This window comes from Streptomyces sp. CA-135486 (genome assembly GCF_050936555.1).
Taxonomy (GTDB): Bacteria; Actinomycetota; Actinomycetes; order Streptomycetales; family Streptomycetaceae; genus Streptomyces.
Window position 1 is genome coordinate 3061773 of record NZ_JBNJMM010000002.1, and the last position, 111519, is coordinate 3173291.

Consider the following 111519-nt stretch of genomic DNA (forward strand, 5'->3'; position numbering starts at 1 on the left):
CGACGCTCAGAACCGCATCGTCGCGCTCGGATCGGACGCCTCCGAACCCGTGCCCGGCAGCGATACGGAACGCAGCCCGCACGCCGCCGTCTGACCGGTCCGGCCCGACCGCCCGAACGTCCGATCGTTCGAAGGAGACAGCCGCCATGGCAGCACCCGACATCCGCGACAACCGGCAGAAGGGGATACTCCAGGCGTACGAGGACGGCCGGCCGGCCGGCCAGATCGTGTACTTCACCCTCGACGCGACTCCGGCCGCCCTGGTGGCCGTGCACACCGTGGTGGAGCCGGAGTACGAGGGCAAGGGCATCGCGGGCGCGCTGGTGCGGGAGTTCTACGCGATGGCGGCACGTGAGGGCGTCCCCGTCGTGCCGCTGTGTCCGTACGCGGCCAAGTGGGCCCAGCGGCATCCCTACGACGCTCCTGAGCCACCGGCCGAGCTGGTCGCGGCGGCGGAGGCACAGCTGAAGGCGAACCCGCGGCTCTGGTGATCGCAGCCCGGCTGCCAAACCACGTCGCCGACCGGCCGGAGCGGGCCTAGCCTTCCGGTCATGCTGGCGCTGCTGCACACCTCATCCGTCCACATCCCCGTTTTCGAGGCCCTGCGGGATCAGGACCACCCAGGTCTTGAGCTGCGCCACCTCGTTCACGAGGAGTTGCTCATCCGAGCCGGCGAAGAGGGCCCGGCCGCGGTCGCGACCGCCGTCGCGACGGTGCTGACCAGTGCCGTCGCCACGGGTGCGAGCGCCGTCCTGTGCACCTGCTCCACGATCGGCGGCGTCGCCGAGGCCTGCGCCGACGGCCTGGGCGTGCCGGTGCTGCGGGTCGACCGGCCGATGGCCGCCGCGGCCGCCGTGGCGGACCGGATCGTGGTGGTGGCGACCGTGCGCAGCACGTTGGAGCCGACCGCCGCGCTGATCCGCGAGGAAGCAGCGGGCCGTGCCGTCGAACTGCGCACCCTGCTCGTCGAGGACGCCTGGGAGCGCTTCGAGGCGGGGGACCGCGACGGCTATCTGGACGCGGTCACCGCCGCGGTCGACGCAGTTCGCGACGCGGATGTCATCGTGCTGGCGCAGGCGTCGACTGCGGATGCGGCAGACGGTGCGAGAACGCCTGTCCCGGTCCTCTCCAGTCCCAGGGCCGGGCTGCGAGCCGCCGCTCGGGCCGTTGAGTCCCGATCATGACGCGCTGAGCCCGGATCATGACGCGTGGACCCCGGCGCGCGGGGGCACCCGCAGGGCGAGACATTGGGAAAGCACGACTCCGAACCTCTGGAGGCCAGGCATGACCCATCCGCCCGTACCGCCTTCGCCGATCCCGACGCCGGGACCGCCCGGACCCGATCCGGGGCCGCTGCCCGGACCGGTACCCACTCCGTCGCCCCCGCCGGGACCCGCGCCCGACCCCATTCCGAGGCCGCCGGGCCCCGACCCCGTACCGGAGCCGGAGCCCCAGCCGGGGCCGGCGGGCTGACCGGCAAGGCCATGATCAGTCGGTGCCGACCTCCGAGCGGTCGCCGCCCCAGAGGGTGTGGAACGAACCCTCACGGTCGGTCCGCCGGTAGGTGTGGGCGCCGAAGAAGTCGCGCTGCCCCTGGGTGAGCGCCGCGGGCAGCCGCTCGGCGCGCAGGGCGTCGTAGTACGCGAGGGCCGCCGAGAAGCCCGGCGTCGGGACGCCTTGCCGGGCGGCTGTCGCGATCACCTCGCGCCAGTCGTCCTGTGCCGCGCCGATCTCCTCCGCGAACTGCTTGTCGGACAGCAGGCTCGGCAGGTCGCGCTGCGCGTCGTACGCGCCGCGGATGCGGTCCAGGAACGCCGCCCTGATGATGCAGCCCGCTCGCCAGATCGCGGCCACCGAGCCGAGGTCGATGCCCCAGTCGTAGGCGTCGCTGCCCGCCTGGATCTGGTGGAAGCCCTGCGTGTACGAAACGATCTTGGACGCGTACAGCGCCTGCTCGACCCGGTCGGCGAAGAGCCCGGCCTCGGCCTCGCCCAACGGCTGCGCCGTCGGACCGGGCAGCGCGCGGGAGGCCTCCCGCAACTCGGCATGGCCCGACAGCGAGCGGGCGAAGACCGCCTCAGCGATGCCGGAGACCGGCACGCCCAGATCGAGGGCGATCTGCACGGTCCAGCGGCCCGTGCCCTTCTGCTCGGCCTGGTCCTCGACAATGTCGACATAGGGCTTACCGGTCGCCGCGTCCGTGTGGGCCAGGACCTCCGCCGTGATCTCGATCAGATACGAGTCGAGACGCCCGGTGTTCCAGGTGCGGAAGGTCTCCGCGATCTGGGCCGGGGAGTAACCGGCCACCGCGCGGAGAAGGTGGTACGCCTCGGCGATCAGCTGCATGTCGGCGTACTCGATGCCGTTGTGCACCATCTTCACAAAGTGGCCGGCGCCGTCCGGGCCGATGTGTGCGACGGTGGGCGTGCCGTCGGGAGCCTTGGCGGCGATCTTCTCCAGCAGCGGCGCGAGCGAGGCGTACGACTCGGCCGAGCCGCCCGGCATGATGCTCGGCCCGTGCAGCGCGCCCTCCTCGCCGCCCGAGATGCCCGCGCCCACAAAGTGGATGCCGCGCTCCCGCAGCTCCTTCTCACGGCGCCGGGTGTCGGCGAAGTGGGCGTTGCCGCCGTCGATGATGACGTCGCCCTCCTCCAGCAGCGGTGCGAACTCCTGGATCACGGCGTCGGTCGGATCGCCCGCCTTGACCATGATGATCAGGCGGCGCGGGCGCTCCAGGGCCGCGACGAACTCCTCGGCCGACTCGGCGGGCACGAACGTGCCCTCGTGACCGAACTCCTCGACCAGCGCCCGCGTCCGCGCGGCCGTGCGGTTGTGCACGGCGACCGGGAAGCCGTTGCGGGCGAAGTTACGGGCGAGATTGCGGCCCATCACCGCGAGTCCCGTGACACCGATCTGGGCTGTTCCACTCATACGTGTGCTCCTGGAGTCCGTCGGAAAATCCATCTCCGCCCCCACGCATACGTACGGGCGGAGCCAGCCATTCATTGATCCTCAAGCCCTCCGGATTGTTCCGCATTCCGGTCGGCCACGGGTCGGCACTCCGGTCGGCGACGGGTCGGCGAAGGGTCGGTATTCCGGGTCGGCCACAGTCTCCGCTGCTCAAGTGTCCGCCCGCGGGCACGGTTCGGACGCGGGCCGGGTGCGAAGCGGGCAGTGTCGCCCGCCGCGGTTCCGGCCCGATGGCGCCCGACCAGCGGCGACGGCCGTGGTGAAACGGGCAGATACGGGCACAGCAGATCTTGCGAAGAGCCTGGTCGAGCGGGGTTGACTGCTTGTACAAACGACGCATGGGCCCGAACGGACGCCGGTCCCGCAGCACCAGCAGAAGCAGGGAAGTGTGTCGTGGACACCGAGGAACGCCGACGGGGAATTCTCGAGACGGCCCGGCGGGACGGGTCGGTCGACGTCAACCGGCTGGCCGGCCAGTTCCGGGTGGCAAAGGAAACCATCAGGCGGGATCTGCACGCCCTGGAGGAGCACGGCCTGGTGCGGCGTACGCACGGCGGGGCCTATCCCGTCGAGTCCGCCGGATTCGAGACCACGCTCGCGGTGCGGACCACCCGTCATGTGCCGCAGAAGTCGCGGATCGCCACGGCCGCCGCCGATCTGCTCGGCGACGCGGAGACCGTCTTCGTCGACGAGGGCTTCACCCCGCAGCTCGTCGCCGAGGCGCTGCCGCGGGACCGGCCGCTGACCGTGGTCACCGCCTCTCTCGCGGTGGCGACCGTTCTCGCGGACGCGGAGAAGACCGCTGTACTGCTCCTCGGCGGCCGCGTCCGCGGCGGAACCATGGCCGTGGTCGACCACTGGGCCACCCGGATGCTCTCCGACTTCGTCATCGATCTGGCGTACGTCGGCGCGAACGGCATCTCACGCGAGTACGGCCTGACCACACCCGACCCGGCGGTCAGTGAGGTCAAGGCACAGGCCATGCGCAGCGCACGCCGCCGGATCTTCGCCGGAATCCATACCAAGTTCGGCGCGGTGAGCTTCTGCCGCTTCGCCGGCGTGGACGACTTCGAGACCATCGTCACCGACACCGGCCTGCCCTCGGCGGAGGCGCATCGCTACTCCCTCCTCGGACCGCAGGTCATCCGCGTCTGAACACGCTGACGCCGCACAACTGCCTTACCCCATAAGTTCTTTGATCCCCGGCCGCCCGGCCGAGGGCAAAGCCGTCATGTCCTGAACCACCGATTACCGAGCCGTTACGACCGATCAGGAGAAATCATGGCCCTCCAGCGACGACGTGGAATCCGCCTGAGTGCGGGGGCGGGCACGGCCGCCATGGCCCTGCTCGCGGGGTGCAGCGGAGCAGGCGCCTCCTCCTCCTCAGAGGCGGAGTCGGTGAACGTACTCATGGTGAACAACCCGCAGATGGTCGAGCTGCAGAAGCTGACCGCGGAGAACTTCACCAAGGAGACCGGCATCAAGGTCAACTTCACCGTGCTCCCGGAGAACGACGTCCGCGACAAGATCAGTCAGGACTTCTCCAACCAGGCCGGCCAGTACGACGTGGCCACCATCAGCAACTTCGAGGTGCCCTTCTACGCCAAGAACGGCTGGCTGCACGAGCTCGACCAGTATGCGGAGAAGGACACCGCCTTCGACCAGAAGGACATCCTGGGGCCGCTGAGGGAATCGCTCACCGCGAAGGACGGAAAGCTCTACGCCGAGCCCTTCTACGGCGAGTCGTCCTTCCTCATGTACCGCAAGGACGTCTTCGCCAAGAAGGGGCTGACGATGCCGGCGCAGCCCACCTGGCAGCAGGTGGCCGATCTCGCGGCCAAGGCGGACGGCGCCGAGAGCGGGATGAAGGGCATCTGTCTGCGCGGACTCCCCGGCTGGGGCGAGGTCATCGCCCCGCTCACCACCGTCGTCAACACCATGGGCGGCACCTGGTTCACCCAGGACTGGCAGGCGCAGCTCACCTCCCCGGAGTTCAAGAAGGCCACCCAGTTCTATGTCGACCTGGTGCGGGGGCACGGTGAGGCGGGCGCGGCCCAGTCCGGGTACGCCGAGTGCCTCAACAACATGACCCAGGGCAAGACGGCGATGTGGTACGACGCCACCGCCGGAGCCGGCTCGCTGGAGGCCGCCGGATCCCCGGTGAAGGGCAAGATCGGATACGTACCGGCTCCGGTGGAGAAGACCAAGAGCTCCGGCTGGCTCTACACCTGGGCCTGGGGCATGCAGAAGGCGTCCAAGAAGTCCGACAGCGCCTGGAAGTTCATCTCCTGGGCGTCCAGCAAGAAGTACGAGGCACTGGTCGGCCAGAAGAGCGGCTGGGCCAATGTGCCCGCGGGCAAGCGGGCCTCCACCTACGCCAACCCGGAGTACCGCAAGGCCGCAGGTGCCTTCGCGGACATCACCGAGAAGGCCATCGCCGGTGCCAACCCGCAGAACCCCGGCACCCAGCCGCGCCCCGCGGCCGGGATCCAGTTCGTCGGCATCCCCGAGTTCACCGACCTCGGCACCAAGGTCTCGCAGGAGATCAGCGCGGCCATCGCCGGCCGCCAGTCCGTCGACCAGGCCCTGGCGGCCTCCCAGAAGCTGGCCGAGAAGGTCGGCAAGGAGCAGCAGTGAGTGCCTCCGTCACCACACAACAGCTGAACCCGCAGGTCCGGTCGGAGCGGGCGCGGCAGTCGAAGAAACGGAAGGGGGGCGTACGGGCCTGGGCCACCCGGGCCCCGCTCCTGCCGGCCCTCGTCTTCCTGATCGCGGTCACCCAACTGCCGTTCGTGGCAACGCTGGTGATCTCGCTCTTCGACTGGAACTCCCTCAACCCCGACGCGCGCAGCTTCGCCGGACTGGCCAACTACAGCACCGTGGTCACCGACCCGGAGCTGCGCGACTCGGTCCTCACCACCGTCCTGCTCACCGCGAGCGTCGTCTGCGCCACCGTGCTGCTCGGGCTGCTGCTCGCGCTGCTCCTCGACCGCACCTTCTTCGGCCGCGGCATGGTGCGCACCCTGCTGATCACGCCCTTCCTGATCGTCCCGGTCTCCGCGGCGCTGCTGTGGAAGCACGCGCTCTACAACCCGGAGTACGGACTGCTCAACGGGGCCTGGACCTGGGTCGCCGGACTCTTCGGCGAGGACACCCCCGCCCAGCCGGACTGGATATCCGGCATGCCGCTCATCGCCGTCGAAGCCGCGCTCGTCTGGCAGTGGACACCGTTCATGATGCTGATCCTGCTCGCGGGGCTGCAGAGCAGGCCCGCCGACATGATGGAGGCCGCGCGCCTCGACGGAGCGAGCGCCTGGCAGTCCTTCCGCTATCTCACGCTGCCGCATCTGCGCCGCTATCTCGAACTGGGCGTGCTGCTCGGCTCCGTGTACATCGTGCAGAACTTCGACGCGGTGTTCACGATCACCTCCGGGGGGCTCGGCACCGCCAACCTCCCGTACACGATCTACCAGACCTTCTACCAAGCCCACGAGTACGGACTGGCGTCCGCCGCGGGAGTCGTCGTCGTGATCGGCACGATGATCATCGCGACCTTCGCGCTCCGGGTGGTCTCGTCCCTCTTCCGTGAGGAGGCGAACCGCGCATGACCGCGACCACAGCCGCCCCGGCTCCTTCGGAACTGCCGCCGGAACTGCTGCCACCCGCCGCGCGCCGGGCCAGGCGCCGCTCCGCAGCGCTGGGCCTGCTCGCGTGGGTGGCGGGCATCGGGTTCTGTCTGCCCGCCGCATGGATGCTGCTGACCTCGCTGCACTCCGAGGCGGACGCGGCGACCAATCCACCCACCCTCGGCGCGCCGCTGACCCTCGCCGGCTATCGGGAGTTCTTCGGCGCGGGCGGCGGTCCGAGCCCCTGGCCTTCGCTGATCAACTCCCTGACCGCATCGGCGTTCTCCACACTGCTGGTGCTCGTCCTCGCCCTCCCGGCGGCGTACGCGCTCTCCATCCGGCGCGTACGCAAGTGGACGGACGTGATGTTCTTCTTCCTGTCCACCAAGATGCTCCCGGTCGTCGCGGGGCTGCTGCCCGTTTACCTCTTCGCGAAGAACGCCGGAATGCTGGACAACATCTGGCTTCTGGTCATCCTCTACACCTCGATGAATCTGCCGATCGCGGTGTGGATGATGCAGTCCTTCCTCGCGGACGTACCGGTCTCGATCATCGAAGCAGCGCAGGTCGACGGCGCCCGGCTGCCCACGGTCCTGGCCCGGGTGGTCGCGCCGGTGGCCGCCCCAGGGATCGCCGCCACGGCCCTGATCTGCTTCATCTTCAGCTGGAACGAGCTGCTCTTCGCCCGGGTACTCACCGGTGTGGTCGCCCAGACCGCGCCGGTCTATCTGACCGGATTCGTCACCAGCCAGGGCCTGTTCCTCGCCCAGCTGTGCGCCGCGTCCGTCGTTGTGTCCCTGCCGGTGCTCGCCGCCGGATACGCCGCCCAGGACAAGCTCGTCCAGGGCCTCTCCCTTGGAGCTGTTAAATGAGGGCAGCGATCGTCGAAGCCCCCGGCAAGGTCTCGGTCACGACGGTTCCCGACCCCACCCCGGGGCCCCGCGATGTCGTCGTCTCCGTGGCCTCGTGCGGTCTGTGCGGCACCGATCTGCACATTCTGCAGGGCGAGTTCGCACCCACGCTGCCGATCCTGCCCGGCCATGAGTTCGCCGGCGAAGTCGTGGGCGTCGGCAGTGACGTCACCGAACTGGCGGTCGGCGACAAGGTCGCGGTCGATCCGTCCCTGCACTGCCACGAATGCCGCTACTGCCGGGCAGGACGCGGCAACTTGTGCGACCGATGGGCCGCCATCGGCGTCACGGTGCCCGGCGGCGCGGCCGAGTTCGCCGTCGCGCCCGTCGCCAACTGCGTACGGCTGCCCGACCACATCGACGTCAGGGACGCGGCCCTGATCGAGCCGCTGTCGTGCGCGGTCCGCGGATACGACGTGCTGAACAGCAGCACCCTGGGCGCCAGTGTGCTGATCTACGGCTCGGGGACCATGGGCCTGATGATGCTGGAGCTCGCCAAGCGCACCGGCGCCGCGGGCGTGGACGTACTCGACATAAATCCCGACCGCCTGGCCACGGCCTCACTGCTCGGCTGCTCCCGCTCGGCAGCCACCGCTCAGGAGCTGGACCAGCCGGGCGGCTGGGATTTCGTCATCGACGCGACCGGCAACGCCGCCGCTATCCAGGACGGTCTCGGCCGGGTCGCCAAGGGCGGCACCTTCCTGCAGTTCGGGGTCGCCGACTATGCGACGACCGCGGTCATCGAGCCGTACCGGATCTACAACCAGGAGATCACCATCACCGGCTCCATGGCCGTGCTGCACAGCTATGAGCGGGCCACCGCGCTCTTCGCGAGCGGAGTGCTCGATCCGTCCGTCTTCATCAGCGACCGGCTGCCGCTGGAGCAGTACCCGCAGGCCATCGACCGGTTCAGGGCGGGACAGGGCCGCAAGATCGTGGTGGAGCCGTGAGCGGCGGGCCGGACGGAGTTCTGGTCCTGGGCGAGGCGCTCATCGATCTCGTCCCCGCACCCGGCGAACCGGGGATCCTGCGGGCGCAGCCCGGCGGCGCCCCCGCCAATGTCGCGGTCGGCCTGGCCCGCCTCGGCAGGCCCGTCGCGTTCGCCGGAGCCCTCGGCGGCGACGGTTTCGCGAGGGCCATCGAGCGGCGGCTGGGGGACGCGGGCGTGGACCTCAGCCTCTGCGCCCGCTCCGACCTCCCTACGGCCCTGGCGGTCGCCGACCCGGGGGAGAAGGGGACCGGCTACCACTTCCACCTCCAGGACACGGCGACGTTCCGACTGCCCGAGCGGACCGCGGCGGCAGGACGCTACGGCGCGGTCTACGTCGGAGGCCTGGCCGCGGTCGTCGAACCGGCGGCCGAGGCCGTCGCGCTGACCGCGCAGGCCGCCGCCCGGCACTCCCTGCTGGTGGTGGACCCCAATGTGCGTGAGGACCGCACGATCGAGGCCGGCCGCAGCCTCGGCCTGCTGCGTGAACTGTGCCACCTGGCGCATGTCTTCAAGGCGAGCAACGAGGACGTGCTGCGGCTGTGGCCGGACACGGACCCGGAGAAGACCTGCCGGGGAATGGCAGCGGGAGGCCGCCTGGTGGTGATGACGCGCGGTGCCGGGGGCGCCGTCGCGTACGCCCCGGACGGCCCGCCGGTATCCATCCCTGCCGTACCGGTCCAGGTGGTCAACACCATTGGCGCCGGGGACGCCTTCATGGCGGGCGCCCTCGCCTGGCTGGGCACGTCGGGCGGCTGGGATCGCGGGCTGAGCCCGGACCGTGCGGCGAGCATGCTGGAGTTCGCGGCACAGGTGGCGGCATCGGTCGTCACCCAGACGGGGACCGAACCGACGGCACCGGCCCACGCGTGACCGCTCGCCTCGCCGCATCTCCCCCGGCGGGGCGAGCGTTGCGGGCCGGACGAGGTCCGTCTCCGACCTGGTTTCCTCCCGCGAAGCCAGAGGCGAGCGCACCGAATCGGCCATATCGAGACGATCGTGGTGGTTCCCCTGCGGGGTCGCGCCGCTCACGATGGAAGCGGGACGGCGGCCGCCCGGCGCCGGGGAAGCCGAAGCCGGGGCCGGCAGGGGAGGAATGCATGCTTGAGGTGTTTGTGCGGCGTCTCACCCGGTGGCAGGCCGAACAGCAGCGGGAGAGCGTGGCGGATGTGTACGTGGAGGCCTACCACGGCTTCTCCGGGGAGGAGTTCCACGACCGGCAGGAGTTCCTGCGGCGCTTCGCCGAGGATATGCAGGCCCCCGGCTTCGACATGGTGGTGACCGGCGCGGCGCGGCTCGCCGGGTGCGCGTACGGGTTCCGGCTCGACCGGGAGGGTGGCTGGTGGCAGGACTTCCGGGGAGAGCTGCCGCGTGAGATCGAGGAACTCACCGCCTCGGGGCAGGGCTGGGTCCTCGCCGAGCTGATGGTGGTTCCGGCGCAACGGCGCCGTGGTGTCGCCACCGCGCTTGTGCACCGGCTCCTCGAGCGCTCGGACACGGCGCTGCTGACAGTGCTCGTCGAGCCGGCGAACGTCCCGGCGCGCAGCGCTTTCCAGAGCTGGGGATGGACACGGATCGGCGCCGTCGGTGCCCACTCCGGCAGCGGTCCTGTGCTCGATGTGTGGAGTGCACCTGCCCACACTGACGGCGGTTCGTGACGGCGCGTGGTGGCCGCGTCCCACGACGTCGGCGCCGGGCTGCACCGCCGGTGATGTGACGTGAACCACTCGCGCCGCTGCCGGGGCCACTTGCCTCCTGGCAGGGGAGCACCTAACCTCACGAGGCACGTACCGACCGGTAGGTACGTCGCAGCCGCCCTGGCATCCGGCAGCGACCTCGTGCCGCGTACCGGGATTCGCCCACCACAGCCGAGGAGCCGCGGAGATGAGCCGCATCAACCGTCAACTGCGCCTGGCCGCACGCCCCGTGGGGCAGCCCCGCCCGACCGACTGGGAGCAGATCGAGGAGCCGGTCGGCGAGCCGGGCGACGGCGAGCTGCTGGTGCAGGTGCTCTATCTGTCGATCGACCCGGCGATGCGCGGCTGGATGAACGCGGCCAAGTCATACATCCGGCCGGTCGAGATCGGCGAGGTGATGCGGGCCGGCGCGGTGGGCCGGGTCATCGCCTCCCGGCACCCCGGCTTCGCGGTGGGGGACCACGTGTCGGGCTCGTTCGGTGTCCAGGAGTACTGCGTGTCCGACGGGCGCGGTGTCACGAAGGCCGACCCGGCGCTGGCGCCGCTGCCCGTGTATCTCGGCACTCTCGGCATGTCCGGCATGACGGCCTATTTCGGTCTGCTCGACATCGGACGCCCGAAACCGGGGCAGACCGTCGTGGTCTCCGGAGCGGCCGGAGCGGTCGGCAGCGTGGTCGGCCAGATCGCAAAGATCCTGGGCTGCCGCGTCATCGGCATCGCCGGCGGAGAGCGCAAATGCCGTTCGGTGGTCGAGGACTTCGGGTTCGACGCCGCGATCGACTACCAGACCGAGGACGTACGGAAGGCTCTGCGCACGCACGCCCCCGACGGCGTGGACGTCTACTTCGACAACGTCGGCGGTGACATCCTGGACGCGGTGCTGACCAGGCTGGCGCGCGGCGCCCGGATCGTCATCTGCGGCGCGATCTCCCAGTACAACAACACTGAGCCGGTCAAGGGGCCGAGCAACTACATGTCGCTGCTCGTCAACCGCGCCTCCATGACCGGAATGGTGGTCTTCGACTACGCCGACCGGTACGCCGAGGCCGCGACGAAGCTGGCCGAGTGGCTGGCGGCGGGCCGGCTGCGGTCCATGGAGGACGTGGTTTCCGGCGGAGTCGAGGCATTCCCCGAGACCCTGCTGCGGCTGTTCCGTGGTGAGAACCTCGGCAAGCTCGTGCTCAAGGTCGCGGACGAGTAGGGCAGATGGCAGCCATGGATCTCAAGGATGCGGGTGTGGTCGTCACGGGGGCCGGGTCGGGGATCGGCGCGGCGCTCGCCCGCCGGTTCGCCGCCGAGGGCGCCCGGCTCGTGGTCAACGATCTGGACGGCGCGGCGGCCGCCCGGGTCGCCGCCGAGGTCGGCGGGCTCGCCGTGCCGGGCGACGCCGGCGCCGAGGAGAGCGTGGCCGCCCTGGTGGCGGCAGCACGCGCCCACCTCGGCGACATCGACCTGTTCTGCGCGAACGCGGGCATCGAGCCCGGCGGCGGGGAGAACGCCCCGGAAGACGTGTGGGACCAGGTCTGGCAGGTGAACGTCATGGGGCACGTGCGGGTGGCGCGCCATCTGGTCGGGCCGTGGCTGGAACGGGGACGCGGTCACTTCCTGGCCACCGTCTCCGCCGCGGGCCTGCTCACCCACCTCGAATCGGCCCCGTACTCGGTGTCCAAGCACGGCGCGCTGGCCTTCGCCGAGTGGCTCTCGGCCACGTACGGCGAGAAGGGCCTGACGGTCCAGGTCGTGTGCCCGCTGGGTGTACGCACCGAGATGTACGAGAAGACCGACGGTGCCGCCAAGGCGGTGCTCGGCGGCTCGGTCCTCGAACCTGAGCAAGTCGCCGACAAGGTCATGGAGGGACTCGCGGACGGGCGGTTCCTCATCCTTCCGCACCCGGAAGTACAGGACCACTACGCGTTCCGGGCGACCGACACGGATCGGTGGCTCCGCGGGATGCGACGCCTCCGGCGGCGCATCGACGAGGCCGCGACCGGCTGAGCCGGACCTCGTCGCCTACCGGGGTCGGCTTCGTCGGCCACCGGCGGTGGGAGGAATCCGTTCGGTCCTCAATTCGTGGCTTCCGTCGGGCAGTCGCGCCTCGTAAGAGATCCGGTAGCCGCTGCCGGGGAGTGTGAGGACGTCGAGGTAGCCGACGTCCACGACCGGCGAGTTCTCAAGCGGGACGATCCACCGGACTGGCGGCGCCGGCCGGCGCCGCCAGTCCGGTCCGCTCGAACCAGTTCTCCTGCGCCGTGGCCCGCCCGTGATAGCTGGCGCGGCCGTCGGCCGGGACGCTGGTCAGCCGTGGCGCCACGCGCATCCCACTCACGGGGACGACCGGTCAGCGCTGTGCCGTGCCACCGCCACCGCAATCCGTCGTCGCTGGTGGCGTACGCCGTCGTCATGCGGTCCTCTTCGCCCGGCTCGTCGAGGGGGTGGCAGCAGATCCATGCGTGCCGGTGCCGGCCGTCGTACCGGATCACCGGTTCCTTGACCGCCGTGTCCCTCTCGCCCTCCACCAGTGCTTGGTGCCTGGTGCCTGAGTGGGTACGCGCCAGGGCCGGGCGCTCGGCCATGGTGGCGCCCAAGCGGGCGCAGCGTCGCAGACCGTATCAGGGGCTGCGAAAACCGATGTCCTCGGACGTGACGTGACGGCGCCGGGGGACCGTCCGGACCGATCCGGAGCCGTCCGGCTCCGGCCGGATTTCGAGGCCGCCCGATCCCGACGAGGCCCGCAGCCACTACTTGCTCGCTCTGGAGCTGTTCGGCGAACTCGGCAGCCACGCCGGCCAGCGCACCCGCCAACACCTCGCACGGATGTCCGCGGCCCAGGGCAGCTACCAGCAAGCACTCGACCACGCCCACCAAAGTCTCGATCACTACCGGGCCGCCGACGACCGGGCTGGACAGTCGGCCGCCCTCAACCACATCGGCTGGCTTCGCGCCCAACTCGGCGACCATCACCACGCCCTCGCGCACTGTCGGCAGGCCCTCCTCCTGGCCCAGGAGGCCACCGAACCGGGGTGCGCCGCAGTGAAGCCACCGGCCTCGCCTGCCTCGGCGACACCCACCACGCGGTAGACATCACTTGCCCGACCTCAACCTGACCCAAAAGGCAGGACAGTGCCTGGGTTCGGCGTACAGGGTCGATGTCTCCCCGGGTGCGGGCTTGCTGCTGGGCCGTTCATTGCAGCGGTCATTGGGCGACGCCGGCGATGACCGCGGTCACGACCTTGTGGACGGCTCCAGCCTCCGGCGGAGTGCCTTTCCGGTCGGCGAACAGCATGTGCACGGCCCCGATCAGCGTGGGAGCGAGCGTGTCGATGTCGAACTCGGCCGCGATACGGCCCAGTTCGCGCTCGATGGTGAGGTAGGAGGCGATCATGGCCGCCGCTTCCGTCAGGACCGGGACGCCGGTCGGCATGGCCTGGCGCAGCCTGGCGCGCAGGTCATCCCTGGAGGTCACGAGGCCGACGATCGCCACAGCGACCGACCCGAACAGAGCCATCAGTGCGCCGGTGAGGTTGCCGGCGACGGTGCCGGTCCCGGCGGAGTCGCGCAGGGCGGCAGCCTGGTGGTCGATCCGGCCGATGCGGTCGAGCACGAGCTCGGCGAGGAAGGCGTCGAAGTCGGCGAAGTGCCGGTGCAGGACGCCCTTGGCGCAGCCTGCCTCCGTGGTGACCGCCCGGCTGGTCAACGCGTTCGGTCCGTCCCGGAGCAGGACGCGCTCGGCGGCGTCGAACAGCTGCTCGCGCGCGTCGCGGATGGCTACCCCTGTCGGCACTGTGCATCCTTCCCTCGCTCGACGGGCCCGCCCGGTTGACGAGTGGGCATGTGCCCACTAATAGTGGGCACATGCCCACTTTACCCTCGGCGCAAGCCGATTCTTCGGAGAACGAGCCACATCAACACCGGCAGGCGGCGGAGTCATTCGGCTCGGACGCCGAACGCTACGACCGGGCCAGGCCCCGCTATCCCGCCGCCATGGTGGACCGGATCGTCGCCGGTAGCCCCGGGTCCGATGTCCTCGGCGTCGGCTGCGGAACCGGCATAGACGCCCGGCAGTTCCAGGCGGCCGGCTGCAGGGTGCTCGGGGTCGAGCCCGACGCGCGGATGGCCGACCTGGCGCGGCGCAGCGGGGTCGAGGTTGACGTAGCGACGTTTGAAGCCTGGGACCCGGCCGGCCGGGCATGCGATGCGGTCGTCGCTGGTCAGTCCTGGCACTGGATAGACCCGGTTGCGGGAGCGGCCAAGGCCGCGCAGGTGCTGCGACCCGGCGGCCGGCTGGCAGCCTTCTGGAACGTGTTCCAGCTTCCGCCCGACGTTGCGGAAGCCTTCACCGCGGTCCACCAGCGGGTGATGCCCGACTCGCCGTCCAACCTCCAGGCGATGAAGAAGCAAGCCCTGGACGGGTACCAGGTGCTGTTCACCAGGGCCGCCGACGGGATCCGCGAGGCGGGCGGGTTCAGCGAACCGGAGCAGTGGCGATTCGACTGGGAGTGGTCCTACACCCGGGACGCGTGGCTGGACCAGATGCCCACCCTTGGCAACCTCACCCAGCTTCCGTCGGACAAGCTGGCGGAGGTACTGGCGGGCGTCGGGGCCGCTGTCGACGCGATGGGGGGCAGCTTCACGATGCGTTACACCACGGTGGCGGTCACCGCGGCGCGAACCGGCGCCGCCTGACCCGCGGGGTGGATGCGGAACCCGAGACCTACGAATGACGAGAGCGCAGGCCCCCGATCACGCCGCCCTGCGTGCCCTCTGCCTCGCCGCCCGGATGATGTCCGCGTACCGGTATCCGCTCCCCTTGATCGTGCGCCGCTGCGTCGGGTAGTCCACATGCACCAGACCGAACCGCTTGTCGTAGCCGTAAGCCCACTCGAAGTTGTCCATCAGCGACCACGCGAAGTACCCGGCGACCGGCGCGCCCCGGCGTGCCGCGCGGCCGCAGGCCGCCAGATGTTCCTCCAGGTACCGCACCCGCTCCGGGTCGTCGATCGTCCCGTCGGCCCGTACGACGTCGGGATAGGCCGAGCCGTTCTCCGTGACCAGGATGCGCTGCGCGCCGTACTCCTCGGTCAGCCGCAGCAGCAGTTGTTCCAGGCCGTCCGCATGGACCTCCCAGCCCATGGCGGTGTGACGGGCGCCCGGCAGATAGATCTGCTTGGCGTACGGCACGGACCCGGTCGGGTCGGCGGTGACGATCTGGCGGAAGTAGTAGTTCAGCCCCAGCCAGTCGAGCGGTGCCGCGATGGTCTCCAAGTCGCCCGCGCGTTCGGGCAGTTCGACGCCGTACAGATCGAGCATGTCCTGCGGATAGCCGCGGTCGTGGACCGGGTCCAGCCACCAGCGGTTGGTGTGGCCGTCGGCGCGTACCGCGGCCGCGTGGTCCTCCTCGCGTTCGGTGGCCGGCTCGATCGGGCTGAGGTTGTTGACGATGCCGACGCGGGCGTCGGCCGAGGACGCGCGGATCGCCTGGACGGCCAGTCCGTGACCGAGGTGCAGATGGTACGAGGCGTGTACCGCGGCCCGCAGATCGGTGAGCCCCGGCGCCATCCGGCCCTCCAGATGGCCGATCCACGCCGAGCACAGCGGCTCGTTGAGGGTAGCCCAGTCCTTGACCCGGTCGCCGAGGCGCTCGGTGACGGCCGAGGTGTACGCGGCGAAGTGCTCGGCCGTGTCCCGGGAGGGCCAGCCGCCCCGGTCCTGCAGGATCTGCGGCAGGTCCCAGTGGTAGAGCGTGGCGAACGGCGCGATGCCCGCATCCAGCAGGCCGTCCACCAGCCGGTCGTAGAAGTCGAGTCCCGCCCTGTTCACCGGCCCGTCGCCGCCGGGCACGACGCGCGGCCAGGCGATCGAGAACCGGTAGGCCCCGACGCCCAGTTGCTTCATCAGCAAGATGTCCTCGGGCCAGCGGTGGTAGTGGTCGCACGCCACATCGCCGGTGTCGCCGCCCGCGACGGCGCCGGGGGTGTGGGAGTAGGTGTCCCAGATCGACGGGGTGCGGCCGTCCTCGGCCACGGCTCCCTCGATCTGGTACGCGGCGGTGGCGACGCCCCAAGTGAAGTCGGCCGGGAGGGCGTTGAGGTCGTTCACGGACTGCCTTTCTGCAGGGGAGCGGGGGTGACCGGGCGGTTCACTTGACGGCGCCCGCGGTGAGGCCGGCGACGAGATAGCGCTGGAGCAGCAGGAACCCGGCGACGACGGGCACGCTGACGACGAGCGAGGCGGCCATGACCTGGTTCCAGTAGGTGTCGTTCTGGGTGGCGTAGCCCTGGAGCCCGACGGAGAGGGTGCGGGTGGTGTCGTTCGTCATGACGGAGGCGAACAGCACTTCTCCCCAGGCGGTCATGAACGCGTAGACGGCCACGGCGACGATGCCCGGCACGGCTGCCGGTACCACGACCCGTACGAGCGCGCCGAGCGCTCCGCAGCCGTCGACCATCGCCGCCTCGTCGAGTTCCCGTGGGATCGAGTCGAAGTAGCCGATCAGCATCCAGATGGAGAACGGGAGCGAGAACGTCAGATAGGTGAGAATCAGTCCGCCGCGCGAGCCGTACAGGGCGATGCCGGTGCTGTTGCCGATATTGACGAAGATCAGGAACAGCGGGAGCAGAAAGAGGATCCCGGGGAACATCTGCGTCGAGAGCACGGTGATCGTGAAGACCCGTTTCCCGCGGAACCGGTAGCGGCTCACCGCGTAGGCGGCGAACACCGCGATCACCACCGACAGCACGGTCGCCGCCCCCGCCACGATCAGCGAGTTGAGGAAGTAGCGGGCGAGCGGCACGGTGTGCCAGATGTCGATGTACGGCCGGACGGTCAGCCCGGACGGAAACCACCGGAACTTCCCCGAGACGTCCTGCAGCGGCTTGAGCGAGCTGCTGAGCATCACATAGACGGGCAGCAGCGCGAACGCCGTCAGAAACGTCAGGACGATGCGGCGTGTCCAGACGAAGGACCGCGGCGGTGCGCTCGGCGAGCGGGCGGGCCTAGGCATCGGCGCTCCTCCTTCCCCGCGAGGTGAGCAGCAGATGGACGGCGGTGACGGACAGCAGGAAGAGCAGCAGCAGTACGGACATCGCGGAGCCCGATCCGAAGTTCCAGGTGACGAACGACGACTGGTAGATATGGATCGAGATCAGGTCGGCGGCCTCCGGCGCGGCCCTGCCGAACAGCACATACGGCGTGTTGAAGTCGTTGAACGTCCACAGGAACAGCACGAGCACCAGCACCTGGTTGACCGGGCGCAGCGACGGCAGGGTGATCTTGCGGATCTGCTGCCAGATGCCCGCGCCGTCGATCGCCGCGGCCTCGTACAGCTCGCGCGGGATGTTCTGGAGCCCCGCCGTCACGATCAGGAAGGCGAACGGCCAGGACTTCCACACCGCCACCACGACCAGCGCGATGAAGCTGTTGTCGCCGATCAGCCAGAAGGAGCGCTGGTCGGTGAGGCCGAGCTGGTCGTGCAGAACATGGTTGATCATGCCGTTGTCGCGCTGGAACATGAACGCCCAGGTGATGACGGCCGCGTACACGGGCAGTGCGTACGGAGTGAGGAAGACGGCCCGCAGGAAGCCCCGGCCGCGGAAGCTGTCCTGCATCGTGATCGCCGCGGCGACGCCGAACAGCCAGGACAGGCCGACGGCCAGAGCGGTGAAGGCACAGGTGACGAGGAAGGAATGGAGCAGTGCCTGGCCGATCGGGGCGTCGAAGTCGACGGCGACCTTGTAGTTGTCGAGCGCGGCCCAGGGGGCCTCGCTCCAGTTGCGGATGTAGAACTGGGTGAGCCGGCGGAAGCTCATCACGATGCCCATGACCATCGGGATCAGATGGACGAGCAGTTCGAGCACGACGGCGGGCAGCAGCAGGAGATAGGGCAGGCCGCCGCGGCGGATCCGGGCCGGGAGGCGCGGCAGTCTGCTGCGGACAACCCCCTTGCCCACGCTCTCGCCGCTGTCCGCCCGGTCCGTGCGGCCTTCCGTCATGGTGGCTGTCATGGGGCGGGCCTCACTGCTGCATCTGCTGCTGGGCCTTGGCCAGACGCGCCTTGACGGACTCGGTCGTCACCGGCAATCCGGCGGCGGCCTCGGCCCACAGCTCCTTGACGGCGGTGCCGACGGCCGTCTCGAACTGCGACTCCGTGGGCACCTGGGGCAGCGGCGCCGCGCTGGTGGCGAGCGTGTCGCGCAGCACCTTCAACTCGGGTGCCGCGAACGCCGGATCCTGCTGCGCGGCCTTGACCGGCGGGATCGATCCGTATGTCTTGTTGAGGAGCTTCTGCTCCGCGTCGCTCGTCATGAACTTCACGAACCTCTTGGCGCCGTCGATGTTCTTGGTGTTCTTGAAGACGGCCATATTGATGCCGGCGACCATGGAGTTGGTGTTCTTGCCGTTGCCGGGAGCGCCCGCCGGGACCGGTACCGGAGCGACGCCCCAGTCCGCGGGCTTCATGCCCTGGGCGGCGAAGGTCGATGCGGCGGCCTGCCACAGCACCATGGCCGTCTTGCCGCGGGCGAAGTCCTGGAGCGACTGGTTCTGGGCGTACTCCGCGTTGCCCGGCGCGACGATCTTGTCCTTGGCCATGAAGTCGACGTACTGCTTCACCGCGGCGACCGCGCCGTCGGAGGTGAAGGTGGGCTTGCCGGAGGAGTCGAAGAAGTCGGCGCCGTGCTGCTTTGCGAGTACGAAGACCTGATGGATGTTGTTCGCCAGGTTGCCGCCCTCGGCGCCCAGCGCCCACTTCCCGTTTCTGGAGAGCTTCTTGCCGTCCGTGACGAGCTGGTCCCAGGTGGCGGGCGGCTGTGAGATGCCCGCCTCGGCGAACATCTTCTTGTTGTAGTAGAGCGCGTACGCGAGCGAGTACAGCGGCACGGCGGCGGGGTCCTTGCCCTCGGACCCGGCCGATGCGACCGCGGAGGAGACGAAGCGGTTCCGGCCGCCGATCGCGTCGAAGTTCTTCTGGTCCCAGGGCAGTAGTGCTCCACTCGCCTGGAGGGAGGCCGACCAGGTGTTGCCCATGTTGAGGACGTCGGGGCCCTGCCCGGAGGCGGTGGCGGCCAGGATCCGGTTGAGCAGATCGGACCAGGGGATCACCTCGAGTTTGACCTTGATGCCCGTCTGCTCCTCGAACTTCTTCAGCTCGGGGGTGAGGATCTTCTTGTCGGCCTCGATGCTGGGGCCCTGGTTGGAGGCCCAGTAGGTGAGCGTCTTGGGCGATTCATTGCTGCCGCCCCCGTCGGTGGCGGTGCCTCCTCCACATCCGGTGGTGGCGGCGAGCGCGGTGACGACGGCGACGGCTGCTGCGGCTCTGGCAGTGCGCATGAGAGGTGGCCCCTTTCCGGGGGTGGCTGCGTTCGGTTCCCGAACGGCCTCCATGACTTATTTCAGACCGTGATTTAAGAGGTGAGAGAAGGTCGCGTCAAGGTCCCCGACCGGGGTATGTTGCGTCGAGGGAAGGAGCACCATGGCGGAGCGCAACAGACGGACAGTGCGTGACCTGCGGCGAGGCAACCGTGCTCGGGTACTGCAACGGTTGTATTTCGAAGGCCCGTTGAGCCGTCAGGAGCTCGGCCCGGCCACCGGGCTGAGTTCAGGTTCCATCAGCAATGTCGTCTCCGAACTGGTCGCCGAAGGAGTGCTCGAGGAGGCCGGGGTGGTCGACTCGGACGGCGGCCGGCCGCGCACCCTGCTGCGCGTCGCGCCCGGCAGCGGCCTGCTGATCGGCATCGACATCGGTGAGACACGCGTACGCGTCGAGCTCTTTGATCTGTCGCTCACCGAACTCGCCCGCACCGAACGGCTGCTGGCCCAGCACGGCTACGACGTCGAGCGCGTCGTCTCCCATGTACGCACCGGCGTCGCCGACGTGCTGCGGGAGGCGGCTGCCGACCCGGCGCGACTGCTGGGCGTCGGGATCGGAGTCCCCGGCATCATCGAGCAGGGGTCCGACGACGGCACCGTCGGCGCGATCGTGCACGGCCAGACGATCGGCTGGAGCGCCGTGCCCTTCGAGAAGCTGCTCCGCGAATCCGTCGAACTTCCGCCGGACGTACCGCTGTTCATCGACAATGGCGCGAAGACCCTGGGCCAGGCCGAGATGTGGTTCGGCGGCGGCCGCGGCGCCCGCGAGGCCGCCGTCGCCCTGATCGGCTCCGGCGTCGGCGCCTGCGTCGTACACGCCGCCACCCCCGACGAGAACGCCCGCAGCAGCGCGCTGGAGTGGGGACACACGACGGTACGGATCCGGGGGCGGCGCTGCCGCTGCGGCGCCCTCGGCTGTCTGGAGGCGTACGCGGGCGCGGAAGGCCTGCGCGAGCGATGGCAGGAGGCAGGAGGACCGCTCCCCGCCGACGCGGACGACGAGACCGCGCTGGCCGCCCTGCTGGCCGCGGCCTTCCCCGGTCCGGACGGCCCCGAACCCGACCCGGTTGCGCTCTCCCTTCTCGACGACACCGCCGAGTATCTGGGCGCGGCCGTCGCCGATCTGATCAACCTCTTCCGTCCCGAACGCATCCTCATCGGAGGCTGGGCCGGACTGCTCATCGGGCCCCGTCTGCTCCCCGAAGTGCGCCGCTACGCAGGGGAGTACGCACTGCGGTACGCCGCCGACCGCACCGCCATCGAGCTGGGACGGCTCGGCCCGGACGCGGTCACCGTCGGCGCCGCCACGCTCCCGCTCGCCGACTTCCTGGCTCGCGGCGGCAGCCGCCCTGCGACCCTGCGCCGTTCCTGAACCCTTGTCATCGCCCGTGTCAAGCCCCTAAGTTGACCGCTTGCGACGTGAACTGCATGCGTGACCAACATGTCAGTGGGGGAGTCTCACCATGGGCGCAACCGGTCGGCACCGCCGATACCAGCCGAGCCGCATCAACCGGGCTTCTCTGACGTTCACCGCGGGCGGCGCGGGCATGGCCCTGCCGCTCATCGGTGCGGGCACGACGCATGCGGCCTCCGTGGACGTCTGGGAGAAGGTGGCGGCCTGCGAGTCCACCAACAACTGGAAGATCAACACCGGCAACGGCTACTACGGCGGGCTCCAGTTCACCCAGTCCACCTGGGAGGCGTACGGCGGCAGGCAGTACGCCCCCCGTGCCGATCTGGCCAGCAAGGACCAGCAGATCGCCGTCGCCGAGAGGGTGCTCAAGGGGCAGGGGCCGAGGGCCTGGCCACTCTGCTCTGCCCGCGCGGGGCTCACCCGGGGCGGGGACGCGCCCGAGATCGCGCCCGTCCGGCGATTAGCACCGGAGAGCAAGCCGAAGCCCGTCGCACCCCGCAAGGCGACGCCGACCACCGTGCCGACGCACCGCGAGGGCTACACCGTGGCCCGCGGCGACTCACTCTCCAAGATCGCGGAATCAGAGCAGGTCAGGGGTGGCTGGCAGCAGCTGTACGCGCAGAACCGCGCGGTCGTCGGCAGTGACCCCGACCTGATCCACCCTGGCCAGAAGCTGATCCTGCGCATCGAGGCTCCGGCCGGGCAGCAGCCGGGGACCAGGCCGCGGCCCGCGGCCCAGCCGAAGCCGCACCAGGCTCCCAAGCATCAGCCTCCGAAGCAGCAGGCCCCGAAGCATCAGCCTCCCAAGCACCAGGCTCCGAAGCACCAAGCTCCCAAGAAGCAGGCGCCCAAGAAGCCCGCCAAGCAGGTGCACGCCACCACGCCCACGCACCGGACCGGACTCAGCGCCCCCGTCGAGGCGAGCACCGGCACCCCGTACGGCAAGTCCGGCTCCTCCTGGGCCAGCGGCTACCACACCGGCGTCGACTTCCCGGTCCCCACCGGCACTTCCGTGAAGGCCGTCGCCGCCGGCCGGGTCGTCTCGGCCGGCTGGGGCGGTGCGTACGGCTATCAGGTCGTCATCCGCCACGCGGACGGGAAATACAGCCAGTACGCGCATCTCTCGGCGCTCACCGTGCGCTCCGGGCAGCAGGTCAGCAGCGGTCAGCGGATCGCCCGCTCAGGATCGACCGGAAACAGCTCGGGACCGCATCTCCATTTCGAGGTGCGCACCGGCCCCGGATACGGGACCGACATCGACCCCGTCGCCTACCTCAGGTCGGGTGGCGTCTCGCTCTGACACACGCTCCTGCGGGTCGGCACGGTGCCCGTCCGACTGCGCGCGTTCCGCGCGGCGTTCCCGGGGTTCCCCAGGGAGCACCGGCTGCTGAGAGGGATGCAGCGGCGAGCGTGAGGAGCGCATGTGCGCCTCCGCCTCGGCATGCAGCTGTTGTGCCTGTGCCTCTGCCTCCGCGCGCGCCGCGGCCAGCCGCTCCGTCGTCAGCAGGATCAGCCCGCCCGCCGCCAGGGCGCCGAAGCCCAGCGCGAGCACGGTGCCGGTCAGCCCGTAGCGGAAGGTTTCACCGAACATCGTGATGCCGACCGCGGCCGCCACCACCGGGTTGACGACCGTGACGGTGGCCAGCGGCGCCGCCAGGCCCGCGCCGCGGTACGAGGCCTGGGAGAGCAGCAGACCGCCGCAGGCGAGCACCGCGATCACCAGCAGGCTCGGCCACTGGTTCCCCGGCGCGGACCACGACCAGTCCACCGCGACGGTCTTGGTGAACACCGAAGCGATGCCGAAGGCCACTCCCGCCGCCGCGGCCAGCAGCACGCTGCGGATGATCGGCCGGTGCACGGTCTGGGCGACCAGGAAGAGCAGCGCCACACCGCCCAAGGTCGCGCCTGCCAGCATCGCGCGCTGCCCGCCGTCCAGCGAGTGGGAAGCGGCCGTGCCGGTGAGCGCGAGCAGCCCCGCGAGTCCCACCGTCGCCATGAGAGCGCCGCGCCAGGCGGCGGCGCCCGCCCGGCGCCGTACGAACAGCGCGGCCATCGGCAGGGCGAAGACGATCGTCAGCGCGCCGAGCGGCTGGACCAGGCTCAGCGGCCCGTACGCGAGCGCCAGCACATGGAGCACCGCGCCGAGGCCGTTGAGCGCGACGGCGACCCACCACGCGGCGTGATGCAGCGGGGCATAGGGGCGGGCCGAGGTGGAGGCAGCGACATGCTCTTGCATGATTGCCCCGGCCGCATATGCGACCGCGGAGACAAGTGACAGCACCACGGCCGGCGCGAGGGAACTCATAGAGTCCACGATCTCCCTCTTCTGCGTCTACGTCGTCGTCCTTGAGCAGGCACTTGGACGTACTGCCGACGTAGTACGAGCGTAGGTCAAAAGTCCCCCTCACGACGGGTGAGCAGGTCGTGGGCGGGGGAGAGGACACGACTGATCGATACGGTGACCTGGTGCGGACACGGGCGACGGCAGGGGACGGGAGCGCGGGCGTGGATCTGGACGAGGTGGCGTCGGTGGGTGGTTTCTTCGCCCTGCGGACCGGGGCGCCGGACGGTGAGCATATTCCGCTGGCACATCTGTACGCGGGCGACACGGCCTCGCTCACCGCCCGTGTCGACACGGTCGCCGCCCGGCTGCGCACCCCGGAACGACGGGTCGCCGCATCCATCGCGCATCTGGGGTTCACCGCCCGGCTCTGGTCGGTCGCGCTCGGCAGTGCCGCGCTCTTCGGGCAGCTGCCCGACCTCGACCCCGCGCGGCTGCACTGGGATCCGTCGCGAAGCTCGCCCGACGATCTGTGCCTGGACGGCTCCCGCCCGCTGCCCGCCACCGCAGCCGCCATTCGCGAGAGCGTGCAGTACGGCCATCTCGTGCCGCTTGCGGATGCGCTGATGAGCGACACCCGGATCTCGCCGCGGCTGCTGTGGGGCAACGCGGGCTCCGCACTCGCCGGAGCAGTGCGCGAGCTGCGCGCCTGGGCCCGGCGCGCCGGCCGGCCGGAGGTGGCCGGGCGGGCCACGGCACTCGCCGCCGAGCTCTTCGCACACCCCGATCTGTCCGGCACCGTGCAGGGCCCGGCGATGCGGCGGCGCAGCTGCTGCCTCTATTACCGCTGCCCGGGCGGCGGGCTCTGTGGCGACTGCGTCTTCGACCGTCCGCCGCAGCGGTCCGCCCGCACGGCCGAGTGATCCTGACCGCGGTCTTCCCCGCAGGCCCCATCTGAGTGACCATCATGAGGTGCTGTGTCGTCCCGGGACACTGCGCCGGACAGCGGCTTCGCCGTGGCCGGACCCCCGGCCGGCACCAGGCCGTCGGCGCTGAACCGACCGTTTCGGCGAGGGGAGTCTCGGTGAAGGTGGGACTGCTCACGCGCGAGTATCCGCCCGACGTCTACGGCGGGGCCGGGGTCCACGTGGAGTTCCTCGCCCGGGAGTTACGCGCTCTCGCCGATCTCGAGGTCCACTGCTGGGGCGAGGGCGCGGCCGAGGGCGTACTGCGTCACCAGCCCCGGGCCGGACTCGAGAACGCCAACGACGCGCTGCGCACCTTCTCCGTCGACCTGGCGATGGCCGCCGAGCTGCAGGGCCGCGAACTGGTCCACTCCCACACCTGGTACGCCAACCTCGCCGGCCATCTCGCGGGGCTCCTCCACGGCGTTCCGCATGTGATGACCGCCCACTCCCTGGAGCCGCTGCGCCCCTGGAAGGCCGAGCAGCTCGGCGGCGGCTATGCGCTCTCCTGCTGGGCGGAGCGCACGGCCATCGAGGCCGCGGACGCCGTGATCGCCGTCTCCCACGGCATGCGCGCCGACATCCTCGACTGCTATCCGGCCATCGACCCGGACCGGGTGCGTGTCATCCACAACGGCATCGACACCGGCCTGTACCGCCCCGACCACGACACGACCGTCCTGGAGCGGATCGGCATCGACCCGTACCGCCCCTTCGCCCTCTTCGTCGGCCGCATCACCCGCCAGAAGGGCGTCCCGCATCTGCTGCGTGCGGCCCGCTCCTTCGACCCGGACATCCAGCTGGTGCTCTGTGCGGGCGCCCCGGACACCCCGGAGACGGACCGCGAATTCCGTGAGCTCTTCGAGGAGCTGGACCGGGTACGGGACGGGGTGCACTGGATTCCCGAGATGCTGCCGCGCCCCCAGGTCGTCCAACTGCTCAGCCACGCCGCGGTGTTCGTCTGCCCCTCGGTCTACGAACCGCTGGGCATCGTCAATCTTGAGGCCATGGCCTGCGGCACGGCCGTCGTCGCATCCGCGGTCGGCGGCATCCCCGAGGTCGTGGACGACGGACGCACAGGACTCCTCGTGCCGTACGACGCCCGTCATCCGGAGGACTTCGAGCAGGGCATCACCGAGTCGGTGAACCGGGTCGTCGACGACGCCGCCGAGGCCGCCAGGATGGGCACCGCCGGACGCGAGCGGGCGGTGCGCGGGTTCGGCTGGGACCAGGTGGCCCGCCGGACGTACGAGGTGTACGAGGAGTTGCTCAAGCAGGGATGACAGGGACGGCAGGCAGAGAGGGGCGGCGATGCGCGGTGGACCTTCGGTGCTCGGGATCGTACTGGCCGGCGGGGAGGGCAAGCGGCTGATGCCGCTCACTGCCGACCGGGCCAAACCGGCGGTGACGTTCGGTGGCATGTACCGGCTCGTCGACTTCGTGCTGTCCAGCCTGGTGAACGGCGACATCCTGCGGATCTGTGTGCTGACGCAGTACAAGTCGCACTCTCTGGACCGCCATGTGACCACCACCTGGCGGATGTCGAGCCTCCTCGGCAACTACGTCACACCCGTTCCGGCCCAGCAGCGGCTCGGCCGCCGCTGGTATCTCGGCAGCGCCGACGCGATCCTGCAGTCCCTCAACCTCGTCCACGACGAACAGCCCGACTACATCGCGGTGTTCGGCGCGGACCATGTCTACCGGATGGATCCCCGGCAGATGCTGAAGCGGCACATCGACAGCGGGGCGGGCGTCACGGTCGCCGGGATCAAGGTACCGCGCTCCGAAGCCTCCTCGTTCGGGATCATCACCCCGGCCTCCGACGGCGCCCGGGTCGAGAGGTTCCTGGAGAAGCCCGCCGACCCTCCCGGGCTGCCGGGCGACCCGGGCCGGGTCTTCGCCTCCATGGGCAACTACCTCTTCACCACCAAGGTCCTCATCGACGCCCTGCACCGGGACGCGGAGGACGAGCGCTCGGTCCATGACATGGGCGGTTCGATCCTGCCGATGCTCACCGACCGGGGTGTGGCGCAGCTCTACGACTTCGATGACAACCATGTGCCGGGCGAAAGCACGCGTGAGCACGGCTACTGGCGCGATGTGGGCACGCTCGACACGTACTACGAAGCCCATATGGATCTGATCCCCGACCGGCCCGTCTTCGACCTCGACAATCGCAGCTGGCCCCTCTACACCCACTCCGGGCAGCTGCCGCCGGCCCGCTGCATCGGCGCGGGCATCGCGAGTGAGTCGATCGTCAGCCCCGGCTGCATCGTCCGCGGCCAGGTCACCCGGTCCGTCCTCTCGCCGGGCGTGACCGTCGCCGAGGGCGCGGTGGTGCAGGGCTCGGTCCTTCACGACAATGTGCGCATAGGCCGTGGCGCGGTGGTGCGCGGCTCGATTCTCGACAAGAACGTGGACGTCCCGCCGGGTGCGACCATCGGCGTCAATCCCGGGCGTGACCAGGAGCTGTACACCGTCTCCAAGAACGGCGTCATCGCGCTGGGCAAGGGGCAACCGGTGCTGTGAGCCGGCCCGGGAGACGGTCCGCGGGGCCCTGCGTCGGCGGACCGGATCCCTCATGGGGCGGGCGCCCGCCGCAAAGAGTGCCGTGGACGGCTGATTGCCGATCACGCGGGGAGGGCATCACGAGGGGAGAGGGGCCCGTCGTTGTTCTTCGACCGTAGGCGGCCCGCCCCGTTGGTTCTCCTGGCCGAATACGGCCGTCCGTGAACGTCTACGCAGGAACGGGGAGTGATGGGGATGCGTGCGCAGAGGCGCTCCCGCAGGCGCGCCGCATGCGCCACATATCTATTGCCGCAGGCGGAGACATCCGCCCTTTGGGCGCGGCATCTGACGACGGCCTTTCTGACCCGTGGCTGCGGCGAGAAGGTGTCGGGCGATCAGGTGCAGGACGCGACCCTGGTCGCGTCCGAGCTCGTCACCAATGCCACCCGGCACGGCCACAGCAGCTGCCGGCTGCGGCTGCACGTCGATCCCGGGCTGGTCACCGTCGAGGTGGAGGACGCCAGTCCGATACCACCACGGCTGTGTTCGCCGGGGGAGACGGACGAGTGCGGGCGGGGAATCGTGATGGTGCGGGAGCTCGCCCAGCACTTCGCCGTGCGGGGCGGACCGGGCGGCGGCAAGACCGTCCAGGCGGTGCTCGCCGCCTCCTGAGCGCCGCTTCCCTGAGCGCCGGCCCCGCTCAACAGGGCTGCCGCCACACCCCCAGGTTGAGTTTTTTGCGCATGGAGCTGAGCCCCAGTCGGCGGGTGCGCTCGCAGAACGTGTCGACGGGCAGCGCGTATTCCACATGGAAGACCGCTTTCCCGGCCTTCACGAAGGGTGTCAGCTGGGCGCAGTCGTCGTACTGCGCGCACTCCTCGTTCACGGCGAAGTCGAAGTCCCGTACCAGCTGGGGGATTTGGGGCAGATCGTTCTTGAGCCCCACCGACATGCCCCGCTCGTGCGCGAGGCCCGCGATCATGCGGTTGTACGCGAGCTGGTGGGCGTCGGTCAGTGGGAAGCCGGTCGTGTTGAGATAGGCGTCCAGCAGATCCGGCTCCACCGCGTCGAAGCCGCGCTCGCGGCAGAGGTCCATGCGCTTGGCCATCAGCGGGCGCAGGACGTCGAGCCGCCGGATGTCCAGCCAGCGCTCTCCCTCCCAGCCGTTGGCCCTGCCCCGTACGGAGGCGGGAAACTCCCCGTGGTCGGGGCGGAAGGACTCCCAGGCGCCCGCGTTGAGATAGCAGATGACCATGCGGCCGTCCCGGTGGAGCCTGCGCACGGTCGCCGCGTCGTTCTCGAAGCCGTCGATGTCGTACACGGGCACGTCGACGCCGGCGTCGACCCGTCCGTCCAGCTGCCACTGCCAGGCGATGCCCGGCCGCGGCTGCCAGCGCCGGAGGCGCGGGGACGGATCCGGGGACGGCGCCGAGCAGGCGGCGAGCACCGCGAACGCCATCGCGACGGCAAGCAGGCCGAGCCGCCGTCGCCCGGCGGCCTGGTGAGGTTTCATGGGGCCTTCCGAAGAGCGGGCGGCAGCGCCGACCAGGGGTTGGGGCCATGGCCGGGTACGGCGCAGTGCACCGCCGCGCCGCGCAGTTCCGCGGTACGGGCCGCGAGCCGGCAGAGCCCGGCGGGAACGCCGTGCACCAGATGGCAGAACCGGGTCGGCGGGTGGTCCTTGGTCCACGGCGGGGCGGCCGGGGCGGCGCAATAGGCGTCCCAGTCGCCCTCGAAGGTGATCAGCAGATCACCGAGCGCGGCGTATCCCGGGGCGGGATGGGCGCCCGGATTGAGCACAACGGTCCGTCCACCGCGGGCCCGCGCCGCCCTGGTGAGCCGCCGGTAGTGACGGAGCCCGGCCGTGTCCGGGGCGACCTGGTCGAGGAAGAACCCGTCCGCGCCGTACCAGTCGCGATGCCGCTCGAAGTCCCGGGTGACCACCCGGGCGGGCCGTCGGCCGTAATCGGTGTCCGCATACCCGAGCACCCGCACGCCGGCCGCCCGCAACGCGCGGGCGGCGGCGACGAACGCGGGGTCGGGGGCGGTTCCGGGGCCGTCGTCGACGTTGAGCACGACGCCGTAGAGGCGGGGCGCGGAAGCGGCGAGGGCGTGCCAGGCGGCGGGATCGACAGTGGGGTGGACGTACATGGGGACGAGGAGGGTCATGCGGGGCGGCCCCTCCGAACCGGGGGCTTCGCCCCCGGACCCCCAGTCCTCAATCGCCGGACGGGCCGTCACTTCAGCCCCCGCGGCGATTGAGGAGCGGGGGTCCCCCCACGCCCGCGGGGCGCAGGGGGAGGGTTCGGGGCAAAGCCCCGGAAAGCAGCCGTCACAGGCCCGCCCCCGCCGGGACCGACGACGCCCACAGGTCGTACAGCGAGTCGTCCAGCGTACGCTTCGGACGCCAGCCCAGCGCATCCCTCGCCGACGTGATGTCCGCGCACTGCCAGGAGACCGCCGACGAGCGCGCGGAGCCGGTACCCGTCTCCTCCAGGCGGCCGCGGAAGCCGGACGTCCGGACCAGACCGTGGGCCAGTTCGCGCACCGAAGTGGCCCGGCCGCTGCCGATGTTGAGCACCGGCGGGAGCGGGCGGTCGGCGGTCGCCGCCCGCACGGCCGCATCCGCCACATCACGCGCGTCGACGAAGTCACGGTGCGCGGACAGAGCGCCGACCCGCACGGTCTCGCCCGCGTCACCGGCCCGCCGCAGCTCGGCGGCGAGCCGGCCGGGCAGACCCGCGGCCGGTGCGCCCGGACCCACGGGGTTGAAGACGCGCAGCACAACGGCGTCCAGCCCCGAGGCGGTGACCGCGATCGTGCCGGCCAGCTTGGTGGCGCCGTACGGACCGAGCGGTCTGGTCGCGGCCGACTCGGTGACGGGCGCGCCGGGCGCGGTCGGCCCGTACTCGGCGGCTGAGCCGAGATGCACGAGCCGGGCTTCGGGCGCCGCATCCCGCAGCGCCTCGCAGAGCGCGGCGGGGCCGCGCGCGTTGACGTCCGTCAGCTGCACCGCGCTGCCGGCCACCAGACCCGCGCAGTTGACGACGACGGATGGCGCGGCCGCGCGAAGCGCGTCCGCGATGACGCCGGGACCGGCAGTGAGATCGAGCGGCACATCGGCGTCCGCGGACCGGCCGCCGACGAGCAGCCGCACGCCCGGCAGGGCGCGCAGCTGCTCGGCGGTGTGCCCGCCCAGGAATCCGGTGGAGCCCAGGAGGAGGATGCGCACGGAACTCCTCACGCTCCCTTGAGGAGAAGGCCGCGGTGGGTGGTGAACTCGGCGTTCGCCCGGTCGTAGTCGTCGGGCCGGCCGATGTCGAGCCAGTACCCGTCGAAATCGTAGGTGTGCGGCGGGTTCTGTGACTGCAGCAGATCCAGCATCAGCTCGTCGAAGCCGAGCGGCAGCCCAGGCGTGTACCCGGCGAGCGTGTCCCGGCTGAGTCCGTACACGCCCATCGAGACGCGGTAGTCCATGCTCGGCTTCTCGGCGAAACCGACGACCCGCCCGGACTCGGTGGTGAGCACCCCGAAGTCGATGGCGACCTTGCGGGCATACGTGGCGACGGTGAGCGGCGCGCCGGAAGCGCTGTGCTGGCTGACGACGTCCCCGTAGTCGAGGTCGGTGAGGATGTCACCGTTCATGACGAGGAAGTTCTCGGGCAGCCGGTCCAGCATGGTGAGCAGCGGGCCCATCGTGCCGAGCGGGCTCTCCTCGGTGGAGTAGCCGACCCGCAGCCCCCACTGCGAGCCGTTGCCGACATAGGCGCGGATGATGTGTCCGAGGTGGCCGATGGCGATGGTCGCGCTGGTGAAGCCGGCCGTGGCCAGCTGGCGCAGGACGATCTCCAGGATCGCGTGCTGGTCGCCGATCGGCACCAGCGGCTTGGGCAGTGCCGTGGTGTACGGCCGGAGCCGGACGCCCTTGCCTCCGGCCAGGATCACTGCGTGCATGAAGACTCCCCTGTCAGTGTCTTTGCGAGTGGCGCTCTCTGCCTGGCGCCCTGTCGGTGGCGTACGCGGTCAGATGTTGTAGATGCCGGTCTTGTAGCGGGCCAGGTTCACCGGGTCCCGGAAGAACCCGATGGTGCGTACGAGCCCCTGCTCCAGGTCGTGCTCGGGCTTCCAGCCGGTCGCCTCGCGCAGCCGGGTGGCGTCGGCGACGAGCCGCATCACCTCGGAGCCGGCCGGCCGGATGCGCTCCTCGTCCTCGCGCACCTCGACATCGGTGTCCATCAACTTGCCGATGAGCCTGGTCAGTTCGCCGACCGAGATCTCACCGCCGGTACCCGCGTTGAAGGTGCGACCGACAACGGCATCGGCGGGCGCGGTGCCGACGGCGAGGAAGGCACGGGCGGTGTCCTTCACGTAGAGGAAGTCGCGAGTGGGGCGCAGGTCCCCGAGGGTGATGACCCGCTCGCCCGCAGCGACCTGGCCGATGACGGTCGGGATGACGGCCCGCATCGACTGGCGCGGCCCGAAGGTGTTGAACGGGCGCAGCGTGACCACCTGGGTGCCGAAGCTGGCGTGGTAGCTGTCGGCCAGCCGGTCGCCGCCCGCCTTCGAAGCGGCGTACGGGGACTGGGTGTTGATGGGGTGGTCCTCGGTGATCGGCACGGTCTGCGCGGTGCCGTACGTCTCGCTGGTCGAGGTGTGCACCAGGCGTGGGATCCCCAGCTTGCGCACCACCTCGAGCACATTGAGGGTGCCCGTGACATTGGTGTCCACATAACTGTGCGGGGCCTGGTAGGAGTACGGGATCGCGATCAGGGCGGCCAGGTGGTACACGGCTTCGGCTCCCTCGGCGAGCTGATGCACCGAGCCGGCGTCGCGGACGTCTCCGAGAACGATCTCGACCTGGTCGAGGGTCTCGGCGGAGAGCGTCTCCAGCCATCCGTAGGAGGAGAAGGAGTTGTACTGGGCCATGGCGCGGACCCGGAAACCGGCGTCGACGAGCGCCTCGGTGAGATGCGATCCGATGAACCCCTCGGCGCCGGTGATGGCGACAAGCCCGTTCGATGTCACGTCAGTTGCTCCCGTTGGTCGGTGGTGCGGGTGGGTGGATTCAGTGGTGCGGTGGAATCAGTGGTGCGGCGGAATCAGCGGTGAGCGGTGGGCCGGCCGAGCAGCCGACAGGCCGCGGCGACCAGAACGGCCGCCGCCGCGGTACGACAGCTCAGTTGGGCCGGTCCGAGCGGGAGAGAAGCCAGTGACGCCGCGGCCTCCGCGGCCGCGGAGGCGAGCGTGACGGCGGCCGGCAGCCAGGCCAGCGAGAACGCCTGCAGGAGCAGCGCGGTCCAGAGCACGGCCCCAAGACCCAGCAGGGGAGCGGGCCGGATCCCGGCGATCAGCGAGCCGAGAGCGAGGACCGCCAGATACGCGCCCAGGCAGTACGCCAGGGCCCGCCCGGCGCGCAGTACGAAGCCGCGGCCGCCGGTGCTCTCGCGCAGCGCGGTCAGCGCGAGCGAGCGGTAGCGGTAGAGCAGCCATTCGGCGAAGCCCATGCTGAGCGTGAGGGCGACGACGGAGCGCGGCTCATCGGCCCCGGCAAGTGCTGCCAGCACGCCCGCGGCCAGGCCGAACAGTCCGTACGGCAGGGAGCGCAGCAACGTGGGCGTCGGGCCGGCGGCCTCGGGTGCGCAGCGCACCGCGGCGCGTAAGGCATGCCCGGCGGCGAGGACCGCGAGAAGCACTGTCGCCGACAGCAGCACCGGTGCGAGCGCCGCCGGGGGCTGCCACAGTTGCACGGCACCGGCCCCCGCCGCGACGGGCAACAGGGTGAGCAGCAGCACCCGTTCGCGGCCGAGGACCAGCAGCACGCTCGCCGCGCCGAGGTAGCAGGACTGCCCGGCCGCGAAAGCCGCGCCCATGCCCGGCCCCGACACCGCAAGCCCCGTGGCCGCCGCCCCGAGCGCACCGGCCGGCGCGCCGATGCGCAGGGTCCGCCCGGCGGCGGCCTGCCCGCCGGCCGCCAGCCGCAGATACGCCCGGTGGCTGAGCGCCTGGTTCCACGCCCAGGCCGCAAGAGCGGAGACGATCAGCCCCGAGACGTCCGCGGTGCCGTGCCACAGCCCGGCGCCCAGCACATAGGCGAGACCCGGCAGGGCGAAGACCAGACCGCGCAGCGCACAGCGCAGATGGTCCGGCCGCCAGGGGTCGGGCGCGGGCGGCGGCTCCGGATAGTGGCGTGGCACCCGGGCATGAAGATCCTCGGCGAGCGTGAACAGATCCGGGCGCCCGTAGCGGGCGGTGATCTGATCACCCGTCAGGCCGTCCGACTCCAGCAGCGCCGCCACCTCGTACGGATGGACGGCGACCGCGACCTGCTCCATCAGACGCTCCGCGAGCTCGTCGATCGGGTCTTTCGCCCAGCTGGGCCGCGCACGGGTCCGCGTGCGCGGCCTGGGTATGACGGGGAGGCTGTCGCCGTCGCCCGACAGCAGGCGTAACGGGCCGCTCATGCGAGCACCCCCGCGGGCCAGGCCACGGGCGCCGACTCATGGGCGCGCAGGGCGAGTTCGAGGTAGATCGAGCGGAAGGTGTCGACGGTCTGGCGCAGTGTGAACTGCTCGATCACCCGCAGCCGCGCCGCCTCGCCCATCGCGGCCCGCCGCTGCGGATCGCCCAGCAGCTCCAGCGCCGCCCGGGCCATCGCTTCCGGCTCTCGCGGCGGCACCACGAGACCGCTGTCGCCGACGGCCTCGCGCACCCCGCCGACATCGGTGGAGACGGTGGCGCGCCCGCAGGACATCGCCTCGATCAGCGTGAACGGGAAGCCCTCGCTGATGCTGGACAGCATCACCACGTTTCCCGCCGCGTACGCGTCACGGATGTCGTCCACCCGCCCCTCGAAGACGACGGCGTCGCTGTGCCCGAGCTCCGCGGCGAGCGCTTCGCAGCGCGCCCGGTAGGCCTCGCCGCCGCGCGGCGTGCCGCCGAAGATCCGCAGCCGGGCCTCGGGTATCTCCTTTCGTACGAACGCGAAGGCACGGATCAGCGTCTCCAGGTCCTTGATCGGGTCCACGCGGCCCGCCCAGCTGAGCGTGGGTGTCTCCGGTTCGGGCCCCGCGTGCGGGAACGCCGCCGGGTCGACGCCGTTGTAGACCGTGCGGATGAGCTCCGGGGGCGCCCCGCCGCGCTCCTCCCACAGGCGGTTGTAGCGATTGCCGGGAGTGATCAGGGCGGCCACCCGGTACGTTTCCTCGGCGAGCAGCCGGAAGAAGCCCAGCAGCAGCGCCTTCACCGGCCAGCGGTAGGGCCCGGTGCGGTAGCCGAGGTAGCGCTCGCGCAGATATACGCCGTGCTCGGTGAGCAGCAGCGGTACGCCGTGCAGCCGACTGGCGACCAGACCGGGCAGTACGGCGATTCCGCCGCTGACGGCGTGCGCGACCCCACGCTCGGGCGGAGCTGCCGTGAGCGGCCGCAGCGCGTGCTCCAGCAGATCGGTGGCGGTGAGCGCATCGTGCAGGGTGGGCCGGGCCGCGTACACGGGCAGGCCCGGCCGGTTCCAGACGCCCACCAGGGTGTGCACCGCCCGGTCGCTGCGCAGCGCCGGCGCGAGCACGCCCTCGCGGGCCGCCCGTGCCAGTTCGTACAGCGCGGGAGGGAACAACTCCTCGGCCGCCGGGTCGACAAGTGCCGTCAGGAACTTTTCGTAGGTGGCCATCAGCTGCCGCATCCGGCGTCCGCGCGGCGCGGCCCCGACCGGGTCCGGGCCCCACATCGGGACGCTGACGGGCTCGGCGACATGGGCCGGCAGCTCCCAGGCCAGGGATTCCCGGCCGGTGCCGGTCACCGCGATGACCTGAAAGTCGAAGTCGGGCATTCCGCCCACGAGTTGGTCGCACCACACGCTGACGCCGCCGTGGCTGTGCGGATAGGTGCCTTCGGTGAGGAGGGTGACCAGGGGCGCGCCGGTTCGCGGCGCGCCTTTGGGCTCGGCCATGTGGAACTGCTCCCCCGGAGCGCGAGAAGGAAGGGGCGCCTCACCCGCCGGACGAGCGGGGGCGCGTCGAACGCGCGCTCCCGGGGCGGGGACAGTGCCCCGGGACCGCGGTGGCCGATTTCGTCAGCCGGTCACGCCGTACGGGACGCGCTTGCGCACGCCCGCGGGCAGCGGCAGCCGTGGTGCGGACGACTGGACCGGCCCGGCCTTCACCGTGCGGGCCGCGGCCGGCGCCGCGCCGGGCAGCGTGAACGTGACCCGGTTCTGCAGCAGCCCCGGCGCGGTCCATCCGGAGACCGCACCCGCGTAGGGGCTGCCGAACCCGGAGGTGCCGAGGAGCTGGTTCTGCCGGGTGCCGACCGGCATGGTGGCGGTCACCTTGACCCCGCTGGGCGCCTGCACGGTTACGGCGTCTCCGATGCGGTACGCGGTCACCTGGCCCGCGGCGACCGCGGCGTTCCAGGTCGCCCGGTCGCGCAGTTCGGCGCCGATCTCGCGCTGGCGCAGATTGACCAGCGGGGTGCTGTCCGCGTACAGCGCCGCGTAGTCGCCGAGGATGCGGTCCAGCACCGGATAGGCGATCCGGTCCTCGGCCAGGTTGGACTGGTGGATGAAGTGCGGCCGCGGGTCGTTGGCCAGCACATGGCCGAGACCGATGCGGGCCTCCAGCGGCACCACGTAGTCCGCGTACCCGGTGCCGGTGTCCAGTGGCTCCGGCAGACAGGTGGAGTTGGCGGCGGTCTCGCAGATACCGCTGCCGCCGTCGGAGCTGCGGGTGTAGATCCAGTTGTACTCGTCGATCTGCTCGGAGGTGTGGCCCGCGTTGTAGAAGACGTTCATCGGGTAGCGGGGCACCGTGAGGGCCGGGCCGACGTGGCGCTGGGCGCGCTCGCGGGAGTTGTCCGAGCCGAGCCAGGCGACCGCGTTGTCGGAGAGCGCGGGCGCGAGGTTGGGGTTGTCGTCCGGCTGCTGCGGGAGGATGCGCAGCCCGGAGTGCTCGCCGGTGACGAGTTCGTCGTTCTGCAGCGGGAGTCCGGCCCGCAGGCCCCAGGAGCGGTTGTCCCCGATCTGGGCGGAAATCGCGGCGCGGCTGACGTACTTGGTGGAGCCGTCGATGTTCTTGGCGCAGGTCCAGGGGACGACGCTGACGTCTTGGACACAGCCGAGGAAGGGGTGGTTGTAGGTGTGGTTGACCCACCGGTAGGCGTTCCTGTCGGCGGTCAGCTGCTGGGCGAGGGCGTCGGTGCCTCCGTTCTCCTCCTTGAACAGCTCGCTGCCGCCGCCGTTGAAGACCATGTCGAAGGTGAGGCCCTTCGACGCGGACCACTGCGCGGCGTACTGCGCGTCCGCTGCCGTCATCCGGATCGGGTCGGGTGTGCCCTGTCCGGGCGCGCAGTCCACGTCCCCCGGCGTGCAGTTCAGCACGGTGTCCCAGCGGTCGTCGGCGCCGAAGACGTCGTCGATGTGGACCGAGAAGTAGTTGCGGGCGGCGCCGAGCTGGACGCCCTGGGTCAGCCAGTTCACGATGCCGCGGGCGAGCAGCCGGAACTGCTGCTGGTACTGGTTGTAGACGAAGGTGACGACGAGCTCGCGGCGGCCGTCGTGGCGGTACTCGCCGACGATGGAGCCGCGCTGCTGCGTGCCGGGCAGCGGCGCCTCCACATAGCTGGTGAAGTCGGCGCCCGCGGCCGGCTGCGCGACATGCGCGTAACTCTCGGCCACGTCGGGGGAGTTGTTCTCGAAGGGGACCGGTCCGTCGAGATAGCCGAAGGGGCCCGCCTTGCCGGCGGCCGTCACCTCGGCCCGCGCGCCGTCCAGCGAACCGCTGTATCCGCCGTGGACCGGGTAGTTGAGGCCCACCTCGGGGCGGGCGTAGGTGTACGCGTCGACCTGCGGGATCGCGAAGCTCTTCTCGTACGAGGCGAGCGCGGCCATTTCCGCGGAGCCGGCCCCGAAGGGGTTGTCGTTGGGCAGTACGACGGCCTGGTACTTGGCGCGCGGGCGCCCGTCCACCGTGTCGGCGAGGAAGCCCGCGTCGATCACCGCGCGGCCCGCCTGTTGGAGATTGAGCAGGGTGTACGGCGTTCCCGAGCCGTCGAGTTCGGCGGCGATGGCGGCGGTTGCCGGGCCCCCGTCGTCCACCAGCAGGACTTTCAGATCGATGCGTGGTGCCGGTGCCGCGGCGGCTCCCGCGGCCGGTGCGGCCAAGGCCAGCAGTAGTGCGCTCGTAGTGGACAAGGCAGCCGTGCGGACGCTGCGCCTCATGTATGTGGTTCCTCCCCGGAAGGGCATGCCGAACCGGAGTCCGGCATGCCCTTGCCCCCCAGCGGTGCTCGGCGCGTGCGATGACGCCCCGTGTGTCCCGCTCTCTGTCGGATCACATATTGGGGCGCAGTCTGGCGAACCTGTGAGGGCATTGTGAAACCTGACGCAAAACGGATGCACCTCCCGCCCCGCAGCGGGTTCCGGATCGACGCCTTTGTCGCCCTTGTGTTCGCTCGGCCACTTGTTCCCCGGCGTCAGGCGCGCGCAGGTCGGGGGAGTGTGGAGCGGTTTTCGGTCCCGGGTTGACCTTCAGGGGTCTAGACCAAAGAAACCCTCCTGTGCCGGTCATAAGATTCGGCCATTCGAGGTACCGACACGAAAATGAGTCTGGACAAGAAATGTTTTCGGTGGGAGGGTGAAGCCATGTTGGATGTGACCGTGATCGAGGACTCGGCGGCTGCCGCCGTCTCGCTGGACCCCACGCGCTCCCGGCTGCTCGCCGAGCTCGCCGCCGGGCCGGCGTCGGCGGCCATGCTGGCCGGCCGGGTCGGGCTGCCCCGGCAGAAGGTGAACTACCACCTCAAGGCGCTGGAGCGGCACGGTCTGATCGAACTGGCCGGTGAACGCAGAAAAGGCAATGTCACCGAGAGGCTGATGCGGGCCACCGCGGCTTCGTACGTGATCTCCCCGCTCGCCCTCGCGGCGGTGCAGCCGGACCCGGCCGGCTTCCGCGACCAGCTCTCCGCGCGCTGGCTGCTCGCACTCGCCGCCCGCCTGGTCGGCGACGTCGGCACCCTCATCACGGGTGCCGTCAAGGCCCGAAAGCGGCTGGCGACGTACGCACTCGACGGGGAGGTGCGGTTCGCCTCCGCCGCCGACCGGGCGGCGTTCGTCGAGGAGCTGACGCAGGGCGTCGGCGCGCTCATCGCCAAGTACCACGACGAGGACGCGCAGGGCGGCCGTGACCACCGCATCGTCGTGGCCCTCCATCCCACCGTGAAAACCCCGGAGAAAGCCCCGGAGAAAACGCCGGGAGCCATCGAGGAGTCGTCATGAGGAAGCTCGTCGTCACCGAGGGCCTCGCTCAGGCCCTTCTCGAGGTCGTCACGTCCAGGACGTTCGGTTCCGGCGTCCGGCACACCGTCTACGCGCCCCAGAGCGCCTGAGTATCAGGAGTCGTCATGTCCAAGGAGTTCGAGATCGTCCGGGAGTTCGAGGTCGACGCAAGCCCCGAGGAGGTATGGGACGCGATCACCACCGGCACGGGCGGCTGGCTCTGGCCGATGGAGTACGAACCGAAGGAGGGCGGCGCCGCACCCTTTGGCGGCACTCTCACGGCGTGGGACCCGCCGCGGCATCTGACCGCCCGCACCGAGAACGTGGAGGGCATGCCGCAGCAGACCTTCAATCAGCTTGAGCATGTCATCGAGCCGCGCGAGGGCGGCGGCTGCTACGTGCGCTATGTGCACAGCGGCATCCTCGTCGACGACTGGGACAACCAGTACGACGGAGCGAACAAGCACACGGACTTCTATCTGCACACCCTGCGGCAGTACCTCGTGCACTTCACAGGCCGCCCCGCCACCTTCGCGACGCTGGACGCCCCCGCCGCATCCAACACCCCGGACGGGCTCGAGGTCGTCAGCCGTGGGCTCGGTCTCGAGGACGCGGCCCAGGACGACACGGTCCGCGTCGAGGTGCCGGGTGCCGGACCGGTCGATGCGGTCCTCGACTACCGCAACCCGTACTTCATCGGGCTGCGCACCGACGAGGCGATGTACCGCATCTTCGGCCGCAACCACTTCGGGGCGCCGGTCGGAGTCAGCGTGCACGACTTCGCCACGGACGCGGACGCCGGGAAGAACGAGGCTGTCTGGCGGACATGGCTGACCGGCCTGTTCGCTTGAGGCCGGTGCGGGAACAACCGGGGGCTCGGGTGCCTGGGCCGAAGCCCCCGGTCACGAGATTTTGCCGTCACCCTTTTGCTCAGTAAAGTTGCGCTTTTGAAACCCACAGCGCGCGAGTGATCGAGGAACGACAAGGCCATGACGGTGACAGAGGACAGCCCGGTGTACGGCCCGGGCATCGACCCGGAGCGCCTGGCCGTCTGCCTCAGCGTGCTGGACGAACTCGACAAGCTGGACGTCGACCACCCCGACGCGATCACGGTTCGGCGCGCCACCGCCGGCATCTACCGCACCGTGAAGCAGCGCCGCCGCCAGGAGCGCCGGGCCGCCAAGACCGCCCATGACAAGGCGGTCACCGAGGCCACCGCGACCGGCTCCGCCGAGCGGATCGACGACGAGACCGAAGGCCTGCTGCCGTCCTCCTCCGTCACCGGCGACATCGCGGGGATACTCCAGCGCCCCCGGTCCTGCTACATCTGCAAGACCCGCTATGTCGAGGTCGACGCCTTCTACCACCAGCTGTGCCAGAAGTGCGCCGCCGAGAACCGCGCCCGCCGCGACGCCCGCACCGACCTGACCGGCAAGCGCGCCCTCCTCACCGGCGGCCGGGCAAAGATCGGCATGTATATCGCGCTGCGGCTGCTGCGCGACGGTGCCCACACCACCATCACCACCCGCTTCCCGAACGACGCGATCCGCCGCTTCAAGGCGATGCCGGACAGCGACGAGTGGATCCACCGCCTCAAGGTCGTCGGCATCGACCTGCGCGACCCCGCGCAGGTCGTCGCCCTCGCCGACTCGGTGGCGGCCGAGGGTCCGCTGGACATCCTGATCAACAACGCCGCCCAGACGGTACGCCGTTCCCCGCAGGCCTACAGCGAGCTTCTCGCCGCCGAGTCCGCACCGCTGCCCGCGGGCGCGCTGCCGCCCGCCCAGGTCATCGGCACCTTCGGCAGTGGCGCCGTGGACTCCGTCGCCGCACTGCCTTCCGCCGCCGGCGACGGCCTGAGCGCACAGGACGTGACAGACCTCGCCCTTGTCAGCGGTTCCGCCTCGCTGGAGCGCATCGCCGCGGGCACCGCCATCGACGCCGGCGGCCTGGTCCCCGACCTGCACGACACCAACAGCTGGATCCAGACGGTCTCCGAGGTGGACCCGGTCGAGCTGCTCGAAGTGCAGCTGTGCAATTCCACCGCGCCCTTCATCCTGATCAGCCGGCTCCGCCCGGCGATGGCCGCCGCCGCGGCCAAACGCACCTATGTGGTGAACGTCTCCGCCATGGAGGGCGTCTTCAGCCGCGGCTACAAGGGTGCGGGCCACCCGCACACCAATATGGCCAAGGCCGCGCTGAACATGCTCACCCGCACCAGCGCCCAGGAGATGTTCGAGACCGACGGCATCCTGATGACCGCCGTCGACACCGGCTGGATCACCGACGAGCGCCCGCACCCCGACAAGATGCGCCTTGCCGACGAGGGGTTCCACGCCCCGCTCGACCTGATCGACGGCGCGGCCAGGGTCTATGACCCCATCGTGCGCGGCGAGGACGGCGAGGACCTCTACGGCTGCTTCCTCAAGGACTACGCTCCGGCGAACTGGTAGACCTCCGCAGCCCAGCCTCCTCATTCACCGCGAACGCCTCCCGCCACTGGCCGGGGTCGGCGACGCTGCCGCGCGCCCGCATGCCGTCTTGCGCCCCCGGGCCACCGCCGCTGTTACTCCATCCGGGTCCCGGGCCGTGATGACGGCCTTCGCCCCTGCTCCGGCCGGCGCTTCGGCGACGGGCGGAGCGATGCCGCGTGATGCCCCCGTGACCAAGGCAGTCCTGCCATCGACGCGGTCTTGTGCGCGACCGGAACTCATCCGCGTACGGTCCCGTGATGCTCCGCGCAAGGAAAGATCGTTGACCGGAATTGAGTTGGTTTACAGGAGATTTACAGGCCCCATCGAGCAGGGCCCTGCTCATATGGGTACTCTTGGATGAACGGACGCCACCAAGGGATCCACGAAACCCCCTTGGCCGTCCTGGGACAAGCCTTCAACCGGGCTGCGGTCCCGCCCGAGAACGGCGCCACCGCGACCGAACTGCCCTTGTCCCAGTTACGCGACACAGAGGAGTGCGCGGTGACACCAGATGTGAAGAAGCACGAGAAGCGAGCGCCAGACAGCAGCGGCGATCGGACCGGCCGGGCCGACGAGCTCGGCAGCCTCGAAGTCTGGGCCCGGTCGGCCCCGATCCGGCTGGCGGGTTACGAAGACGACCTCGCCGAGCCGCACATCCTGCCCGGTATCGACTGAGCGGATCGCTTCGCCCCGTACCCCCTGCCGCAGTGGCAGGGGGTACGAACGGTCTACGAGCTGCCCTTGCCCACCAAGGTGAGTCCGCGCGGGATGGGCCGGTACGCGCTACGGCTGCTCCCGGTATGCGGGACACATCCGGTCGCGCCTCCGTCCCGGGACCGCAACTACCGGGGTTGCTCGAGGACTTGTCGGGGGATTCATCCGATGGCTCTGGGGAGCCGATTGCCCGGGGCCCGCACTGTCGCTCCCGCCGCCGTGGCCCGGCTCGCCCCCGGCGACCAGACCAGGGTCCGCATCGGCATCCGCCGCAGGCCCGGCACCCCACCGGGAGCCGGCGCACGACCGGCGGCAAGCCGGTCGTCGACGTGCCGCCGGCCGCCCGCGGCGCGGGCAAGCACGTCTGGGTGTTCAAAGTAGCCTGGTCGGCCTGAGGAACTCGCGCACATAGGTCCGGTGCCACCAGGCGCCGGTGTCCCGCAGTTCGCGCCAGGTCGTGTACCGGTAGCGGTACAGCCTGGCGCGGACATACGCGGGCGGGGCGTCCGGGAACGGATTGCGGGCAAGCAGCCGCAGCGTGTCCCGGTCGTTGTCGAGCAGCCGCTCCACGAACGGGCCGAACCAGGAGCCCGCGTAGGCGGGGGAGAGCGCGGCGAACCACATCATCCAGTCGAGCCGCAGATGGTACGGGGCGAACTGACGCGGCAGTCTGCGCACACCGCCGGGCTTGCCCTTGAAGCCGTACTCCCGCCAGACCGTGCCCTGGTGGAGCACCGTCTCGTCGGTGCCTTCGACGACGACCTCATGGCGCACCCGCCCGACCGTGCCGAACGCGCCGTAGGCGTTGACCAGGTGGAATGGGTCGTAGGACCGGTTCATCTGCTGCCGCCGGGAGAGCAGATTGCGCGCCGGACGATAGCTGAGGCCGAGGATCAGCGCGCTGACGGCGATCACCACGACCTCGTACCAGGCCGGGGGAGCGGGCAGCGCGGGCGGACGAGCGAAGACCGAGCCGTCCACGGCGGGGAGCGCGAGCGTGATCGTCACCCAGTTCAGCCAGGCGAAGTTGCCGGACAGCACGAGCCACAGCTGGGTCAGCACAATCATCCCGGCGGCCACGCTCGCGATCGGCTGCGGGGTGAACAGCAGGACGGGAACGACGAGTTGGGTCACATGGTTGGCTGCCACCTCGACCCGGTGGAAGGGCTTCGGGAGATGGTGGAAGAACCAGCTCAGCGGGCCCGGCATCGGCTGTGTCTCATGGTGGTAGTACAGGCAGGTGAGCTTGCGCCAGCACTCGTCGCCGCGGAGCTTGATCAGCCCCGCGCCGAACTCCACCCGGAACAGCACCCAGCGCAGCAGCCACAGCACAAGGACCGGCGGTGCCGTGCGCTCATTGCCGAGGAAGACGGCGAGAAAACCGGCTTCCAGGAGCAACGACTCCCAGCCGAAGCCGTACCAGGTCTGACCGACATTCACGATGGACAGATACAGCGCCCACAGCACCGCCCACCACGCCATCGCGGCCCCGAGCGGAATGTGGTCGGCGGCCCCCGCGACCAGTGCCGCGGAGAGCAGACAGCCCGCCCACGCGCAGAGCGCGAAGAGCCTGTCGGAGTAGCGCAGTTGGAACAGGCTCGGCGCACTGCGCATCGGCACCCGGCGTACGTACGCGGGCACCGGCAGCATGCCCCGCTCGCCGATCAGCGCCCGGAACTGCAGGGCGGCGGTGAGAAAGGCGACCAGATACACGGCGGCCAGAGCCCGCTGGAAGACCAGCCGGCTCAGCCAGTAGTCACTGTCGCTGAACCACTCCATTACCTTCAGTATCGGTCCGGGCAAGCCGCCGTACCGTGTGGCCGAGCCGCTTGGCGTACAGCTTTTGCGCGACGGGAACGAGAGGGCCCGCCAGCCGCGTGTACCAGCGGGCGGGGCGGCTGAAGGCCATGACGGTGAACCACACCGAGCCGTCGTCGCGGATGTCGACCACGAACGACTCCTCGCCGCACTCGGGATGCCCGGTCACCGTGCCGTATCCGAATCCGGTCCGGTCCCTCTCGTACGTCGCCCATACCACCTCGCAATGGGCGGTGAAGCGCAGCGGGCCGGTCCCGAGCGAGATCTCGACCCGGGCCCCGGGCTCGGCCCGCACCGCCGTGGCGCGTATCCCGACCCCCGAGCCGCGGTGCATCCGCCAGTCGGTGACCGCCGCGGCTGCCGCGTCGAAGACGGCGCGGCCCCGTCCGATCGGGTTGGTGTGGTGGAGGTGCTGATAGCCGTCGGGCAGCGGTCCGAGCCGGGTGGCCCCCACCTCTGGGTAGCTGAGTGTGCGGTTGGTCGAGCGGTCGGTCGTGCGGTCGGCGTTGTTCATGCGGCCGTCTCCTTGAGTCGTCGCCGGGCAAGCATGGAGCAGAGTGCGAATCCGAGGGCGTTGCCGAGGCCGTGGGTCGCGGCCATCCAGGTCAGCGTGGGGTGGGGAAGCCCGGTTGCCTCGCCGAGTGCCCAGCTCAGCGCGAGCAGCATCGTGGCGATCAGCACGGCGGCCGATACGGCCAGCAGGGCGCGGGTGAACCGGTCCCGTCCGCCGGTGCGGACATCGCGCCAGGTCAGCAGCGCGACGGCCCACATGCCCGCGGTCAGCACAAGCGCGCCGAGCAGTTCGGCCCAGTCGTCCATGAAGTAGCCGGCCAGGACGAGGAGGGTGCCGAGCGGAACGCTCAGCGCCGCGAAACGCCCGGCAGGAGCCGTCGACGTACGGCAGACAAGCCCCGCCACGAGCGCGGCGGTGAACCCGGCGAAGTGGAAGTGCGGCACGGTCAGCGCCAGCATCGCCAGGCTGAAGCCGAAGAGTTCGTGTCCCGAGCGCTCCGCGACCAGTGCCACACCGGCGACCGACGGGGTCACCAGCGCGGTGAGCACGGCGATTTCGGCCGGTGCGAGCGAGCGGGTGCGGTGCAGCCGGCGTGGGGCCTGCGCGGCGAGGGCCAGTGTGCCGAATGCGTACACCGTCGCGAGCACCGTCGCAGCGGTCGAGCGCGGCAGCCAGAGAGCGACCGAACCCGGGACGGCGAACACAAGCCAGATGCGCCGAATGGGCGCGAGCCGGACGGAGTCCATCAGACGCAGCCCTGCGGGCACGACCACCAGCATGCCGAGCATCACGATCAGGTTGACCAGTACGGACATCAGGTGCCCCACCCCAGGCTTGAACGTGTTCAATTCCTCGCGGTCGAGACTAGAGGGTTTCTTGAACGCGTTCAAGTCGCGGGCATCGCGCGAATCCGGCAGAACTTGAGGGACACATCTGGGTGCAGAGGCGGGAGATCTTCGTGCGTACACCCATTCGTCGTCGGTTCCTTGGCCGTCACGTTCGTCGTCGGTACGCCGCGATCGCCGCGCTGTCCGTCACGCTGTCCTTCTCGCTGCTGGTCTCCGGATGCGACGGCGACAGCGGCGGGGCAGCGGGATCGGAGAAGGTCTTCCTCCAGCCCGTGGCGGGCCAGGGGCCGGACCCGTACACGCCGTCGACCGTCACATCCACCGCCGCGCCCTCGCCCGAACCGCCCGCGCCGTCGAGCTCACCCAGTCCCCCCTCCAGGGGGCAGATGCTGCGCACCGTCTCGGGCGCGACGCCCGGCCTGTACGGCGGCACACAGTCCGTGGCCAGCTGCGACGTGGAGCAGCAGGTGCGATTCCTCGCCGCGGACCAGGCCAAGTCGCGGGCGTTCTCCCGGGCGGTGGGCATCCCGCAGCCGGAGATCCCGGACTTCCTGCGCGGGCTGACCCCCGTCGTCCTGCGCGCCGACACGCGCGCCACCAGCCACGGCTACAGCCGTGGCACGGCCACCAGCTACCAGTCCGTGCTGCAGGCCGGGACCTCGGTGCTCGTGGACCAGTACGGCGCTCCGCGCGTGCGGTGTGCCGGCGGAAACCCGCTGAAGCCGCCGGTCGCGGTCAAGGCTGCCGTGGTGCAGACGGGCCGGTCGTGGGCGGGTTACCAGCCCGAGCGGGTCGTCGTCATCAAGCCCACCGTCCAGATGGTCGACAGCCTGGTGATCGTCGACATCGTCAACAACACCTGGATCGAACGGAAGAGCGGGACCGATGGCGAACAGGACAAGCGGCCCGATGTGCTGCCGCCCGTGAACCCGGACGACATCTACACCTATCCGCCGCCCTCCGGGCTGATCGGGCCGGACGGCTCGACACAGCCGGGCGACTCGACCGGGCAGAGCGAGCCGGTCAGCCCGCCCGCTCCGTACACCCCGAGTGAGCCGGTCAACCCGCCCATTGGCCCGGACGCCCAGAGTGAACCGGTCGCGCCCATTGGCCCGGACCTCCCGAGCGAGGAGCTGTCCCCGCCAATCGGCCCGGACATGCCCTCCGACGGTGGCGTCGCACCGTCCCAGCCGGACCTGCTCGTGCCCAGCGAGGAGCCGGCCGAGCCGGTCGCCTTCCAGGGCTGAGCAGGCCCCTCGGACCGGTCGAAGAATCAGACAAATGATGGCAGAGTGGCCCCATGGTTGATCGGGCAGCGGGTGCCCTGTCGCTTCCCGACGACTGGCCGGCCGACCCGGATCTGAGGCTGACCCTCAACCGCATGGGCAGCTTCGACTGGGACCTGGTCAGCGGGCTGATGCACCTGGACCAGCCCGGTCTCGACGTGTTCGATGTGCGCCCGGGCGAATTCGACGGCCACCCGGAGAGCCTGGCCTTCCGGCTGCCGCCGGACGAGGCCGTCCGGCTGGACGCCCTGGTCTCGCAGGCGCTGAAGAACGGCAGCGACCACTACGGCGCGTATTTCCGCATCCGCACCCGCGACGGAAGCCTGCGCTGGACCCACACCCAAGGCTGCGTCCGCCGCGACGAGACCGGCCGCCCGCTGCGCATCATCGGCGTCGTCCGTGACGCAACCGGGGAGCTCTCCGACTCCACCGCCCGCATCGAGGCCGACGCCGTGCGTCGCGGGCAGACCAGCGTCGTCGAGAGCACCACCGCGGCTCTCGCCCACGCCAGGACCGTCCAGGACGTCATCGACGTGCTGAAGGACTCCCACGGCCTGGAGCACTTCGGCGCGACCAGCCTGGTCATGGGACTCCTGGAGGCGGGCCGGATCCATCTGGTGGCCGAAGGGCCCGAGGGCTCCTTCGTGCCCGGCACCCGCTACACCCGGGTCGACGAGCAGTACCCGATGAGCGAGGTGGTCCGCACCCTCACCCCCCGCTTCATCGAGTCGGAACGGGACTTCGCCGAGTCGTATCCGCGGCTGTGGCCGCACATCGCAGACCTCCACATCACTTCGGCCGCCTATCTGCCGCTGATCGCCCAGGGCCGCCCCATCGGAGCCCTCGGCCTGCTGTACGGCGACAGGACCGGCTTCAGCACCGACGAGCGCAATCTGCTGGTCGCGCTCGGCAGCAGCATCGCGCAGAGCCTCCAGCGCGCCGTGCTCTACGAGCAGGAGCACGACCTCGCCGAGGGGTTGCAGCAGGCGATGCTGCCGCGCCGGATCCCCGATGTGCCCGGCGCGCAGATCGCGGTGCGCTATCGCTCCGCGCGGATCGGCCGGGACATCGGCGGCGACTGGTACGACATCATCGCGCTGCCCGGCGGCCGGGTCGGCGCGGTCATCGGCGACGTACAGGGGCATGACACCGACGCCGCCGCGGTGATGGGGCAGCTGAGGATCGTGCTGCGGGCCTACGCGGCCGAAGGGCACACCCCGGCCACGGTGATGGCGCGCGCCTCCGTCTTCCTTCATGAACTGGACACCGAGCGGTTCGCGACCTGCACCTATGCGGAGGCGGACCTGACGACCGGGGTGGTCCAGGTGGTGCGGGCCGGGCACATCGACCCGCTGATCCGGGACACCGACGGCAGCTGCCGCCGGGTGCCTGTCGAGGGCGGGCTGCCCCTGGGGCTCTCGGCGGAGTTCGACCAGCTCGAATACCCCGTCAGCACCGTGGAGTTGGACCCCGGTCACACTCTCCTGCTGTACACCGACGGACTGGTCGAGCAGCCCGGCGCCGACCTCGACGACGGGATGCAGCTGCTGTCCGGGCTGGTGCGCAACGGCCCGCGCGATCTGCAGCTGCTCGCCGACCGTCTGTGCGAAGTGGTGGACGAGCGGGCCGGGGACGACGATGTGGCGCTGCTGCTGCTGCGTCGCAAGGGCGCGTACACGCCCCAGTCCGGCGGACGGCTGCAACAGCACGTCGCCCAGAGCGACCCGGAGGCGCTGCGCTCGGCCCGGCACATGGTCAAGGCCGCGGTACGGGCGTGGGGTGCGCGTGAGCGCTCGGACGAGATCGAGCTGGTGGCCGACGAGCTGGTCACCAACGCGCTGATGCACACCGACGGGGGCGCGATCGTGACCATCCGGGTCCTTGCGGGCTCCGAGCGGCGGCTCCGGGTGGAGGTGGAGGACCGTTCCAGTGCGCTGCCGCGCCGGCGCGAAGCGGGTGAGTCGGGGGTCTCGGGCCGCGGACTGCTGCTGGTGGACCGGCTGGCGGAGTCCTGGGGCGTGGATTCGAGAGGCAGCGGCAAGGCCGTGTGGTGCGAATTCATTGTCCCGGAGGGGTCGACCAACTGATTATTACCTGTTGTTAACTGTGCGTGAAGTGATCGTACTTGAACGTAACCGACCGGAGGCGATTGACTATGCATCCCTGGCCTTCTAGTTCAACCTTCTAGGACAAGAGGACCCTTTGAGCAGCGAGCTCCTCGCACCACTCGATCTGGCGTTCTGGCACCTCGAGTCGGCCGGTCATCCGATGCACCTCGGCGCCCTCGCCTTCTTCGCCCCGGCTCCCGGGGCGGGGAGCGGCGAGTCCGTCCTCGAACTGCTCGCCGCGCGCGCCGCCGCGATCCGCAGACTGCGGATGCGGGTCAGGGACGTCTGGCTGCCCGTCGGCGGAGCCGCCTGGTCCGTGGCCAAGGACTTCGACGTACGGCGCCATGTCCACCATGTCCGCCTCCCGGACGGTTCCTTCACCGCCGAGGCGGTCGCCATCGCGGGTGAGCTGATGGAGCGGCCGCTCGAACGGGGACTGCCACCCTGGGAGATGTATCTGCTGACCGGGGAGCCGGGCGGCCCGTTCGCGGTGCTGGTCAAGCTTCACCACGCGCTGGCGGACGGCATGCGCGCGGTCGCGATCGGGGCCGGAATCTTCGACCAGATCGCCGACGCCGGCAGAATCGGGGCGCGCAGGGCCAGGCCCGTGCCGCCGCGCTCCTGGCTACCCGGGCCGGGGCAGATGGCCGGCTTCGCCCGGGGCCGCATCGAGGAGCTGGGCCGGGCGCTCGACGTCGGGGCCTCGGTCGTACGTGCCAGCCGGCTCGACCCGCGCGGAGTGCCCGCTCTCTCGGCCGGGTCGAGCGGCACCAGGCGGCTCGGCACGGCGGTGCTCGACCTGGAGGATGTGCACCGCGTACGCAAGGCGGTGGGCGGCACCGCCAACGACGTGCTGCTCGGCACCGTCGCAGGCGGGTTGCGGCGGTGGCTGGAGGAGCGCGGGGAGCAGTTGCCCGGGGCCGACCCGCGCGCCCTGGTGCCCGTCTCCCGGCGCAGGCCCGGCAGCCCGTCCGGATCGGGCAACAAGTTCTCCGCTTATCTGGTCGGACTGCCCGTCGGTGACCCCGACCCGCGCTCCCGGCTCGATGCCGTACGCACCGCGATGGACCGCAACAAGACGGCAGGGCCGTCGCGCGGGGCCGGGGCGCTCGCGGTCCTCGCCGATCAACTGCCGCCGCTGGCGCACCGGTTCGGCGCGCCGCTGGCGGGCGGCGCGGCCCGGATGCTCTTCGACATCCTGGTGACGAGCGTGCCGCTGCCGCGTTCGGCGCTGTCGCTGGGCGGCTGCCCGCTGCGTGAGATCTACCCGATGGCGCCGCTGGCACGCGGGCAGTCGCTCGCGATCGCGATGTCGACATACGGCGGTCAGGTGCATGTGGGCCTGGTCGCCGACGGCAAGGCCGTGCCCGACCTCGACAAGCTCGCGCGGAGTGTGGGGGAGGAGCTCGACGAACTCCTGGTACTGAGCCAATAGATCGGATGCCTCCACCCCGGCGCGCGATCTCCCCGGAGGTAACGGGTGACGTCCGCTGCGCGAAGAAAGCGCGCCATGCGGGGCGACTGGCTCCCCGCATGACGGCGATCGAGTGGGGTCAAGGGTGTTGACGCCCCCAAGTGATCCGATGAATATTCGTCGTGATCGGCGAACGCCACGGCGAAGGGGCAGCAGCGGATGCGATGGAGCACGCTCGGACGCAGCGCGGTCGAGATCACCGAACTGTCCTTCGGGGCAGCGGGAATCGGCAATCTGTACACCGCCGTCGAGCCCGCCGCGGCCGCCGGCGCGGTCGAAGCCGCCTGGGACGCGGGCATCCGCACCTTCGACACCGCACCCCACTACGGACTCGGCCTCTCCGAACGCAGACTGGGCGAAGCCCTGCGCACCCGGCCCCGCGATGCGTACACCCTCTCCACCAAGGTCGGAAGGCTGCTCGAACCCTGCCCGGCCGGCGGTGACGACCTCGCAGACGGCTTCGCCGTGCCCGCCGACCACCGCCGGGTATGGGACTTCAGTGCGGACGGCGTACGCCGCAGCATCGAGGAGAGCCTGGTCCGGCTCGGCCTCGACCGGATCGACATCGTCTATCTGCACGATCCGGACGAGCACGAGGACGCCGCCTTCCGGCACGGCTATCCGGCCCTGGAACGCCTGCGCGCCGAAGGCGTCGTCGGCGCGATAGGCGCCGGTATGAACCAGGCCCCGATGCTCACCCGTTTCCTTCGCGACACCGACGTCGACGCCGTGCTGTGCGCCGGCCGCTACACCCTGCTCGACCAGAGCGCCCTCGACGAGCTGCTGCCCGAGGCCATCGCCCGCGGCAAGAGCGTCGTCGTCGGCGGGGTCTTCAACTCCGGACTGCTCGCCGACCCGCGTCCCGGCGCCCCATACGACTACACGGCCGCGCCCGACGACATCCTGCGGCGCGCACAGCGCCTCAAGTCGGTCGCCGTACGGCACGGCGTACCGCTGCGGGCCGCCGCCCTGCACTATCCCCTCGCCCATCCGGCCGTCGCGGGTGTCCTGGTCGGCACCCGCTCCGCCGACGAGGTACTGGACGTGGCGGACATGCTCGCCCTCGACGTCCCGCCCGCGCTCTGGGACGAACTGCGTGCCGAAGGACTGCTGCCGAAGGACAGGGAGGCCCGATGAGAGTCGCCCTGCACACCCAGGTCCGCGCCGACCGCATCGCCGAGTACGAGGCGGCGCACCGCGAGGTGCCCGAGGAGCTGACCGCCGCGATCCGCGCCGCGGGCGCCACCTCCTGGACCATCTGGCGCAGCGGCACCGACCTCTTCCACCTCCTCGACTGCACCGACTACACCCGGCTGCTCGCCGCCCTGGAAGAGCTTCCCGTCAATATCGCCTGGCAGGCGCGGATGGCCGAGCTGCTCGACGTCGTACACGACTACTCCGCCGACGGCGTCGAGGCCCCACTGCCCGTCGTCTGGGAGCTGTGAGCCGATGGCGATCATCGATGCCCACCACCATGTGTGGGACCTCTCCGTACGGGACCAGGAGTGGATCACCGGTCCCGAGATGGCCCCCATCGCCCGCACCTTCTCGCTCGACGACCTCGCCACCGAGGCGCGCGCGGCGGGCGTGGGCGCCACCGTCCTCGTGCAGACGGTCACCGTCGCCGACGAGACACCCGCATTCCTCTCACTCGCCGACGGCAGCGACCTCGTCGCGGGCGTCGTCGGCTGGACCGACCTCACCGCGCCCGATGTCGCCGACACCCTCGCGGCGCTGCGTGAACTCCCCGGCGGGGACCGGCTCGTCGGCATCCGCCACCAGGTCCAGCAGGAGCCCGACCCCGCCTGGCTGCTGCGCCCCGACGTACAGCGCGGCCTCGCGGCCGTTGCCGCCGCCGGACTCGTCTACGACCTTGTGGTGCAGCCGCACCAGCTGCCCGCGGCGGCCGAGGCGGCGGCCCGGCTGCCCGAGCTCACCTTCGTACTCGACCATCTCGGCAAGCCGCCCATCGCATCCAGGGAGCTGGAGCCCTGGGCGAGTGACGTACGCGCACTCGCGGACCTGCCGAACACCGTCTGCAAACTCTCCGGGATGGTCACCGAGGCGGCCTGGTCGACCTGGACCACACCCGATCTGAGCCCGTACGCCGACACGGTGCTCGACTCTTTCGGCCCCGGCCGGCTGATGTTCGGCTCCGACTGGCCCGTGTGCCGGCTCGCCGCGAGCTATGCCGAGGTCCTCGCGGCCGCCCGCGCGCTCACCCACCGGCTGAGCGACGAGGAACGCCGCGCCGTCTTCGAAACCACCGCTAGCCGCGTCTACGGACTCTGAAGCCGCGCCCACGGACCCCGAAACTGCGGGAGCCGGGAGCCTGCGGCACCCTGGATGCATGCCGGAGCTGCCCGAAGTCGAAGCACTGCGAGAGTTCCTCAACGGCCATCTGGTGGGACAGGAGATCGTCCGTGTCCTGCCGCTGGCGATCAGCGTCCTGAAGACGTACGACCCGCCGCTCACCGCCGTCGAGGGCGCCGAGGTCACCGCCGTGGACCGGCACGGGAAGTGGCTCGACATCAGCGCGGGCGGCCTCCATCTGGTCGCCCATCTCGCCCGGGCGGGCTGGCTCCAGTGGAAGGACGAGTTCCCGGCCGCGCCGCCGCGCCCCGGCAAGGGACCGCTCGCCCTGCGTACCGTCCTCGCGTCGGGCAGCGGCTTCGACCTCACCGAGGCGGGCACCACCAAGCGCCTCGCCGTCCATCTCGTACACGACCCCGCCGAGGTGCCCGGCATCGCCCGTCTCGGCCCGGATCCGCTCGCGGACTCCTTCGACCGCGACGCCTTCGCCGGACTGCTCGCGGGGGAACGGCGGCAGATCAAGGGCGCGTTGCGGGACCAGAGCCTGATCGCCGGGATCGGCAACGCGTACAGCGACGAGATCCTGCATGCCGCGAAGATGTCGCCGTTCAAGCCCGTCCAGAATCTCGACGAGGACGAGACCACCGCCCTGTACGAGGCCCTGCGCGCCACACTGAGCGAGGCCGTCGAGCGCTCGCGCGGGGTCGCCGCCGGGCGGCTCAAGGCCGAGAAGAAGAGCGGTCTGCGCGTTCACGGCCGCACGGGTCAGCCGTGCCCCGTCTGCGGCGACACCATCCGCCAGGTCTCCTTCAGCGACTCCTCGCTGCAGTACTGCCCCACCTGCCAGACCGGCGGCAAACCGCTCGCCGACCGCAGACTCTCGCGCCTGTTGAAGTAGCGCCGCTCCTGAAGTGCGCTCCCCTGAGATGTGCCCCCTTGAGGGAGGTACCCCTTGAGGGAGGTACCTTTTGAAGGGGCTACCCCTTGAGGGAGACCAGCGGCTGCCCGTCCTGGGTACGGACCTCCCAGCGGCCGATCTCGCCGATCGGCACGTCCGTTCCCCCCTCGATGTCCAGCGGCTCCTCATGACCTCCCGACCCCGGCATTCCGTAGCCGCCGGACGGCACCGACCAGGTGAGCACCGGGTGTTCGATGCCGTCCTTGCCCACGGCGACCAGCCGGCAGGTGCGCGGTCCGGGGAGGTGCGTGAGGCGCATCGCGACCGCCGTGCCCCAGGCCCTGTCCTGCAACGCCGCGGCCACGGTGATACCTGTTCTGGCGTCCGTCGCCACGACCTGCTGGCCCTCGGGGGCAGACCCCCCGCCCCCGCCGCCGCTGCGCAGCACCACCGCCGCGGGCAGGGCGATGATCAGCGCGGCGGCCGCCGCGACCAGCCGCAGCCGGCGCCTTCGGCTCCGCCGCCGGAACACCGCGACCTCGTCGGTCAGCCGGTCGAGCAGCCGCGGTCCCGGCCGGGCCTCGACCCGCTCGGGTCCCGCGAGTTCGGCCACGGCGGCGGCCACGGAGGTGAAGTCGGAGAGGCGTACCGTGCACATCACGCACTCGACCAGGTGTTCCTCGAACCGGAACGCGTCGGCGGGCTCCAGGACGCCCAGCGCATAGGCGGCCACGTCCTGATGCCGCTGCTGCATGCTCATGGCGTCCTCGATTCGTCTCTTCGCCCCGTACGGTGCTGCGTTGCGTGTGTTGTGGTCTGTTGCTCAGGAGTACGCATCAGGTGCGCGCTGTGCTCAACTCAGTACGCGGCGAACGCAACCGCGAGGGCGGCCCGGTCCGTGCGGCGGGGTGACAGGCAGAATGTGTGCGTGACAGGTGGAGAAACGGGTATCCGGATGACCGTGCCGCACCCCGACAGCGCCCATGTGGAACTACTGCTCGGCGCGTACGTCCTCGGTGCCCTCGGCCCGGCCGAGGACGCCCGGGTCTTGGGCCATCTGCAGCTCTGCGAGTCCTGCCGGACCGCCTACCTCGACATGGCCGACGCGCCCGCGCTGCTGGCGCTGTTCTCCGAGGATGATCTGCTCGACGGCCTCGGCGACGCCGCACCGTAGTCCGGTCCGGCGGGGCGGGCCTAAACTCCGCAGCATGCTGCGCGTACTGGCTGTCGACGACGAGAAACCGGCCCTCGAAGAGCTCCTGTACCTCCTGCGCTCCGACTCCCGCATCAGGAGCGCCGAAGGAGCCACGGACGCCACCGAGGCGCTGCGCCGCATCACCCGGGCGCTCGACGCGGGCCCGGACGGCGAGGACGCCATTGACGTCGTCTTCCTCGACATCCACATGGCCGGGCTCACCGGTCTCGACGTCGCCCGACTGCTCGCGGGATTCGCCCGGCCGCCGCTGATCGTGTTCGTCACCGCCCACGAGGGCTTCGCCGTCCAGGCCTTCGACCTCAAGGCCGTCGACTATGTGCTCAAGCCGGTGCGCAGGGAACGGCTGGCCGAAGCCGTACGCCGGGTCCGCGACCTGGTCGCCACGGCGCGCGAGGCACGGCAGCCCGAACCGGCCGGCCCCACCGGACCCGTCCCGTACGCCGCCGGGCCCGCCGTGTCACACCAGGCTCCGCCGGGGACCGTCGGCAGCGCCGAGCAGATCCCGGTCGAACTGGGCGGAGTCACCCGGTTCGTAGCGATCGACGACATCACCTATGTCGAGGCCCAGGGCGACTACGCCCGGCTGCACACTGACGACGGCAGCCATCTGGTGCGCATCCCGCTGTCCACCCTGGAGGATCGCTGGGCCTCGCGCGGCTTCGTACGCATACACCGCAGCCATCTCGTCGCCCTCGCCCGCATCGACGAACTGCGCCTGGACGCCGGTACGACCACCGTCAGGGTCGGCGCCGCGGAGCTCGCGGTCAGCCGCCGCCATGCGCGTCAGCTGCGCGAGCTGCTGATGTTCCCGCGCAGTCCCAAGGCCACGGGCGGTACCTCCACCGCGCGGGGCTGAGCCGCGGCCCGGACCCCGCTCGACCGTTCGACGGCGGTACGCAGCCGCTCGTCGCCCCGGCGCAGCCGTACGGCGACGGGCGACGTCCGCCGACCGAACCGGATCCGGATTCGGCGCGGGCCGCCCTTGACCGCGACCTAATCTTGGTGCGGGAGAAGGGGCCTGATGTCCGACATCGAAGCACTGCTGGCGGAGCTGCGAAGCCTGCCGGCGACCCGGGTGTCCAGCGCTCGTGACCTCGAGGCACTGCTCGCCACGGTGAAGAGCGCCGCAGGGCGCTGGGCGGATGTGCTGTACGAGATCCAGGAATCCGCACAGGGACTCGTCGGCCCGCGCGCCGAGGCCGCCCTCGAAGTCGCCTTCCGCAGGGCCGAGGAGTCGTATGTCGAGCTGGAGATCGCGCTGAGCGACTGCGCCCAGCCCAAGGGGTACTGAGGCGCACGGGGTACTGAGAGGTATCTACCGCAGGTAATCCCTCCTGCGTAGACTCCACAGCTCCCGAGAGTTCGCCGACAGACGCTGGAGCGGACGACGATGTCTGCAGAGCAACACCCCCGCCGTGAGGTGGTCACCGGCGTGCCGCGCGGCGCGAGACGTGCGCCGGGGCACGCGCCCGCCCGCTCCGAGATCAGCGAGCAGACGACACTCGGTGCCACCTATGTGCGCTCCCTCATGCGCAGCCAGCTGCGGGCCGCGCTGTACGCACTGGGGGCGCTCGCCCTGCTGGTCGGTTCGCTGCCGCTGCTCTTCGCGCTCCCCGCCGCCTTCAACAGCTCTCTCTCCTCGCCGGAGCCCTTCGTCTGGGCGGCCCTCGGCGTGGCGGTCTACCCGGTGATGTGGCTTACCGCCCGCTGGTACGTACGCCGGGCCGAGCGCAACGAACAGGACTTCACCAGGCTCGTCGAAGGACGCTGACCCGTGCTCCCGGGGAAGGCCCAGTGAACCAGACCTACGCGGTGACCGCCGTCACCGTCGTGGTGCTCGCCACCGTGCTCATCGGCGCCCTCGGCCTGCGCATATCCCGCACCACCTCCGACTTCTACGTCGCATCGCGCACCGTCAAGCCCGGCCTCAACGCCGCCGCCATCAGCGGCGAGTACCTCTCCGCCGCCTCCTTCCTCGGCATAGCCGGCCTGGTGCTGCTCCAGGGCCCGGACATGCTCTGGTACCCGGTCGGCTACACGGCCGGCTATCTGGTTCTGCTGGTGCTCGTCGCCGCTCCGCTGCGCCGCTCGGGGGCGTACACCCTGTCCGACTTCGCCGAGGCCCGGCTGGAGTCCGCCGCCGTGCGCAGGCTCGCCAGCCTCTTCGTCGTCGGTATCGGCTGGCTCTATCTGCTGCCGCAACTGCAGGGCGCGGGCCTGACCCTGGAGATCCTCACCGGCGCGCCCGACTGGGTGGGCGGCCTCGTCGTGGCCTTTGTCGTCACGGGGGCCGTCGCGGCGGGCGGGATGCGGAGCATCACCTTTGTGCAGGCCTTCCAGTACTGGCTCAAGCTCACCGCGCTGCTGGTGCCCGCGCTCTTCCTCGTCGCGGCCTGGGTCGGCGACGGCACGCCCCGCGCCCGCTTCGACGCGCCGACCGTGCTGCGTGAACACACCGTCGTACGCATCAGCGACACCGTCCGGGTCGACCTCGACGAGCCGCTGACGCTGACCGTCACCGGCGACATCGACCACACCGCGTACGAGAACCGCACAACCACCCTCGACAAGGGCACCCATCGCATCGGGTCGGACACGACCCTCGGCCTGCCGCCGGGTGCCCAGGTGCCCGAGCGGGCCTCGTCGGAGGCCGATCCGGCCAGTTGGTCCCAGCCGCTGTCCGGCGGCCGGGACGGCTACCACCTGTATGCGACGTACGGACTGATCCTCGCCACCTTCCTCGGCACGATGGGGCTTCCGCATGTCGCCGTCCGCTTCTACACCAGCCCCAACGGGCGTGCCGCCCGGCGCACCACCCTCGTCGTCCTGGGCCTGATCGGCACCTTCTATCTGCTGCCGCCCGTCTATGGCGCGCTCGGGCGGATCTACGCACCCGAACTCTCCCTCACCGGCGCCGCGGATGCGGCCGTGCTGGTGCTGCCCGAGCGGATCGTCGGCGGAATAGCGGGGGATCTGCTCGGGGCGCTGCTGGCGGGCGGCGCCTTCGCCGCGTTCCTGTCCACCGCGTCCGGACTGACCATGTCCGTCGCCGGCGTCATCACCCAGGATGTGCTGCCCTCGCGCGGCGTACGGTACTTCCGCCTCGCGACCCTCCTCGCCATGGCGGTGCCGCTCGCCCTGAGCGTCGTGGCCACCAACGTGCCGGTCGCCGACGCGGTGGGGCTGGCGTTCGCCGTCTCGGCGTCCTCGTTCTGCCCGCTGCTCGTGCTCGGCATCTGGTGGCGACGGCTCACCCCGCCCGGCGCCGCTGCAGGGCTCGTCATCGGCGGCGGGGCAGCCCTCACCGCCGTGATGGCCACCCGTGCGGGGCTTCCGCCCCAGGGCTGGGTGCACACACTGATGGCCTGGCCCGCCGTATGGTCGGTGCCCCTCGGCTTTCTGACCATGGTGCTGGTCTCGCTGGCCACCCCGCGCCACATACCCGCCGGCGCCGCCGCGATCCTCGCGCGACTGCATCTGCCGGAAGAACTCGCCGGCCGGCCCCAGCCCGAAGGAGCGGAACGATGACCGGGACGGGAATGGCGGCACTGGCCGCGGCCGGGGCCCTCTTGCTCGCGGCCGGTATCGCGCTCGGCAGGCTGACGGCGCGGCGCGGAGCCGGCGGCGACCTCGACCTGGGCACCCCCGTCGAACGGGCCACCTTCCACACCCTGCACACCGCATCCCTCGCCGCGCCCCCGCTGCGAGCCGGCCTCACCGAGGACACCGCGCGCAAGGCCGCCCGGCGGCTGCGCTCCCTGCTCGGCACCGAGGCGCTCTGCCTCACCGACCGCGAGTCGGTGCTCGCCTGGGACGGGCGCGGCGCCGACCACCACGAGCAGCGTGTGATGGTGCGCGTCGCCGACGTGCTGGACTCCGGACGCAGCAAGAGCCTGCACACCGGGTGCGAGGACCTGGAGTGCCCGCTGCGCTGGGCCGTGATCGCCCCGCTCACCGGCGAGGAGGGGGTGCTCGGCGCGCTCGTCGCCTACGGCTCGCGCGAGTCGGCCGTCCTGGTGCGCGCCGCGACCGAGGTGGCCCGCTGGGTCTCCGTACAGCTGGAACTGGCCGAGCTCGACCGCTCCCGCACCCGGCTGATCGAGGCGGAGATCCGTGCCCTGCGCGCCCAGATATCGCCGCACTTCATCTTCAACTCGCTCGCCGCGATCGCGTCCTTCGTCCGTACCGATCCCGAGCGGGCCCGCGAACTGCTGCTGGAATTCGCCGACTTCACCCGCTACTCCTTCCGCAGGCACGGCGACTTCACCAACCTCGCCGACGAACTGCGCTCCATCGAGCAGTACCTGGCACTCGCCGGGGCCCGCTTCGGTGATCGGCTGAAGGTGACCTTGCAGGTCGCTCCGGAGGTGCTGCCGGTGACGCTGCCCTTCCTTTGTCTGCAGCCGCTCGTCGAGAACGCCGTCAAACACGGTCTTGAGGACTCCAGGAACGAGTGCCGCGTCACTATCGCGGCGCAGGACGCCGGGGCCGAGGCGATGGTCACCATCGAGGACGACGGTGTGGGCATGGACCCGGCCGTGCTGCGGGGGATCCTCGCGGGGGAGCGCACCGGTTCCGCGGGCATCGGTCTGTCCAATGTCGACGAGCGGCTGCGCCAGGTGTACGGGGACGATCACGGGCTCGTCATCGAGACGGGCGTCGGCGCCGGCATGAAGATCACGATCCGTATCCCCAAATACCGGTCGGGTGTGCACTCCTCGGCCGGACACCGGTCCGCGGACTGAGATTTTTCGGGGCCTTTGAGTCGTCTCGCCCTCCAGTTCGTATCAGTGGGCGATTCGCACCAACAAGGGTCGCATCCTCGACGGGGAGTACGAGAGATGAGCACCCTGCAGCCGCCAGAGGCAGCCAACCGTGACGATCTGCGCAGTGTGCTCGGCGCGCTCGATCCGGGCGACCGCGCGGTGGTCCGTCAGCTTCATCTTCTGCGCAGCACCCCCGGCGAGGCGGCGGCCGCGCTCGGCATTCCGGTGGCCGAGGTGCACCGCCGGGCGACGCGCGCCGTCCGGTTGCTCAGCCGCGGGGCCAGACAGTTCGATGCGGCCTAGGGTTTGCGGCGGTCGTCCTTCAGAAGAGGTGGATGGCCAGATGGCTCAGCGGGAGACCGAGCTGCCAGGCCGGTGTCCATATCTGCTCGCACTCGTCGACGGGCACATCCATCGGGCCCGCCGGATGCCAGGGCTCGCTCTCGCCGAGGTCGGCGGCGAGCAGTTCGGTCTGCCGCAGCCATCTCCACGCGTCGAGCGCCAGGGCCAGGTCGGGATCGGCCCCTTCGCCCAGAGCGCGCTCCCGCTCCCGCCGGGCGGCGAGCCGCTCCTCGGCCCACTCCGGCCAGGGATGGCCGTAGGAGGTGAGGGAGAGCCACTCGTCGATCCGGGAGACCGCGCGGATGCCCGCGAGTTCGTCCGCGCCGTCGCACAGATAGATGGTGAGCGCCAGGGTCTGCCGGCCGGCGCGGTACTCGAGCGAACCCTGCTCCACGAGAGCGCCCGTGCGGAGCATCTCGTCGGCGATGTACTCGGCGCAGAGCCACGCCATGGGGACTGCCAGCCTGCCACCGCTGGTGCCGTTCGAACTCTCGCGCTGCACGTTTCCCACCTTCCTCCCGGACGACTTCGTGTGCCGACTTGGACGACGACTCGAGCACGAGCCTCCACCGAGAGACACGGCTCGCGGCTCGTATTTACTCAACTTGAGCGTGAGGTTTCGCATACTGTCGCCCCTTGGCCGTGGCCGGAGGGGGACAAGGACACCGCAGGGACATCCGGGGCGCGGGGGACTCGCCCGAGGCCGCCTGTGGACGCGCGATCCGGGGCCCGTCGATAATGCGGAACGGTGCGCGTCCACGACGGCTGGGCAGAGGGAATCCGCCCCCGTGGCGCGTCGGCGGGGACGGGGTGGTGGCCGCCGTGCTGGTCGGTCGGGAAGAACATGTCGGCACACTGCGTGGACTGCTCGACGCGGCAGTGGCAGGGCGCGGCGGCTCGGCGCTGGTCGAGGGCGAGCCGGGCGCCGGCAAAAGCCGGCTGCTGACGGAACGTGGGCCGACGACGCCAGTGTCGGCGCGGCCCCGGGGCCCCGGCTGCGCGGACGGGCCGGGCTGTGCCCGGCGGGATACCGAGCGCCTCGGAGGCCTCGGCCACCGACAGCCCCCGGAAGTAGATCTGCACCAGCACCTCGCGGTGCTCACGGCTCAGCGTCCTGACGGCATGGCGCACATCGAGCGCGGTGGAGGACGTCTCGGAGTGGTCGTCGGCGAGGGGGGTGTGGCCCAGGCTGTCCGCGGCCACCTCGGTGGGGCGGGCCTGCCGGGCCCGGCGCGCGTCGATCGCGAGTCTGCGGCCCACGGTGAACAGCCATGGGCGCATGGAGTCATGGTCGGTCTCCAACGCCTCGGGATGTCGCCACGCGCGCACCAGGGTCTCCTGCACCAGATCCTCGGCCCGCTGGCGGTCCCCGTAGGTGAGTCCGAGGAGAAAGCGGAACAGGGCTTTGCCGTGCTCACGCTGCAGCTCGGCGAGCGCGCGCTCGCCGGTACAGGGCACGCCCGCGGAGTTATCCGCCAGCTGGCGGATACGGGGCTGTTCGGCGCCGAGCGGCCGCATGGGACGACGAGGGCGGCGACGAACGGTCGAACGGACGCGACGAGCGGTACGGGGGACTGTGGCCACGGCCGGATGGTTCGGGGTGGTCGCCGATGCGCGTCGGACAGCGGCCGACACGACTCAGGGTGGTCGTCGCTGCGCGTTCGGACGGCGGTCGAGGTTCAGGGCGCGGTCGTTGCTGCCCCTGGGACGGCGGCAGGGCACGGTCGGGGCCGTTGTCGCTGCCCCTGGGACGGCGGTCGGAACGGCTCAGGCCGTCGCCGATGCCCGGGGCCGTGCGTAACCCGGCAGGCAGCGGGCGAGCGCACGCAGTGCGTAGTACGAACGCGACTTGACCGTCCCTGCCGGTATGCCGAGCGCCTCCGCCGCCTCGTTCACGCTCAGCCCGCGGAAGTAGATCTGCACCAGCACCGCACGGTGCTCGGGGCTCAGCGACTCGACCGCGGCCCGCACATCGAGCGCCGCGACGGCCGTCTCGGTGACGTCCGCCGGGTCCGGGGTCGTCGCCAGCACCCCGTCGCCGATCTCCGTCGGGCGCGCCAGCCGCGAGCGGCGTGCGTCGATCGCGAGCCGCCGCCCGACCGTGAAGAGCCACGGCCGCATCGACTCGTAGGGGCCCTCGAAGGCCTCGGGGTGCTGCCATGCCCGTACGAGCGTCTCCTGCAGCAGGTCCTCGGCGCGTTGCTGGTCCCCGTACGTCAGACCGAGCAGAAAGCTGAGCAGAGCGGGGCCGTGTTCACGCTGGAGCTCCGCCATGGCCCGCTCGTCGGTCGTCGTGGAGGCGGAAGCGGTCGCGGTCGCCATTGCCAACACCCTTTCGCGCTGAGGTCACTGCACGTGGCGTATATGAACGCATCCGGGCGCGAAGGGACAGACGGAGCACCGCTGTCTTCGGCGAGCGGTCGCACTGAGCGACGAGTGGTGCGGTGAACGGGCAGCCGGAGGCGACCGGAAGCGATGGCTCCGGTCTGATCCGAAAGACAGGTCCCCGCCGGCGCCGCTACGGAACGACCGTCACCGGCCAGCGCCCCGCCTTCACCAGCCGGACCGCCACCGAACCGATGATCCGGTGTCCCGCCGACTCCGAAGCCCCGACCACCACGGCGTCCGCCTTCAGCTCGTCGGCCGCGCTGACCAGCCCGCCGTACGGATCGCCGCGGAAGGTGTGGAACTCCCAGCGGACGTTCCAGATCCCCCTGACCCGTTCGGCGGCGGAGCGGATCTCGGCCACCAGACTCTCGGCGATCTCCCCGGTCGTGTCCGCGACCGGGACACCCAGGGCCGCGCCCGCCGGCATCACCGGCTGGACGTAGACGATGGCGAGCAGGGCGTTCTGCCGACGGGCCAGCCCACTGGCGTACGCCGCCGCCCGCAGGGAGGAGTCGGAACCGTCCACGCCGACAAGGATCACTTTGGGGCCGTCGGTGCCGCGTTCGAACTGCTGGGGCCGCTGCTCTGTCACACGGTCGAGGCTATCCGCTCCCGACAGGCGGCCCGCCGGTGGTCTCCCTAGAGTGCAGACCATGAGTGTCACCGTGGAGGAGCCCACTCCCGTCCGTGGCCACTTGCTGAGCAGGGTGCCCGGCGCTTTCGCGATGTTCTTCGCCGCGCTCGGCGTGTTCTGCATCATCCTCGCGCTCATCCCACCCCTGCGGCCCCTGCTGCGGCCTGTCGCTGACTTCCTGGACCGCGTCACCGTTCCGGTGAGTGCGAACCTCGCCTACGCCGTCTTCCTGCTGCTGCTCGCCGCGGCCATCGGCGCTCGCAAGAAGGCCGCGTGGTGGCTGGTCATCAGCTATATGGCCCTGCTGCTGCTCACGGACGTACTGGTACTGGTCTTCGACCACGACTGGAGCTGGATCCCCAATCTGGTGCTGTGCCTGGCCGCGGCGGCGGTGCTCGTCGCGGCGCGCGGGGAGTTCTACGCCCGGACCAGGCGCGGGGCGCTGCGCCGCGCGCTCCTTGTCCTGGTGCTCGGGCTCGCCGCCGGGATCCTGGTCGGGTGGGGTCTCGTCGAGCTGTTCCCCGGCGGGCTGCCGCAGCACCAGCGTCTGCTGTGGGCCGCCAACCGGGTGCTCGGTGGACTGATCTCCAGCGACGAGTTCGACGGCCGCCCGTCCCGTTTCCTCTTCTTTCTCCTCGGTCTCTTCGGCGCGATCGCCCTGCTCGGCGCGGCAGCCACGCTCTTTCGCTCGCAGCGCATGGAAGCCGCCCTGCACGGCGACGAGGAGCCCCGCATCCGCGCCCTGCTCGGTGCGTACGGCTCCCAGGATTCGCTCGGCTACTTCGCCACCCGCCGCGACAAGGCCGTCGTCTTCTCACCGAGCGGAACGGCCGCCGTCACCTATCGGGTCGAGGCCGGCGTCGCTCTGGCCAGCGGTGATCCGGTGGGTGACCGGGCGGCCTGGACCCCGGCCATCAGAGCGTGGCTGGACGTCGCCAAGCGGTACGCCTGGGCCCCGGCGGTCATGGGCGCGTCCGAGGACGGCGCCAGAGCCTTCGGGCGCTCCGGGCTCGGGGCGATCCAGCTCGGCGACGAGGCGATCCTGCAGGTGGGCCGCTTCGACCTGGACGGCCGCGACATGCGGGTCACCCGCCAGGCCGTGAACCGGGTCAAGCGGACCGGTGCCACGGTTCAGATCCGTCGGCACTCCGCACTGTCCGACGACGAGATGCGGCGCATCGTCGACAGGGCCGACGCCTGGCGCGACACCGAGACGGAACGCGGCTTCTCGATGGCCCTCGACCGCCTCGGCGACCCCGCCGACGGGGACTGCCTGCTGGTGGAGGCCTTCGACGGGGACGGCGATCTGGTCGCCCTGCTCTCGTTCGTGCCGTGGGGCAGGGACGGCGTCTCGCTCGACCTGATGCGCCGTGACCGCACCGCCCCCAACGGCGTCATGGAGTTCATGGTCGCCGAACTCTGTGCCCACGCACCCAGGCTCGGCGTACGGCGCATCTCCCTCAACTTCGCCGTCTTCCGCTCCGCCTTCGAGGAGGGCGCCCGTATCGGTGCCGGCCCCGTGCTGCGGATGTGGCGCAAGCTGCTGCTCTTCTTCTCCAAGTGGTGGCAGCTGGAGGCCCTCTACCGGTCCAACGTCAAGTACCAGCCCGAGTGGTATCCGCGCTTCCTCTGCTTCGGGGACGCCGGTTCCCTCGCCCGCGTGGGACTCGCATCCGGCATCGCCGAGGGCTTTGTCTCCGTGCCGAGCCTGCGCAAGCTCTGGGGCAGGGGGCGGCTGAACGGCGTCACCAGCCCCGTCACCACCGCAGGGCTGCCGGCCATCGACGCACTGGGCCTGGCCGGTCCCGGCACCGGCGCCGCGGCGGGCGAGCAGCGGCTGCCCGATCAGGTGCGCATCCGCCACCGCAAACTGGACCGCCTGCGCGCGGAGGGCATCGACCCGTACCCCGTGGGCATCACCCTGCGCACTCATGCGCTCGCCGAGATCCGAGCGGCGAACCCGGCACCCGCACCCGGCACCCGCACCGGCCGGAAGGCCACGGTCGCGGGTCGCGTGATGGTCGTACGAGACCTCGGCGGCGTCGTCTTCGCCGTGCTGCGCGACTGGTCCGGCGACCTTCAGCTCGCCCTCACCCGCGACGACTGCGGACCGGACGTACTGAAGAGCTTCACCCGCGACCTCGACTTCGGCGACCACATCACCGCCACCGGCGAGATCGGCTCCAGCGACAAGGGCGAACTGTCCGTCTTCGTCACCGAGTGGCAGCTGACCGGCAAGTGTCTGCGCCCGTTGCCCGACAAACGGCGCGGCCTCGCCGATCCCGAGGCCCGGGTGCGCCGCCGCTATCTCGATCTGGTGGTGAGCCCCGGCGCCCGCGATGTCGTACGCCACCGCTCCACCGCCGTCCAGGCGCTGCGACAGGGCCTGCTGGAGCGCGGCTATCTCGAGGTCGAGACGCCGATGCTGCAGCAGATCCACGGCGGCGCCAACGCCCGCCCCTTCACGACCCATATCAACGCCTACGACCTCGATCTCTATCTGCGTATTGCGCCCGAGCTGTATCTGAAGCGGCTGTGCGTGGGAGGCATGGAGAGGGTCTTCGAGATGGGCCGCACCTTCCGCAACGAGGGCGTCTCCTACAAGCACAACCCCGAGTTCACGATGCTGGAGGCCTATCAGGCCTTCGCCGACTACGACGTGATGCTCGATCTGACCCGTGAGCTGATCCAGGGCGCGGCCACCGCGGCCTTCGGTTCCCCGATCGCGCACAAGGCAGGCCAGGACGGCAGGCTCGTCGAGCACGACATCTCCGGCCCGTGGCCGGTCAAGACGGTGTACGGAGCGATCTCGGAGGCACTCGGCGAGGAGATCGACGCCGACACCGACGAGGCCGACCTCCGCAGGCACTGCGACCGGGCAGGTGTTCCGCACATCCCCGACGACACCCGTGGTGACGTGGTCCTGGAGATGTACGAGCGCCTGGTCGAGGAGCGGACCAAGATGCCCACCTTCTACCAGGACTTCCCGACCGACGTCTCCCCGCTCACCCGCCAGCACCGCCGCGACCCGCGCCTCGCCGAGCGCTGGGACCTGGTCGCCTTCGGAACCGAACTGGGCACCGCATACTCGGAGTTGACCGACCCGGTGGAGCAGCGGCGCAGACTCACCGCCCAGTCCCTGCTCGCCGCGGGCGGCGACCCGGAGGCCATGGAGCTCGACGAGGACTTCCTCGACGCGCTGGAGTACGCCATGCCCCCCACCGGCGGTCTCGGCATCGGGGTCGACCGGCTCGTCATGTTCCTCACCGGTCTCACGATCCGAGAGACACTGCCCTTCCCGCTGGTCCGCCGTACCTGAGGCCCCGCGCCTGCGCACTTCCACTGCTCCTTTCGGGTACTTTCGCGTGCGAAAACGGTGTTGAAGTGGTGTCCGGGACAACGGCCGTGCGAGCAGTTAGTCATGAAAAAGGACCAGATGTCACCCGGTCGCCGATCGGTGCTCCGCATTGCCGCCTGTCTCGGCGCAGCCGCCACCGCGGGGCTGCTCTTCAACGACCGGGAAGCGACCCCCGGCAGGGCGGCCGTCCCCGGCGACGGGGCTGCCCCCGGCGAGGGAGCCGTCCCCGGCGCGGCCGGAGGTCCCCGGGCCGCCGCCGGCCCTCCGGCCAAGGCCTCCGCCTACAGGCTGCAGCCGATGACGGCGGCCACGCCGGAGCGATTCCGCAGAGCCCTGCCGCCGGTGCGCAGGCGGCCCTTCGACCGTCTGTCAGGGGTCGGCCGCACGATGGTCCTCACCTTCGACGACGGGCCCGACCGCCGCTATACGCCAGGCATCCTGAGCACCCTGCGCCGGTACAAGGTGCCCGCCATCTTCTTCGTGTGCGGCGAGATGGCCACCGACAACCGCGATCTGCTCCGGCAGATGGCCGACCAGGGGCATGTGGTCGGCAACCACTCGTGGTCGCACCCACTGGTCACCAAGCTCCCGCCGTCCGGGATCCGCGACGAGCTGGGCCGTACCAGCGAGGTGATCGAGCGGACGCTGGGCGCTCCGCCGCTCTGGTACCGGGCCCCGTACGGAGCGTGGAACAAGCACTCCTTCGAGATCGGTGCGGAGCTCGGCATGGAGCCGCTGGCCTGGACCCTCGACACGCTCGACTGGACCGAGCCCGGTGTGGAGCCCATCGTCGGCCGGGTAATGGAGGGCGCGGCGCCCGGTGTCGTCGTCCTCTCGCACGACGCGGGCGGCGACCGCTCGCAGAGCGTCGCGGCGCTGCGCAGATATCTGCCTCAGCTGCTCGATGCCGGGTATCGCTTCACTGTTCCGCGCAGATGAGCCGCGCGGTGGCCGCGGGCGGCTGCGGCGCTGCTCGGGACGTCTGCTCTTCGGCCGTTCAACGGGCCCTGAATCAGCCGGCCTTGACCATCCGGGCGAAGACGACGACGTTACCCGAGTAGCCGTTCGACTTCGTGTAGCCGCCGCCGCAGGTGATCACACGCAGTTCGGCGAAGCCGGTGTCGCCGTAGACACGGGCGCCGGGGAAGTCCTGCTTGGAGAACACCTCGACGGCGTAGACCTCGAAGATGGCGGTCTTGCCGTCGAAGCGGCTCACCTCGATGTGCTCCCCCTTCTGGATGGAGCCGAGGCCGTAAAAGACGGCAGGACCGGACAGGTTGTCGACATGGCCGACGAGGACCGCGGTGCCGCGCTGGCCGGGGGCGATGCCGTTCTGGTACCAGCCGGCGATATTGGGATCCTGGGGCGGCGGGGCCGCGATCCAGCCCTGGTTGTCCAGGCCGACGTTCATGATCGGGGCGTCGACTCTGATCGCGGGAATCCGTACGCGCTCGGCCGGAGCGTAGGGCAGGGACAGCGGGGGGACGAGCGGAGTGAACGTCTCACCGTGGCTCATTGCGGCGGCCGCGGCCGGCTGGGGCGGGCCCAGGGTGACATCGGCGCCGTTGCGCATCAGCGCCATGCCGCTGAGCATGGCAAGGGCCAGTACGCCCCAGGGCGAGCGTTTCCTCGACTCCGAGCCGCTGTAGTACTTGCCCATGATTCTCCCTGTTCGTCCGGCACCTGTTGGCACGCTAAGTGAGCTTCGCGGGCGCGGCGAGGAGAGAAGCGCGAACGGGTGGCAGGCGCGAGCGGTGCTGCCCCATTCGAGTAATCAGCGGATAAAACTTCTGACGGTCTGTGACCTGCGGCTCCGTCAGATCGTCCGGCGTGTCGCCTCACCGGGGTGGACCAGCGCCGAAATGCGCGGAATGTTGGGGCCAGTGAGGGTTCGTCATGGAAGACGTACTCGTCGAATCTCCCGGAGCGCCGCTTTGGGGCGTCTTCCTCAGGAGGTTCCACGATGCGTGCTTCACGCGCTCTCGCAGCGGCCGCGGCCGCCTGCGCGGCCGTCGGGCTCTCTGCCCCGCTGGCCGCCGCGGGCGGCGACCGTCAGGACATCGGCCCGACCAGCGTCACCGTCAGTCCGCGCTCCGTTCACCAGGGCAGCACCTTGACGATCACCGTCCGGGGCTGCAACCGCGGTGGCACGGTCTCGTCCAACGCCTTCCCCACCACCAATCTCTCCGGAAACCGCAATGGCATCTCGACCGCCATTGCGCGGATCCACGACGATGCCGCGCCGGGTGGGTACAACCTGGCGGTCAGATGCAGCAACAACCAGAACGGCAACCAGGGTGGCGACGGCCGGGGGAACGGCAGCCAGGCCGGCGACGGCCGAGTGGACAACAACCAAGGGGGCGACGGTCGAGGGGACAGCAACGAGGGTGGCGACGGCCGGGAGAACAACAACCTGGGCGGTGACGGTCAGGGGAACAACAACCAGGGTGGCGACGGCCAGGGGAACAACAACCAGGGTGGGGATGGCCGCGGGAACAACAACCTGGGCGGTGACGGTCGGGGGAACAACAACCTGGGCGGTGACGGTCGGGGGAACAACAACCAGGGTGGGGATGGCCGCGGGAACAACAACCAGGGTGGGGATGGCCGCGGGAACAACAACCAGGGCGGTGACGGCCGCGGGAACAACAACCAGGGCGGTGACGGCCGCGGGAACAACAACCAGGGCGGTGACGGCCGGGGCAACGACAACCAGCGGGTGGCGACGGCTCAGTTCACCGTGCTCGCCGGCCGGGGCGCGCTCGGCGGCCTCGGCGGCTCGGTGGGTCCCAGCTCCACCGAGATGGCGATCGGAGCGGGCCTGGTCGTCACGGCGGCCGTCGGCGGCACGCTGTTCGTCGCACGCCGTCGCCGTTCGGTCGGCGGAAAGGCCTGACCGGCCGAACCTCCCGGTCGGCCGGAACCGCCCGTAGCCCCGAGTCCGGGTCAGGACTCGGGGCTACGGGCGGTTCAAGTCAGTGCAGGCGGCTGTGCGAGCGCCTGCGTACGACGAAGAAGGTGGCGGTGGCCGCGGCCACGACCAGCGCGGAGCCGGCGACGATCTCCCCGGTGTTCATCCTCCCGACGCTGCCGCCGAGCCCGCCCCTGACGCCCTGGGGCGTGGTGGTGGAGCGGGTGGTGGGGGTGGACCTGCCACCGGTGATGGTGAGATTGAACGAGCCCGTCCCCTGCCCGGGGCAGTTGAACTGGACCGAGTACTGGGCGCCCGGTCTGGCGTCGAGGTCGACCGTGGCGGTGGCGGAGCTGCCGGGGCTGATGTTGACGGTGTCGAAGACCCCGGAGGCGGCGGTGGCCGTGGTGTTGCACCCGCTGGCGGACAGCGTGACGCGCCCGCCCGGCGAGACGGTCGAGGGGGTGATGGTGAAGATGGGCGAGGTCCCTTTGTTGTCGGCGGCCGTCGCGGTGGGGGCGGTCAGGGCGAGTGAGGCCACTCCCAGCAGAGCGGCGGATGCGACACGTATCGCGCGCATGGTCAATCCTCCGGGTCTCCGAGGGGCAGCTGCGGAACCGATTTCCACAAATGGCGGGGAATGCACCTCGATGATCGAAACGCTAAGAGTGTCGGTTGCGCCCCGCGATCCCTGTCCGGCGAATGGGGTATCCGTGTCCCCCGTGCGGCGGACTGCGGGGCGCGTCACCACGTCACGTCCGCCGCCGGTGAGAAGGGGACGGGGGAGCTGTCGGCCTCGGGGACGGCCGGCCCGGGGCCGTGCGTCCGCCGGCCTTCGGCCGCACGGGTGACCCGCCGGTGCGGACCGCGTCCCACGACGTCGCGAGTACGTCCCCCACCGCGCCACGAGTGGGTCGCCCACGACGTCGCGAGTACGTCTCCCACGGCGCCGTGAGTGACTGGCGTAGCCAGTGGGGCGGATGAGATCCAGCCATTCTGTCGTGGGGTGAATTTCCCTGGTGGCAGGGGGATTTCGATGGTTCGCGTTCGCGACCCAGAAGAATTTTTCCAGCGCGTTGAACACATCGCGCCTCCGTGTCCGTACCTAGGGCCATGAACGGCGCACCCAGGCGTCGCAACAGGCTCGATGACAACGGGAGTGGAAATGAACACCTGGCGTAACGCCTCGCTCGCGGTGACTGCGGCGGCCGTACTCGCGCTGACGACGGCGTGCGGTCAGGAGAAGGGCAACGAGACCCCCAATGGTCAGGCGGTCGGCGCGGCCAACCCGGCGGACAGCGGATATGGCTCCGGCTACGGATCGGGTGCCGGGGCGGCCAGCGCCCAGGGTGTGGCCGCGAAGCCGGCCGGACAGCTGGCCGTCTGGGACAGCAAGGAACTCGGCAAGGTCGTCACCGACAGCGCCGGCTTCACTCTCTACCGTTTCGACAAGGACACCGCCAGCCCGCCGAAGTCGAATTGCGAAGGCGAGTGCGCGAAGAAGTGGCCCGTCGTGGCAGCGGGCGGCGCCTCGGCGGCGCCCGGCACCGATGCATCGCTGATCGGCGAGGTGACCCGCGCCGACGGCACCAAGCAGCTCACCATCGGTGGCTGGCCGATGTACCGCTACGCCCAGGACGCCAAGCCCGGTGACGCCAAGGGCCAGGGCGTGGGCGGCACTTGGTATGCCGCCGCCCCCGACGGCAAGAAGGCGGCCGGCGGTGAAGGAGAGGGCGCCGGCTCGGGCTCCGACTACGGCGACGGTGGCGAGGAGGCCGGTGGCGAGCAGGCCGACCTCGCGGGACTCTCGGTCCGCAAGGACCCCAAGCTCGGCGAGATCATCGTCGACAAGAACGGCATGACCGTCTACCGGTTCAAGAAGGACTCCGCCTGGCCCATGAAGTCGGCCTGCACCGGCGATTGCCTCAAGAAGTGGCCGGTTGTCGCCCCTGTCGACAAGAATGACGCCGAGGGAATCATCAAGAAGGGCTTCGTCACCTTCAACCGTCCCGACGGAATCAAGCAGCAGTCCCTCGACTGCTGGCCGATCTACACCTTCGCGGGCGACGCCAAGCCCGGTGACACCAACGGCCAGGGCGTTGGCGGCACTTGGTACGCGGTTTCTCCCCAGGGCAAGCTGGTCGGAGCGCCCAAGTAGTCCCCACGCTGCGCCTCCGGCCCGGCCGGCCCGTCTCACGCCCCCTGCGTGATGGCGGGCCGGTTGTTATGTGCCTCTGGCGAGTGCCGGCATGTGACCAAGAACGGACCGCTAATTTCCGTTTGGGCTCGCCCTCTTGGCGGGCGATCAGTAGCCTCGGCTCGAACACTGGCCATGGACATGGCCGAACTCCCCCGTGGCGACTTGTTGGAGACATCGATGGAGCGTCCCGCCTGGGCCCCGCAGGGCATTGACATATCGGTGCCGAGCGTGTCCCGCATTTACGACTACTACCTGGGCGGCTCGCACAATTTCGAAGTGGACCGGGAAGCGGCGCGCAAGGCGATGGAGTTCATGCCGGGCCTTCCCAAGATCATGCAGGCGAACCGCGCCTTCATGCGCCGGGCCGTGAATTATGCGGTGAGCGAGGGCGTCACCCAGTTCCTCGACATCGGCTCCGGGATTCCGACCTTCGGCAATGTCCATGAAGTGGCTCTCGGGGCGAGCGCGGAGTCCCGTATCGTCTACGTCGACCACGACCCGGTCGCCGTCGCGCACAGCCGGGCCGTACTGGACGGCAATGAGCAGGCAACCGTCGTCTCCGCCGACCTGCGAAAGCCCCGGCAGATACTCGACAGCCCCGAGGTCACCGGACTGCTCGATCTGGAGCGGCCGGTGGCGCTCCTCCTCGTCGCCGTGCTCCACTTCGTCGAGGACGAGGACGACCCGCAGGCGGCCGTGGCGGAGCTGCGGGACGCGCTGGCCCCCGGCAGCCTCGTCGTCGTCACCCACGCCTCGTACGAAGGAGTCCCGGTGTCCGAGGAGCAGGCGGGCGGCGCCGTCGGCGTCTACCGGAACATACGCAACCCGCTGATCATGCGCTCGCGCGAGGAGATCGCGCGGTTCTTCGAGGGGTACGAGATGGTCGAGCCGGGGCTGGTGCCCATGCCGCACTGGCGGCCCGAGCCTCCCGCCGAGGAGGAAGACCCATATGCCTTCTCGGGCTTCGCCGGGGTGGGGCGCAAGGCGTGATGTCGCCGTCGCAGGCGCCGGGTTCCGCGGTGGACCCGGACAGCCTGGAGGACAGACTCCGCAGATTCGCGACGATCTGGAGCCGGGCGATCTTTCCGGTGACGGCCACCTCGCTGACCAGGCCCGAGCTCGAAGAGCATCTGCTGCCGATGGCCCGGACGCTGAGCGCCGCGCTGTATGCGCGTCCCTTCGAGCCGCAGGCCGCCCATCGCATCGGAACCGCCCTCGTGCAGGCCCACTGCACCGACGCGGAGGCGCTCAGCCGCACGCTGGGCGTCATCGACGCGTATCTGGTGCTGTACTGCGGCAGCGGTGATCCGGAGCCGACGGCCGAGGAGAGCCGGGCCCGTTGTGCCCGGCTGCAGCACGCGCTGGCTGCCGGCTTCGCGCAGGGGCTGCGCGAGCGCACGCTGGCCGAGCAGGAGGCCATCGCCCGCTCCTCGCTGCTGGCCCGCAGCGACGCCGTGCAGGCGCTGCACGCCACCGAGGCCCGCTTCCGCGCGGTGTTCGAGGGTGCCGCGATCGGCATCGGCATCGCCGACCTCGAAGGCAATGTGCTGGAGGTCAACGAGACCCTGACGCGGATGTTCGGCGGCCTTGAGCACCATGTGCGTGGCCGGAAGGTGACCGACTGGTCGCATCCCGAGGACCGGCCCCATGTCTGGCAGCTCTACCGTGAACTGGTGCGCGGCGAGCGCGACCACTTCCGGGTGGAGAAGCCGTTCTTCCGCAATGACGGCACCGTGCTCTGGACCAATCTGACGGTCTCTCTGCTGCGGGACGCCGATGGCCGGCCGCAGTACCAGCTGGCGCTGATGGAGGACACTACGGAGCGCCGGCTGCTCAATCTGCGGCTGCGCTACGAGGCCACGCACGACGCCCTGACCGGGCTGCCCAACCGGACGCTGTTCTTCGAGCGGCTGGAAAAGGCACTCTCCGGCGGCGAGGGCTCACGCTTCGGGCTCTGCTATCTCGACCTCGACGGATTCAAGGCGATCAACGACAGCCTCGGCCATGCGACGGGGGACCGGCTGCTGGTGGAGGTGGCGGACCGGCTGCAGAGCTGCGCCACCGCGCCGGGCGAGATGGTGGCCCGCATCGGCGGCGACGAGTTCGTCGCCCTGACCACCGGGCCCGAGACCCAGCGGGAGGTCGACGATCTCGCGACCCGTATCCTCGCTGCGCTCGCGTCGCCCATCAGCGTCGACGGCCGGGAGTTCACGGTCCGCGGGAGCATCGGCATCGTGGAGGGCCCGGCGGGTGAGCGCACGACCGCCGAGGTGCTGCGCAGCGCCGACATCACGATGTACCGGGCCAAGTCCGCGGGCGGAAACCGCTTCGAGCTGGCCGACCCGGAGGCGGACGCCCGTGCCATCACCCGGCACGGACTGACCACCGCGCTCCCGGCGGCCCTGGAGCGCGGTGAGTTCTTCATCGAGTACCAGCCGCTGGTGCACCTGGGCGACGGCAGCGTGCACGGGGCCGAGGCGCTGGTGCGCTGGTGCCATCCGCAGCATGGCGTACTCGGACCGGATCAGTTCATTCCGCTTGCCGAGCACACCGGACTGATCGTGCCACTGGGCCGCTGGGTGCTCCAGGAGGCCGTACGCCAGGCGAGATACTGGCAGGAACGCCACTCCGACGGCGGTCCCCTGCGGATCAATGTCAACCTCTCGCCCACCCAGCTGCACCACCCCGGGCTGGTGGCCGAGACGGTCGACGTCCTTGAGCGCTCCGGCCTCGCACCGGGTGCGCTCTGCCTCGAGGTGACCGAGTCCGCGCTGATCGGCGCCGACGAGGATCTGCTCAAGCCGCTGCGCCAACTCGCCGAGATGGGCGTGGACATCGCACTCGACGACTTCGGCACGGGCTACTCGAACCTCGCCAATCTGCGCCGGCTGCCGGTCAGCGTTCTCAAGCTGGACCGCTCCTTCACCCAGGGCATGCAGCGGCATCCGGCCGACCCCGTCGATCTGAAGATCGTCGAGGGCATCGTCTCGCTCGCGCACAGCTTGCAACTGGCCGTCACGGTCGAGGGGGTGGAGACCGGCGCCCAGGCGGAACAGCTGCGGGAGCTGGGCTGCGACACGGCCCAGGGCTGGTACTACGCCCGCCCGGGCCCGCCGGACAAGCTGCACGCCCTCAGCTTGGCGGACGCGGTGTAGCGGTCCGGGCTTGCACCGGGCGGTCCGCCCCGGACCCCGTACGCGACCTTCGGCACGCGGGCTCCGGGGCGGAGCCCCGGAGTCAGAGCACGGCCCCGCGTGAGGCGAGCAGCACCCGCTGGAGCTCACGCGCCGCCCGCGGCGGAGCCACATCGCTGCGGTGCGCGAGCGCGATCGTGCGCCGCAGGCCCGGCGGGGCCAGGGCGGTCGTCCGCAGGTCGCGCCCCGCCCGGTCGGCGACCATCCGGGGCACCACCGCGACGCCCAGCCCCGCCCGTACGAAACCGAGCACCGCGTCCATCTCGCCGCCCTCCACGGTGAAGCTCGGCTCGAAGCCCTCGGCCCGGCAGGCGCCGACCGTCAGCTCGCGCAGGTCGTAGCCGTGCCGGAACATCACCAGTGGCTCGTCGCGCAGATCGGCGATCCGCACCGGCCCCCCGGGGGCCTTCGCCGCGGCCGAGGACACCACCACCAGATCCTCCCGCAGCAGTTCGACGGTGGTCAGCGCGGGTGAAGCGGGCGGCAGCGGCAGCACGATCAGGGCCAGATCGAGGGCGCCCCGCGCCAGCTCCCGTACGAGATCGTGTGATCCGCTCTCCTCGATCAGCAGCTGGACTCCGGGATGCAGCTGATGGAAGGCGCGCAGTACGTCGGGCAGCAGACCGGTGCACAGGCTCGGTGTCGCGCCGAGCCTGACCCGGCCGCGGCGCAGCTGCACCAGCTCCTGCACCTCGTGCCGTGCGGTATCGGCGTCGGCGAGGATCCGGCGGGCCAGCGGGAGCAGCGCCTCGCCCGCGTCGGTCAGGGCGATATTGCCGCGGGCGCGGCTGAACAGGTCGGCTCCCAGCTCCTTCTCCAGCGTCCGGATCTGCTGGGAGAGCGAGGGCTGGGAGACATGGACGCGCTCGGCCGCATGGGTGAAGTGCCGGGTCTCGGCGACCGCCACGAAGTAGAGAAGCTGCTGGAACTGCATGGGAACCATGATAGGCCAAGCCTATGGACTTGACCCACATCATGTCTTGGACCTCTGGAGCCCTTCGGCCCTAGCGTTCCTGGCATGGCTCTGGCAACGCGGACGGATCGAAAGTCGCCGGATCGGTCCTCGGACCGAAAACCGTCCCCCACGCGCACCTTCTGGGGATCGACGGTCGGCAAGAAGACGGTCATGGCAGTGAGCGGACTGATCATGCTCGGCTATCTGCTCGCGCATGTGATGGGCAACCTCAAGGTCTTCTTCGGACCGGGGGAGTTCAACGGGTACGGCCACTGGCTGCGCACCATGGGCGAGCCGGTCCTGCACTACGAATGGGGGCTGTGGATCGTCCGCGTGGTGCTGCTCGCCGCCGTCGTGGCGCACGCCGTCTCGGCGTACCAGCTGAGCAGGCGGGACCTGCGAGCCAGGCCCACCCGGTACGTACACAAGCGGCGCCGCGCGAGCTACGCCACCCGCACCATGCGCTGGGGCGGTGTCATCGTGGCGCTGTTCATCGTCTGGCATCTGCTCGACCTGACCACGCTGACGGTGAACGAGAACGCCCAGCCGGGCCATCCGTACGAGAACGTCGTCGCGACCTTCTCCACCTGGTACGGCAATGTCATCTACATCGTCGCGATGCTCGCCGTCGGACTGCACATCCGGCACGGCTTCTGGAGCGCCGCCCAGACCCTGGGCGTCGGCAACGCCAGCCGTGACCGCGTGCTCAAGTACGTCGCCAACGCCCTCGCGTTCGTACTGACCGCGGGCTTCCTCTCCGTACCCGTCGCCGTCATGACCAAAGTGGTGAGCTGACATGAGACACCAGCACTACGCGACCGGCGCGCCGATCGCCGACACGAAGGCCCCCGAAGGGCCCATCGCCGAGCGCTGGGACCGCCGACGCTTCGAGGCCAGGCTGGTCAACCCGGCCAACCGCCGCAAGCACACCGTCATCGTCGTCGGCACCGGACTCGCGGGCGGCGCGGCGGGCGCCACCCTGGCCGAACAGGGCTACCACGTCGAGCAGTTCTGCTACCAGGACTCGCCGCGCCGTGCGCACTCCATCGCCGCCCAGGGCGGGATCAACGCTGCGAAGAACTACCGCAACGACGGCGACTCGATCCACCGGCTGTTCTACGACACCGTCAAGGGCGGCGACTTCCGCGCCCGTGAGTCCAACGTCCACCGGCTCGCCCAGATTTCGGTGGAGATCATCGACCAGTGCGTGGCCCAGGGCGTGCCGTTCGCCCGCGAGTACGGCGGACTGCTCGACACCCGTTCCTTCGGCGGCGTCCAGGTGTCACGGACCTTCTACGCCCGCGGCCAGACGGGACAGCAGCTGCTGCTCGGCGCCTACCAGGCGCTCTCCCGTCAGATCGCCGCGGGCACGGTGACCCTGCACGCCCGCACCGAGATGCTCGATCTGATCGTCGTCGACGGGCGGGCCCGTGGCATCGTCGCCCGCGATCTGATCAGCGGGGAGATTTCCACGCACTTCGCCGACGCCGTGGTCCTGGCCACGGGCGGCTACGGCAATGTCTTCTACCTGTCGACGAACGCCATGAACAGCAACGCCACCGCCATCTGGCGTGCCCACCGGCGCGGCGCCTACTTCGCCAACCCTTGCTTCACCCAGATCCACCCCACCTGCATCCCGCGCACCGGAGACCACCAGTCCAAGCTGACCTTGATGAGCGAGTCGCTTCGCAACGACGGACGCATCTGGGTGCCGAAGGCGCGCGGGGACGCGCGGCCGCCGAGCGAGATCCCCGAGGACGAGCGCGACTACTACCTGGAGCGGATCTATCCCTCCTTCGGCAATCTCGTCCCGCGCGACATCGCCTCGCGCGCCGCGAAGAACGTGTGCGACGAGGGCCGCGGCGTGGGCCCCGGCGGGCAGGGCGTGTACCTGGACTTCGCCGACGCGATCTCCCGGATGGGCAGGGCCGCGGTCGAGGAGAAGTACGGCAACCTCTTCGAGATGTACGAGCGGATCACCGCGGAGAATCCGTACGAGGTGCCGATGCGGATCTATCCCGCCGTGCATTACACGATGGGCGGACTCTGGGTCGACTACGACCTGCAGACGACCGTCCCGGGCCTCTTCGCCATCGGCGAGGCCAACTTCTCGGACCACGGCGCGAACCGGCTGGGTGCCTCGGCGCTGATGCAGGGCCTGGCGGACGGGTACTTCGTGCTGCCGTCCACGATCAACGACTACCTGGCGCGAAACCCGATGGGCGAGCAGGTGGATGCCTCGCACCCGGCGGTGGCCGAGGTGCTCGCCGAGACCGAGGACCGGCTGAGCCTGCTCCTGTCCGTAAACGGCGACCGCACGCCCGACTCCTTCCACCGCGAACTCGGCGAGCTCATGTGGGAGTTCTGCGGCATGGCGCGCACGGACGAGGGCCTGCGCAAGGCGCTCGACCGCATCCCGCAGCTCCGCGCGGAGTTCTGGCGCCGTATCAAGGTGCCGGGTACCGGTGAGGAGTTCAACCAGTCGCTGGAGAAGGCGAACCGCATCGTCGACTATCTGGAGCTCGCCGAGCTGATGTGCCTCGACGCGCTGCACCGGTCCGAGTCCTGCGGCGGCCACTTCCGCGAGGAGTCCCAGACCCCGGACGGCGAGGCCGCCCGGCGGGACGAGGAGTTCTCGTACGCCGCCGCCTGGGAGTTCGCGGGTACGCAGTCGGCTCCCGTCCTGCACAAGGAAGACCTTGTCTTCGAGTACGTACACCCCACTCAGCGGAGCTACGCATGAAGCTCAACCTGCGCGTCTGGCGGCAGAAGAACGCCGACGCCGACGGTGCCATGTCCACCTACGAGGTGGACGGAATCTCCCGCGACATGTCCTTCCTGGAGATGCTCGACACCCTCAACGAGGAGCTCATCCTGCGCGGTGAGGATCCGGTCGCCTTCGACCACGACTGCCGCGAGGGCATCTGCGGCGCGTGCAGCCTGGTCATCAACGGAGACGCACACGGCCCGGAGCGCACCACCACCTGCCAGCTCCATATGCGCTCCTTCAACGACGGCGACACCATCGACGTGGAGCCGTGGCGGGCCGCCGCCTTCCCGGTGGTCAAGGACCTCGTCGTGGACCGGTCCGCCTTCGACCGGATCATCCAGGCGGGTGGCTACATCAGCGCCCCGACCGGTGCCGCTCCCGAGGCGCACGCGACGCCCGTCCCGAAGCCGGACGCCGACTTCGCCTTCGAGCACGCGGAGTGCATCGGCTGCGGCGCCTGCGTCGCGGCCTGCCCCAACGGCTCGGCGATGCTGTTCACCTCGGCGAAGATCAACCACCTCAATGTGCTGCCGCAGGGCGCACCGGAGCGCGAGAGCCGGGTGCTCGACATGGTCGCGACGATGGACGAGGAGGGCTTCGGCGGCTGCACGCTGACCGGCGAATGCGCCACCGCCTGCCCGAAGGGCATCCCGCTGCCGTCGATCGCGGCGATGAACAAGGAGTGGCTGCGGGCCACCCGGAAGGCACGTCGCTGAGGCGGGGTTCCGGTCAGCTTTCCGGTGTGAGGCCGACCACGCTTCCCCGCCTCCGGCAACAAACTATTCACACAACTGCCTCATTGGCCGGAGGATTTACGCTTTTGGTGGCGCGCGGGCGCGCGGACAGTAAGATCAACTTTGTTCAACTCTGCACTGCATATCTTGACATGTCCGCTTAGTAGCCAACCAATACCCGGAGATTTCAGCGGGACTCGGGTCAACCGGTAGGCATGGCCAGGTCACGGCGACCGACCACGCCGGTGACTGACCGAACCACTGCAATCTCTGGGGGTTTTGCCATGCCTGAAATCACCCGCCGACGCGCCCTGGGCGCGGTCGCAGGAGCGGCCGCCGCTCTCGGCGTAGCGGGCACCGCCGCCGCTGCCGCGCGGTCTGCGTCCACCGCCGATCCCGCGTCCTTCGACGAGGTCTACCAGGGCCGTCGTATACAGGGCGCGCCTTCGCCGGGCGGCGGACACGACGAACACGGTGGAGGCCACGGCGGCCACGGCGGGCACGGGGGCGGCTACACGGTCCGCATAGACGGCGAGGAACTGCACGTCATGCGCAACGCCGACGGCACCTGGATCAGCGTCGTCAACCACTACGAGACGTTCGCCACGCCCCGCGCCGTGGCCCGCGCCGCCGTACGGGAACTCCAGGGCGCCCAGCTCGTCCCCCTCGCCGTCGTCTGATCCGGGAGCACCGCCATGACCGTACGCAAGAACCAGGCCCAGCTCACCGCCACCGAGAAGCGGCGCTTCGTCGACGCGCTGATCGCGCTCAAGCGCAATGGGCAGTACGACACCTTCGTCACCACCCACAACGGCTTCATCATGAGCGACACCGACAACGGGAACCGCGTCGGGCACCGTTCGCCTTCCTTCCTGCCCTGGCACCGCCGATTCCTCATCCAGTTCGAGCAGGCGCTCCAGGCCGTCGACCCTTCGGTGGCGCTCCCGTACTGGGACTGGACCGCGGACCGCACCGCCGCATCCTCGCTGTGGGCGCCCGACTTCCTCGGCGGCACCGGCCGCAGCAGGGACGGCCAGGTGATGGAAGGCCCGTTCGCCTTCGCTTCCGGCAGGTGGCCGGTGAACGTCAGGGTGGACGGCCGCGGCTTTCTGCGCCGGGACCTCGGCGCCGGCGGACAGCAGCTGCCGACCAGGGCCGAGGTCGACTCCGTACTCGCCATGACGACCTATGACGCCCCGCCGTGGAACAGCGCGTCGAACAGCTTCCGCAACCACCTCGAGGGCTGGCGCGGCGTCAATCTGCACAACCGGGTGCACGTCTGGGTCGGCGGTCAGATGGCCACCGGCGTCTCCCCGAACGACCCGGTGTTCTGGCTGCATCACGCCTTCATAGACAAGCTCTGGGCCGACTGGCAGGCGCGCCACCCCGGCTCGCCCTACCTCCCGGCCGCCGGCACGGCCAATGTCGTGGACCTCAACGACACGATGCGCCCGTGGAACGACGTAACACCCGCGGACATGTTGGACCACACGCCGCACTACACCTTCGACACGGCGGCATAGGTCCTGTCCGGCCGGGACTCCGTTCCCTCGGGTCAGGGACCGGAGGAGATACGGCGCGGTGCGGCTGCCGTCCGCCCGCGCCACCTCCGCCGGGGCGCCCGCGCCACCTCCGCCTGTCCGTGCAACTGCCGCATCAGCAACTCGACATCGGCAGGATGCAGACCGGTGGCGGACGATTCTAGACGTCCGCGCTGGTCAGCCCGGTGCTCCGGCTGTGCACCGCGGTGGCGCCCGCAAGGTCGGCGATGTGCGCCAGCCGGCGGAAGGAGTCCAGCAGCGCGCCACGGTCGTACGTACTCGTGGTGACCAGCACCTCGTCGGCCCCGCTGTCCTTGACGACCGCCTCCAGCGCCTCCGTGACCTGCTCCTCGGTGCCCGCGATATGGCCCTTCAGCCCGGACTCGTAGAACTCGCGCTCCTTGGCCGTCATCGACAGCGCCTCGATCCGCTCCGGCGGAGCGAGCGGCGGGAACACCCCGTGCGTGCGGGAGTACGCCATGGACCAGGCCTCGCTCATCAGCAGGCGGCGTGCCTCCTCCTGCGTCCTTGCCACCGCGACCGTGCCCGACACGACGACATACGGCACCTCGGACCAGACCGACGGCCGGAAACCCCGGCGGTAGCGGTCGATGGCCGAAAGCATCCGGTCGCGGCCCCGGAGGTCGCCGATCACCAGCGGCAGACCGGCCCCGGCGGCAATGGCCGCACTCCCGCCGACGGCGAGCACATACGGCGGGACCCGCAGGCCCTCGGCGGGGCGCGCATGTACCTGCGGATGCGCGGAATGCCCGCCGTCGAACCAGCCGAGCAGCTCGGTCAGCTGCCCGGCGAAGTCCTCGGCGTCCTGCTTCTCCCGGCCGAGTGCCTTGCGTATGCCGTCCGTGAAGCCCACCGAGCGGCCGAGCCCCATGTCGATCCGGCCGGGGAAGAGCGATTCCAGGACCCCGAACTGCTCGGCCACGACGAGCGGTTGGTGGTTGGGCAGCATCACGCCGCCCGTGCCGACCCGGATCGTCGACGTCGCTGCGGCGACGGCGGCCGCGAGGACGGTCGGCGCGGAACCCGCCACGCCGGGCACGCTGTGGTGCTCCGAGACCCAGAGGCGGTGGTAGCCGAGCGCCTCCAGCTCCTGAGCGAACCGCACCGTGTCGCGCAGTGCCTGTGGACCGTCCTGGCCTTCGCGGACACGGGATCGGTCCAGTACGGAGATCCGGGTCGACTCGATCAATGCGCTCACGCATGATTCAACGCCTGCGCCGCGCGAGGATTCCCTACGCTGGGGCCGTGACGCGAAACACCAGGCCACTGGCCGTATTCGATCTGGACGGAACGCTCGCCGACTCGGGACACCGGCAGCACTTCCTGGAGCGCAGGCCGCGCGACTGGAACGCCTTCTTCGCGGCGGCCCCCGAGGACCCGCCGCTGGCGAAGGGCATCGGGATGTGCCTGGAGGCGGCCGAGGAGTGCGAGGTCGTGTATCTCACGGGCAGGCCGGAGCGGTGCCGCCGGGACACCCTGGCGTGGCTCGCCGAGCAGGGCCTGCCGAACGGCAAGGTGTTCATGCGGCGCAACGACGACCGCAGGCCCGCGCGCGCCACCAAGCTGGAGGTCCTGCGGCGGCTGGGCCGCGACCGGGAGATCCGGATGCTGGTGGACGACGACGAGTTGGTGTGCGACGAGGCGGCGCGGGCCGGATTCCCGGTCGTACGGGCCACATGGGCGACCGCGACCGAGGCGATGAAGGCCGCGCAGGAGCGGGAGGGCCGCACCTGATCCGTCGCCCCGGTCTCCGGCGCCGTCGGCCGGTCAGCCCTCCTCGAGGCGGAACCCGACCTTGATACCGACCTGCCAGTGCTCGATGTGCCCGTCGACGATCTGGCCGCGGACCTCGGTCATCTCGAACCAGTCGAGTCCCCGGAGGGTCTGGTTCGCACGGCTGATGCCGTTGCGGATGGCCTGGTCGATGCCGTCCGGCGAGGTGCCGACGATCTCGGTGACCCGGTAGGTGTGATTCGTCATGTGTGCCGCGCTCCTCTCAGTGCGTTCACTCCACCGTGCCCCACCAGGACGCGGCGCGCGAGGCGTCGGGGGCGGGACGGTCGTCGGAGGCGGGCCCGAGCGCCAGCCGGGAGACGATGCGGTACCGGTCGCCGCGGTACAGGGACCGCACGTACTCCACGGGCCGGCCGGCGCCGTCACAGGTGACGCGGTCGAACAGCAGAGCGGGGGAAAGGACCGGCACACCGAGCAACCCGGCCTCGTCCTCGCTCAGCACGGTCGGCTCGATCGACTGCACCGCCTGGGCGATCACCACCTTGCGCGCCTCGCGCAGATGCAGGTAGAAACCCGCCTCCAGCTGCTCCGGGGTGAGTGAGGGCACCAGCTCGGCGGGGATGTGGAGATACTCCAGCGCGATGGGCGTGCCGTCGACGAACCGCAGCCGTGCCGCATGCACCAGCTGGGCGGCGGGCGAGACCTTCAGCCGACGGCCGATGCGGGCGCCGGCGGTGACGGTACGGAACTCGAGAACCCGGCTCGTCCAGGCGCCGGGAGCCGGCGGGGCCGCGGCCGGATGGCTCCCGGCGATCAGTTCCTGGGTGACTTTGGCGGGGGCGACGAACATGCCGCGGCCGTGTTCGCGTACGAGCCGTCCGGTGGCGACGAGTTCGTCGACGGCCGCGCGCAGGGTCGGCCGGGAGACGCCCAGTTCGGCGCTGAGCGTGCGCTCGGAAGGTATGGCGTCGCCGGGACGGCGCTCCTCGACCAGGGCGAGCAGATAAGCGCGGACCCGATCCCGCTTGAGCGCCGTTCCAGGAGACCGGTCGTCGTCCATCTTGGTCCTCCCCCTGAGCCATTGGCCCCAGAGGATACGGGCTGCCGCCCGGCGAGGTTCCTTTGTCCCCAGGTCAGCGCTGAGCGAGCCGGCCGGGTTCCGGTGCGGCCTGGGTGTCAGGCAGCAGCACGAAGCAGAGGGTGCTCAGCGCACACAGGGCCAGCAGATAGAAGGCGACCGGCCACGGCAGTCCGGTGGCTGTCGTGGTGAGCCGGGTCGCGACCAGCGGGGTGAGCGCGCCGCCCAGTACTGCTCCGATGTTGTAGGCGAAGGCGGTGCCGGTACAGCGCAGTTGCGGCTCGAACAGCTCGGGAATGTAGGCGCCCTGCACCCCGAGCATCGTGATCACGGCGAGCAGAATCATCGAGGTGCCCACGAGGATCATCCCCACCCGCCCGGTCTGCAGCATCGCCAGATACGGCACGATGCCCAGCGCCATCGCGCCGCATCCCAGCAGGCTGAGCGTGCGCCGCCCGTACCGGTCGCCCAGTACCGCGGCCAGCGGGGTGGCAACCCCCATCACCGCCATCGCCCCCATCAGGCAGAGCAGCATGTCGGTCGGGTCCAGGTCGAGGGGCCCGGTGGCCTGGGACAGGGCCCAGGTGGTGGCCGCGTAGTTGACGGCGTAGGCGGCGGTGACGGCACCGGCCACCAGCAGCACGCGCCGCCAGTGGTGGCGCATCAGCGGGGCCAGGGGCGCCCGGACCAGAATGCGGCGAGCGGTGAGGTCGAGGAAGGCCGGTGTCTCGTCGACCTTCGAGCGCAGGATGTAGCCGACGAGAGTCAGCGCGCCCGCACAGAGGAAGGGGACCCGCCAGCCCCACGCGCGGAACTGCTCGTTCGTCAGCGTCGCGGTCATGGAAAGCATCACGCCGTTGGCGAGCACGAAGCCGACGGTGGGTCCGGTCTGCGGGAAACCGGCCCACAGGCCGCGGCGCCCGGGCGGTGCGTGCTCGGAAGCCAGGAGTACGGCCGCGCTCCACTCACCGCCCAGGCCAAGGCCCTGGACGATACGCAGCAGCGTCAGCAGGAGGGGGGCCGTTATGCCGAGGGTTGCGTAACCGGGCAGCAGGCCGATGAAGACGGTCGCGAGTCCGGTGGTGAGAACGGAAATGAGCAGGACCGTGCGGCGCCCGTGCCGGTCGCCGATGTGTCCGAAGAGCAGGGAGCCCACGGGGCGGGCGAGGAACCCGGTGGCGAAGGTGGCGAACGCGGCCAGTGTGCCGGCGGTGGGCGAGAAGTTCGGGAAGTAGACCGGTCCGAAGACGAGGGCCGCGGCGCTCCCGTAGATGAAGAAGTCGTAGTACTCGATGACGGTGCCGACTGAACCGGCCGCGGCGACGCGCGCCATCGAGGGATGCGGTGCCGGTGCCGTGCCCTTGACGTGGTGCTCGCTCGAATGCGTCACGCGTGGTCTCCTGCCAGCCACAGTCGGGCACGTTCGTCGAATTCCACCGCTGCGTGGGATCTGCGCCGCGTGAAGGGCGCAAGGTCTCGGCGCATGTTCCGCACGGCTCGTGTGATGCGCGCGGAACGCATGCCGTCCATGAGCTCCAGTGCCTCGCCCCAGGTGGCGCAGGCCCGCTCCACATGTCCTTGCCGGCACTGCATGGATCCCGCATGCGCGATGCTCAGCGCGGTGATGCGCTGGTGCTTGGAGTCCGAGCTGTTCCAGACGGCCTGGGAGAAGTGGCGCTCGGCGATGCCGAAGTCGCCGAGCAGCTCAGCGGTCTTGGCCGTGTGGGTGCCTACGCATGCATTGGCCGGTCCCCACAGCGCGGCCCAGAACGGCATCTCCTGCTGGTCGGCCCCGGCCACCAGCCGGGCAGCGCGGGCTGCTTCGGCGATCGCCTCCCTCCCTCGGCCGGCCATGGCGAGGGCGCGCGCACGGGTGACGACGTACAGCGATTCGGAGGCCGGGTCGGTGCGTCCCGTCACCAGGTGCAGGGCCGTGTCGATGAGGTCCAGTGTGTGCTCGCCGCGCCCCGTCTCCATGCCGTGGTGGGCCAGGACACGCAGAATGAACGCCGTGTGCAGATCGTTGCCGGCTTCCCGGGTGAGCTTGAAGGCCTGGAGGTAGTAGCGCTGGGCGAGCCCCGCCTCGCCCGCGTCGTACGCCTTCCACCCGGCCAGGTACGCCACGCATGCGGCGGCCGAGAGCATCTGCAGCTTGTGTGCCTCGGTGCGGAAGCGCGCACGGCACAGAGTGGCCACGTCCGAGACCAGATACTGCACGACGGCGGAGCGGCCGTGCTGTCCTCCGTGCCGTTCGTCGATGGCGGTGAACAGCGTGGTCATTTCCCGCACCGCCTGGATCTCGCCCGCGCCCGCGGTGCCCGGGAACCGGACGGCGGCGGGGTCGCGCGGCCGCGGCACGGTGGCCGCGGCCACGGGAAGCGCGGCGGCGGGAAGCGCGGCGGCGGGGACGGAGTAGGCGGCCGAGCCGATCCAGTCGCTGCGCTCGATGTCGCCCCGTCCCAGCAGGGTGAACGCGTCGACCGGATCCTGTGCCATGTCGAGACCGAGACGCTGACCGTCCGTCTCCGGCGCGCGTGTCAGACCGAGTTGTTCTGGCGTGACGACTCGTCCCAGTCTCCGGGACAGGATCTCGGCCACAACGCCGGCCGCGTTCGGCTGGGGCTGGGTGCCTGCGACCCAGTGCGCGACGGCGGACGAGTTGGTACGCAGCCTCGTCCCGCTCCGCGCGGCAACCATCCTTATCTCCCTGGCCAGTTGGGCATAGGAGTACCCGGACTCCGTGACAGCCCGTCTCAGCTGCTCATTGCCCTCGGTCATCCGGCCCGGTCGCCCCTTCAGCGTGTTTAAGCGGCATAAGCGAACCCATGGATCACGGACCCTACCCACGCCCCCGCGCTGTTTCGTTCACTTTCCGTCAGAGAGCACACTCAGGGGTGAGGAGAGCGTCCGTGCCGCAGCGAGGGCGTCGGCCGAGAAGCGGCGGGCACCGGACGGTCGAGCGTGAAGTGGTCTGCCAGTTCGTCCTGGAGGCCGGGCGAACCGTTCCTGTGGCCGCGCGGCTGGTCTACCGGACCGAGGATCCGTACGCCGTCCATCTCGCCTTCCACACCGACACCGACGACCCCGTCGACTGGTGCTTCGCCCGTGATCTGCTCATCGAAGGGCTCTTCCATCCGACGGGGGAGGGCGACGTCAGGATCTGGCCGGGCAGGACACCCCGTACCTGCGACTTCGTCTATCTGCTGCTGGCCGCCCCCGAAGGGAACGCACTGCTGCAGGCCCCCGCTCTGGCCGTCTCGGCATGGACGGAGCGCACGCTGCGCCTGGTCCCGCCGGGAGCGGAGGTGCTTCAACCCCCCGTCGACGCCAGCGCGTTGCCTCCGTCACTGCCGGGCTGAGAGTGCCCCGAGATCGTCGTTGACCTCGCCAACTGGTCAGGTGGTAAACAGTATTCTGACCAGTGTCCAAGCTCGGCGGTTCCTTAACCGCCCATGATTTCAAGGCCCTTGACGACGACATTGGTCCATGCCACCTTCTAGTCACACTGGTCAGTTAACCAATTGGTCAGCTCTCTTTCGAGGTGGCCCAGTGACGAGTCAGACGATCCGGCAGCTGGTGCGGCCCTGCCTCCGTGTCCGGCACGGCCGTCCGCGGTATGGACTGGAACCTCGCCTTCCCCGGGCCGGAGAGGAAACCCCCCATGAGTCACAGCCCCCTGCGCATTCGCGTCGCCATCGCCGCCACAGCGGTGGCGGGCCTCGGCTGCGCGGCGTTGACCGCGCTGCCCGCCGCTGCCGCCCCGGAGCAGGTCGCCGACGCGGCCACGCTCTTCGACGACTTCAACTACACCTCGTACACCGACCCGGCGATCGGGGCCCACGGCTGGAACGTGCGCTCCAACTCCGGCGGCCCCGGTGTGCCCGGTGCGACCTGGGCCCCGGAGAACGTCACCTTCGCCGAGGAGGGGACCAACTCGGTCATGAACCTCGAGACCTCCACGGCGGGCACCGGCGAGTCCACCAAGCAGACCGAAGTCCTCACCAAGGCCATGAAGTTCAAGAACGGCACCTACGCGGCCAGGGTGAAGTTCTCCGACGCGCCCACGTCGGGACCCGACGGCGACCACCTCGTCCAGGCGTTCTTCACCATCAACGACCTCACGGCCCCGATGGCGGACGACTACGCCGAGTACGACTTCGAGTATCTCCCCAACGGCGGCTGGGGTGAGCCGGCCAACATCCTCTACACCACCTCGTGGGAGACCTACCGGCCCGACCCCTGGGAGGCGGTCAACCAGCACTCCGAGGTCCGGGCGAGCTATGCCGGCTGGCACGACCTCGTCGTCACCATCGACAACAGCAACATCACGTACTACATCGACGGCCGGCGGTTCGGCCGGCATGGCGCCCGCTATCTGCCCGAGCGGCCCATGTCCATCAACTTCAACCAGTGGCTGATCGACCTGGCGGGACAGAGCAGCACCACGGCGCGTGCGTACCACCAGAAGGTCGACTACGTCCTGCATGTGAAGGACAAGGTGCTGACGCCCGCGCAGGTCAGCGCCAAGGTCGCCGCCTGTCGGGCGGCCGGGACGCGCTTCGAGGACACGGTGCCGGGCGGCCGGTGACCCTGCGCCGATGGGCGGATGCCGGGCACGCGTCCGCCCATCGGTCTCGGTCCGCGGCACCTTCGAGGGGTTGACCGGCTCTTTGGTACATACCAAACTCCAGCCACACCCGTGCGAGCGCGGAGCGCGCTTCCCCCCCATGTCGGGTTCACGCTCCCGTGCTCCCACGCCGAAGGTGACCGCCGTGAAGAACCGCTCCCGCTTGTGCTCGCTCGCGCTCGTGTCCGCGTTCCTGCTCGATGGCTGCGGAATGGTCCCGGGTGCCGGACCCCAGAAGCGCACCGTCAGCATCTGGCTGATGAAGGACAGCGTCTCCGACGACTTCCTCAAGCGCTTCACCACCGCATACGAGAAGGACCACCCCTCCGTGAAGCTGAAGTTCACCTTCCAGGAGTGGACGGGCATCGGCAAGAAGGTCACCGACGCGCTGAAGAGCAACAAGGCTCCGGACGTCATCGAGGTGGGCAATACCCAGGTCGCCCAGTACGCAGAGAGCGACGCCCTGCACGACCTCACCCTCGAATCGGTACGGGACCTCGGCAACGAGGAATGGCTGCCCGGCCTCGCCGAACCGGGCAGCATCAACGGCTCGCAGTACGGCATTCCCTGGTACGCCGCCAACCGCATCGTCATCTACAACAAGGACCTCTTCGCCGGCGCCGGGATCAGCCGGCCCCCCAGAACCCGTGCCGAGTGGCTCGAAGACGCCGAGAAGCTCAACCACGGCGGCATCCAGGGCATCTACCTTTCCGGCCAGGACTGGTACACCCTCGCCGGCTTCATCTGGGACGAGGGCGGACAGCTGGCCGTCGAGAAGGCAGCCGGCTGGCAGGGCGCGCTGAACACCTCCGCGGCCCTGCGCGGCATGGCCTTCTACAAGAAGCTTCAGTCGCACGGCGACGGGCCCCGGGACGGCGACGAGGAGACCCCGCCGCAGGCCGAGGTCTTCGCCCAGGGCAAGGTCGCGCAGATGATCGCCGTGCCGAGCGCGGCCACCGTCATCGAGAACGCCAACCCCGGCCTCAAGGGCAGACTCGGCTTCTTCCCCGTACCGGGCAAGACGGCCGCCGCGCCCGGCGCCGTCTTCACCGGCGGCTCCGATCTGATCGTGCCCAAGCACGCGGGCGAGCGGGCCGCCGCGATCGAGGTCGTCAAGGCCCTCGCGAGCAGGAAGTGGCAGACCGACCTCGCCCGTACGATGCACTACGTGCCCAACAAGTCCACTCTCGCCGGCGTCATCGGCGGCGACGAGAGTACGGCGGCCATGGCGGCGGGCGCCGCGCGGGGCAGGGCGACGCCCAACTCGCCGCAGTGGGCAGATGTCGAGGCCGACAACCCGATCAAGCCCTATATGACGGCCGTACTGCAGGGGCAGGACCCCGGGCGCGCGGCGCGCACAGCATCCGAGCGCATCACCGCGGCGCTGACGCCGCACTGACCCGCCCGATCCGGAAGGCACCCATTACCCTCCGTGCCGTATCCATGGCACCGCATTCCCCGGCATTAAGCCTTCGCACATCCACTCTCCGCCGGGCTGTCATGTCGAATCCAGCCGACCACGGAAGAAGTAAGGAGCCGGGCTGCCGCACCCGGCGGTCCTTCCTTCCGTCCGGCACAGGAGAGCGTCATGCCCGCATCGCCAACTGTCGTCCCCGCCCCCGCCCAGCTTTCCATCCCCCTGCCCGCGCCCGCGCCGCTCGCCGATGGCGAGCAACCTCGCTATGTGGTCTCGCTCGCCCGGGACCAGCAGGACGTACGCGCCGCGCAGCGGCTGCGCCACCAGGTGTTCGCCGGTGAGATGGGCGCCCGACTCGAAGGGCCCGAGCCGGGTCTGGACATCGACGCCTTCGACGCGTACTGCGACCACCTGCTGGTGCGCGAGGCCGAGACCGGCGAGGTCGTCGGCACCTACCGGCTGCTGCCGCCGGAGGCCGCCCGGGTGGCCGGCCGCCTCTACTCCGAAACCGAGTTCGACCTGGCCAGGCTCGGCCCGATCCGTGACGACCTCGTCGAGGTCGGCCGCTCCTGTGTGCACCCGCTGCACCGCAACGGCGCCGTCATCGCCCTCATCTGGGCCGGGCTCGCCCGCTATATGACCCGCACCGGCCACAACTGGCTGGCCGGCTGCTGCTCGATCCCGCTCGCCGACGGCGGCACCCTCGCGGCCGCCACCTGGGACACCGTGAAGGCCAAGAACCTCGCCCCCGAGGAGTACTGGGTCACCCCCCACAAGCTCTGGAACCCCGACACCGTCACCCGCCCCGAAGGCCGCACCGAGCTCCCCGCCCTGCTGCGCGGCTATCTGCGGCTCGGCGCCTGGGTCTGCGGTGCCCCCGCCCACGACCCCGACTTCGGCGTCGCGGACCTCTATGTGCTGCTCTCGCTGCGCCGCACCAACCCCCGCTATCTGCGGCACTTCCTCTCCCTCGCCCCTGTTCGATGAGCGTCTGGCTGCCCAGCGCGCCCTGCACCCCGCCGGGCTGCGCCACCCACCAGGGACCTGCGGCCGGCCGGCTCAGGGCATTTGCCCGGCTGCTGGCCGGGACGCTGGTGGTGCTCGCGGGCGTGCTCCTCGCACCGGCGGCCGCGCTGCTCGGCGCCCTCTTCGGCACCCCGGTCCGGGACCTGCTGACCCGCCGCTGGGCGCGTACGGTGGTACGCGCGTTCGGCGTACGCGTACGGATCACCGGTGGGCCGGGCCCCCGGGGCGCTCTGGTCGTCGCCAACCACATCTCCTGGCTGGACATACCACTGATCGCGGCCACCCTGCCCGGACGGATGCTGGCCAAGAGCGAGGTCCGGCGCTGGCCGCTGCTCGGGCCGCTCGCCGCCCGCGGCGGCACCCTCTTCCTGGAGCGCGACAGGCTGCGTACGCTGCCCGGCACCGTGCGCGAGATGGCGTCCGCGCTGGCCGGCGGAGCGCGCGTCATCGCCTTCCCCGAAGGCTCCACCTGGTGCGGCCGGGCCCAGGGCCGCTTCAGGCCCGCCGTCTTCCAGGCCGCGCTGGACGCGGGGGCCGCCGTCCAGCCCGTACGCATCAGCTATCTGCCCACCGGCGCCGCCGCGTTCGTCGGCGACGACTCGCTCGGCGCGTCCTTGTGGCGGGTCGCGGCGGCCGGCGGGCTCACCGCGGAGATCCGGCTGCTGCCGGTCATCCCCGCGTCGAGCTTCCCCGACCGCCGCTCACTGGCCCGGGCCGCTCAGCTGGCCGTCGCCAGACAGAGCGCGAATCGGCCCTCCGTGTCCGTCCACCAGTTCGTCAACTCCAGCTCGGCGCACGCCAGTTCACTGCGGACGCCCTCCTGACGGAACTTCGCCGACACCTCCGTACGCATCTCCTCGCCCGCTTCGAAGGGCACCGCGAGATCCAGCTCGGGGATCTTCACGGTCAGGGCGGAGCGCGCCCGCAGCCGCATCTCGATCCACTCCTCCTCCCGGTCCCAGAGCGCCACATGATCGAAGTCGTCGGGGTCGACGTCCGCGCCCAGTTCCCGGGCGAGGACCGAGAGAACGTTCTTGTTGAACGCGGCCGTCACCCCGGCCGCGTCGTCGTACGCCCGCACCAGGACCTCTTCGTCCTTCACCAGATCCGTCCCCAGTAGCAGCGAGTCGCCGGGGTTCATCAGCGAGCGCACGGACCTCAGGAACGCCGCACGCTCGGCGGGCAGCAGATTGCCGATCGTGCCGCCGAGGAATGCGACGAGACGCGGTCCCTCAGTGTCCGGGAGGGCGAGATCGTGGGTGAAATCGGCGATCAGGGCATGGATGTTGAGTGAGGGCCGCTCCTCGAGCAGCGCCTCGGCCGCGCCGGTCAGGGCGCTCTCGCTCACATCGACCGGCACATAGCTGTGCAGCCCGGGCAGCGCGTCCAGCAGATGCCGAGTCTTCTCGGAGGATCCCGAGCCCAGCTCCACCAGGGTGCGCGCACCGCTCGCCGCGGCGATCTCGGCGGCTCGGTCGATCAGGATCTCCCGCTCGGCACGGGTCGGGTAGTACTCGGGGAGCCTGGTGATCTCCTCGAAGAGCTCACTGCCGCGGGCGTCGTAGAACCACTTGGGCGGCAGGGCCTTGGGCGTACGGGTCAGCCCGTGCAGCACATCCGCGCGCAGGGCGGCGTCCGTGGCGTCCTCGGGCAGGGTTCGGGTCAGCAGGAACGGGCTCACGCAGTGGGCTCCTTGAGCGGGGTCAGCAGGACGTCGGTGCGGGTCGCCGCCAGCAGGGTGTGGTCGGGGACTTCGCGCCAGTGCGGATCGTCGTCATAGGGCTCCGAGGCCACCACGGTGCGGCGGCCGGGCTCGGCGAGATACCAGAGGGTGTCGCCCCAGGCCGTCGCGGCGATCGTCTCGCCGTCGGTGAGGAGCAGATTGAGCCGGGAGTCCGGCGCGGCCTCGGCGACCTCAAGGACCGTGTCGGCCAGCGCCTGGCCCAGCTCGTCGCCGTCGCGCAGCCGGTGCAGCACCAGCGCCCACACCAGCGCGGAGTCGCAGCGCGCCTCCAGGGAGAGCAGCTCGGCGGCGGGCAGTGTCAGCGCGAGCGGGGCCAGTGTGCCGGGCCAGCCCCTGACCGCGCCGTTGTGGCTGAACAGCCAGGGCCCGGAGGCGAATGGCGCGGCCGCCGCCTCGCCGTCCGCGCCCGCCTCGGTGGCGTCGCGTACGGCGGCGAGTACCGCCCCGCTGCGGACGACCCGGGCGAGATCCGCGAAGGAGAGGTCGGCCCAGATGGGGCCCGGGCGCCGGTATCTGGCCGGCACCGGGTCGCCGTCGGCGTACCAGCCGACGCCGAACCCGTCGGCGTTGACCGTTCCGTAGCGCTGCCGGCGCGGAGCCCAGGACTGCCGGAACAGACCGTGGGCGGGCTCGACGAGCAGCTGCCCGAGCGGCAGTGCGGGTCCGAGGTAGGCGATATGGCGGCACATCAGCGAACCCTCCCTCGGGCGGGAGGCCGGGTCTGCGCGCTCATGACGCCTCCGCGGGGGTCGCGTCCCGTGCCGTGCGGAAGCCGGAGAAGATCTGGCGGCGCACCGGAAGGTCCCAGTTGCGGAAGGTGCCGCGGCAGGCCACTGCGTCGACGGCGAAGGCACCTCCGCGCAGCACCTTGTGGGCGCTGCCGAAGAACACCTCGGAGTACTCGCGGTAGGGGAAGGCGGCGAATCCCGGGTACGGCAGGAAGTCGCTCGCTGTCCACTCCCACACATCGCCGATCAACTGCCGTATGCCGAGCGGCGATTCGCCCTCCGCATAGCTGCCGGCCGGGGCGGGCCGCAGATGGCGCTGGCCGAGGTTGGCGTGCGAAGGCGCCGGATCCTCGTCGCCCCACGGGAAGCGGCGCGAGCGGCCCGAGTGCGGATCGTGCCGGGCTGCCTTCTCCCACTCCGCCTCGCTGGGCAGCCGCCGTCCCGCCCAGCGGGCGTACGCATCGGCCTCGTACCAGCTCACATGCAGCACCGGCTCGTCCGCGGGCACCGGCTCGGTCACCCCGAAGCGGCGGCGCAGCCACTGGCCGCCGTCCCGCCGCCAGAACAGCGGCGCGCCGATGTTGTGCTGCCGGATCTGGTCCCAGCCCTCGGCCGCCCACCAGCGGGGGTCCGTATAGCCGCCGTCGTCGATGAAGGCCTGGTACGCCCCGCAGGTCACCGGCATTGTGTCCATGAAGAAGGCCGGTACGACCCGCTGGTGTGCGGGCCGTTCGTTGTCCAGCGCCCACGGCTCGGTCGATGTGCCCATGGTGAACGGGCCGCCGGGGACCAGGACTTCGAGGGGCAGACCGTGCGCGCTGCCCGCCGGCGGCTCGGGCGCGGTGAGGGCCGCGGGGCCCTTGCGCAGCTGATGGGTGATGAGCATCGTCTCGTCGTGCTGCTGCTCGTGCTGGGCGATCATCCCGAAGGCGAAGGCGGAATCGACGAGGCGGCGCCCCTCCAGAGGGGTGCGCTCAAGGATGTCGAGGACTCTGCCGCGTACGTCGGATGCGTAGATTCGTGCCTCGGCGGGGGCGAGCAGCGGCAGCGTGGGCCGCAGGGCGCGCGGATGCTCGAAGGCGTCGTAGACGGAGTCGATCTCGGGCCGCAGCGCCGCACGCCCGCCGACGGTGCGCAGCAGCCACTGCTCCTCCTGGTTGCCGATGTGCGCGAGGTCCCAGACCAGCGGGGACATCAGCGGTGAGTGCTGGGCGGTCAGCTCGTGGTCGTCGACGCACGAGGTGAGCGTGGCCGTACGGGCTCGGGCGGCGGTCAGCGCATCCAGGGCGCGGCGCCGGAGTTCTTCGGTCATGCGATCGGTTCCTTCCCGAGACTCCCCAGGGAGGGGATGCGCAGATCGTCGGCGGGACATCGGCCCCGCAGGACATGGCGCTCATTGAATGCGGCGACGGCGTCCCGTACGGCGTCGGACGCGCCGATCCGGGGGAGCGCTTCCAGGGCGACGGCGAAAGCGGTCACTGCGGCCGCGTGCAGTTCGGGGTCGGCGAGCCCGTGCCGGGCGGCGTTGACCCACAGCGGATTGCGCGGGGCGGGCAGCGAACCACCGTACTCCGCAAGCGGTTTGACGGCGCGGTAGATCGTCTCCGCCGCCTCGGCGTCGTCGAACAGGGCGGTGGTGACCGCGAGCGGCACCAGCCAGCCGTCCTCGCCGGACTGGGCGTCGAGCATGCGCAGTTCGAGGTGACCACGTGGTCGTACGGGCGGAAAGAGGGTGGACAGGTGGTAGTCCAGATCGTCCCGGGTCGGCGGCCTGGGAGCGCGGTGGCGCAGCCACTCGCGGAAGGTGAGACCGTCCGGCAGCGTCCATGGCCCCTCGGGTGTCCGGATGCACATCACCGGTGCGTCCAGGGCATGGGCGGTCCAGGCGGCGCGCGGTTCCTCGTCCAGGGGCGGCGACAGGGGACGTACGGCATCCAGTGCGGCCCACACGCCCTGCCGCGTCGACCGCCAGCCGGTATGACTCCCTTGCTGGGCGGGCGAGTTGGCGAACGCGGCCATCAGCACCGCGCCCAGCAGATGCGCAAGCTGCCAGCGTCTCCCGTATCCGAGCGGTCCCGGCTCCGCTTCGCCCGCGTCCAGACACACCTGTATCGAGGCCGAGGTGCACATCATGGCGCGGCCGGACGGACCCGTCCGGTCGAAATACGCCTCCATGGCGTCATAGCGGGGTTCGTGGAGCAGTCGGCGCGGAGGATGCCAGGGGTCGAGGCCGAGCCCGGTGAGAGTGAGGCCTGCCGGGCGGAGCGCGGCGCGTACGGCGTCCAGATCGGCGGCGGTGGAGTCGATGCACTCCATCAGGGAGGCGGCGGGGGGAGAACTGAGCTCCAGCTGGCCGCCCGGTTCGAAGGTCAGAACCGAATTCAGTTGTAGGGCACGTACCAGTTCGTGGGCCGCCGCGACACGATCGGCGGCGACGGGGCGCTCGGGCCGCTCCAGCTCATGAATGAGCCATTCGACCTCCACACCGACGGCTCGGGGCGGGCCGGTCTTGAAGCAAATACATCGGAGCAGATCCTCCGCTTCGTCCAGGTCGATCGGCCGGCCGTAGTAGCCGGCCCTGGGGGGATGCATGGTCAGGTCCTCCTGTCGACGCCTCTCTGCCAACCTAAGGCCACGCCCGCCGGTTCGCACAAGAGTGCCCGTGTTGTCAGTGGGACGTAAGAAATTTGATTGCCCTGGCCGCGGCGGATCAGGACGATGTCCGTCATGAGTGCACGACTGCGGGGGATCGCAAAACAGACCGAAGAGATCGTCGAAACGGGTCACTACCTGGCCGAAGACGGCCGGAGGGTGGAGATCGGGCGGGAGCTGGCCACCGCGCTTGCGGGCACCCGGATGTACGGACCCGAGGCCGTAGAGGTCGCTTTGGACACCCACCGTACGACGTCCTTCGAGGTCACGGGCGAGAGCAGCACCCAGGCGGCCCACCGGCTGACCGCCGCGGACAGCTCACCCGTAGCCGTTTTGAACTTCGCGTCGGCGCGCAATCCCGGCGGGGGCTATCTCAACGGCGCACAGGCTCAGGAGGAGGCTCTCTGCCGCGCCTCCGCGCTCTACGCCACGCTGCTGCGCGCCCCCGGGTTCTACGAGCACCACCGCGCCGACCGCAGCCCGTTCTACACCGACCGGGTGATTCACTCTCCGGGTGTCCCGGTCTTCCGCGACGACCGTGGCCGGCTGCTCGACGCGCCGTACGCCGTGGGATTTCTGACCTCGCCCGCGCCGAACGCCGGGGTGATCACCAGTCGCAGCCCCGACCAGGCGCACCGCATCCCGGCCGCCCTCGCCGCGCGGGCCGAGAGGGTGCTGGAGACGGCGGCCGAGTGCGGCTACCGGCGGCTTGTGCTGGGGGCCTGGGGGTGCGGGGTCTTCCGCAACGTCCCCACGGCGGTCGCGGGCGCGTTCCACACCTTGCTCACCGGGGACGGCCGGTTCGCCGGGCACTTCGAGCAGGTCGTCTTCGCAGTCCTCGACCGTACGGCCGCCGGCGCCACGCTCGGCGCCTTCCGGAGCGCTTTCGCGGGTCAGCTCCCGTCGTAGCGGCGGGCCGGCTCCAGTCACGACGCCAGGCAGACTCCAGCCGTAGTACAGGCCGGCGCAAGCCGTAGCGGAGGTCAGCTCCAGCCGTAGCGCTCCCGCAGCCGCCGTACGACCCGGTCGAACCTCGGCCGGTCCAGGGCGCACGCCTCACGGCGCATGCCGTCCTCGTGCACCCGAAGCACCCGGTCCAGGTCGACCCAGGACTCGCGGCCCGCGCGGTCCCACGGCCCGACTCCGATCGCCACCCACTCACGGTCCCGGTCGTGGCGCTTGCTGGAGAGCTGCACGGCCAGCAGCGTCCCGGCCTCCTCACGGGCCACCACCAGGACCGGACGGTCCTTGCCGCGACCGTCGTTCTCCTCGAACGGCACCCACGTCCAGACGATCTCGCCCGGGTCGGGAGCGCCGTCGCGGTCGGGGGCGTACGAGGTGCGGACCGGTCCCGCCTCGGCGGCCTCCGCCTCGGTCGTGGCCGCAGGGCCACTGCGTCCGGGCAGATCGGAAGGCCCGTCGAATGCGTCAGGGAAGATCGTCACCCGCCCCACGGTAGGACCTGCGCGATCGCTGCCGCGGGGCGGGTGCCCGACTCATCCCTTCGGCTCGTCCACCACCGGGATCTTCTCCAGGACCGTCTCCGCGCGCGGCGCGGGCGGAGCCACGCCGTTCTTCGAGGAAACCGTGCCGCTCGGGTTCGTCGGCGCCGGGTTCGTGGTCGCCAGCAGCTGCCGGGCAAGACCCAGTCCCGTACCGCCCATGGTCAGCGCCTTCGCGAACATGTCCGACATCCCGTCGGCCCCGTTCAGCAGCACCATGTGGTCGATATTGCTGAAGGCGCCCGCGCCCGCCTCGACGATCTCCGGCCACTTCTCGGCCAGCTGCTGGGCGACGACAGCCTCCTGGTTCTCGGCGAGCGCGGCCGCACGCGCCTTGATGGCCTCCGCCTCCGCCAGGCCCTTCGCCTTGACGGCCGCGGCCACCGCGAGCCCGCGCGCCTGGTTCGCCGCGGCCTCCGCCTCGCCCGTCACCCGGGTCGCCGTGGCGGTCGCCGCACTCGCCAGCTCGGTCTCCTTCGCTTCGGCCTGCGCCGCCGAGATACGGGCATCGCGCTCGGCCTCCGCAAGGGTCCGCTTCTCGTACGCCGTGGCGTCGGCCGGCTTGCGGACATCGGCCTGGAGCTGCTGCTCGCGCCGGTGCGCCTCCAACTCCGCGACCCGGGTCTCCTGGACCACGACCTCCTGGCGAGCCCCGGCCTCCGCGAGCGGCCCCGCCTGGCGCGCCGTGGCGGCGGCCTTGTCCCGCGGGAGCCCGCGGAGCAGGCTGCCGGCCGGCCGTCAGATCCAGTCCTCCAGCGAGGCCATGAAGCCCTCGAAGTCGTCACGGTGGATGGTGTGGCCCGCGCCTGCGACGCTGCGGACCTCGAAGCCGCGTTCCCGCAACAGCTCGGCCCGCTCCCGGGAGACGAGGGAGCTCGGGTCGGCGAGCGTCACCAGCGAGGGGACGAAGGGCTTGGCCGGCAGCAGATCCGTGCCGGCGACATCCATCAGACCGTACGACGTCGCCTCGTCCCACAGCCGCACACTGTCCAGTTCGATCTCGACGTCCTCCGCCTCCCAGCGCGGATTCATCTCCTCGATCCGTTCCCGGGTGAAGGACTTCGCCCGGGTGAACCACTGCGGTCGGAAGCCGCTTGCCCCGTCCGGCAGATACCAGGCGGGGTCGGCGTACACCGCACGCTGCGGCGCGAGTTGCCGCACGGCCAGCGAGAGCGTCAGACCGCCCAGCGAGTGCCCGACGGCCAGCTGGGCGCCGGCCGGCAGGGTCTCGATGACGTCGTCCGCGTAGTCCTGGGGCGTGTAGCTGCCGGCCCGGCCGCTCGCGCCATGACCGCGCAGGTCGACTGCGAGCACCCGGTAGCCGAGCTCGGCGAGGGCTGGTCCGACCCTGCGCCAGGTGCGGTGGTCGGCCATGATGCCGTGGATCAGGAGCGCGACGCGGTCGCCCTCACCCCAAGTGGTGGTGTGCAGCTGCACGTTGGAGCCCTTCCGGTGTGGTGATTCCGATACGCGGTGTATTCAGCGAACCGTACGGGTCGGGTGCGCGCCGGGCGCGCCCATGTCGCGCGCGGCGTTTTACGTGTTCGACACCAGCACCGTCACCCGGTCCGGGAGTGCGCCGGCCACCTGAACGTGGCGCGGGCGGCCGGGACACCGGAGATCCAGCCGAAGTTGGCGGCCTTCGCCGCCGGGGCGCTGCTGCCGACCCGAAGGGTAGCGGGACACCGGGGACGACGACGGAGCGCGCGCACATCCCGGTGCTGCCGGTGAACCGCAGCGCGATCGGGACCCGGGTGGCACTCGTTTTCCGGCCATCCGTCAGCCCTGGTGCCGAACCGTTCTGGAAAGATTCCGAGGGCGATGAGCCAGACACCGAAGCAGTTCGCCGAACGCCCCGTTCCCACCAGTGCCGACGTCGCCCGGCTCGCCGGAGTTTCCCGGGCCACCGTTTCGTACGTGCTCAACAACACCTCTGCCGTCCGGATCAGCGAGCCCACCCGTCGGCGCGTCCGCGAGGCCGCCGAGGAGCTCGGCTATGTGCCCCACGCGGCGGCCCGCAGCCTGCGCGCCGGACACACCCGGACGGTGCTGCTGCCCATCGCACATGTCCCGGGCGGGCCGCTCTACAGCCGCTTCTTCAACGAGCTCCAGTGGGCGCTGCGCCGTCTCGACTACACCGTCGTGCAGTACGGCAGCCTCGGCCTCGACGGCGACGAGGCGGCCCGCGCCTGGGCCGAACTGCGCCCCGTGGCGGTCGTCTCGCTCGGCGAGGTCGCGCTCACCCCGCACGGCGTCGGGGTCCTCAAGCGCTCCGGCGCGAAGGCCGTCATAACGCTCGGTCCGCGCCGCGTCGAGGGCGCGCTCTCCCTCGTCATGGACCAGCGCGAGATCGGCGACTGCGCGGTGGCCCATCTGGTCGAGCGCGGCCGGCGCGCCATCGGTGTCGTCATGCCGCGGGAGCCGGGCCCGGAGCTCTTCTCCGGCCCCCGTCTCGAGGGGGCCCGGCGGGCCGCGGCGGACACCGGCGCCCGGATCGAACCCCTGCCGCTGTCGTACGCCGAGGAGTCGGCCGCCGCCCTCGCCGCCGACTGGCGCGGGCTGGGACTCGATGCCGTCTACGCGTACAACGACGAGTACGCCATGCTCCTCATGCGCGCCCTCCAGGACGCCGACATCGATGTCCCGGGCGAGACGGCCGTGGTGGGGGCCGACGATCTGCTGCTCGGCAGGCTGCTGCGGCCCCGGCTGAGCACGGTGCAGATCGACATGGTGACCGGTCGGCGGCTGGCCGAACTCGTCGACCGGGTCGTGCGCGACCCCGGCGCCGAGCAGGAGCGGCACGACCTGATGGGCGCGCGGGCCGTCCACCGCGAGTCCAGCTGACCGGAGACGGCTCCGGCAGGGCCACAGCCGTGACGACATGCGGGCCGCGCCGTGCGTGTCTAGCGTCGCTTGCATGAGCACAGATCCACAGCGCTTCGAGATCCTCCTGGTGCCCGAGCATGTCAAGGGCGGCGATGTCACCTCCCTGGCCGCAAGCGCCATCCGCTCCGCCGTCGTCGAGGCCACGGGCGAGCGCGGGTCCTCCGGCTACCCGCGCTACTCGGGCGAGGGCCTGGTGGCGGACATCGACCCGACGACGCGTACGGTCGAGGCGCTGCTGGTCGACGGGGTGGAGCTGGACTACGGACTCTCGGCGAGAGTCGTCGACCCGGCAGGCCGCTGACGCCTCTCCAATCCGGGCCCCGGCGGGACGGCTTCAGCGTGAGGGCCCCAGCGCGGCAAGGTCGGCCTCGATGAGCCGAGCCGCCTGACGCAGCTCGGGCAGCATCGCCCGGCGCATCTCCTCGGGCGTCCCGCGCCCCGCGTGCTGCGCCACATTCACCGCGGCCACCACCCGGCCCTGGCCGTCCCGCACCGGGACGGCCAGGGAACGCAGCCCCTCCTCCAGCTCCTGGTCGACCAGCGCATGGTCATCGGCCGCCACCTGATCGAGCAGCGCGGTGAGCTCATCGGCCGAGGTCACCGTGTGTCCGGTGAGCGCGGGCAGCCGGCCGCCGACGGCGGGCCGCTCCCCGGGCGCGAGTCCGGCGAGCAGCACCCGTCCCATAGCGGTCGCATACGCCGGGAAGCGCGTGCCGACCGTGATGTCGATGCTCATGATCCGTACGGTCGGAACGCGCGCCACATAGCGGATGTCGGTGCCGTCGAGCACCGCCAGGGACGCCGACTCATGGACCCGCCGCACCAGATCGGACAGGTGGGGCTGGGCGACATCGGTCAGCCCGAGGCCGGACAGGCGCGCACAGCCGAGTTCGAGCACGCGCGGCCGCAGCCTGAACTGCCGCCCGGCGCAGCCGACATACCCCAGCTGTTCCAGCGTCAGCAGCGAGCGCCGTGCCGTCGCGCGTGCCAGTCCCGTCGCCTCGGCGACGGCCGTCAGCGACATCCCTTGGCCGCGGTCGGCTCCCAGCGCCCGCAGCACCGCGAGCCCACGGGCCAGCGACTGCAGATAGTCCGGCCCCAGTTCGCGCTTCTCGGCCGGCGAGGTGTCCCGTACAGGGGCGGAAGAGGGTGCCGTGTCTCGGGGTGCGGCGAGCGCGGACTCCAGCGTGCCGCGCCGCTCCAGCAGCCGGGGGAGTACCGCTTCGGCGAGGGATTCCACGGTGTGCCGACTGGTGTGGCTGGCCACGCTGACCGCACACACTGTCCGCCCCGCCGGATCGCGCAGCGGCACGGCGACCGCCACGAGACCCGGCTCGATCAGCTGGTCGTCGCCCGCCCAGTCCTGGCCTCCGGTGAACAGCGCGCCCGGCGCGCACCGGTCGGCGGGCACCAGGTCGCCGATCCGGAAGGTGAGATTCATATGGCGTCGCCGGGCGGCCTGTACGACGAAGCGCACCCCGTCGCCGTCCGGTACCGCGACCGACACCGACTCGTCGAGCTCGTCCGCGAGCCGGTCCACCGCGGGTCCCAGCGCCGCCGGTATCCCGCTGGCCGCGAGGTAGGCACCGCCGAGTTCCATCAGCCGGGGTGCGGGCCACACCTCGCGCCCGTCGCTGCGTACCAGCCGGAGCCGGGCGAGAGTGGAGACGACCCGATCGACGGTGGCCCGCGCGAGGCCGGTGGCCCGTACGAGATCGCTGTGCCGCATCCGCTCGTCCGCGTCCGGCGCGGACAGGGCGCACAGTACGGAAAGACCGCGCTCCAGCGGGCCGACCGTGGCGGTGGGCGGTGCGGCGATGGGCATCGGCGAGCTCCTCGGTCCGTCGATGTGGGGCCGTTGACAGCGGTCCGGGGCCCGGCAGAGACTCGGGCAGGGCCAATGATGAACCAAAGTTCATCAGGCGAACAACCTTATACGCTCGGCCAGCCTTGGGAGAGTTTCGATGAGCATCCGCGACGTCTACATCGTCGACGCCGTCCGCACCCCGATCGGCAAGTTCGGGGGCGCGCTCTCCTCCGTACGCCCCGACGACCTCGCCGCGCATGTCGTCAGGGCGCTCGTGGACCGCGCTCCGGAGCTCGACCCCGCCCGTATCGACGATGTGGTCTTCGGTGACGCCAACGGCGCGGGCGAGGACAATCGCGATGTCGCGCGGATGGCCGTTCTGCTCGCCGGTCTACCCGTCACCGTCCCCGGCGTGACCGTCAACCGGCTGTGCGGCTCCGGCCTCGAGGCGGTCATCCAGGCGGCCCGCGCCGTTGCGTTCGGCGACGCGTCGATCGCGATCGCGGGCGGTGTCGAGTCGATGTCCCGGGCCCCGTGGGTGCTGCAGAAGCCCGAGCGTGCCTTTCCCGCCGGCCACCAGCAGCTGTACTCGACGACGCTGGGCTGGCGCATGACGAACCCGCGCATGCCCGCCGAGTGGACGATCCAGCTCGGCGAGAGCGCCGAACTCATCGCCGAGAAGCACGGCATCACCCGCGAGCGGCAGGACGCCTTCGCCCTCGCGAGTCACCAGAAGGCCGCCGATGCCTGGGGCAAGGGGCTCTACGACAGCGAGATCGTCGCGTACGAGGGAGTGGAACTGGAGCGTGACGAATGCATCCGCGACGCCACCTCGATGGAGGCGCTCGCCAAGCTGAAGCCGTCCTTCCGCAAGGACGGCACGGTGACGGCGGGCAACTCCTCACCGCTCAACGACGGGGCAGCCGCGCTGCTCCTCGTCGACGAGGAGGGGCTGCGGGCCACCGGCCGCGAGCCGCTGGCCAGGGTCCGCGCCTCGGCGGTCACCGGCATCGAGCCGCATCTCTTCGGTCTGGGCCCGGTGGAGGCGGTGCAGCGGGCGCTGGCCAAGGCGGACAGGTCGTTCGCCGACCTGACCACGTTCGAGCTCAACGAGGCCTTCGCCGCGCAGTCGCTGGGCTGCCTCGCGGAGTGGCCCGAGCTGGACCCGTCCCTGGTCAACCCGCGCGGCGGGGCCATCGCCATCGGCCACCCGCTCGGCGCGTCGGGGGCCCGGCTGGCCGGCTCGGTCGCCCACCAGCTGGCGGCGGCCGGTTCGGGAACGGGCGTGGCCGCGCTCTGCATCGGTGTCGGACAGGGGATCGCCCTGGTCCTGGAGCGCTGAGCCGACGGGCGTCGGGCCGAACGATGCGGGGCCTTCGGCGCGAGCCGGCCGACGCGGGGTCGGCCGGCCCCCGGCCCTGACAAAGCCTCCGTCAGGCGTCGGTCGAGGCCTCCGCCCCGGCGGCGCCCTCGGCGGCCGCGATCGACTTGCGGACCTCGTCCATGTCCAGCGCGCGCGCCTGGCCGATCACGTCCTCGAGCGCGGCCTCGGGCAGCGCTCCCGGCTGGGCAAAGACCGCCACATTGTCGCGGACGATCATCAGCGTGGGAATGGAGCGGATCTCGAACGCGGCGGCCAGCTCCTGCTGAGCCTCCGTGTCGACCTTCGCGAACACCAGGTCGGAGTGACGCTCGGCGGCACCCTCGTACACCGGAGCGAACTGCCGGCACGGGCCGCACCAGGAAGCCCAGAAATCAATCAGAACGAAGTCGTTGTCGGTCACGACCTGATCGAAGTTTTCCTTGGTGAGCTCAACAGTGCTCATGACGTGCTACCTCTTCCTGATGTCCGACGGACTCGCCCCCGACAACGGTGCCCGGGGCCGTGCTATTCCTGCCCCTGCCCATGTGGCCAGGGCGCACACCCGGCACCAGACTGTCTCTATGACGGAAGCTGTGGAATACGACGTGGTGGTGCTGGGCGCAGGTCCGGTGGGGGAGAACGTGGTGGACCGGGTCAGGGCGGCCGGTCTGAGCACAGCGGTCGTGGAGGCCGAACTGGTCGGGGGTGAGTGTTCGTACTGGGCGTGCATCCCGAGCAAGGCTCTGCTGCGTCCGGCGATCGCCCGGGCCGACGCCCGCCGGGTTCCCGGTCTTCGCCACGAGGCGCAGGGGCCGCTCGACGCCGAGGCCGTACTGGCTTGCCGCGACTATCAGGTTTCCCACTGGAAGGACGACGGCCAGGTCGGCTGGATGGACTCGACCGGCGCCCGCCTCTACCGCGGACAGGGCAGGCTGCGGGGTGTGAAGAAGGTCGTCGTCGACGGCCTTGAGGGCGAGCGCCATCTGCTCACCGCCCGCCACGCCGTCGTCGTCGCCACCGGCAGCCGCGCCGTGCTGCCCGACATCCCGGGCCTGGCCGGCGCGAAGGCGTGGACGAGCCGCGAGGCGACCAGCGCGCAGAAGGTGCCGGGGCGGCTTGCGGTCGTCGGAGGGGGTGTGGTCGGCGTGGAGATGGCCACCGCCTGGCAGGCACTCGGCTCGCAGGTCACCCTGCTGGTACGGGGCGGGGGAGTGCTGCCCCGGATGGAACCCTTCGTCGGCGAGCATGTCATCGAAGCGCTGACCGAGGCCGGTGCCCAGGTCCGTACGCACACCGTCGTCGCCTCCGTCGAGCGCACCGGCGGCACGGGTCCGGTCACGCTCGTCGTGGACGGCGGTGAGCGGATCGAGGCCGACGAGGTCCTTTTCGCCACCGGCCGCGCCCCGCGTACCGACGGCCTCGGCCTGGAGACGGTGGGCCTGGAGCCGGGCAGCTGGCTGCCCGTCGACGACAGCTGCCTCGTCGAGGGCAGTCGCTGGCTGTACGCGGTCGGCGATGTCAACCATCGCGCGCTCCTCACCCACCAGGGCAAGTACCAGGCACGGATCGCGGGCGCGGCGATCGCGGCCAGGGCGCAGCATGTGCCGCTGCTGGAGTCCGACTGCTGGGGCGCACACGCCGCGACCGCCGACCACTCGGCCGTCCCACAGGTCGTCTTCACCGACCCGGAGGCCGCGGCCGTCGGCCTCTCGCTCGCCGAGGCCGAGGCGGCCGGCCACCGGGTTCGCGCCGTCGACCACGACCTGGCCTCGGTCGCGGGCGCGAGCCTGTACGCGGACGGCTATCGCGGCCGCGCCCGGATGGTGGTCGACCTGGACCGCGAGATCCTGCTGGGGGTCACTTTTGTGGGCCCGGGCGTCGGCGAGTTGCTGCACTCGGCCACGGTGGCGGTCGCGGGCGAGGTGCCGATCGAGCGGCTGTGGCATGCGGTGCCCGCGTTTCCGACGATCAGCGAGGTGTGGCTCAGGCTGCTGGAGACGTACCGGGGTTAAGGGGGGTCCGATGTCCGTACGCCGGGTTGTGCCCGACATCTGTACGACGTCCATGGCAGAGAGCCGGGACTTCTACGGTCTCATCGGTCTCGAGGAGGTCATGAACCACGGTTGGGTCGTCACCCTGGCCTCTCCGGACAATCCCACCGCCCAGATCACGCTCGCCACGCACGACGCGACCGCGCCGGTCGAGGCCGATATGAGCATCGAGGTGGACGACGTCGACGCGGTGTACGCGGCGATGCTCGAACGGGGCGCGGAGATCGTGCACTCGCTGCGGGACGAGGCGTGGGGTGTACGCCGGTTCTTCGTACGCGACCCCAATGGGCGGGTCGTCAACGTCGTCAGCCACCGGAGCTGAACCCGCCCACGGCCCTGGCTGGGAATCCCGCCCGCTGACCTGGCCAGGGCTGCCGTGCTACTCGGGTATCACGGTCGATGCGGGCGCCCCGCCGGAGACCACGTCCCCGGCCATCGCCGTCGCCATCCGCAGATGCGGCGCGGCGTCTCGTGCCGCCCCTGCCTCTCGAGCGTGCGGCCCAGCATCAGCCGGCCTGTTGGTCGCATCCGGTCAACAGAGGATGGTGGTTGAATATTCTACTATCCTTTGAGGCGTGGGGCTGACGGCTCGCCCCCGTACAGGAATAGGTTGAGCGCCATGAGCAATCTCGATCGTCAGGCCGCCCTCTCCGTCTGCGGCGGTCGTGGCTTCGTCGTCGCCGAGCCTGTCCGTGAACTTCTCAGCCCCCGCCGGGTCCAGCTCGGCGAGTCCACCGTGGTCCGCCGTCTGCTGCCCAACCTGGGCCGCCGGATGGTCGGCGCCTGGGCCTTTGTCGATCACTACGGCCCTGACGACATCGCCGACGAGCCCGGCATGCAGGTCCCGCCGCACCCGCACATGGGGCTCCAGACCGTCAGCTGGCTCCACGAGGGCGAGGTGCTGCACCGCGACAGCACCGGAAGCCTGGCGACCATCCGGCCGCGCGAACTCGGCCTGATGACCTCCGGCCAGGCGATCAGCCACTCCGAGGAGAGCCCGAAGCCGCATGCGCGCTTCCTCCACGGAGCCCAGCTCTGGGTCGCGCTCCCCGACGCCCACCGCGACGTCGAGCCGCACTTCCAGCACCACGCCGGGCTGCCGACCGTCACCGCACCCGGTCTGACGGCCACCGTCATCCTGGGCGAGCTCGACGGCGCGGCCTCGCCCGGCACGACCTACACCCCGATCGTCGGTGCCGACCTCGCGCTCGCCCGCGGGACCGAAACGAGCCTGCCGCTCGACCCCGACTTCGAGTACGCCGTGCTCGCGATGTCCGGCGAGGCCCAAGTGGACGGTGTGCCCGTGCTGCCGGGGTCGATGCTCTACCTCGGCTGCGGCCGCACCGAACTCCCGCTGCGCGCCGAGTCCGACGCCGGGCTGATGCTCCTCGGCGGCGAGCCGTTCGAGGAGGAGATCGTGATGTGGTGGAACTTCATCGGGCGTTCCAACGAGGAGATCGCGCGGGCTCGTTCGGACTGGATGAGCAGTTCACGCTTCGGCGAGGTGAAGGGTTACGACGGCGCTCCGCTGCCCGCTCCCGAACTCCCGCCGGTGCCGCTGAAGCCACGGGGACGGGTGCGCTGATCTGCGGTCCTTCGATGCGGACGGGTCTACCGACCGAAACCATTCGAAAGTCTGCGATCATAAAGGATCCAAAATAGACAATTATATCTAATGCCGGTAATCGGATCATTCCTCTCCTAGTCTGGATCCCGAGTACTTCGGTCAGGCATGCGGGGGGAACGCCGATGGGTCATGTTGCAGTCCGACTGGAAGCCTTGCTCTCGGAGCGGAAAGCGAGGCTCGCGCACGTCGATGAGAGTGTGCACCGGTGGAACGCCGTTACCGACGGCCTGGCGGCCTTGGAGCGCGCCGTAGTCGAGCTCCGCGCGCATCCCGATCTCCCCGACGACGTACGCTCCGAACTCACCGCACCGCCCGTGCGTGAGACACAAGCGATCATCGCCGAACTGCTTGAGCTGTACGGCGCGATGGCCGCCCGCTTCGCTCGGGACACCGTGAACATCGGCGTCAGCGGCCGTGCCCGGGTGGGCAAAAGCACCCTGCTGCAGTCCATATCCGGACTGACGGACACTCAAATCCCCACCGGTTCCGGCCTCCCCGTCACGGCGGTCCGCAGCCGCATCCACCACACGAGAGGGGTCGAACAGGCCGTGCTGCGGCTGCACACACCGGCCTCCTTCCTCGACGAAGTCGTGCGCGCGTACCACGCCGAGATAGGCATCGCCGGTATGCCGGTGACCCTGTCCGAGTTCCAGCGCTGGCACTACGGGGAGCCCCAGAAGGACTGGCCCCATCACCGGGTCTCCGTCCTGCGCAGGCTGCGCGAGATGCAGGATGCCCTGTGGTCCTTCGAAACGGAGTTGTCCGGCGGCGAACGCGTCGTGTCCCTCGATGAACTACGCCCCTACGTCGCCTACCCGACCAACGAACAGGTCGAGTCCGGCGCCAAATGCCCTCGCCCCTACCTCGCCGTGCGCGATGTCCGTATCGAATGCGGCTTCCCCCACGGCGAAGTCGGCCGCCTCGGCATCGTAGACCTACCGGGCCTCGGCGAGAACGCCGTGGACGCCGAACGCCACCACCTCGCCGGCCTGCGCCACGAAGTGGACCTGATCCTCCTCGTGAAGCGACCGGTGGAGGGCATGGCCTACTGGGGCGCCGAGGATGCCAACGCCCTGAACCTCCTTGACGAGGTACGCGGCTTCATCCGCCAGCGCGGCGACTTCGTCCACCTCGTCCTCAACGTGGGCGAGCCCGACCGGGCCCTGGCTCCCGCCCTCCGCGATGACATCCGCCGCCAGGTCAACGACGGCGAGGACGGACGGTACTTCACCGTCCTGGAGACCGACGCTGTCAACGCTCACAAGGTGGGCGAAGAACTGCTCCACCCACTCCTCGGGAAGCTCGCGGCAACCCTCCCCGCGATGGACGCCGACATCCTCGCCGGGACCGCCCGCAGGGCCGCAGAGGTACGGGAGACTGTCGCCGACGCACTGCGCCAGACCCGCCGTGCGCTTGGCCGGGCCCGGTCCCGCACCGCGGCACCGGCCGAAGATCTGGAGTTCCGGGTCCAGCAACTGCTCCGCGATCTGGCCACGGAGCTGGCCGCCCTCCGCGCCGAACTGTACGAACAGGCATACGCCGAGCAGGAGGATCCCGACTACGTGGCAGCGGTCGACGCGGCCCATCGCCACCTGCGTGAGTGGCTGGCCGACGGACTCGGAACCGAGCCCGCAGCCGACGCCCCGGGCGAAGACCGGGAAACGGCCCGTGAGAGGTGGTGCGAGGACGCCCTACGCACGATGCGTGTGGACCGCGCCAGCGGGCCGTTCGCCTCCGATGAGTTCAACCGCATCCGCGTCGAGGTCAGTCGGCGGTTCTCCGGCGTCAACGACTATTTCGGGCGGTGCGTACAGCAGTTGTGGGAGCGTGTGGCCGCCGTCCTTGCCGATCACACCGGCTCCCTGCTCGACGGAGTTCAGGGGGTCGAAGCCCTGCACACGCTGGCGGATCTCGCCCGCACCGCCGCCGAACCCTGCCCTACTCTCCACGAGGCCGTCACGGACCTCATCGACCTGCGCCTGGAGTACCGCACCCAACTGCATCCGCGCGTACGCCGTGAACTGGAACGGCTCAGCTTTCAGGTGTCCGACCCTCTCACTGGTGAGCCGCACGACCAGATCACGGTCACCGTCGACCGGGCCGGCGCACGCGAACTGTTCGGCTTCATCGGCGAACGTGCCGAGCAGGCGGCCCACCGCACGAGGCAGGCTCTGCTGCGCGAGTCCATGACCCCAGCACTCGTACTCCTCTCCGCGGTGGAGCAGTTCGACGACATGCTCATCCGCTCCGCCAACGCCGAACGCGATCTGCGCCGTCTCGCCCGGAGCTACCGCAACGAGCTCTGGCCTGGCGTGTACGAGGGACTGGACTCCGGTCACGCCAGATTCGCCCGCGTGGAGTCGGCCTGTGCGGCCGTGCAGGAGGCGCTGGACGACGGCACGGGCCAACAAGGCCAGCGGGACGGGGTGGGTGTGCGATGAGCTCGACGCCGCTGGGAGCCGGTGAGGACCCGATCTTCAAAATCGGAGTGCTGGGCCCGACCCGGGTCGGCAAGACTTCGCTGATCGCCTCCATCCTGGCCGACAGTCCGCGGATATTGCGCGGCACCCCGGTGACGCTCAAACCACGCGGCAGCGCGACGGAGAAACGCATCATGCGGCGGCGCGCCGAGCTGGACGGTGCGGTGCTCGCGGGGAACTTCAGCCCCGGAGCACTGAGCGGTACCCAGTCACCCGTCTATTTCGACCTGGCACTGGAGGCCGGCATCTCGGGTGCCGGAATCCAGCTGAGCATTCTGGACTTCCCCGGCGGCTGGCTGAGTGCGGAGACCCGCCCGTCCGACGTGGAGAACGCCTGGCAGGAATGCCGCTCCTTCATGGCACAAAGCAGTGTGCTGCTGATTCCCGTGGACGCGAGCGTACTGATGGAGGCGGTGGAGACTCGCCATCGGCGGCTATTACCCGGCATCCTCACCACCCCGGAGGTGGAGGCGCTGACGGAGGAATGGGCCAAAGAGCGGATCATGAGGCCAGACGAACCGGCGCTGATGGTCTTCGTGCCGGTCAAGTGCGAGACGTACTTCGCCGACAACGGCGGCACACGCAACGACGCCCAACTGCTGCTGGACTCCGTGCTGGAGCTCTACCGGCAAGCCGCCGAAATGGTATGGCTGAACGCCCCGCACGCCCAGATCCTCTACTGCCCGGTGGACACGCTCGGATGCGTAGATCTGATCACTGCCGATTGGGAGCCGAGCACCGATCCGGGCGGATTCACCTTCAAAGCCGACTTCGGGATCCGCAAGCCCGGCCGTATTTCGGTGCGGGGCGCTGAGGACGTGTTGATCTCCGTCTGCCGGATTCTGGCCACCGCCCGCCAGCAGGCCGAGGAACTCGAGGCACAGGAGCACCGGACCACAGCCGCCGCAGCCGAAGCCCTCTACCGGCAGAGAGAGGGCTTCTTCCGCAGCATCAGACTCTGGGCCAACGGCACTCGGTCGGCCCGCCGTGAAGACGCCAAAGAGAAATCAGCCGTGGCGGAACGTACGCGTATCCGTGCCCTGCAATTGGCTGACGTAGTGGACCAACTCGCCTCCCGTCCTTTCAGTAGCCGCGTGCGCACGGTCGTGCGGGCAGTAGATTGAGCAGGACAAGGAATATGAATGGTTATGTGATGTCGCGGGGGCACGCGCGCCCGGACGACTACGACTTCCTCGGGGCCGCGCCCCCCATGGAATGGTGGAAGAAGTACCACCCTTACGCCGACTTTGAATACCCGACGCTCCTCGTGGAATCCAGAAAGGATCAGTGGCAGCTCTATCTGAGCGGTATCCGTTCGGAACGAACCGATGCGGTCGGTACGGCGATCCGGTTCACCCTCGTCCTCAGTGGGCGCTGTGGCGACGAGGCCGCCCCCAGGGCGGCCAGGCTCGCCGCCCAGTGGCTGGCGGACCTCGCAGCGGGGAAACCGGCCGGCGAAGTCGGCCGGTGCCTGGACTTGCACTTCCCGGGTGAGGCGGTCGACACGCTGCGCGGCCGGCGCGACACGGAGGCAGCCGACGAGACTGGCCGACTCCTGGACCAAGCGCTGTCGGCCGTGCAACTGCTGCCGACCCCCGGAGCGGCGAAGCAAGCCATGGAGTCCGATCCTCCCGATCCCTCGTCGTGGCTGGGTGGCTTGCCCCATGACCGTCACCGCGAACTCTTCATTTCGTGTGTCGAAGACCTGCTGAGCGGCGAAATGAAGGGACGGGCCCTGCTGCTGAACCTGGTAGCCCGGGCATCTGAGGCTCCCGAGCTCAAGCACGGGGAGCGCCTGTTCGTACTCAGCGAACGCGGGGACGACCTGTCGGCCACGGGCGGCCTGGTGCCGCTCACGGGAAAAGCATCGGGCCCGGAACGTATCGGGCCGGATCCGACGGCCCGTCGCAGCCGGATGAATGCGAAAAAGACAGTAATCGCGATAGGGGCGACGATCGCCCTGGGCCTGACGATCTGGTATGTGGTCGACAGACTGACCTGAGTTCCCCCTTCAGGGAACGTGAATTCCGGATCCTTTATCCGGGAGACAGGCTCTTCACATTCGACGCGGAATGGCGCCGTGACAGCCCGGGCTCACCCACCTGGACAGCCATTCTCATGGGCAGGTCCGACGACCCTCGATCGGCGGGCATGTCGGGGGAGTTGACCGCAGAATTGTCCCGCCCGCTTCGCAGCTGGTGGGACATGGCAACCGAACAGTTAGGCTTCGGCGGCCACGAGAAGATCGTGGACGCGAAAACCGCCCTCGGACAGGTCACGGCGATCATCACTGTACGGATGGAAGTGACCTTAAGGATGAGGGGCGGTGCATATCTGGTGAGTTTTTCCATAACGGGTACATCGACCCCGAGGCCTCTCGGGAGGGGCCGGGAGGTGAGATGGCCCGAGGTTCCGGTGGAGCTCTCCGGAGAGCTGACGACGCTCAAGCTGGAATGCCCGGTTCTCCTCTCGAAGGAAGGTCAAGAGGGGACGGGGCCGTGAGTGAGGGGCTGGTGGACGACTGGTCCCACGGCTGATCTAGAGTCGGCGTATGGCGGAGGCATCGGCTCGGGATCGCGGCATGCGGTCCCACGACGCGATTCTCGGCACGGCAACTGAGCTGATGTCCCAGCACGGTTACGCCGCCACGTCCATATCGATGATCTCCGCCGCATGCGGACTCCCCGCCAGTTCCATCTACTGGCACTTCGGCAGCAAGGACGGCATCTACCTCGCGGTGCTCCAGCGCGCAAGAATCTCCTTGCTGGCGGCCCTGCCCCCGGTCGACGTACCCGGCGCGGATGTTGCGCAGCGCCTGGACGCCTTCCTCGAATCCGTCAGGGACAGCTTCCAACGCCACCCGCACAGCCTGAAGCTGCTGCTCGCGGTGGGTATGTTGCGGCAGGACGCCAGTACCGCGGCCCTGGCCGAACTGCGCCACTACCGCGACGCGTTGTTGGCATGGGCCCAGGATTCCCTGAGCGTCGTCTTCGACCTGAGCCGGCGCCCCGAGGTGTCGGACGAACTCGCCCGCTTCACGCTCAGAACGGCGAGTGGAACCGCGGTGGCCCGTTGGTTCGAACCGGCCACTTCCCTCGAGATCGAGCCCCTGCGCATCGCGTTGCTGGCCCTGGCGTCCCACCACGGCGTTTCCGTGACGAGGGCTCCATCGGCGACACGCGTCACCGACGTGTCGTGAATGGAACTTCCTCGCAGAGCGTGGGCACCGTCAGGAGGTGGCGTCCGGCTGCCAGAACGCGCAGTGGTGGTCGGCCGCGAAACCAGTGGTGGGGGCGGTGCGGTCCGGAGCCAGAACCTGGATGCGGTCACG

At 70.4% G+C, this 111519-nt stretch carries 105 protein-coding genes and 5 pseudogenes (2 of these 110 running past the window's edge); 68 read left to right on the top strand and 42 right to left on the bottom strand.

All coding sequences use genetic code 11. From position 1 onward, the window contains the following. The 3 genes in view from panD to ACQEVG_RS33625 are tightly spaced (at most 60 nt apart) and all read left to right on the top strand, a layout consistent with a single transcriptional unit that may run on beyond the window. Window positions 1-94, top strand: partial view of an aspartate 1-decarboxylase gene (gene panD, locus ACQEVG_RS33615; RefSeq protein WP_432990873.1) — the final stretch only. It extends 323 nt beyond the left edge of the window; 94 of the gene's 417 nt are visible here — the last part of the coding sequence; the start codon falls outside the window, past its left edge; it ends in the stop codon at window positions 92-94. Window positions 95-146: 52 nt separating this feature from the next. Further along, window positions 147-491 carry a GNAT family N-acetyltransferase gene (locus tag ACQEVG_RS33620; RefSeq protein ID WP_432990875.1) on the top strand — a complete coding sequence of 115 codons (345 nt, stop codon included), beginning with the start codon at window positions 147-149 and terminating at the stop codon, window positions 489-491. A 60-nt stretch (window positions 492-551) separates the two neighbouring features. Then, a complete protein-coding gene (locus tag ACQEVG_RS33625) occupies window positions 552-1184 on the top strand; it encodes an aspartate/glutamate racemase family protein (protein WP_432990877.1) in 633 nt (210 codons plus the stop codon). Window positions 1185-1488: 304 nt separating this feature from the next. Here ACQEVG_RS33625 and gndA read toward each other — a convergent pair whose 3' ends face one another. Continuing rightward, complete coding sequence (gene gndA / locus ACQEVG_RS33630) at window positions 1489-2931, bottom strand: NADP-dependent phosphogluconate dehydrogenase (protein WP_432990880.1); 1443 nt, start codon at window positions 2929-2931, stop codon at window positions 1489-1491. A gap of 432 nt (window positions 2932-3363) precedes the next feature. Between gndA and ACQEVG_RS33635 the strand changes: the two genes are divergently transcribed. The 9 genes from ACQEVG_RS33635 (at window position 3364) to ACQEVG_RS33675 (ending at window position 12187) form a co-directional block, all read left to right on the top strand. Continuing rightward, the gene (locus tag ACQEVG_RS33635) at window positions 3364-4125 is read left to right on the top strand and encodes a DeoR/GlpR family DNA-binding transcription regulator (RefSeq protein ID WP_432990884.1); all 762 of its coding nucleotides are present in this window, start codon (window positions 3364-3366) and stop codon (window positions 4123-4125) included. Window positions 4126-4251: 126 nt separating this feature from the next. Beyond that, on the top strand, window positions 4252-5607 hold the full coding sequence (locus tag ACQEVG_RS33640) for an ABC transporter substrate-binding protein (protein WP_432990887.1): 1356 nt from the start codon (window positions 4252-4254) through the stop codon (window positions 5605-5607). A 23-nt stretch (window positions 5608-5630) separates the two neighbouring features. Continuing rightward, on the top strand, window positions 5631-6578 hold the full coding sequence (locus tag ACQEVG_RS33645) for a carbohydrate ABC transporter permease (RefSeq protein ID WP_432993087.1): 948 nt from the start codon (window positions 5631-5633) through the stop codon (window positions 6576-6578). Then, window positions 6575-7468, top strand: a complete 894-nt coding sequence (locus ACQEVG_RS33650) for a carbohydrate ABC transporter permease (protein WP_432990890.1) — start codon at window positions 6575-6577, stop codon at window positions 7466-7468. Before ACQEVG_RS33645 ends, ACQEVG_RS33650 begins: the two co-directional genes overlap by 4 nt. Next, window positions 7465-8457 (top strand): zinc-dependent alcohol dehydrogenase family protein, encoded by a 993-nt coding sequence (locus tag ACQEVG_RS33655; protein WP_432990893.1) that lies wholly within the window; start codon window positions 7465-7467, stop codon window positions 8455-8457. Before ACQEVG_RS33650 ends, ACQEVG_RS33655 begins: the two co-directional genes overlap by 4 nt. Beyond that, window positions 8454-9368, top strand: coding sequence for a PfkB family carbohydrate kinase (locus tag ACQEVG_RS33660; protein ID WP_432990895.1), 915 nt, complete (start codon window positions 8454-8456; stop codon window positions 9366-9368). The genes ACQEVG_RS33655 and ACQEVG_RS33660 overlap by 4 nt, the downstream gene beginning before the upstream one ends. 227 nt (window positions 9369-9595) lie before the next feature. Beyond that, window positions 9596-10153: a GNAT family N-acetyltransferase gene (locus ACQEVG_RS33665; RefSeq protein ID WP_432990898.1), complete on the top strand. Its 558-nt coding sequence runs from the start codon at window positions 9596-9598 to the stop codon at window positions 10151-10153. Window positions 10154-10379: 226 nt separating this feature from the next. Next, window positions 10380-11393, top strand: coding sequence for an NADP-dependent oxidoreductase (locus ACQEVG_RS33670; RefSeq protein ID WP_432990901.1), 1014 nt, complete (start codon window positions 10380-10382; stop codon window positions 11391-11393). Between the two features lie 5 nt (window positions 11394-11398). Continuing rightward, window positions 11399-12187 carry an SDR family NAD(P)-dependent oxidoreductase gene (locus ACQEVG_RS33675; protein WP_432990905.1) on the top strand — a complete coding sequence of 263 codons (789 nt, stop codon included), beginning with the start codon at window positions 11399-11401 and terminating at the stop codon, window positions 12185-12187. A gap of 175 nt (window positions 12188-12362) precedes the next feature. On the opposite strand, the gene ACQEVG_RS33680 is transcribed toward ACQEVG_RS33675, so the two are convergent. Further along, a complete protein-coding gene (locus tag ACQEVG_RS33680; RefSeq protein ID WP_432990908.1) occupies window positions 12363-12509 on the bottom strand; it encodes a hypothetical protein in 147 nt (48 codons plus the stop codon). A gap of 425 nt (window positions 12510-12934) precedes the next feature. On the opposite strand from ACQEVG_RS33680, the gene ACQEVG_RS33685 reads away from it, so the two are divergent. Next, window positions 12935-13270 carry a tetratricopeptide repeat protein gene (locus ACQEVG_RS33685; protein WP_432990911.1) on the top strand — a complete coding sequence of 112 codons (336 nt, stop codon included), beginning with the start codon at window positions 12935-12937 and terminating at the stop codon, window positions 13268-13270. 115 nt (window positions 13271-13385) lie between these two features. On the opposite strand, the gene ACQEVG_RS33690 is transcribed toward ACQEVG_RS33685, so the two are convergent. Then, entirely contained in the window at window positions 13386-13973 is a 588-nt protein-coding gene (locus ACQEVG_RS33690; RefSeq protein ID WP_432990913.1) for a TetR/AcrR family transcriptional regulator, read from the bottom strand. 71 nt (window positions 13974-14044) lie between these two features. Between ACQEVG_RS33690 and ACQEVG_RS33695 the strand changes: the two genes are divergently transcribed. Further along, window positions 14045-14875, top strand: coding sequence for a class I SAM-dependent methyltransferase (locus tag ACQEVG_RS33695; protein ID WP_432990916.1), 831 nt, complete (start codon window positions 14045-14047; stop codon window positions 14873-14875). A 57-nt stretch (window positions 14876-14932) separates the two neighbouring features. Here the strand turns inward: ACQEVG_RS33695 and ACQEVG_RS33700 are convergent, their stop codons facing one another. Genes ACQEVG_RS33700 through ACQEVG_RS33715 form a run of 4 tightly spaced genes read right to left on the bottom strand, consistent with a single transcriptional unit; the run spans window position 14933 to window position 19516 of the window. After that, window positions 14933-16288 (bottom strand): GH1 family beta-glucosidase, encoded by a 1356-nt coding sequence (locus ACQEVG_RS33700; RefSeq protein ID WP_432990918.1) that lies wholly within the window; start codon window positions 16286-16288, stop codon window positions 14933-14935. 40 nt (window positions 16289-16328) lie between these two features. Then, window positions 16329-17192 (bottom strand): carbohydrate ABC transporter permease, encoded by an 864-nt coding sequence (locus tag ACQEVG_RS33705; RefSeq protein ID WP_432990921.1) that lies wholly within the window; start codon window positions 17190-17192, stop codon window positions 16329-16331. Continuing rightward, a complete protein-coding gene (locus ACQEVG_RS33710; RefSeq protein WP_432990924.1) occupies window positions 17185-18192 on the bottom strand; it encodes a carbohydrate ABC transporter permease in 1008 nt (335 codons plus the stop codon). The genes ACQEVG_RS33705 and ACQEVG_RS33710 overlap by 8 nt, the downstream gene beginning before the upstream one ends. 10 nt (window positions 18193-18202) lie before the next feature. Further along, window positions 18203-19516 carry an extracellular solute-binding protein gene (locus tag ACQEVG_RS33715; protein ID WP_432990926.1) on the bottom strand — a complete coding sequence of 438 codons (1314 nt, stop codon included), beginning with the start codon at window positions 19514-19516 and terminating at the stop codon, window positions 18203-18205. A 142-nt stretch (window positions 19517-19658) separates the two neighbouring features. On the opposite strand from ACQEVG_RS33715, the gene ACQEVG_RS33720 reads away from it, so the two are divergent. Further along, window positions 19659-20927, top strand: a complete 1269-nt coding sequence (locus ACQEVG_RS33720; protein WP_432990929.1) for an ROK family transcriptional regulator — start codon at window positions 19659-19661, stop codon at window positions 20925-20927. A 91-nt stretch (window positions 20928-21018) separates the two neighbouring features. Beyond that, a complete protein-coding gene (locus ACQEVG_RS33725; RefSeq protein WP_432990932.1) occupies window positions 21019-22269 on the top strand; it encodes a transglycosylase family protein in 1251 nt (416 codons plus the stop codon). Here ACQEVG_RS33725 and ACQEVG_RS33730 read toward each other — a convergent pair. Further along, complete coding sequence (locus ACQEVG_RS33730) at window positions 22150-23274, bottom strand: DMT family transporter (protein ID WP_432990935.1); 1125 nt, start codon at window positions 23272-23274, stop codon at window positions 22150-22152. The two genes, ACQEVG_RS33725 and ACQEVG_RS33730, sit on opposite strands and share 120 nt — an antisense overlap. A gap of 200 nt (window positions 23275-23474) precedes the next feature. On the opposite strand from ACQEVG_RS33730, the gene ACQEVG_RS33735 reads away from it, so the two are divergent. The 4 genes from ACQEVG_RS33735 (at window position 23475) to ACQEVG_RS33750 (ending at window position 27395) form a co-directional block, all read left to right on the top strand. Then, window positions 23475-24173 (top strand): (2Fe-2S)-binding protein, encoded by a 699-nt coding sequence (locus ACQEVG_RS33735; protein ID WP_432993090.1) that lies wholly within the window; start codon window positions 23475-23477, stop codon window positions 24171-24173. A gap of 161 nt (window positions 24174-24334) precedes the next feature. After that, complete coding sequence (gene glgA, locus ACQEVG_RS33740; RefSeq protein WP_432990937.1) at window positions 24335-25498, top strand: glycogen synthase; 1164 nt, start codon at window positions 24335-24337, stop codon at window positions 25496-25498. 28 nt (window positions 25499-25526) lie between these two features. Next, a complete protein-coding gene (gene glgC, locus ACQEVG_RS33745; RefSeq protein WP_432990939.1) occupies window positions 25527-26744 on the top strand; it encodes a glucose-1-phosphate adenylyltransferase in 1218 nt (405 codons plus the stop codon). A 234-nt stretch (window positions 26745-26978) separates the two neighbouring features. Further along, on the top strand, window positions 26979-27395 hold the full coding sequence (locus ACQEVG_RS33750; protein WP_432990942.1) for an ATP-binding protein: 417 nt from the start codon (window positions 26979-26981) through the stop codon (window positions 27393-27395). 28 nt (window positions 27396-27423) lie between these two features. On the opposite strand, the gene ACQEVG_RS33755 is transcribed toward ACQEVG_RS33750, so the two are convergent. From ACQEVG_RS33755 to ACQEVG_RS33790, 8 genes are all read right to left on the bottom strand, one after another. Beyond that, window positions 27424-28236, bottom strand: a complete 813-nt coding sequence (locus ACQEVG_RS33755; protein ID WP_432990944.1) for an endo alpha-1,4 polygalactosaminidase — start codon at window positions 28234-28236, stop codon at window positions 27424-27426. Next, window positions 28233-28892 carry a spherulation-specific family 4 protein gene (locus tag ACQEVG_RS33760; RefSeq protein ID WP_432990947.1) on the bottom strand — a complete coding sequence of 220 codons (660 nt, stop codon included), beginning with the start codon at window positions 28890-28892 and terminating at the stop codon, window positions 28233-28235. Before ACQEVG_RS33760 ends, ACQEVG_RS33755 begins: the two co-directional genes overlap by 4 nt. Before the next feature lie 163 nt (window positions 28893-29055). Further along, window positions 29056-29955: an NAD-dependent epimerase/dehydratase family protein gene (locus tag ACQEVG_RS33765; RefSeq protein WP_432990950.1), complete on the bottom strand. Its 900-nt coding sequence runs from the start codon at window positions 29953-29955 to the stop codon at window positions 29056-29058. 8 nt (window positions 29956-29963) lie between these two features. Further along, a complete protein-coding gene (locus ACQEVG_RS33770; RefSeq protein WP_432990952.1) occupies window positions 29964-30677 on the bottom strand; it encodes a nucleotidyltransferase family protein in 714 nt (237 codons plus the stop codon). Window positions 30678-30746: 69 nt separating this feature from the next. Beyond that, complete coding sequence (locus tag ACQEVG_RS33775; protein ID WP_432990955.1) at window positions 30747-31748, bottom strand: SDR family NAD(P)-dependent oxidoreductase; 1002 nt, start codon at window positions 31746-31748, stop codon at window positions 30747-30749. Between the two features lie 74 nt (window positions 31749-31822). Next, window positions 31823-33184, bottom strand: coding sequence for a hypothetical protein (locus ACQEVG_RS33780; protein ID WP_432990957.1), 1362 nt, complete (start codon window positions 33182-33184; stop codon window positions 31823-31825). Next, window positions 33181-34668 (bottom strand): GT4 family glycosyltransferase PelF, encoded by a 1488-nt coding sequence (gene pelF / locus ACQEVG_RS33785; protein WP_432990959.1) that lies wholly within the window; start codon window positions 34666-34668, stop codon window positions 33181-33183. The genes ACQEVG_RS33780 and pelF overlap by 4 nt, the downstream gene beginning before the upstream one ends. Before the next feature lie 123 nt (window positions 34669-34791). Further along, a complete protein-coding gene (locus tag ACQEVG_RS33790) occupies window positions 34792-36933 on the bottom strand; it encodes a hypothetical protein (protein ID WP_432990961.1) in 2142 nt (713 codons plus the stop codon). Window positions 36934-37356: 423 nt separating this feature from the next. Between ACQEVG_RS33790 and ACQEVG_RS33795 the strand changes: the two genes are divergently transcribed. The 4 genes from ACQEVG_RS33795 to ACQEVG_RS33810 all read left to right on the top strand — a co-directional run bounded on the left by ACQEVG_RS33795 (window position 37357) and on the right by ACQEVG_RS33810 (window position 41138). Continuing rightward, the gene (locus ACQEVG_RS33795) at window positions 37357-37989 is read left to right on the top strand and encodes an ArsR/SmtB family transcription factor (RefSeq protein WP_432990963.1); all 633 of its coding nucleotides are present in this window, start codon (window positions 37357-37359) and stop codon (window positions 37987-37989) included. Between the two features lie 125 nt (window positions 37990-38114). Further along, on the top strand, window positions 38115-38840 hold the full coding sequence (locus tag ACQEVG_RS33800; protein ID WP_432990966.1) for an SRPBCC family protein: 726 nt from the start codon (window positions 38115-38117) through the stop codon (window positions 38838-38840). Window positions 38841-38978: 138 nt separating this feature from the next. Continuing rightward, window positions 38979-40442 carry an SDR family NAD(P)-dependent oxidoreductase gene (locus tag ACQEVG_RS33805; RefSeq protein WP_432990968.1) on the top strand — a complete coding sequence of 488 codons (1464 nt, stop codon included), beginning with the start codon at window positions 38979-38981 and terminating at the stop codon, window positions 40440-40442. Window positions 40443-40964: 522 nt separating this feature from the next. Continuing rightward, complete coding sequence (locus ACQEVG_RS33810; RefSeq protein WP_432990971.1) at window positions 40965-41138, top strand: hypothetical protein; 174 nt, start codon at window positions 40965-40967, stop codon at window positions 41136-41138. Window positions 41139-41549: 411 nt separating this feature from the next. Here ACQEVG_RS33810 and ACQEVG_RS33815 read toward each other — a convergent pair whose 3' ends face one another. Genes ACQEVG_RS33815 through ACQEVG_RS33825 form a run of 3 tightly spaced genes read right to left on the bottom strand, consistent with a single transcriptional unit; the run spans window position 41550 to window position 44324 of the window. Further along, window positions 41550-42956: a lipase maturation factor family protein gene (locus tag ACQEVG_RS33815; protein WP_432990973.1), complete on the bottom strand. Its 1407-nt coding sequence runs from the start codon at window positions 42954-42956 to the stop codon at window positions 41550-41552. Then, the gene (locus ACQEVG_RS33820) at window positions 42934-43509 is read right to left on the bottom strand and encodes a DUF1990 family protein (RefSeq protein WP_432990975.1); all 576 of its coding nucleotides are present in this window, start codon (window positions 43507-43509) and stop codon (window positions 42934-42936) included. Before ACQEVG_RS33820 ends, ACQEVG_RS33815 begins: the two co-directional genes overlap by 23 nt. Next, window positions 43506-44324: a YndJ family protein gene (locus ACQEVG_RS33825; RefSeq protein ID WP_432990978.1), complete on the bottom strand. Its 819-nt coding sequence runs from the start codon at window positions 44322-44324 to the stop codon at window positions 43506-43508. The genes ACQEVG_RS33820 and ACQEVG_RS33825 overlap by 4 nt, the downstream gene beginning before the upstream one ends. A 143-nt stretch (window positions 44325-44467) precedes the next feature. On the opposite strand from ACQEVG_RS33825, the gene ACQEVG_RS33830 reads away from it, so the two are divergent. From ACQEVG_RS33830 to ACQEVG_RS33860, 7 genes are all read left to right on the top strand, one after another. After that, a complete protein-coding gene (locus ACQEVG_RS33830) occupies window positions 44468-45604 on the top strand; it encodes a DUF6777 domain-containing protein (RefSeq protein ID WP_432990980.1) in 1137 nt (378 codons plus the stop codon). A 53-nt stretch (window positions 45605-45657) separates the two neighbouring features. Beyond that, window positions 45658-47730 carry a SpoIIE family protein phosphatase gene (locus ACQEVG_RS33835; protein WP_432990982.1) on the top strand — a complete coding sequence of 691 codons (2073 nt, stop codon included), beginning with the start codon at window positions 45658-45660 and terminating at the stop codon, window positions 47728-47730. Window positions 47731-47845: 115 nt separating this feature from the next. Next, window positions 47846-49186, top strand: coding sequence for a wax ester/triacylglycerol synthase family O-acyltransferase (locus ACQEVG_RS33840; protein WP_432990984.1), 1341 nt, complete (start codon window positions 47846-47848; stop codon window positions 49184-49186). Between the two features lie 198 nt (window positions 49187-49384). Next, on the top strand, window positions 49385-50362 hold the full coding sequence (locus ACQEVG_RS33845) for an aldo/keto reductase (RefSeq protein WP_432990989.1): 978 nt from the start codon (window positions 49385-49387) through the stop codon (window positions 50360-50362). Further along, on the top strand, window positions 50359-50670 hold the full coding sequence (locus ACQEVG_RS33850) for an L-rhamnose mutarotase (protein WP_432990991.1): 312 nt from the start codon (window positions 50359-50361) through the stop codon (window positions 50668-50670). Before ACQEVG_RS33845 ends, ACQEVG_RS33850 begins: the two co-directional genes overlap by 4 nt. A 4-nt stretch (window positions 50671-50674) precedes the next feature. Then, a complete protein-coding gene (locus ACQEVG_RS33855; protein ID WP_432990993.1) occupies window positions 50675-51517 on the top strand; it encodes an amidohydrolase family protein in 843 nt (280 codons plus the stop codon). A gap of 58 nt (window positions 51518-51575) precedes the next feature. Beyond that, entirely contained in the window at window positions 51576-52436 is an 861-nt protein-coding gene (locus ACQEVG_RS33860; protein WP_432990996.1) for an Fpg/Nei family DNA glycosylase, read from the top strand. Window positions 52437-52515: 79 nt separating this feature from the next. Here ACQEVG_RS33860 and ACQEVG_RS33865 read toward each other — a convergent pair whose 3' ends face one another. After that, window positions 52516-53196, bottom strand: a complete 681-nt coding sequence (locus tag ACQEVG_RS33865) for a hypothetical protein (protein ID WP_432990998.1) — start codon at window positions 53194-53196, stop codon at window positions 52516-52518. A gap of 168 nt (window positions 53197-53364) precedes the next feature. Here ACQEVG_RS33865 and ACQEVG_RS33870 point away from each other — a divergent pair, with 168 nt between their 5' ends. The 7 genes from ACQEVG_RS33870 (at window position 53365) to ACQEVG_RS33900 (ending at window position 58721) form a co-directional block, all read left to right on the top strand. Then, complete coding sequence (locus ACQEVG_RS33870) at window positions 53365-53610, top strand: zf-HC2 domain-containing protein (protein ID WP_432991001.1); 246 nt, start codon at window positions 53365-53367, stop codon at window positions 53608-53610. 34 nt (window positions 53611-53644) lie between these two features. Further along, window positions 53645-54508 carry a LytR/AlgR family response regulator transcription factor gene (locus ACQEVG_RS33875; RefSeq protein ID WP_432991003.1) on the top strand — a complete coding sequence of 288 codons (864 nt, stop codon included), beginning with the start codon at window positions 53645-53647 and terminating at the stop codon, window positions 54506-54508. A gap of 165 nt (window positions 54509-54673) precedes the next feature. Further along, window positions 54674-54943 carry a hypothetical protein gene (locus ACQEVG_RS33880; RefSeq protein ID WP_432991005.1) on the top strand — a complete coding sequence of 90 codons (270 nt, stop codon included), beginning with the start codon at window positions 54674-54676 and terminating at the stop codon, window positions 54941-54943. 99 nt (window positions 54944-55042) lie between these two features. After that, window positions 55043-55423: a hypothetical protein gene (locus ACQEVG_RS33885; RefSeq protein ID WP_404727142.1), complete on the top strand. Its 381-nt coding sequence runs from the start codon at window positions 55043-55045 to the stop codon at window positions 55421-55423. Window positions 55424-55446: 23 nt separating this feature from the next. Beyond that, complete coding sequence (locus tag ACQEVG_RS33890) at window positions 55447-57180, top strand: cation acetate symporter (protein ID WP_432991008.1); 1734 nt, start codon at window positions 55447-55449, stop codon at window positions 57178-57180. Beyond that, window positions 57177-58397 (top strand): sensor histidine kinase, encoded by a 1221-nt coding sequence (locus ACQEVG_RS33895; protein WP_432991010.1) that lies wholly within the window; start codon window positions 57177-57179, stop codon window positions 58395-58397. Before ACQEVG_RS33890 ends, ACQEVG_RS33895 begins: the two co-directional genes overlap by 4 nt. A gap of 96 nt (window positions 58398-58493) precedes the next feature. Next, entirely contained in the window at window positions 58494-58721 is a 228-nt protein-coding gene (locus ACQEVG_RS33900; RefSeq protein WP_432991012.1) for a sigma factor-like helix-turn-helix DNA-binding protein, read from the top strand. A 19-nt stretch (window positions 58722-58740) separates the two neighbouring features. On the opposite strand, the gene ACQEVG_RS33905 is transcribed toward ACQEVG_RS33900, so the two are convergent. Beyond that, window positions 58741-59262, bottom strand: a complete 522-nt coding sequence (locus tag ACQEVG_RS33905; protein WP_432991014.1) for a hypothetical protein — start codon at window positions 59260-59262, stop codon at window positions 58741-58743. Between the two features lie 236 nt (window positions 59263-59498). Between ACQEVG_RS33905 and ACQEVG_RS33910 the strand changes: the two are divergent. After that, window positions 59499-59651 (top strand): annotated as a pseudogene (locus ACQEVG_RS33910) (hypothetical protein); the annotation flags it as partial. 117 nt (window positions 59652-59768) lie between these two features. Here ACQEVG_RS33910 and ACQEVG_RS33915 read toward each other — a convergent pair. The 3 genes and pseudogenes from ACQEVG_RS33915 to ACQEVG_RS33925 all read right to left on the bottom strand — a co-directional run. Beyond that, window positions 59769-60278 (bottom strand): annotated as a pseudogene (locus ACQEVG_RS33915) (sigma-70 family RNA polymerase sigma factor); the annotation flags it as partial. Window positions 60279-60527: 249 nt separating this feature from the next. Further along, the gene (locus ACQEVG_RS33920; protein ID WP_432991016.1) at window positions 60528-61082 is read right to left on the bottom strand and encodes a sigma-70 family RNA polymerase sigma factor; all 555 of its coding nucleotides are present in this window, start codon (window positions 61080-61082) and stop codon (window positions 60528-60530) included. A gap of 196 nt (window positions 61083-61278) precedes the next feature. Next, window positions 61279-61740: a universal stress protein gene (locus tag ACQEVG_RS33925; protein WP_432991018.1), complete on the bottom strand. Its 462-nt coding sequence runs from the start codon at window positions 61738-61740 to the stop codon at window positions 61279-61281. Between the two features lie 61 nt (window positions 61741-61801). Here ACQEVG_RS33925 and lysX point away from each other — a divergent pair, with 61 nt between their 5' ends. After that, window positions 61802-65101: a bifunctional lysylphosphatidylglycerol synthetase/lysine--tRNA ligase LysX gene (gene lysX / locus ACQEVG_RS33930; protein ID WP_432991020.1), complete on the top strand. Its 3300-nt coding sequence runs from the start codon at window positions 61802-61804 to the stop codon at window positions 65099-65101. Between the two features lie 102 nt (window positions 65102-65203). Further along, window positions 65204-66079: a polysaccharide deacetylase family protein gene (locus tag ACQEVG_RS33935; RefSeq protein WP_432991022.1), complete on the top strand. Its 876-nt coding sequence runs from the start codon at window positions 65204-65206 to the stop codon at window positions 66077-66079. Between the two features lie 73 nt (window positions 66080-66152). Here the strand turns inward: ACQEVG_RS33935 and ACQEVG_RS33940 are convergent, their stop codons facing one another. After that, the gene (locus tag ACQEVG_RS33940) at window positions 66153-66800 is read right to left on the bottom strand and encodes a class F sortase (protein WP_432991024.1); all 648 of its coding nucleotides are present in this window, start codon (window positions 66798-66800) and stop codon (window positions 66153-66155) included. A gap of 1047 nt (window positions 66801-67847) precedes the next feature. Between ACQEVG_RS33940 and ACQEVG_RS33945 the strand changes: the two are divergent. Further along, window positions 67848-68036: pseudogene (locus tag ACQEVG_RS33945) on the top strand (hypothetical protein); the annotation flags it as partial. A gap of 79 nt (window positions 68037-68115) precedes the next feature. On the opposite strand, the gene ACQEVG_RS33950 reads toward ACQEVG_RS33945, so the two are convergent. Further along, window positions 68116-68631, bottom strand: a complete 516-nt coding sequence (locus tag ACQEVG_RS33950) for a hypothetical protein (protein WP_432991026.1) — start codon at window positions 68629-68631, stop codon at window positions 68116-68118. A gap of 585 nt (window positions 68632-69216) precedes the next feature. Between ACQEVG_RS33950 and ACQEVG_RS33955 the strand changes: the two genes are divergently transcribed. The 3 genes from ACQEVG_RS33955 to ACQEVG_RS33965 all read left to right on the top strand — a co-directional run bounded on the left by ACQEVG_RS33955 (window position 69217) and on the right by ACQEVG_RS33965 (window position 73406). After that, window positions 69217-70209 carry an SCO0930 family lipoprotein gene (locus ACQEVG_RS33955; RefSeq protein ID WP_432991028.1) on the top strand — a complete coding sequence of 331 codons (993 nt, stop codon included), beginning with the start codon at window positions 69217-69219 and terminating at the stop codon, window positions 70207-70209. A 219-nt stretch (window positions 70210-70428) separates the two neighbouring features. Continuing rightward, a complete protein-coding gene (locus ACQEVG_RS33960; protein ID WP_432993093.1) occupies window positions 70429-71241 on the top strand; it encodes an SAM-dependent methyltransferase in 813 nt (270 codons plus the stop codon). After that, window positions 71241-73406, top strand: coding sequence for a putative bifunctional diguanylate cyclase/phosphodiesterase (locus tag ACQEVG_RS33965; RefSeq protein ID WP_432991030.1), 2166 nt, complete (start codon window positions 71241-71243; stop codon window positions 73404-73406). The genes ACQEVG_RS33960 and ACQEVG_RS33965 overlap by 1 nt, the downstream gene beginning before the upstream one ends. An 82-nt stretch (window positions 73407-73488) precedes the next feature. Here ACQEVG_RS33965 and ACQEVG_RS33970 read toward each other — a convergent pair whose 3' ends face one another. Then, window positions 73489-74379 (bottom strand): LysR family transcriptional regulator, encoded by an 891-nt coding sequence (locus tag ACQEVG_RS33970; RefSeq protein ID WP_432991032.1) that lies wholly within the window; start codon window positions 74377-74379, stop codon window positions 73489-73491. A gap of 84 nt (window positions 74380-74463) precedes the next feature. Here ACQEVG_RS33970 and ACQEVG_RS33975 point away from each other — a divergent pair, with 84 nt between their 5' ends. From ACQEVG_RS33975 to melC2, 5 genes are all read left to right on the top strand, one after another. Next, the gene (locus tag ACQEVG_RS33975) at window positions 74464-75195 is read left to right on the top strand and encodes a succinate dehydrogenase cytochrome b subunit (RefSeq protein ID WP_432991035.1); all 732 of its coding nucleotides are present in this window, start codon (window positions 74464-74466) and stop codon (window positions 75193-75195) included. 1 nt (window position 75196) lies between these two features. Then, entirely contained in the window at window positions 75197-77143 is a 1947-nt protein-coding gene (locus ACQEVG_RS33980; RefSeq protein ID WP_432991037.1) for a fumarate reductase/succinate dehydrogenase flavoprotein subunit, read from the top strand. Then, window positions 77140-77886 (top strand): succinate dehydrogenase/fumarate reductase iron-sulfur subunit, encoded by a 747-nt coding sequence (locus ACQEVG_RS33985; RefSeq protein WP_432991040.1) that lies wholly within the window; start codon window positions 77140-77142, stop codon window positions 77884-77886. The genes ACQEVG_RS33980 and ACQEVG_RS33985 overlap by 4 nt, the downstream gene beginning before the upstream one ends. Before the next feature lie 302 nt (window positions 77887-78188). Then, complete coding sequence (melC1, locus tag ACQEVG_RS33990) at window positions 78189-78584, top strand: apotyrosinase chaperone MelC1 (RefSeq protein ID WP_432991042.1); 396 nt, start codon at window positions 78189-78191, stop codon at window positions 78582-78584. Between the two features lie 15 nt (window positions 78585-78599). Continuing rightward, the gene (gene melC2 / locus ACQEVG_RS33995) at window positions 78600-79427 is read left to right on the top strand and encodes a tyrosinase MelC2 (protein ID WP_432991044.1); all 828 of its coding nucleotides are present in this window, start codon (window positions 78600-78602) and stop codon (window positions 79425-79427) included. Between the two features lie 178 nt (window positions 79428-79605). Here melC2 and ACQEVG_RS34000 read toward each other — a convergent pair whose 3' ends face one another. Then, window positions 79606-80664 carry an MsnO8 family LLM class oxidoreductase gene (locus tag ACQEVG_RS34000; RefSeq protein ID WP_432991046.1) on the bottom strand — a complete coding sequence of 353 codons (1059 nt, stop codon included), beginning with the start codon at window positions 80662-80664 and terminating at the stop codon, window positions 79606-79608. A gap of 2 nt (window positions 80665-80666) precedes the next feature. Here ACQEVG_RS34000 and ACQEVG_RS34005 point away from each other — a divergent pair, with 2 nt between their 5' ends. Next, window positions 80667-81200, top strand: a complete 534-nt coding sequence (locus tag ACQEVG_RS34005) for an LNS2 domain-containing protein (RefSeq protein WP_432991048.1) — start codon at window positions 80667-80669, stop codon at window positions 81198-81200. Between the two features lie 33 nt (window positions 81201-81233). On the opposite strand, the gene ACQEVG_RS34010 is transcribed toward ACQEVG_RS34005, so the two are convergent. The 4 genes from ACQEVG_RS34010 to ACQEVG_RS34025 all read right to left on the bottom strand — a co-directional run bounded on the left by ACQEVG_RS34010 (window position 81234) and on the right by ACQEVG_RS34025 (window position 85056). Continuing rightward, window positions 81234-81446: a dodecin gene (locus ACQEVG_RS34010; RefSeq protein WP_432991050.1), complete on the bottom strand. Its 213-nt coding sequence runs from the start codon at window positions 81444-81446 to the stop codon at window positions 81234-81236. A 25-nt stretch (window positions 81447-81471) separates the two neighbouring features. Further along, entirely contained in the window at window positions 81472-82260 is a 789-nt protein-coding gene (locus tag ACQEVG_RS34015; RefSeq protein ID WP_432991052.1) for a GntR family transcriptional regulator, read from the bottom strand. Window positions 82261-82333: 73 nt separating this feature from the next. Further along, window positions 82334-83611, bottom strand: coding sequence for an MFS transporter (locus ACQEVG_RS34020; protein ID WP_432993096.1), 1278 nt, complete (start codon window positions 83609-83611; stop codon window positions 82334-82336). A 53-nt stretch (window positions 83612-83664) separates the two neighbouring features. Further along, a complete protein-coding gene (locus ACQEVG_RS34025) occupies window positions 83665-85056 on the bottom strand; it encodes a hypothetical protein (RefSeq protein WP_432991054.1) in 1392 nt (463 codons plus the stop codon). Between the two features lie 131 nt (window positions 85057-85187). Between ACQEVG_RS34025 and ACQEVG_RS34030 the strand changes: the two genes are divergently transcribed. The 5 genes and pseudogenes from ACQEVG_RS34030 to ACQEVG_RS34050 all read left to right on the top strand — a co-directional run bounded on the left by ACQEVG_RS34030 (window position 85188) and on the right by ACQEVG_RS34050 (window position 90172). Beyond that, window positions 85188-85637 (top strand): SsgA family sporulation/cell division regulator, encoded by a 450-nt coding sequence (locus tag ACQEVG_RS34030; protein ID WP_432991056.1) that lies wholly within the window; start codon window positions 85188-85190, stop codon window positions 85635-85637. Window positions 85638-86062: 425 nt separating this feature from the next. Further along, a pseudogene (locus ACQEVG_RS34035) lies at window positions 86063-86866 on the top strand (glycoside hydrolase family 16 protein); the annotation flags it as partial. Window positions 86867-87050: 184 nt separating this feature from the next. After that, window positions 87051-88304: an extracellular solute-binding protein gene (locus ACQEVG_RS34040; RefSeq protein ID WP_432991058.1), complete on the top strand. Its 1254-nt coding sequence runs from the start codon at window positions 87051-87053 to the stop codon at window positions 88302-88304. A 189-nt stretch (window positions 88305-88493) separates the two neighbouring features. Beyond that, entirely contained in the window at window positions 88494-89309 is an 816-nt protein-coding gene (locus ACQEVG_RS34045; RefSeq protein WP_432991060.1) for a GNAT family N-acetyltransferase, read from the top strand. Continuing rightward, the gene (locus tag ACQEVG_RS34050) at window positions 89306-90172 is read left to right on the top strand and encodes a lysophospholipid acyltransferase family protein (RefSeq protein WP_432991062.1); all 867 of its coding nucleotides are present in this window, start codon (window positions 89306-89308) and stop codon (window positions 90170-90172) included. The genes ACQEVG_RS34045 and ACQEVG_RS34050 overlap by 4 nt, the downstream gene beginning before the upstream one ends. Here the strand turns inward: ACQEVG_RS34050 and egtD are convergent. Genes egtD through egtA form a run of 4 tightly spaced genes read right to left on the bottom strand, consistent with a single transcriptional unit; the run spans window position 90067 to window position 94412 of the window. Beyond that, on the bottom strand, window positions 90067-91029 hold the full coding sequence (gene egtD, locus ACQEVG_RS34055; RefSeq protein ID WP_432991064.1) for an L-histidine N(alpha)-methyltransferase: 963 nt from the start codon (window positions 91027-91029) through the stop codon (window positions 90067-90069). The genes ACQEVG_RS34050 and egtD overlap by 106 nt on opposite strands. Next, entirely contained in the window at window positions 91026-91781 is a 756-nt protein-coding gene (egtC, locus tag ACQEVG_RS34060; protein WP_432991066.1) for an ergothioneine biosynthesis protein EgtC, read from the bottom strand. Before egtC ends, egtD begins: the two co-directional genes overlap by 4 nt. A 40-nt stretch (window positions 91782-91821) precedes the next feature. Continuing rightward, window positions 91822-93132 (bottom strand): ergothioneine biosynthesis protein EgtB, encoded by a 1311-nt coding sequence (gene egtB, locus ACQEVG_RS34065; protein WP_432991068.1) that lies wholly within the window; start codon window positions 93130-93132, stop codon window positions 91822-91824. Further along, entirely contained in the window at window positions 93129-94412 is a 1284-nt protein-coding gene (gene egtA, locus ACQEVG_RS34070) for an ergothioneine biosynthesis glutamate--cysteine ligase EgtA (protein ID WP_432991070.1), read from the bottom strand. The genes egtB and egtA overlap by 4 nt, the downstream gene beginning before the upstream one ends. 135 nt (window positions 94413-94547) lie before the next feature. On the opposite strand from egtA, the gene ACQEVG_RS34075 reads away from it, so the two are divergent. Next, the gene (locus ACQEVG_RS34075; protein ID WP_432991072.1) at window positions 94548-95381 is read left to right on the top strand and encodes a TIGR02452 family protein; all 834 of its coding nucleotides are present in this window, start codon (window positions 94548-94550) and stop codon (window positions 95379-95381) included. Window positions 95382-95455: 74 nt separating this feature from the next. On the opposite strand, the gene ACQEVG_RS34080 is transcribed toward ACQEVG_RS34075, so the two are convergent. The 3 genes and pseudogenes from ACQEVG_RS34080 to ACQEVG_RS34090 form a co-directional block, all read right to left on the bottom strand. Next, window positions 95456-95917, bottom strand: a complete 462-nt coding sequence (locus tag ACQEVG_RS34080) for a type II toxin-antitoxin system PemK/MazF family toxin (RefSeq protein WP_432991074.1) — start codon at window positions 95915-95917, stop codon at window positions 95456-95458. Between the two features lie 51 nt (window positions 95918-95968). Continuing rightward, window positions 95969-96679 (bottom strand): annotated as a pseudogene (locus tag ACQEVG_RS34085) (flotillin domain-containing protein); the annotation flags it as partial. A 33-nt stretch (window positions 96680-96712) separates the two neighbouring features. Beyond that, on the bottom strand, window positions 96713-97411 hold the full coding sequence (locus tag ACQEVG_RS34090; RefSeq protein ID WP_432991076.1) for an alpha/beta fold hydrolase: 699 nt from the start codon (window positions 97409-97411) through the stop codon (window positions 96713-96715). 384 nt (window positions 97412-97795) lie between these two features. Here ACQEVG_RS34090 and ACQEVG_RS34095 point away from each other — a divergent pair, with 384 nt between their 5' ends. Together ACQEVG_RS34095 and ACQEVG_RS34100 are read left to right on the top strand one after the other, a co-directional pair. After that, on the top strand, window positions 97796-98818 hold the full coding sequence (locus ACQEVG_RS34095) for a LacI family DNA-binding transcriptional regulator (RefSeq protein WP_432991078.1): 1023 nt from the start codon (window positions 97796-97798) through the stop codon (window positions 98816-98818). Between the two features lie 73 nt (window positions 98819-98891). After that, on the top strand, window positions 98892-99161 hold the full coding sequence (locus tag ACQEVG_RS34100; RefSeq protein ID WP_432991081.1) for a hypothetical protein: 270 nt from the start codon (window positions 98892-98894) through the stop codon (window positions 99159-99161). A 33-nt stretch (window positions 99162-99194) separates the two neighbouring features. Here the strand turns inward: ACQEVG_RS34100 and ACQEVG_RS34105 are convergent, their stop codons facing one another. Further along, window positions 99195-100685 carry an IclR family transcriptional regulator domain-containing protein gene (locus ACQEVG_RS34105; RefSeq protein ID WP_432991083.1) on the bottom strand — a complete coding sequence of 497 codons (1491 nt, stop codon included), beginning with the start codon at window positions 100683-100685 and terminating at the stop codon, window positions 99195-99197. A 139-nt stretch (window positions 100686-100824) separates the two neighbouring features. Between ACQEVG_RS34105 and ACQEVG_RS34110 the strand changes: the two genes are divergently transcribed. Continuing rightward, window positions 100825-102009, top strand: a complete 1185-nt coding sequence (locus ACQEVG_RS34110; RefSeq protein ID WP_432991085.1) for a thiolase family protein — start codon at window positions 100825-100827, stop codon at window positions 102007-102009. A 91-nt stretch (window positions 102010-102100) separates the two neighbouring features. Here ACQEVG_RS34110 and trxA read toward each other — a convergent pair whose 3' ends face one another. Further along, window positions 102101-102493, bottom strand: a complete 393-nt coding sequence (trxA, locus tag ACQEVG_RS34115; RefSeq protein ID WP_432991088.1) for a thioredoxin — start codon at window positions 102491-102493, stop codon at window positions 102101-102103. Between the two features lie 118 nt (window positions 102494-102611). On the opposite strand from trxA, the gene ACQEVG_RS34120 reads away from it, so the two are divergent. The 8 genes from ACQEVG_RS34120 to ACQEVG_RS34155 all read left to right on the top strand — a co-directional run bounded on the left by ACQEVG_RS34120 (window position 102612) and on the right by ACQEVG_RS34155 (window position 111387). Continuing rightward, window positions 102612-104042: a dihydrolipoyl dehydrogenase family protein gene (locus ACQEVG_RS34120; protein WP_432991090.1), complete on the top strand. Its 1431-nt coding sequence runs from the start codon at window positions 102612-102614 to the stop codon at window positions 104040-104042. A 10-nt stretch (window positions 104043-104052) separates the two neighbouring features. Further along, on the top strand, window positions 104053-104403 hold the full coding sequence (locus ACQEVG_RS34125) for a VOC family protein (RefSeq protein ID WP_432991092.1): 351 nt from the start codon (window positions 104053-104055) through the stop codon (window positions 104401-104403). Window positions 104404-104700: 297 nt separating this feature from the next. Continuing rightward, complete coding sequence (locus ACQEVG_RS34130) at window positions 104701-105666, top strand: pirin family protein (RefSeq protein ID WP_432991094.1); 966 nt, start codon at window positions 104701-104703, stop codon at window positions 105664-105666. Window positions 105667-105944: 278 nt separating this feature from the next. Beyond that, window positions 105945-108149: a hypothetical protein gene (locus ACQEVG_RS34135; protein ID WP_432991096.1), complete on the top strand. Its 2205-nt coding sequence runs from the start codon at window positions 105945-105947 to the stop codon at window positions 108147-108149. Then, a complete protein-coding gene (locus ACQEVG_RS34140) occupies window positions 108146-109312 on the top strand; it encodes a hypothetical protein (RefSeq protein ID WP_432991098.1) in 1167 nt (388 codons plus the stop codon). The genes ACQEVG_RS34135 and ACQEVG_RS34140 overlap by 4 nt, the downstream gene beginning before the upstream one ends. A 14-nt stretch (window positions 109313-109326) precedes the next feature. After that, window positions 109327-110190: a hypothetical protein gene (locus ACQEVG_RS34145; protein WP_432991100.1), complete on the top strand. Its 864-nt coding sequence runs from the start codon at window positions 109327-109329 to the stop codon at window positions 110188-110190. 203 nt (window positions 110191-110393) lie between these two features. Continuing rightward, window positions 110394-110690, top strand: a complete 297-nt coding sequence (locus ACQEVG_RS34150) for a hypothetical protein (protein WP_432991103.1) — start codon at window positions 110394-110396, stop codon at window positions 110688-110690. Window positions 110691-110739: 49 nt separating this feature from the next. Next, window positions 110740-111387: a TetR/AcrR family transcriptional regulator gene (locus tag ACQEVG_RS34155; protein ID WP_432991106.1), complete on the top strand. Its 648-nt coding sequence runs from the start codon at window positions 110740-110742 to the stop codon at window positions 111385-111387. 30 nt (window positions 111388-111417) lie between these two features. On the opposite strand, the gene ACQEVG_RS34160 is transcribed toward ACQEVG_RS34155, so the two are convergent. Further along, window positions 111418-111519 carry the final stretch of a carboxylesterase/lipase family protein gene (locus ACQEVG_RS34160; RefSeq protein WP_432991108.1) on the bottom strand. Its footprint extends 1551 nt past the window's final position, so 102 of the gene's 1653 nt are visible here — the last part of the coding sequence; its start codon lies off the right edge, out of view; its stop codon occupies window positions 111418-111420.

Excerpts from the sequence above, each read along its gene's own strand:
- ACQEVG_RS33920 (WP_432991016.1), bottom strand. The coding sequence starts at position 61,082 with ATGGCGACCGCGACCGCTTCCGCCTCCACGACGACCGACGAGCGGGCC.
- ACQEVG_RS33875 (WP_432991003.1), top strand. The coding sequence starts at position 53,645 with ATGCTGCGCGTACTGGCTGTCGACGACGAGAAACCGGCCCTCGAAGAG.
- ACQEVG_RS34120 (WP_432991090.1), top strand. The coding sequence starts at position 102,612 with ATGACGGAAGCTGTGGAATACGACGTGGTGGTGCTGGGCGCAGGTCCG.
- ACQEVG_RS34020 (WP_432993096.1), bottom strand. The coding sequence starts at position 83,611 with ATGGCGCGCGTCGCCGCGGCCGGTTCAGTCGGCACCGTCATCGAGTAC.
- ACQEVG_RS33835 (WP_432990982.1), top strand. The coding sequence starts at position 45,658 with ATGGTTGATCGGGCAGCGGGTGCCCTGTCGCTTCCCGACGACTGGCCG.
- ACQEVG_RS34145 (WP_432991100.1), top strand. The coding sequence starts at position 109,327 with ATGAATGGTTATGTGATGTCGCGGGGGCACGCGCGCCCGGACGACTAC.
- ACQEVG_RS33880 (WP_432991005.1), top strand. The coding sequence starts at position 54,674 with ATGTCCGACATCGAAGCACTGCTGGCGGAGCTGCGAAGCCTGCCGGCG.
- ACQEVG_RS33800 (WP_432990966.1), top strand. The coding sequence starts at position 38,115 with ATGTCCAAGGAGTTCGAGATCGTCCGGGAGTTCGAGGTCGACGCAAGC.
- ACQEVG_RS33640 (WP_432990887.1), top strand. The coding sequence starts at position 4,252 with ATGGCCCTCCAGCGACGACGTGGAATCCGCCTGAGTGCGGGGGCGGGC.
- ACQEVG_RS33815 (WP_432990973.1), bottom strand. The coding sequence starts at position 42,956 with ATGGAGTGGTTCAGCGACAGTGACTACTGGCTGAGCCGGCTGGTCTTC.
- ACQEVG_RS34095 (WP_432991078.1), top strand. The coding sequence starts at position 97,796 with ATGAGCCAGACACCGAAGCAGTTCGCCGAACGCCCCGTTCCCACCAGT.
- ACQEVG_RS33885 (WP_404727142.1), top strand. The coding sequence starts at position 55,043 with ATGTCTGCAGAGCAACACCCCCGCCGTGAGGTGGTCACCGGCGTGCCG.
- ACQEVG_RS34110 (WP_432991085.1), top strand. The coding sequence starts at position 100,825 with ATGAGCATCCGCGACGTCTACATCGTCGACGCCGTCCGCACCCCGATC.
- ACQEVG_RS33980 (WP_432991037.1), top strand. The coding sequence starts at position 75,197 with ATGAGACACCAGCACTACGCGACCGGCGCGCCGATCGCCGACACGAAG.
- egtB (WP_432991068.1), bottom strand. The coding sequence starts at position 93,132 with ATGACCGAAGAACTCCGGCGCCGCGCCCTGGATGCGCTGACCGCCGCC.
- ACQEVG_RS33695 (WP_432990916.1), top strand. The coding sequence starts at position 14,045 with ATGCCCACTTTACCCTCGGCGCAAGCCGATTCTTCGGAGAACGAGCCA.
- trxA (WP_432991088.1), bottom strand. The coding sequence starts at position 102,493 with ATGAGCACTGTTGAGCTCACCAAGGAAAACTTCGATCAGGTCGTGACC.
- ACQEVG_RS33865 (WP_432990998.1), bottom strand. The coding sequence starts at position 53,196 with ATGAGCATGCAGCAGCGGCATCAGGACGTGGCCGCCTATGCGCTGGGC.
- ACQEVG_RS33825 (WP_432990978.1), bottom strand. The coding sequence starts at position 44,324 with ATGTCCGTACTGGTCAACCTGATCGTGATGCTCGGCATGCTGGTGGTC.
- ACQEVG_RS34045 (WP_432991060.1), top strand. The coding sequence starts at position 88,494 with ATGCCCGCATCGCCAACTGTCGTCCCCGCCCCCGCCCAGCTTTCCATC.
- ACQEVG_RS34010 (WP_432991050.1), bottom strand. The coding sequence starts at position 81,446 with ATGACGAATCACACCTACCGGGTCACCGAGATCGTCGGCACCTCGCCG.
- ACQEVG_RS33770 (WP_432990952.1), bottom strand. The coding sequence starts at position 30,677 with ATGCACGCAGTGATCCTGGCCGGAGGCAAGGGCGTCCGGCTCCGGCCG.
- ACQEVG_RS34075 (WP_432991072.1), top strand. The coding sequence starts at position 94,548 with ATGAGTGCACGACTGCGGGGGATCGCAAAACAGACCGAAGAGATCGTC.
- ACQEVG_RS33725 (WP_432990932.1), top strand. The coding sequence starts at position 21,019 with ATGGGCGCAACCGGTCGGCACCGCCGATACCAGCCGAGCCGCATCAAC.
- ACQEVG_RS33620 (WP_432990875.1), top strand. The coding sequence starts at position 147 with ATGGCAGCACCCGACATCCGCGACAACCGGCAGAAGGGGATACTCCAG.
- lysX (WP_432991020.1), top strand. The coding sequence starts at position 61,802 with ATGAGTGTCACCGTGGAGGAGCCCACTCCCGTCCGTGGCCACTTGCTG.
- ACQEVG_RS33625 (WP_432990877.1), top strand. The coding sequence starts at position 552 with ATGCTGGCGCTGCTGCACACCTCATCCGTCCACATCCCCGTTTTCGAG.
- ACQEVG_RS33755 (WP_432990944.1), bottom strand. The coding sequence starts at position 28,236 with ATGAAACCTCACCAGGCCGCCGGGCGACGGCGGCTCGGCCTGCTTGCC.
- ACQEVG_RS33940 (WP_432991024.1), bottom strand. The coding sequence starts at position 66,800 with ATGGGCAAGTACTACAGCGGCTCGGAGTCGAGGAAACGCTCGCCCTGG.
- ACQEVG_RS33900 (WP_432991012.1), top strand. The coding sequence starts at position 58,494 with ATGAGCACCCTGCAGCCGCCAGAGGCAGCCAACCGTGACGATCTGCGC.
- ACQEVG_RS34050 (WP_432991062.1), top strand. The coding sequence starts at position 89,306 with ATGAGCGTCTGGCTGCCCAGCGCGCCCTGCACCCCGCCGGGCTGCGCC.
- ACQEVG_RS34125 (WP_432991092.1), top strand. The coding sequence starts at position 104,053 with ATGTCCGTACGCCGGGTTGTGCCCGACATCTGTACGACGTCCATGGCA.
- ACQEVG_RS33960 (WP_432993093.1), top strand. The coding sequence starts at position 70,429 with ATGGAGCGTCCCGCCTGGGCCCCGCAGGGCATTGACATATCGGTGCCG.
- ACQEVG_RS33710 (WP_432990924.1), bottom strand. The coding sequence starts at position 18,192 with ATGACAGCCACCATGACGGAAGGCCGCACGGACCGGGCGGACAGCGGC.
- ACQEVG_RS33805 (WP_432990968.1), top strand. The coding sequence starts at position 38,979 with ATGACGGTGACAGAGGACAGCCCGGTGTACGGCCCGGGCATCGACCCG.
- melC2 (WP_432991044.1), top strand. The coding sequence starts at position 78,600 with ATGACCGTACGCAAGAACCAGGCCCAGCTCACCGCCACCGAGAAGCGG.
- ACQEVG_RS33820 (WP_432990975.1), bottom strand. The coding sequence starts at position 43,509 with ATGAACAACGCCGACCGCACGACCGACCGCTCGACCAACCGCACACTC.
- ACQEVG_RS34025 (WP_432991054.1), bottom strand. The coding sequence starts at position 85,056 with ATGACCGAGGGCAATGAGCAGCTGAGACGGGCTGTCACGGAGTCCGGG.
- ACQEVG_RS33675 (WP_432990905.1), top strand. The coding sequence starts at position 11,399 with ATGGCAGCCATGGATCTCAAGGATGCGGGTGTGGTCGTCACGGGGGCC.
- egtA (WP_432991070.1), bottom strand. The coding sequence starts at position 94,412 with ATGCATCCCCCCAGGGCCGGCTACTACGGCCGGCCGATCGACCTGGAC.
- ACQEVG_RS33790 (WP_432990961.1), bottom strand. The coding sequence starts at position 36,933 with ATGAGGCGCAGCGTCCGCACGGCTGCCTTGTCCACTACGAGCGCACTA.
- ACQEVG_RS33970 (WP_432991032.1), bottom strand. The coding sequence starts at position 74,379 with ATGCAGTTCCAGCAGCTTCTCTACTTCGTGGCGGTCGCCGAGACCCGG.
- ACQEVG_RS33965 (WP_432991030.1), top strand. The coding sequence starts at position 71,241 with ATGTCGCCGTCGCAGGCGCCGGGTTCCGCGGTGGACCCGGACAGCCTG.
- ACQEVG_RS34105 (WP_432991083.1), bottom strand. The coding sequence starts at position 100,685 with ATGCCCATCGCCGCACCGCCCACCGCCACGGTCGGCCCGCTGGAGCGC.
- ACQEVG_RS33650 (WP_432990890.1), top strand. The coding sequence starts at position 6,575 with ATGACCGCGACCACAGCCGCCCCGGCTCCTTCGGAACTGCCGCCGGAA.
- ACQEVG_RS33860 (WP_432990996.1), top strand. The coding sequence starts at position 51,576 with ATGCCGGAGCTGCCCGAAGTCGAAGCACTGCGAGAGTTCCTCAACGGC.
- ACQEVG_RS33855 (WP_432990993.1), top strand. The coding sequence starts at position 50,675 with ATGGCGATCATCGATGCCCACCACCATGTGTGGGACCTCTCCGTACGG.
- ACQEVG_RS34150 (WP_432991103.1), top strand. The coding sequence starts at position 110,394 with ATGGCAACCGAACAGTTAGGCTTCGGCGGCCACGAGAAGATCGTGGAC.
- ACQEVG_RS34100 (WP_432991081.1), top strand. The coding sequence starts at position 98,892 with ATGAGCACAGATCCACAGCGCTTCGAGATCCTCCTGGTGCCCGAGCAT.
- ACQEVG_RS33935 (WP_432991022.1), top strand. The coding sequence starts at position 65,204 with ATGAAAAAGGACCAGATGTCACCCGGTCGCCGATCGGTGCTCCGCATT.
- gndA (WP_432990880.1), bottom strand. The coding sequence starts at position 2,931 with ATGAGTGGAACAGCCCAGATCGGTGTCACGGGACTCGCGGTGATGGGC.
- ACQEVG_RS33950 (WP_432991026.1), bottom strand. The coding sequence starts at position 68,631 with ATGCGCGCGATACGTGTCGCATCCGCCGCTCTGCTGGGAGTGGCCTCA.
- ACQEVG_RS33750 (WP_432990942.1), top strand. The coding sequence starts at position 26,979 with ATGCGTGCGCAGAGGCGCTCCCGCAGGCGCGCCGCATGCGCCACATAT.
- ACQEVG_RS34005 (WP_432991048.1), top strand. The coding sequence starts at position 80,667 with ATGATTCAACGCCTGCGCCGCGCGAGGATTCCCTACGCTGGGGCCGTG.
- ACQEVG_RS33795 (WP_432990963.1), top strand. The coding sequence starts at position 37,357 with ATGTTGGATGTGACCGTGATCGAGGACTCGGCGGCTGCCGCCGTCTCG.
- ACQEVG_RS33850 (WP_432990991.1), top strand. The coding sequence starts at position 50,359 with ATGAGAGTCGCCCTGCACACCCAGGTCCGCGCCGACCGCATCGCCGAG.
- egtC (WP_432991066.1), bottom strand. The coding sequence starts at position 91,781 with ATGTGCCGCCATATCGCCTACCTCGGACCCGCACTGCCGCTCGGGCAG.
- ACQEVG_RS34140 (WP_432991098.1), top strand. The coding sequence starts at position 108,146 with ATGAGCTCGACGCCGCTGGGAGCCGGTGAGGACCCGATCTTCAAAATC.
- ACQEVG_RS33715 (WP_432990926.1), bottom strand. The coding sequence starts at position 19,516 with ATGCGCACTGCCAGAGCCGCAGCAGCCGTCGCCGTCGTCACCGCGCTC.
- ACQEVG_RS33760 (WP_432990947.1), bottom strand. The coding sequence starts at position 28,892 with ATGACCCTCCTCGTCCCCATGTACGTCCACCCCACTGTCGATCCCGCC.
- pelF (WP_432990959.1), bottom strand. The coding sequence starts at position 34,668 with ATGGCCGAGCCCAAAGGCGCGCCGCGAACCGGCGCGCCCCTGGTCACC.
- ACQEVG_RS33730 (WP_432990935.1), bottom strand. The coding sequence starts at position 23,274 with ATGAGTTCCCTCGCGCCGGCCGTGGTGCTGTCACTTGTCTCCGCGGTC.
- ACQEVG_RS33720 (WP_432990929.1), top strand. The coding sequence starts at position 19,659 with ATGGCGGAGCGCAACAGACGGACAGTGCGTGACCTGCGGCGAGGCAAC.
- ACQEVG_RS34155 (WP_432991106.1), top strand. The coding sequence starts at position 110,740 with ATGGCGGAGGCATCGGCTCGGGATCGCGGCATGCGGTCCCACGACGCG.
- ACQEVG_RS33975 (WP_432991035.1), top strand. The coding sequence starts at position 74,464 with ATGGCTCTGGCAACGCGGACGGATCGAAAGTCGCCGGATCGGTCCTCG.
- melC1 (WP_432991042.1), top strand. The coding sequence starts at position 78,189 with ATGCCTGAAATCACCCGCCGACGCGCCCTGGGCGCGGTCGCAGGAGCG.
- ACQEVG_RS33955 (WP_432991028.1), top strand. The coding sequence starts at position 69,217 with ATGAACACCTGGCGTAACGCCTCGCTCGCGGTGACTGCGGCGGCCGTA.
- ACQEVG_RS33705 (WP_432990921.1), bottom strand. The coding sequence starts at position 17,192 with ATGCCTAGGCCCGCCCGCTCGCCGAGCGCACCGCCGCGGTCCTTCGTC.
- ACQEVG_RS33655 (WP_432990893.1), top strand. The coding sequence starts at position 7,465 with ATGAGGGCAGCGATCGTCGAAGCCCCCGGCAAGGTCTCGGTCACGACG.
- ACQEVG_RS33780 (WP_432990957.1), bottom strand. The coding sequence starts at position 33,184 with ATGAGCGGCCCGTTACGCCTGCTGTCGGGCGACGGCGACAGCCTCCCC.
- ACQEVG_RS33985 (WP_432991040.1), top strand. The coding sequence starts at position 77,140 with ATGAAGCTCAACCTGCGCGTCTGGCGGCAGAAGAACGCCGACGCCGAC.
- ACQEVG_RS33680 (WP_432990908.1), bottom strand. The coding sequence starts at position 12,509 with ATGCGCGTGGCGCCACGGCTGACCAGCGTCCCGGCCGACGGCCGCGCC.
- glgC (WP_432990939.1), top strand. The coding sequence starts at position 25,527 with ATGCGCGGTGGACCTTCGGTGCTCGGGATCGTACTGGCCGGCGGGGAG.
- ACQEVG_RS33845 (WP_432990989.1), top strand. The coding sequence starts at position 49,385 with ATGCGATGGAGCACGCTCGGACGCAGCGCGGTCGAGATCACCGAACTG.
- ACQEVG_RS33670 (WP_432990901.1), top strand. The coding sequence starts at position 10,380 with ATGAGCCGCATCAACCGTCAACTGCGCCTGGCCGCACGCCCCGTGGGG.
- ACQEVG_RS34015 (WP_432991052.1), bottom strand. The coding sequence starts at position 82,260 with ATGGACGACGACCGGTCTCCTGGAACGGCGCTCAAGCGGGATCGGGTC.
- ACQEVG_RS33895 (WP_432991010.1), top strand. The coding sequence starts at position 57,177 with ATGACCGGGACGGGAATGGCGGCACTGGCCGCGGCCGGGGCCCTCTTG.
- ACQEVG_RS33665 (WP_432990898.1), top strand. The coding sequence starts at position 9,596 with ATGCTTGAGGTGTTTGTGCGGCGTCTCACCCGGTGGCAGGCCGAACAG.
- ACQEVG_RS34130 (WP_432991094.1), top strand. The coding sequence starts at position 104,701 with ATGAGCAATCTCGATCGTCAGGCCGCCCTCTCCGTCTGCGGCGGTCGT.